We start from the raw sequence: 112946 nt of genomic DNA on the forward strand, positions 1-112946 counted from the left end.
CATCATCGAAAAATAATTCATAGAAATCTCCCATACGATAAAAAATTAAAATATGAGGGAATTCTGCTTTAATGGTCAGATATTGACGCATCATAGGTGTGTGGCTTGAAAGGTCTGCTGTTATTGTTGTCATTGAAGTGCTGCAACTCGTAAATTTATTAATATGTTATACCAAGGCTCTTTATTTGAGATTTGGTATTAAGTAAGTAGATTATGCCATAAGCCACGTATTTAGATCTTTCTATTTTTTATAATAATTAGTACTGAGGCAGATAAATAAAAACACCTGTATAACAGCAAGAAACTGTATTAGTAACTTTTAAAGGTGAAATTATTAAAAGTTACTAATGTAGATAAAGTTGTTGTTTATCAATTAGTAATAAGTATCGTTTGTTTTGTTTTAATAATAAAATAAAATAAATTGATAAAAACCTTGATACTGTACGACTATACAGTATACTTTGCTTCATCAAAACGAATTAACCACCTAAACCATCGTGGAGCAACAAATGAACGATAACAAAGAAAAAGCATTATCAGCTGCCTTAAGCCAAATCGAACGTCAATTCGGTAAAGGTTCAATCATGAAGTTAGGTGACAATAACACAATGGATGTAGAAACAATTTCTACGGGTTCATTAGGATTAGATATCGCCTTAGGTGCAGGTGGTTTACCTCTTGGCCGTGTTGTTGAAATTTATGGTCCTGAATCAAGCGGTAAAACCACCTTAACGCTTGAAGTTATTGCTGAAGCACAACGTAACGGTAAGGTTTGTGCTTTCGTTGATGCCGAGCATGCACTTGACCCAATTTACGCTGAAAAGCTTGGCGTAAACATTAATGACCTTTTAGTTTCTCAACCAGATACTGGTGAACAAGCATTAGAAATTTGTGACATGCTAACTCGCTCTGGCGCAATTGACGTCATTGTTGTTGATTCTGTTGCAGCACTGACACCAAAAGCTGAAATCGAAGGCGACATGGGTGACTCACACATGGGTTTACAAGCTCGTATGTTATCGCAAGCTATGCGTAAATTAACCGGTAACTTGAAAAAATCAAACACCATGATGATTTTCATTAACCAAATTCGTATGAAAATTGGTGTGATGTTTGGCTCGCCAGAAACAACAACCGGTGGTAATGCATTAAAATTTTACGCTTCAGTACGTTTAGATATTCGTCGTATCGGCGCTGTTAAAAACGGTGATGAAATTGTTGGTAATGAAACGCGCGTAAAAGTCGTTAAAAATAAAATTGCTCCGCCATTTAAACAAGCTGAATTCCAAATTTTATACGGAGAAGGTATAAATAACTTAGGTGAGTTAGTAGACCTTGGCGTTAAAAATGAAATGGTTGAGAAAGCAGGCGCGTGGTATAGCTACAAAGGTGATAAAATTGGTCAAGGTAAGGCAAATGCAGCTAAATACTTGAAAGAAAACCCTGAAATAGCACAAGAAATTGATACGCGTTTACGTGAAGCATTATTAGCAAAAAGCAAACCTGCTGCAGAAGTTGAAGAAGCAGCGAAAGAAACTGTTAAATAAGGCTCACCTCGTTTAACACTTAATTAATAAGCCACTGTAAAGTGGCTTTTTTGTAGCATCTTTTTACTAGCAATACCTGTATACCCAAGTAGTTTGGGTATACAGGTATTGGTTAGTGCGCTTTTCGCGCTGCGAAACTGTCTTGAACTTGTTATGATGAATTAAATGCACAGCTTCTATTGCTGGCCACTAAAAAGAGATTTTTCATTGCTAAATAACCATTCTCATTTTTCATTACTCGATTATTACTTTACCCAAGGTGATGAACTTGATTGGGTAATGGCAACTATTGTGAATAAAGAGGGCTCTAGCTACCGATCGCCTGGCGCTATTATGCTTATCAACAGCATTGGCCAGTCATTTGGTTTAGTCAGTGGGGGCTGCTTAGAGGCGAATATTATCCTTCATGCCAAGAAAGTATTCGATAGAAAACAAGCATATTATGTTGAATATGATATGCGTGAAGAAGGTGATTATGCCGCTGAGTTGGGTGTAGGCTGCAAAGGTAAAATAGGAGTGTTATTACAGTATTTAACAGCTGAGCATAAATCATTGTTAGAACTGCTATTTCAGCGTATGAAAAGTGGCGTGACAAGTTATTTACAGCACACTTATCAAGCCGAAAATGAAGTTCGAACACAACTAAATAGTTTAGCTATGCTCGATAACAAAGGTCAGCTTTTAGTCAGTACTCACCAACAAAGTGGCGAGTTTCATTGCGAAAATAAAACCCAAGCAATCGCCCTAGGTAAGCCTCATAGCAATGCCGTTACTGATAAATATGAGTTATCACTGACCAAGATTTTCGCGCCATTTAATTTATGGGTTTTTGGTGGTGGCTCAGATGTTATTCCTTTGGTGTCAATGGCCGCTCAGCTCGGCTGGCGTGTAACCGTTGTAGATCATCGTTCAAGCTATGCGCGTAACAGTGTTTTTAGGCAGGCAGTTGATATTTTTAGGACTCACCCAGATGACTTTTTTAAATCAGAGAATAGTGAGCAAGTTAAAATATTTCAACAGCTTGATGCGGCAGTATTAATGACACATAACTTAACTTTAGATGCTGCTTGGTTGAAGTTATTGCATTCGACTAATCAAGCTAAGTATATTGGTTTACTTGGCCCGCTTGAAAGGCGAAGTAATGTTGATACTCTAAGTGGCATTGCTGATAGAGCTTGGTTAGCCCGTGTTGTGAATGGCCCTGTTGGTTTTGATATCGGCGGTGAGTTACCTGAATCTATTGCTTTATCTATTCTTGCGCAGTGTCATAGTGTGTTACATAATCGAAGTGGTTTAACATTATCTGGTAAGTTTATTAATAGCTGATCAGCACTGACAAATTTTCGAATTATCACTATTTATACAATCTAATGTCATTGGCTTAGTCCTTTAGTCTAGTTAGCAACAATTGTCGTTGACGTTTGCTAAAAAATTGTTACGTTAATGGATTAAAACCAATTAATTTGCGTTTATTTACTTGGTTAATATTAAAAGATCATTAATCTAAATATTAGGTTATAAAATAAAATGACATCAAATACTAAAATCATCATTGCTGATGATCACCCACTATTTAGGCAAGCGTTATCGTTAATGCTGAAGTCTAGCTTTGTTTGTTCCCATTTACTTGAAGCTGAAACAATCCCTCAGTTGGAAGATAAGTTAGCAACAATAACTGATATTGATTTGATCTTATTAGATCTCGATATTCCTGGGGCAGAGGGGTTTAATACCTTACACAGTATCCGAAATTTATATCCTGAAATTGGTGTTGTTATTATTTCAGGTTTCGAAGAAACAGATACTATTCGAAAAGCCATGAGTTTAGGTGCGGCTGGTTTTATTCCAAAATCAACACCAGTGCCTGAAATGATCAAAGCTATCAATGATGTTATTCAAGGAAAATTATGGGTACCTGATGGTGAATTTAACCCTGAAGAGCAAGTCCTAGAGCAGGAAGATAAATTAGCCTCATTAACCCCACAGCAACATAAAATATTACTGATGTTTGCTGAAGGTTTACTCAATAAACAAATTGCCTATGAGCTATCACTGTCAGAATCAACGATTAAAAGTCATGCGAGTACGATATTCTTAAAGTTAGGCGTTAAAAGCCGTACTCAAGCTGTTATTATGCTAAATGAGCGTAAAATGGCCAATGCTTCATTTACCTCTTAGTCAACACGCTGGATTCACTGAAATTACTATCAATGAAAACTATCTGGAATATAATTTTGTTCCAATTGCTTAGTCAGTAATGAACTCATTAATGCACGTAATGCCAAAGGCTTAATTATTTTCCTTAAATAACCAATATCAGCTTGTTGTGCTTGCACTTGTACCGATTCATCCGTTGTTGCTGTGATCAATATGGCAGGCAATGGATAGTGGCTTTTTTCTCGTATGTAATTGATCAGTTCAATACCATTGAAGGGCATTTCATTTTTAGAGGAAAAGTTGTTACGTTGAGCAAGCTGATATGGCGAGCTAAGTTCAGGTTGTTCGTGCTTTTCGTCTACTAATTGGTAATCCACCAATAGAATATCAATATCTTCTTCATGTTCTTGATAAATTTCTAAGGCTTGTTTGGCATCAATTGCGGTAAAAACACGGCATTTCCAAGCGGATAATAATGCATTCATCCCTGAAATAACCTCGACTTCGTTATCAATACATAGCACGCCAACACCTTGCAAGCTTGCACTTGCTCGTACTCGCTTAACTTGTTCTTGCTGAGGTGTATTGGCAATAGGAACTTCAACACTAAATAGGCAACCATGGCCTGATTTTGATGTAAGTCCCAGATCATGCTGAAGAATATTAGCTAAACTTTGTGCGATATTTAAGCCTAGGCCCAATCCTTTTGGGCCCACAAGTTTTGTTGATAGCTGGGTAAATTGCTCAAAAACTTGTTGTTGTTTATCTTCTGGAATACCTGGACCATTATCAAGCACTTGAATGCATAAATTTGGGCCCTTGCGACGACAACCGAGTAAAACTTTTCCGTGATTAGCATAACGAAAGGCGTTACTGAGAAAGTTTTGTACAATCCTTAACAATAAGGTTAAATCACTCTTGATGTAGAGTTTGCTCGAGTAGCAATGAAAATCAATATGATAGTCTTTAGTTAGCGCAGAAAATTCTGACTGTAATATTGAAAATAATTTCTGTACTGGAATAACAGAAATATCAGGACTGATATTTCCACTTTCGATACGGGCAATTTCATTTAAATCTAGTAGTAAGTTATTGGCTAATTCCAGTGAGTTATCGATTTGTTTTATCTGCACCCGTTCTTGCTGAGAAACTTTTGAGCTTAAATTTACCGCAGAAGAAAATAAACGGGCTGCGGAAAGAGGTTGCAACAAATCATGGCTACAAGCTCGTAAGTACTGGCTCTTTTTTAAATGTGCTTGTTCAGCTTTAAGCTGTGCATTAGCGAGTTCTTGGTTGGCTTTTTCTAGCTCTAAGTTCGCTTGTTCTAGTTCTTGGGTACGGGCAAGTACACGACTTTCCAAATCAGTGTTTTCTTCTTTTAAGTGACTTTCTGCGCGACGAAATTCGGTAATATCAGAAAAAATCATCACAAAGCCGCCACCGGGTATTGGGTTTCCTTCGATATGGATAATTTTACCATTTGGTAGAGGGCGTTCTGATTTATGCTTACTTCCCGCTCGAATATACTTTAAGCGTTTTTGAACTTGTGCTTCAACATCATGGATATAACGTTTTTGATTCCCAAGATTGTAGCGAATAAGTTGGCTTATTGGGCAACCGATATAGATGAAATCCTTTGGGTAATTAAAAATATCTAAATATTGCTTATTCCAAGCCACTAAGTTCAAATTCCCATCAATAACCGAAATACCTTCACTGGTGTTCTCTATGGCTCCTTGCAGTACAGAGCGACTAAATTCAAGTTGTTGAGTTGAATTGTCTTCTACAATTTTTGCGACTTGATCAAACGCAATATCCCTACCACCTAAAGCAAAAGAGATAACTAACCTTGCTGATGCTGAACCCATGACTCTGGCAAGTGTGCTTTCTGCATGAAGCAGCAGGGCTTCATTGTAGGTTTTGTGTTTTCTATTTTTATGTTTTTTATTAAATTCGGCGAAACAATCTGTTGATTTCTCTTGGCCAATAAAACGTGCAACCAAGTATTCTAACTCCCGAAAATCGATTTTTGGCTGTTTCGGTAGATGAGACAGTGGTTGCTTGACCTCAGCATAGAAGAATTTGCTTTGCATTTCTTCACGAATGTTTTTCCGCGTCAGTGAAGAAACGATATACAACACCAGTACATTAATACAAAGACCAAAGAGTGTTACCAACGTTGTTTCAGGCCAGCCTGTGCCGGCTAAAGGGTGTTGATAGAAGCCGAGTTGCGGTAGTAAGTTGCATAATGTCCAAATAGAAAACCCACTACTTATACCCCACAGCACGCCTTTTTGAGTCGCCTGTCGCCAAAAAAATGCGGCAATTAAAGCGGGACCTATTTGCGCAATAGCCCCAAAAGCAACTTCACCTAATGATGCTAATGTATCGGGCGGAGATAACAGTAACATACCATAACTGAGTGTAATAACAGCGATAACTAAGCCTTTACGAATCAGTAATAGTCGAGATTGAAAGTGCAAAAAATCATGATTTTTTCTCGGGGCAAGCTTAAACATTAGTGGAAAAACAATTTCATTACTGAGCATGGTACTTAACGCGATGGTTGAAACAATCACCATAGAACTGGCGGCTGAAACTGCACCAAGAAAGGCGAAAAGTGAAAGCCAAACCTGACCATTATAAGCAGGAAGAAATAATACATAAGCATCAGCCTCTAATGACTGGCCATAATTTAGGGTGCCCGCAAGGCCAATAGGGCCAGCAAAAAAGGCGAATACTAAAATATAAAGTGGTAGTAACCATCGAGCCAAATTACTGGTTTTTTGCTCTTTTATCTCAACGAACATCACTTGAAATTGACGTGGTAAACACAAAAATGCCGACATCACGATAATTAGCAAGCCGAGCATCCCGATTAAACTTTCACTTTCAAATTGTTGCGCAATAGTGAATTGATTTTGGGACTGCTGCCAAATATCTATTGGTGAGTCATAAATGACAAAGGAAACAAAAATACCGACGAGAAGGAATGCGATAAGTTTCACCACCGATTCAAAGGCAATTGCTATCATTACGCCAGGATGACGCTCAGTAACATCAATGGTTCTAATACCGAAAATAATGGTAAAGCCAGCTAGGATACCACTGACAATTAAGCCTAATTGCCAAATAGGGAAGTCTTGATTTTGTTGAAGTATTTTGTATGAGTAAACAATAGCTTTAAGCTGCAAAGCAATATAAGGCAGAGTGCCTATCAAAGCTACTAACGTAACAATTAAGGCTAAACTTTGTGACTTACCAAAGCGTGAAGAGAGTAGGTCTGCAATTGAGGTTATTTTTAACTGTAAGCTAGTTTTTATAACTCGCTGAATAAAGGGCCAAGCAAAAACAAACAATAAAATTGGGGCTAAATATACTGATATATAAGTAAAAGAATTATGTGCGGCTTGTGCTGATGTGCCTAAAAAACCCCAAGAGGTACAGTAAACGCCCAAAGAAAGTGCGTAGATAATAGCATTTTGTTTTTCTAGCAGTTTATGACGATATTTACCGCCTAAATAAGCAATCAGAAATAGTAAGCCGATATAGCCAATACTGACACAGACTAATAACCAATTTGAAAACATATCTCTCTTCTTTTGATTCGTGACTTATACCCGAGTGGCTTGGGATAGTCACGTTTCTTTATATTTTTCACCATCTTAACGCTAGCCATTTTCCTCGACAAGTCTAATTACAAGCTCTTGGACTAAAGGACTAAGCGTATGGTGCTAAGTCTTATTGCCAATTGTTGATTTTTTCGACTGCCCTAGTATTGATCAAACAAAATACACAGGGAAATAGCTAGATGTTCAATTCAAATTATAAAAAAGTACTTTTTGCATCTTCGTTAATGGCAGCGACTACTTCAGCGTTTGCTGGCTACGAAATAAACTTAACTGATAACGATAAATTAACTTTTGGTGGCTACATAAAAGTTGATGCTCGCTATGTTGATGGTGACGTGGCTTACCGAGACTTTTGGATTGGTGATGGTACAGCGCTCTCCGATAGTGCTTCACAATTTAAGATTTATGCTAATGAAACACGTTTTAATACTAAGTATGTTCATGGGGATGTAACTGGCTTTATCGAAATGGACTTTTGGGGAGGGGGGGGGAATGAAGTTGTTTCCAACTCAGCACATCCTCGTATTCGCCATGCTTTTGTAAAATATAAAGACTTAACTGTTGGTCAAACCTGGTCAACCTTTATGAATACTAGTGCCATTCCAGAATCTGCTGACTTTGCGGGTGCAACAACGGGTTTGGTATTTATTCGTCAAGGACAAATTCGTTATAACCTTGGTAACTTTCAAGTTGCACTGGAAAACCCTGAAAGTTGGGGTGGAGACACGTCTAATGACAACGTACCTGATGTGATTGCTCGTTATAATTTTAAAGGCGATTGGGGGAGTGTTTCTGTCTCTGGCCTTGCCCGTCAATTAAATACCAAGCTTGGCAATAGTGAATCTGCGTTCGGTGCTTCGGTTGCCGGACGTATTAAAACTAGTGGTAAGGATGATATTCGCTTTCAAATTCATAAAGGTGAATTAGGCCGTTATGTCGGTGTTGGTGCTGTTAAAGATCTTTACGGTGAAGAAGCAGAAGATTTAACCTCGGTATTGGTATCTTATCGCCATTTTTGGAACGAGACATTACGCTCAACTGTGCTGTACGGAAGAGTTGAGGGCGATGTATCTGACCGTAAACGCACGCAATGGGGCGTTAACGTCTTTCAAGATCTCACAAAAGAGTTAGCAGTAGGTATTGAAGTGGGTAACTTTTCAATGGACGAATTAGATAAAGACTCTAACTACGTGCAAGCAACCATGCGATACATGCTGTAAATCTTTTACCTTTTAATGTTTGAAGCTTTCGTAACTTTCCCAATCGTTGTTACGTTTTGAGAGGGGCTTGTCCCCTCTTTTTTTTCTAAGTTTCAATTTTCAGATTTTTTCCATTTTAATTTAGGAGGTTGAGTATGACTGCGTCGATACTCAATATTGAGCAAATATCACTGGCTTTTGGTGGCGTTAAAGCGTTAACCGATGTCAGCTTTTCAGTTAAGCAAGGTTCCGTTTTTTCTATTATCGGCCCAAACGGCGCAGGAAAAACCTCGATGCTTAATTGTATTTCAGGCCGTTACCGCCCTAATAGCGGAAAAATAATTTTTGATGGTAAAGATGTTACTCATTTACGCCCAAATGATCGTGCTGACCTTGGTATGGGGCGCACATTTCAAAACTTAGCATTGTTTGCCCATATGTCAGTATTAGATAACATTATGGTTGGCAGACACCATTTATTAAAGAATAACTGGTTAACTGGGCCTTTATATTGGGCATCTGGCGCGCAAAAGGAAGAACTAGCCCATCGAAGAAAAGTTGAAGAGGTTATCGACTTTCTAGAAATTTCCCATATTCGAAAATCAATTGCAGGCACCTTGTCATACGGTTTACGTAAGCGTGTTGAATTAGCGCGTGCAATGGCCTTAAACCCTAAACTCATTTTACTTGATGAACCTATGGCAGGCATGAACCTTGAAGAAAAAGAGGACATGGCTAGATACATACTCGACCTAAATGAAGAGTTCGGCATTACCGTGGTGATGATTGAGCACGATATGGGCGTAGTGATGGACATCTCTCATGAAGTGATGGTGCTTGATTTCGGCAAAAAGCTTATTTCTGGCTTGCCTGAAGAAGTGATGGCAGATCCTTATGTCAAACGTGCTTATTTAGGGCTTGAAGAAGAAGCTGATGTGAAATTGGAGGAGGTGAGCTAATGTCATCAATTAATCAACACCAGAACGACTTTGAAATGGGCGAGTTAGATACTTTTCCCAAAATTTTGCAGCACAATGCAGAACATTGGCCTAATGATGTTGCCATGCGAGAAAAAGAGTTTGGCATTTGGAATGAATTTACTTGGACAGATTATAACGACCGAGTGAAGTGGTTATCGCTAGCGCTATTAGATATGGGCGTAAGCCAAGGTGATGCGATTGCTTTATTGGGTGATAACCGTCCTGAGTGGGTGTGGGGAGAAGTTGCAGCCCACGCAATGCGCTGTTATTCCATAGGAATTTACCAAGACTCTATGCACGAAGAAGTGGTGTACTTGCTTGATAGTAGCGGCGCTACGGTGGTTATCGCTGAAAATGAAGAGCAATGCGATAAGCTACTAGAACTTGGTGATGATATTCCACAAGTGAAGTTCATTGTTTATTGCGACCCTAGAGGTATGCGTAAATATAGTGATGCGCGCTTGGTTGATGTTAACGTACTTTATAAGCTAGGCCAAGAAATTGAAAAGGCCAATCCCAAGCAATATCAACAGCTACTTTCTGCCACCACGCCTGATGATATCTCTATTTACTGTACAACCTCAGGCACTACATCTAAACCAAAAATTGCACTACTTAATGGCGGCAATTTTGTTAAGCATTGCAGTTCATACCTTCGAGCGGATCCTCGTAATGCTGGTGATAATTATGTTTCTGTTTTGCCATTGCCGTGGATCATGGAGCAGGTTTATGCCGTAGGGCAAGCGCTGATTGCCCGCCAAATAGTTAACTTTGTTGAAGAGCAAGAAACCTTAATGTCAGACCTACGTGAAATAGGACCAAGTTTTGTCTTATTAGCACCAAGAGTCTGGGAAGGTATTCTGGCTGATGTACAGGCCAGAATGATGGATTCGACACCATTAAAAAGAAAACTTTTTAACTATGCAATGAAGCTGGCAGAAACGAGTCAAGCACAAGGTAAAAAGTCTTGGTTGGCTGATGTACTGCTGATGAAAGCACTACGTGATCGCTTAGGTTTTTCATTTCTAAAATCGGCGGCAACAGGTGGTGCAGCAATGGGGCCAGATACCTTTAAATTCTTTCAAACGATTGGTGTGCCTTTACGTCAACTTTATGGCCAAACTGAAATGTGTGGCGCTTATACCATTCATCAAGAAGATGATGTTGATTACGACAGTGTTGGTGTCGCTTTTGATAATGCGCAAGTGAAAGTGATTAATACTGACGAAGCTGGCGTTGGCGAAATCATCTCGAAAACCGTCGGTATGTTTACTGGCTATTTGAATAATCAACAAGCCTATGACGAAGATGTTGTTGATGGTTGGATGCAAACCGGTGACGCCGGTTACTTTAAACCTTCGGGTCACTTAGTGGTGATTGATAGAATCAAGGATCTTGCTTGTACTAGTAATGGTGCGCAGTACTCGCCGCAATACATTGAGAACAAATTGAAGTTCTCTTCATTTATCGGTGAAGCGGTCATTCTAGGTAAAGATAAACCTTACTTGTCAGCCATTATCTGCATTCGCTTTAGTATTGTGGCGAAATGGGCTGAACAAAATGGCTATTCATTTACTAACTATACCAACCTATCTACCTTGCCTGAGGTTTATCAAAAGCTTAGTGAAGAAATATCACGGGTAAATGAGTCACTTCCTGAGGCACAAAAAATTCATAAATTCTTATTACTTTATAAAGAGCTTGATGCCGATGATGGTGAGCTAACCCGCACCCGTAAGGTTCGTCGTGGTGTTATTGCTGAAAAGTACGGTGACATTATCTCTGCAATCTATGACGACAAAGATGTTGTTGATATTGACACAACAGTGGTTTTTCAAGATGGCACAAAAACGCGAATTCAAACTCAGCTTAATGTTAAGACGCTACTGCCTGGTACACCACCGAGCATTGGCATTATTGAGCAACAGAATATTGAACGGAGAGTATCATGAACTTTGAATTACTAACTCAGTTGATCGTCAACGGCTTAATTGTTGGTTTGCTTTACGGCGTTGTGGGGATGTGTTTTGTCTTGGTTTATAAATCAACACAAATAGTTAACTTTGCCCAAGGTGAATTCTTATTAATAGGTGCCTGGATTTGTTGGGCACTACTGATTTACTTAGAGCTGCCCTTTATTGTCGGGTTTCTACTGACTATGGTCTTTATGGCAGTGTTTGGCATTTTGCTGCAAATGATTGTTCTACGCCCAATGATTGGCGAGCCTATTATCTCAGTCATCATGGTGACTATTGGCTTATCGATATTTTTTCAAGCATTGATGAAGTGGATATTTGGCGTTTCAGCGCAAAGTTTTCCGAAAGTGTTCGAAACCGAAAGCATTCAAATACTAGGTTTAAATATCGAAGTTGCTTACTTAATGAGTACTGTAATTGCACTGATTATTATGGTGGCATTTTATCTATTCTTCAAACATTCGAAATACGGTTTAGCCATGCGTGCTACCGCTTTTGACCAGCAAATAGCGCAAAGCTTGGGTATTTCAGTAAAACAAGTTTTTGCTATGAGTTGGGGCATTGCTGCAACAGTTTCAGCAACAGCTGGTGTGGTTATCGCTATGGTTAGTGGCGTTTCAAATTCGCTATCAATGATGGGTATAAAAGTTTTTCCTGCCGTCATTTTAGGAGGATTAGACTCCATTGTAGGTGCGATTGTTGGTGGCTTGATTATTGGGGTGCTTGAAAATGTTGCTGAGTTCTTCGATAGCCAATATTTGCATATCGGTAACATGTACGATATTGCACCATTTTACGTCTTACTGATCATTCTTTGGTTTAAGCCCTACGGTTTATTTGGCACTAAAGATATCGAACGCATTTAGCACTTTCGCCAAATTCATTATCACAAGCGCTATCTAGTATTTGATAGCGCAGATTTATAGCGAAAAATACAAGTTTTTAGGAGTTTATTATGTCGAGTTTAACGATGCGTCCGTGCGGTGATTTTCGTACTAGCTATAAGCAAGATAACACTATTTTTGAAACCAAGACAATTAAGAATATAGCCATTATTACTATTGCCTTGCTATGTAGCGCACCATATTTGGTTGACGCATATTACCTGACTTTATTTATCCAAATATCATATTTAGGTATAGCAGCCTTAGGTTTAAATATCTTAGTCGGTTATACCGGACAAATATCGCTAGGGCATGGGGCATTTTTTGGTTTTGGTGCGTTTGCATCGGCATGGATGAACATATCTTTTGGGATTCCTGTCGTGTTTTGTATTCCGCTGGCAGGATTTTTAACCATGGGTGTCGGTATGGTGTTTGGTTTACCCGCATCGCGTATCAAAGGGTTGTACTTAGCCATTGCGACACTGGCGGCGCAATTTATTTTAGAAGATTTTTTTGCTAGAGCAGATTGGTTTTCAGGTGGTTCAGCGGGATCGTCAGCAGATCCTATTAACTTATTTGGTTTTGCTTTTGATACCGACGAAAGCTTTTTTTACATAGCCTTGTTTGCCCTCGTATTTATGTATATTTGGGGCTGCAACTTAATGCGTAGCCGTGAAGGCCGTGCGTTTATCGCTGTACGTGATCATTACCTTTCCGCTGAAATTATGGGCATTAAACTAAACAAGTATCGTTTGCTATCGTTTGGTGTTTCATCATTTTATGCCGGTATTGGTGGTGCTTTATATGCTCATTACTTGGGTTACGTCTCAGCTGAAGGATTCACACTTTTCATGTCAATTCAGTTTCTCGCCATGATCATTATCGGCGGCTTGGGATCAATTAAAGGCACCTTGATGGGCGTGGTGTTTATGGTGTTTTTGCCTGAAGCACTCGAAGGTGGCGTTGGCCTAATGAAAATGACCGAGTGGGGCAACATTCCTATGGTAGTTGACGGCTTAGCTTATATAAAAGAAATGGCGATAGGCTTAGTGATTATTTTATTCCTTATTTTTGAACCTGAAGGGATGGCGCATCGTTGGGGGCAAATTAAAAACTATTGGAAGTTCTACCCGTTTTCATATTAGTCAAGTAACGAAACAATATGTATCAAAATAATAATTAGCAAAAAAATTAATACAACAAGTCATTGGCAATATAGCCATTTAAAAGAAGAAGGAAATAGTCATGCAACATAAAGCAAAATTAAGTTCTCTATTCGTATGCTGTGCTTTGGGGATGAGCAGCCAAGTAATCGCAGAAGATTCTGTATTTGTTGGCCATTTGGCCGACATGTCAGGCCCAACTGCATTTGTGGGTAAAAATTACGCTGATGGAGTTCGAGACTCTTTAGCTTACATTAATGCCAATGGCGGCATTAATGGCACAAAACTAGAGTATGAAACAATTGACTATGCCTACAAAGTACCACAAGCGATAGCGTCGTATAAAAAGTGGCATTCACGCAAAAAAATGGTCGCAATGCAGGGGTGGGGAACAGCAGATACAGAAGCATTAATATCCTTTGTCGCTCGCGATAAAACGCCAGTATTTTCAGCTTCATACTCAGGACATTTAACCGACCCCACAGGTAAAAATCCCCATACTAAAAAACCTGCGCCTTACAATTTCTTTTACGGTGCGTCTTATTCAGATTCGTGCCGAGGTTTAGTGCAGTGGGCAGCAAAAGACTGGCAGGATAAAGGCAATAAAGGTAAGCCTAAATTTACCCATATTGGTGCTAATCATCCTTTTCCAAATGCACCTAAAGCGGCTTGTGCTGAATATGCGACTGAACTTGGCTTTGATGTTCAGCCACCTGTGGTTATTTCCATGAAACCCGGTGACTTTAAAGCACAATGTTTAAGTTTGAAAAGTTCAGGTTCAAATTATGGCTATATCGGTAACTTAGGTGGTTCAGTGTTATCACTAGTGAAGTCATGTAACACCGTCGGCACTGACATTCAGTTTATGTCGAATATTTGGGGTGGTGATAAGAAAATATTCAGCGCTGCAGGTGAGGGGATTAAAGACTATGTATTCCCTACCATGACACCGTTTTGGACAGATCAAGTACCAGGGATGAAACTGGTGCGCGAAATATCTAAGCAGTCAGACAAGTCAGGAAAAGAGCAACGTGTTCATCATTATATTCGCGGTGTTTGTTCAACTTTCTTCATGAAAGAAGCAATGGAATGGGCAAAAGACAACGGTGGTATTACCGGTGAAAATATCAAAAAAGGTATGTATGCCCGTAATAATTGGGTACCGGAAGGTCTTGAAGGTGTTTGTTTAGCGGCAAACTGGAGCAATGAAGATCATCGTGGCATTAACCAAGTGAATATTTACAAAGGTAACTATAACGGTGGCGATATTGCGGTAGAAAAAGTTTCGCAAGTAACCCTTGACCGTCGTGATGACTGGTTAGGTTATTAGTTTTATTTTTCAGGAATATTATGTTGTTGAGGAAAATAATAACTTTGCTCAACAACTACTTCTCAATATGAACTTAATTAGCATGAATTTAACAGCATGAATTTAACAGCATGAATTTAACAGCATGAATTCATCAGTAAAATTATTACGGAGTATGTATGTCACAAGCGGCTACAAAACTACAACCAGCATCACCAATATTAACAGTGAACAATATCGAAGTCGTATACGATGAAGTTATACAAGTACTTCGAGGCGTTAGCTTAGACGTTCCTGAAGGTGATGTGGTTACACTTCTTGGACCTAATGGAGCTGGAAAATCGACCACCTTAAAAGCTATATCAGGATTGTTGAAAACTGAGAATGGTGAGGTTACCAAAGGTGATATTACTTTTATGGGCGAGCGTATCGACAGTAAAAATGCTGAAGATGTAGTGCGAAGCGGCTTATTTCAGGTTATGGAAGGGCGTCGTATTGTCGAAGATATGACCTCACTAGAAAACCTTAAGTTGGGGGCTTTTACTCGTAAAGATTCACAAATAAATCAAGATATAGAAATGGTATATCACTATTTTCCTCGTTTAAAAGAACGTACAGGACTCGCGGGATATTTGTCAGGTGGTGAACAACAAATGTTAGCCATTGGCCGTGCATTAATGGCACGCCCCAAAATGATTTGTCTTGATGAACCGTCAATGGGCTTATCACCATTACTGGTAAAGGAAGTGTTTGGCATAATTAAAAAAATTAATGTCGACCAAGGGATCACCATGCTGCTGGTTGAGCAAAATGCTAACTATGCATTAAGGGCGGCTAATTATGGTTACATAATGGAGTCAGGGAAAATTGTTTTAGATGGTACCCAGGAACAATTGATGAGTAATGAAGACGTTAAAGAGTTTTATTTAGGTGGTGGCAATGAAGAACGAAAAAGCTTTAAGGGCTTGAAGTCTTATAAACGTCGTAAGCGTTGGTTGTAATACAGCACTATCTAATCGTCGTCGTTAAAACTATTTTAAACCATATTTTTGTAACATTGTTGAGCCATTATGACTGATTTTTATCATCAAAAAGAAAATATATCGGCAGATGTTCGTGAACAAACTTTGTTTTCACGTTTGCCGAAGTTTGTTTCACTTGCCAAGCAGCAGTCTAGTTATTATCAAGCGTTATTAGCTGATATTAATGCAGACAATGTTGACTCTCGAGCGCAATTAGCAAAACTACCCATAACGCGAAAGTCAGACTTACTGCGCTTACAAAAGTTAAGGCCACCGCTAGCGGGGATAAATACTCAAAGTGGTAATGTAAGTCGAATTTTTCAATCGCCTGGGCCAATTTATGAGCTAGAGAATTGCCAGCAAGATTGGTGGCGTATGGGACAAGCTTTTTATGCTGCAGGCTTTAGAGCGGATGATTTGGTACAAAACTGTTTGTCGTATCATTTAACCCCCGGCGGCTTTATTCTTGATTCTGGTGCGCGTGCTTGTGGTTGTGTCGTTATTCCAGCGGGCCCAGGGCAAACAGAGCAACAACTTGAACTTATAAGTGATTTAAAACCACAAGGCTATTGCGGCACGCCATCTTTTCTGAGCATTTTACTTAATAAAGCGCAAGCACAAAACCGTGATATTAGCAGTATCAAAAAAGCGCTAGTAACAGGTGAAGCATTGCCAAAAGCATTACGAGCAGAATTTACAAATGCGGGTGTCGAAGTTTTACAAGCTTATGCAACGGCAGATATCGGCTTAATCGCTTATGAAAGTATTGCAGATGACGGCTTAATTATCGCTGAAGATCTCATTGTAGAAATTGTTCGCCCCGGCAGCTTAGAGCCTGTTACTGATGGTGAAGTCGGGGAGGTGGTAGTAACAAGCTTTAATCGTGATTACCCATTGATTCGTTTTGCTACGGGGGACTTGTCAGCGGTAAAGTTTGGCGCAAGCGCTTGCGGTAGAACTAATATACGTATTCAAGGCTGGTTAGGGCGTGCTGATCAAACTACAAAAATAAAAGGTATGTTTGTTCACCCTGAGCAAATAGAGCGAGTACGGTTAAGTGTCGAAGCCGTTGATAAAGCTCGTTTAATTGTTACGCAACAAAATCATCAAGATAAAATGCACTTGCAGTGTGAGTTTGATGAAAATAGCCCCATTCGTGAAAAAGAGCTATTGATCACTGCACTAACGGCAAACTTAAAGCAGTTTACTAAACTTAATGGCAGTGTTGAGCTTGTTAATATTGGCAGCTTAAAAGACGATGGAAAAGTTATTGATGATCAAAGAACTATTACCTAGAACACTCCCATAATGGCCAGTTGTAAAAAATGGATCATAGATAAGGAATTATTCATGAATAAGATTGCTTTTCAAGATTGTTACCCTGATGAACTTAGTCATTGCTACGGCTGTGGTAAAAACAATAGTGACGGCCATCAATTAAAAAGCTATTGGCATACTGAAAATGGTCAAATTAGTGAGCAAATTGCTGAAAATACCATTGCTCATTTTACGCCAAAACACTGCCATATTGCCATTCCTGGCTTTGTTTATGGAGGCTTAATTGCATCACTTATTGATTGTCATGGTACTGGTAGTGCGGCAGCAATGGCATATCGTCAAGCTCAAAGACCAATGGGCACCGAGCCTGCGCTGCGTTTTGTTACCGCAGCGTTAAACATTAGTTATTTAGCACCAACTCCTATGGGAAGGGAACTTGAATTAATTGGTGTTTTTAGTGAAGTTAAAGAAAAAAAAGTCGTTGTTGAAATTACCGTTTATGCAGGCGATATTATTTGCGCAAAAGGTACCGTTATTGCGGTAAAAATGCCCAGTTCTATGGTAAAAGAACATTAATTATTTCAAAGGAAACCTTGTAGTGAGCGAATTCATTTTAATAATATATTGAGGTAATGAATCGCTCTGATGTTTTTCGCTATAAGTTTTTATAAAGCATTAATAAATGCGCTGCGCTCCAGCTAAAGTTTGTTGCGCCTTGCATAGCTCCCGTTTCAGGGTTGTAGTTTTCACTAATAGTACTACTTTCTATTAAACCTTCTGCATTTAAATAAAGCTTATTGCTGAGTTGCTCGGCTTGTTTATCATATCCATAATTTTTTAAAGCAATGATGCCAAAGTAATGTTGGTCTAACCAAACTCGACCGCGCCAATATATATTCGCATCATAAGCTGGATTTGATTTGGCGGCGGTGCCTAACGGAATAGTGCTATTAAATTCTCTTTCATCAAGCATGGTATTTTTAACTTGCTCTGCTTTGCCTTTATCAGCAATACCGGCCCAAAGCGGGCTCCAACCTTCAGGGCCACGCCCTCGATATGTTAGTAAGTTGCCAGAGCAAGAATCTAGGTTAACATTTTTGTTTATCGGCATAGTTACGGCAATGGCTCTATCATAATAAAACCCCGATTCCTCATCATAAAAGCAGTGATTAATTCGTTTTGATAGCTGCTTTGAAGCGAGTTTGAATTGCTGAGCTTGCTTAGGCATGTTTAATAGGTTTGCCATTTGGCTAAGCAATGACTTTTCTTGAGCAAGGTAGGTATTTAGTTCTACTGACTCTTGGTTAATTGAAAAACCGAGCAATTCATTGGTTGTTGATCTATTTTCAAAAAAACGCACTTGCCAGTCAATACGAGCTTTTTGTAAGTTTCCTGCATAGGTAATATTGGCATAATTTTGTAATTGTTCAGCAGTGATAAAACCAAAGCGGGCAGCATTGTCCATGCCAGACTCCCAAGCACTGCCATGTTGAGCGCCAATATCAATTGCGTGATATTGGCCATCAGCTAACACGGTTTCATAGTTTCTTGTGCCACTACAATGTTGCCAGTTGTCTTCTGCCAACTGACATTTACTTAATACTTTTTGTAAACCATTGCCAAGCATTTGGTTTGCTACTTTGTACTGCACACTAAAGCGTATATTGCCCTTATCATCATTATGGTACCTATGCTTAGTGGCACCATATTCAATCAAACCATTTCTATTATGATCACGGTTGCGATACCACCATTGGTGGTAAGCTTTCAGCTTAGGGTACATTTCGGCAATAAAATCACGGTCATTTGTTGCTTGATAAACTTGCCATACTGCCCAGCTGGCAAGAGGTGGTTTGGTGTTTCTTTCATTCCAATTACCCCCATCGCCATCTCTAGCAGAGTCTTTATTATAGAAAATGGCATCGACAACCATGCCATGATCTTGTGGGCGTAAAGGATCGTCAGTTGCTATTTGATAATCAAACATTGCACGAATATTATCTTTCGCTAAGTTTGGATTTATTGCCGCCATTGCAACTGCATGCTTCCAACTGTCCCAAGCCCATGTGCCGTTGAACCAACGCGCGGTAACCGAAGGTGTAATACTGTCATGCAATAAACTGCCAGCAGCACTTCGCCAATTACCAATTAATGTTTCTAATGCTTTGACTGCAACCCGTTCTCGACGCTGTGTTTTTACCGATAAAGGCCGGTCATTATTTGATGATTTACTAAGGGTATTATTCAGATAACCTTGCCAACGACTTTGGCTTTCTTGGACTAAATTCTCAGAGTTTTCTATGGCTTTGCTAAGGTCACTTGCTGCAAGCTTTATTTCAGCATCATTATGGAAATAGCTTTGTATTGTGTATATTTTTTTAATTTTTTGGCTTGGAATGTCAATATTTGCGCTGCTTAGGTATTGATGTTTCTTTTGCATAACTTGCGTGTTGGTAGGAATAGATCGGCGAATATCATATTGTGAAGAATTACTGGTTAATATATGCCAAGGAGAGCGCTGTTTCGAAAACAATATGTTTATACCTTTATCGGTACTTTTTATATGGCGTTGCCAATTAGGTAAAGCTTGCGTGACGTTTTTTTTATCATCCCACTGCGACAATAATTTGCCCGACCACTGCAGTGCTAAATTAAGTTCGTCATTTGATTTATTGATTAACGTTGTGCGAATAACTGCACTACGATTTGAAATGAAATGCAATGATAGCTCAACAGTAAGTTTCTTGAACTCATAACGTTGTATTAATGCACCCGGCTGAGAATAAAGTTTTCGTTGGGCACTCTTCCAGCCAAACTCTTGAGCACTATGTCGATTTTTTATCGTTAATTGTTCTAAATTTTTTGCAATAAATAAACCGTATTCTTGCGCAATTACCATTGGCCCCGTAAAGCCGCCTAGGCTTTGCTCGCTCGCCGGAAGTAGAAACCCGTGCCAAGCACCTAAGTCAAAAAGCGGATTAAACTTTTGGTTTTTATAACCATCATAATCTTTGTGTTGTTGTGGTTCTCCCGTACGATCAATAAGGTTTTGAAAGTTCTTATTATTAATGTCTTTAAACGCTGAGACTGTTGTTAGGGAATTTGCTAACGAGCCAAAAGCGGCTAAAAAGCTAGTGATGATAACGAATATTAATGGCGTTAAATTTATCAATTTACCTACTTTCAAAATGCCCAGCTTATGATTTTTATTGTTTTGTTAACTTTAACTTTTTTATTGTATACTTTATACCTTGTTTTATAGGGCGGTTACTAAAAAGTTACTTCGGGATAAATAAATAACAATGACGTTACTTTGACAATAAGCGTATTAGTTATTATTGTGTTGAAAAAAATAGAGAAATTTTGAATTAAATGGAATTTAGTAATCAAACCGAATGCCTTAATTGCGGCCATACACTTAACACTGATTTTTGCGGTCATTGCGGGCAGGAAAAAGCACAGCGCATTACCTTTAAAAATTTATTGTTGCTCATTCAACGCGGTACTTTAGAGCTGCGTTCTCCGTTATTAAAAACGTTTATCGGCTTAACATTAAGGCCTGCGGTGACCTGTCGAGAATACCTTGATGGCAAACGTGTTAACTATTTCAACCCTGCGAAGTATGCTTTTTGGCTAGTTACTTTTTCTATGGTGCTAGCGTCATTTTTGAATGTAAATATGGTTGAAGCGAGCATGGAAAGCTTTACGTCGGGCGAACTCTACTCAGAGAACTTTGATGCGGTTAAAGGCATTTTGCAAAATAGTTTAGTGTATTTCTTTTTTATTACGGCGTTTTTAATGGCTGTAGCATCAAAACTAGCTTTTAGAAAAGCAAAATATAATATCTTTGAGCTTTATGTGGTGTATTTATTATTAAATGGCCATTTAACGGTTTTGTCTATAGCTTTACTCGCGTTTGGTCAATACAACAATCTTTACTGCCAAATCGGTTTATTAACTCTATCAGTTATATATCCAGCAATTGTTATTGCGCGCATATACCTGCCGCATAGGCCATTGGCTTATGTTAAGTCGTTTGCTGCAGCTATTTTAGGTTTCTTTTTCGCCAGTACCATGTTTGGTTTTGTTGGTGGCTTTACGGCGGGTTATTTAGGGTTGTAAAGCTATACTGCTTTCGATATGAGTTTGCTGTTCTGATTTTAATGGTTATTTCTTGAATTAATCCAAGACTATTGGTGCGAAAAACACGATAATTAGCAACATTGAATTATTTTGCCGTAGTGGCAGTTATACGTGGACCCCGTTAATGGAAATCAAAGTTAATTTTCTCGACAACTTAAAAGTTGAAGCTAAGTTTGACGACTTTACTGTCGTTGCCGACCAACCTATTCGCTATAAAGGTGATGGCTCTGCTCCTGGCCCATTTGATTACTTTCTAGCTTCTTCAGCTATGTGTGCCGCATACTTTGTTAAGGTATATTGTAACTCTCGCGATATTCCGACAGAAAACATTCGCTTATCACAAAATAATATTGTTGATCCTGAAAATCGCTATAACCAGATTTTTCAAATTCAAGTTGAATTACCAGAAAGCGTTTCTGAAAAAGACCGTTTAGGCATTATGCGTTCTATCGATCGTTGTACCGTGAAAAAGGTGGTGCAAACGGGCCCTGAGTTTAAAGTTGATATTGTTGAAAACTTAGAAGAAGACGCGCAAGCCATGTTAATGGGTCATACCGAAAGTGACGCTAGCACCTTTATTTTAGGTAAAGATTTACCACTAGAAGAAACCATTGCCAACATGACTGCGCTTTTGGCTGATCTTGGTATGAAAATCGAAATAGCTTCTTGGCGTAATATTGTGCCAAATGTTTGGTCACTGCATATTCGTGATGCAGCGTCACCTATGTGTTTTACCAACGGTAAAGGCGCAACCAAAGAAAGCGCATTATGTTCAGCATTAGGCGAGTTTATTGAGCGTTTAAATTGTAACTTTTTCTATAATGATCAATTTTTAGGACAAGAAATTGCCAATAGCGATTTTGTTCATTACCCAAGTGAAAAGTGGTTTAAGCTCAATGAAAATGACGAGCTACCAGTAGGTATTTTAGATGACTACTGTTTAGATATTTATAATCCAGACGATGAACTTTGCGGCTCTCATTTAATTGATACCAACTCAGGTATGGCTGAGCGCGGTATTTGTACTATTCCTTATACGCGCCATTCAGACGGTGAAACGGTTTACTTTCCGTCGAATCTCATTGAAAACTTATTCTTAAGTAACGGCATGAGTGCTGGTAATAATTTAGCTGAAGCGCAAGTGCAGTGTTTGTCTGAAATATTTGAGCGTGCGGTTAAACGTCAAATTATCGAACAAGAAATCGTACTGCCTGATGTACCGAAAAGCGTGTTAGAAAAATACCCGAGCATTTTAGCCGGTATTGAAGCGTTGGAAGAGCAAGGCTTCCCTGTAGTTGTTAAAGACGCATCATTAGGCGGTCAATTCCCTGTCATGTGTGTAACTTTGATGAACCCAAGAACTGGTGGTGTATTCGCTTCATTTGGTGCACACCCAAGTTTTGAAGTAGCGCTAGAACGCAGCTTAACTGAATTGTTACAAGGCCGCAGTTTTGAAGGCTTAAATGATGTTCCTCGTCCTACGTTTAATAGCATGGCGGTTACTGAGCCTGAAAACTTTGTTGAACATTTTATTGATTCAACAGGTGTAATTTCTTGGCGCTTCTTTAGTTCACAACATGACTTTGAGTTTGTTGAGTGGGACTTTTCTGGCACCAGTGAAGAAGAAAATACTGCCTTGTTCGCCATTATGGAAAGCTTAGGAAAAGAAGTTTATGTTGCTGTTTTTGATGAGCTAGGTGCTACCGCTTGTCGCATGTTAGTACCTGATTATTCAGAAGTTTACCCTGTAGAAGATTTAATTTGGGACAACACCAATAAGGCACTAAATTACCGTGCAGACATTCTAAATTTACATATTCTTGATGACGATGCTTTAGAAAGTTTAGTAACACGCTTAGAAGACAGCCAGTTAGATAACTACATTGATATTAGAACTTTAATTGGCATTGAATTTGATGAAAACACCGTTTGGGGCCAACTGACAATTCTTGAATTAAAAATTCTAATTTACTTAGCTTTAGGCGCATTAGAAGATGCCAATGAGTTAGTCGCTGAGTTTTTACAATTTAACGATAATACGGTAGCACGTGGCTTGTTCTACCAAGCGATGCAGGCAGTACTTGAAGTTGAGTTAGACGATGACATGGAGTTTGAACATTTTATCGAAAGCTTCAATAGAATGTTTGGTAAGGGAGTTATGGAAAATGTTGTTGGTTCAATTACAGGTGAAGTTAAGTTCCATGGTTTAACGAAAACCAGTATGAACCTTGAAGGCTTAGACAAACATCAGCGTTTAATTGAAAGCTATAAAAAGCTGCATCAAGCGCGTGCTGAAGCAAACTCTGAATAATAGTAAAATAAACTAAATAAAGGCTTATTTCTCTACTTGGGGAATAAGCCTTTTATTTTTTTAAGTGTGCTGCTGCCATTTACTCAATATCGGATAATTAAGCTACTTTGAAATGAGTTATTCGTTATTTTAATTGCTACAAACAGCTACTAAAATATCCTATAGCTCCTCCTTTTACCGTTCCAAACCTGAACAGAATGGTAATTAAAATCAATGTCTTGAACCCTAAGCCTTACGGTTTCCATCAGTCGTAGGCCGCTACCATACATTAACTGACAGAGTGATAGATGTTTTGTGTTAACAAAGCGAAATAACGTTTTAATTTCTATAGGTGTGAGTACGATGGACAGTTTAGGCTGTACTCGCGATTTATTAAAGTTCAGCTCTATGCTAAGTGGCTTATCCAAAATATGTTTATATAAATAACTTAATGAATTTAATGCTAAAGCTTGAGACTTAGGTGCTAGATTAAGGCTATTTGAAAGGTAGTTCAAAAAGCGTTCAACTTCACTATCGTGACAATTATTCGGGTGCTGTTTATCAATAAATATAATATAGGCTTTAATCCAATATAAGTATGACTCGATCGTTTTTTTAGCGTACCGCTTAGTCCACATATTTTCTTTAATATGTGACTGAAATTCAGATTTTCTCACTTTCTTTTTTATTTCTTTTGTTAACTGTTTATTTATACAGTTTGGCCGTATTCTCCTTTTCATTCGAGAAACCGAGAATTAGTCTCGCTTTCTCGAATGAAAAGGAGATTGAAATTAGATTAAGGTATTGAAGATAAAGCTAAATGTAAGTATATTAAAATGAAATTTTATATGTTTTTAGGACAGACACACTAAAAGAAAGCGTGATCTAATCCTACTAATAAGTTGTTAGGCATCAAGTATAAAAGGCTCACATTTGTTAATAAAATTAAGTCGATTGAAGCTAGAAGTAAGTTTACTTGTATTAAGCTTTTCTTGGGTACTTTTCAGCTATTTTTACTCTTTTGGGCAGGAACCGGACGCTTTTTTCGCAAGATCTGGTGCTGTAATGGTTTTGCTCGCTGTCATTGTGGAATTTAGACTGAATAATGAGTTATTTAAAGTCATGCAAAATAACTTTTATGGTAATTCTAGCAAGGTTAAATCAGTTCCATCGTTGCCGCCAAGACATAAAATAATTTCAAGGTTAGCTCACTTATTTGTAGTAGTAGGTACCTTTATTTGGGGCTATGGAGATATTATCTTCTAAATAATGCCTAACAAGGCAATCAAGTGGGACTGCTAAAGCTTGGCTCGGTTTCGCTTCGCTACACAAGTTTAGCCAAGCATTATCAGCCCCTTATTGGGGCGTTAGGCTAATAATCAAACTTTAGGATTTTACATGGATGGAAGAAAAAAGTGGCAAACAAAACCACTTAAGAAGGGAGTCAAAGAATTTGAACTGTCCCATTGGAAACATTTTTCTGATTTTATAAATACAGAAATGCTCGACTACACTTCATATGTGTATAGAGGCCACTCTTGTTGCGAATGGAAGTTAGAACCTACCTTAGATCGATATATACAAGATCCTGAATCAGATATGAGAGATATTCATCTTGAAAAGTTTCAATATGAAACACGTGGCCGAAGAGGAGCAAACCCTTCTAAAATTGATGAAGATAATGATTGGTGGGCTCTAGGGCAACATCATGGTTTGTTTACTCCCTTGTTAGATTGGACTGAATCTCCCTTTGTCGCTTTGTATTTTGCTGCTATTAATGCATCTTCAGAAAAAAGTAAATTTATTACGGTTTACGCTCTTGATCAGACATCTACCAATGAAAAAAATGAAGAAATTAAATCTGCTAGTAAAGTAGCTACGGTTAATGGTCATAGACCAACTGTTAAAATAGTTCGCCCTATGAGCGATGAGAATAATCGTTTAGTGAGCCAAAGAGGCTTGTTTACTCGTAGTCCAAACAATATGGATATAGAAAGCTGGGTTAAAAAATTCCCATCTAAATATAGTGAAGGTTATATGGAGCTAATAAAAATAAACATCCCAAAAAAAGATTTAGAATCATGTTTAAGACATTTAAATAGAATGAATATAAGCCATTCTACTTTATTTCCCGACTTATCTGGAGCTTCAAGTTTTTGTAATACACATTTAAAAATAGATTCGTATTAGCCTAACAAGCTAATAAATAAGGACAAAAAATAGTTGGCTGTTTTCGTTCCTCAACATTTTAGCCAACAATTTTTTGCCCATTATTAGGGCGTTATGTGTAAAAGGATTTCACAATGTCTGTAGGAATGAGTCTAGCAATGAAAGCTAAGCAGCCGAAGCAAAAACGCTGTGATAGATGTGAATTATATACACCGGAAGCAAGCGATAAATGTATTCATTGCTCTGCTTTAAATGAAGCACAATTGGCTCAATTAAAAGCGCAGAATCAAGAAACTCTCGAAGATAATTCTATCTTTGGTAAATACCTATTATTTGGTTCGGTAATTATAGGTTTACTATTGGTTCTTAGTTTTTTATAGTTGGCATATCAGCAGTTTACACATAACAAGTAATTAAACAGGGACTAAAAATAGCGGTCACTTTTTTCGCTCCGCTCAAGTTTAGCCCACTATTTTTAGCCCGTTAATTGGGCGTTATATGGCAGCGAATATGAAGCTAGCATTGTTCTCTCTTTTAATATTATTTAATTTTACTTCTCATGCTTGTAGTTGCATGCCCTTAACTGAGGATGATAAATATAATAATGCAAAAGAGATTATTCATGTTGTTATTCTTTCAACAGAGTATATTGAACCATCGGAAGGGATTTTTCGTGAAGTTAAAGTAAATTACCGGGTGTTAGAAAGCTTCAAAAAAAGTGACGTTGCACTAAATTATGTAACAACAGGTTCAGGTATGTGCTCTATTGGGTCGCAAGTTGGCCATGAATTTATTTTATATATTCCTGAAAGTAGAGTGGTAACAAAGTGCTCTGGGAGTCATTATTATATTTCAAATAGTGAAAGGACAGAAAAAGAATTAGCTGGTCTTCGCCTTAAAAAAGCCATATAACAAGCCACTCAAGCAGGACAAATAACAGTTGGCTTTGTTCGCTTCGCTCTCTATTATAGCCAACTATCATTTGCCTCTTAGTGGGGCGTTAGTTGCCTAGGGATAGCATGTACGAAAATAGTCGAGTCCAAATAACTGACATGATCACGTTATTGGAGGAAGAAAAATCAGATTGGTGGTTCAAACATTTTAAGCGAGCTCTATCTGCATTTGATTCTTGTGAATACTTAAACTGTGCCAACATTATAATGTCTGGTAGTGGTGGTATGGGCAGCTTAAATGATTTGGTATTAGGCCAAACTACTAACGCTAAAGGTGAGTTCTGTTGGAAACCTAATGCTGACAAATTAAATAAAGAATATATGCATTTGCTAGGCGAGCTTTATTCATTCTCTAAATCGGTACAAAAGGCAACTAACAAGCCAATCAAGCGGGACTAAAAACAGTTTGCTCGGTTTCGCTTCGCTACACATTTTAGCAAACAATTTTTAGCCCCTTATTGGGGCGTTAGTGCCTATTCATTCAGCTTTGGCTTTATCGATCAATAACATTAAAAAGGAAATAATAATGTATCCAGAAAAATTTACAGCGTCTACACAATACAATGATTGGAAAGGGACTTCAGCTGCTGATGATGCAGACGAAATTGGAATGAATGAGTGGCTCAAGAAAAAAGGACATAAATTAGATAACGAATTTTTAATTGGTGTAAAAGTCTTTGCGGGTGAAAACCACGGTGAGCATAAAGACCCAGTATCAGTTGAATTTCTTCTCGTAGAACTAGCCGGCTTTGATACAGTAGAAGAAAAATTTAAGAGTACGGCTGGGCCTGTTGAACTTAAAAGTGTTAGGGTCGATATGCCCATTATTGAGTTCTTAGGGTTATTTAAACGTTTTAGCATCGGTTTATCGAGAAGTGAAATGTTAAATGGGCGTGAATATATTCGTTCAAATTAAAACTACGGCACTAACAAGCGCTTCAAACGGAAAAAATACAGCTGGCTGTTTTCACTCCGTTCAACATTTTAGCCAGCTATATTTTTCCGCTTAAGCGGGCGTTAGTTTACAAAAGGATTTTGGTAGTGTTTGAAAGTATTGCGATCTATTCAGGGTTAATTGCAACAATCTGGATTTTCATCGGTGTTTATGTAGCAAGTAGATTTTATGCTGGTTACAGCCATTCTAAACAATTTTGTAGCGAGTTAGGTGCAACTGGTAGCCCAACTGAAAAATTGTCCCCTTTAATTAATAATTATCCTCTTGGTTTTCTATTTTGCTTTTTCGGTTGGTATCTGGCACAAATCTCAAATGTTTCAACTTTAGTGAATGTTGCTGGTTGGTTAGTTATATCTCATGGTGTTGGTACATGGGTCGCAGGTTACTTCCCAATGGACGCCGATCCATTTACTAAGAACCCAACTTTTAATTGTAAGGTGCATTCTTGGGCAGGTTTTATCATGTTGCTTTCATTAATTGTGGCACCAATATTAATTGCTATAAGTCCAACAACTGAAATTATTCCATTATATTTCCGTATTTTTTCACTGGTTTCTGTTGTCGCTGCTGTTTATTATCTTTTTGCAATGGCTAAAGCCGTAAAATCCCAAAGCTGATGCCGCGCGCGAAAACTTTATGCGAAAACTGCGAAAACTGCGAAAACTAAACATTTCGATTATTGAAAAAGGGTTTCAATAATCGAAATGTATTATAGCTTGTTGCTTATAAATCTCTGACTTTGATGCAGTAATGCCGAGTGATTGATGTATCCTCTGAGTCGATGATTAGCTTTACAGTTTGATAACCTATCTGACCCTCCTTAGCTTTGAACGATACAACGCCATCAAGTTCACTTACTGTTTCAACTTTAAGACCCCCTATATCAACACTTGTTAGTGTGTATGACTTAAGTGTCCGACCCTTAAGCCACTCCCTGATATCTATGCCGTAATACCTCTCATCAAAGATCGCACCTAATACTTGCTCAAAGACAGGATATGCGACACCTTGAACCTTTTGCCCATAATTTGGTGCTGACATACTTTATACCGCCGCAGGTGATGTAGCTGGCACAGAGAGGTTGAGTGATGTGATTTTTGACATTCCACCTTGAATATACTCAGGCAATGATACAAGCATGTGGGCATTAGCCACGCCACAAGTTCCTTGCATACAAACCTCATTATTAGCATCAACAAGTCGAAAGAACGCAGGAGCACCGTTAGCTATTGCGGCTATGTCTGCAAATGCATTAGCACTCAAGCTACCCGTAGTTGCTGAATCCTCAAAACCATCACTACCGTAACTTGATAAGTGCTCTGCCAGTAAGACCTGATCTGTTATACCTACATTTTCGTTTGCAGGTATCCCTGAGCCTAAGCTGAAAATAAGTGCTTTCACTGTCTGCGCTCCAACTTCAATGGAAGAAGCAGCCCCCACAACCATTCCGTTTCGTACTTTGTTTGATATGTGTAAAAGATTTGACATGATATAAATTCCTATTGAAGCGTTAGTGTTTGATTTGTGTCTTTTAATACAAGGTTTGTTAAATGCTCTCTTAATATGATGATGCAATTAAGTGTTAATTTAGGCGCGTCATAATGAATAACTGTATGCAAGCTAGGTAGCGTGAGTGTCGCGATGGCAATGTAAGCGGGCAATGAATAATCTACTGATGAAACCGACATTAAGCCTGGTAACGGCAACATGCCTGTGGCCAGAAAATCTAATCCAGTAAATGCAGCAGTCCCATCAACCACCAATGACGGCAAATCAACTGCTGAATTAGCACTATAAACTGGTAATGAATAATCTATTGTTCCGCTCGCCGTTAAACCTGGTAATGACAGCATGCCTGTGGCCAGAAAATCTAATCCAGTAAATGCAGCAGTCCCATCAACCACCAATGACGGCAAATCAACTGCTGAATTAGCACTATAAACTGGTAATGAATAATCTATTGTTCCGCTCGCCGTTAAACCTGGTAATGACAGCACACCTAAAGCCAGAAAATCTAATCCAGTAAATGCGGCAGTCCCATCAACCACCAATGACGGCAAATCAACTGCTGAATTAGCACTATAAACTGGTAATGAATAATCTATTGTTCCGCTCGCCGTTAAACCTGGTAATGACAGCACACCTAAAGCCGAGAAGTCTATTTCCGAAGATGTAGCGACACCAATAATACCGCCACTAGTCAATCTGGCTGTATTTCCAGTAGACAAAGAGCCTAAATCGACAATACCGAAACTCGTTAACCTGATGTTTGTTGGTGTTATAAATGTAGGCATATTAAGTGCCTATTTGAACAGCGGGGCAAATATAAACATCGGCATTGGGCACAACTAAATTTGCGTTAATAACGATATTAGTATTGCTTACGTTCGAGTAGTCAGCAGCAGTCAATGTAATATCAACACAATAAGCTTTGAAATTAACGGGCATTGACGGACCCTGCCAAATTTCATCACTTGATTTCAACTCTGTGCCAATTGCTAAATTATCAGCTAACCTAGTCGACACAGTATGCCCCAATGTCAACGCATCATTACTACTGAGCGCTAAATCAACCCAAAAGTCTGTATCTGTTAATGCATTAACCGTGTCTGTGTTTAATAATAAATTCACTCTGTACGTTGTATCTTTTACCGATAAATCTTGCGCACAAAGCTCGATAACTTTTACAGCGCGACCATTACCAATTTTGTTGCAAATTGACTTTGTTTCGACTAACAAGCTAGCGCTATTTATCTCGTCATATTGATAGTGTAAATACACATCACTTATTGTTGATAAAATGTAGAATGAACTTTCTACATAGTAATTATAATATTTATTTACATCACTGATTGAACAACCATTGAGTTCAACGAGCGGTTGCAACATCCTGTATGTACTAACGCCAACAATGGGTAGGTTTGGCATTTTGCATTGATGAAATACTATCCCCCCAGTCGTACCAGACAGGGCCATCGTTGTAGCTTCTGAAAAGTCACACCGATAAAATGTTAATGTTGAATTTCTAAAGTGATACCCACTAAATGTGTTTGTCATCTTACATTCAACGAATGACACATCAATAGATTCAAGTCTGAAATATGTCAATTCACAATTTTTAAAAACTGCAATCCTTGAGCTGAATCTGGCATTAGGCTGTAAGATGATGCATTCTTCAAATATCGCTTCAGACGCAAGGTGTGTGTTGGCATCTATACTGCCGTTTTCCATACTTATCACTAAACCTTTAATTTTATAACTGGTTTTTTTTGATGCTCTTTTACCTACTGAAATATTGCCAGTGCAATTTATACGGGCAGCTTTAGGTTGATATGAATAATCAACGATAGACGTTGAAATAATTAATACACTTTTATCAGATGATACAGTGCCAACGTTTAAAGCTATATTGCCTACGTGGTTTTCAACGTGGTCACTAGCAACAAACACTACACTGAAATTATCAGGCAATTCAGTGTTAACGGCGGCATCAAAGACAGCTTTTATACTGACAAAGCTTTTACTACTATTTGCATCCCAAGCACCAACACGTTTAATATCAGATGCACCGCCAATGTTGCCTATCTCACCCGTACAACTACCTGTAAAATCGGTCCCGTTATCTCTCACATAATAAAACTTCATGATATTGCAGGCTCATAGTTATCAAAATTGTCTTTAGCTTTTAGCAAATTTCTTGCTTTTAGCATCGTTGCATCAACCCATGCCTGATCTTGTTGATATATCGTCATCAATTCAGCATCAGACACAAGTGATAAAAAAGGCAAACCGTTGTAAACTAATGCATCTGTCGCGGGTAATGACAAAGCATCATCAAGCACAGCACGTAACAACTCAGACCTAGTATTCCATTTTGATTCATCTAAAAATGGGTTGACTTTCTGTCGAATACTTTCTTTATATTCTTCAATTTCTTCTAACTTTTTAAATGCTAAATGCGCTTGCTCAACTAACGAACCACTGTTTGATTCCTCGTGATTAAATATACCCAAAATTTCAGTATGTTCATCACCTAAAAGATCAGTTAACGTAACTTCGTAACGGCGACGAACAATACCATTAACAGATAGTGATTGCGTTTTTACTGTTATCATTTTTACACCTTTCCTCTTTCACTAATCGTTCGCCATTTTTTATCTGGCTAAATGCGGCGCTATCAAAACCTGCATTTTCAATAAAGGTTTTAAATGCTTGGTAGTCTTGACGTGTGAACTGCTCATCAAATCGCATCATTAAGTTTTCAACATGTGCTGTGCCATCGGTGATGGTAATCAGTGCATTAGCGCTATAAGCCTCGCCAAAATTTTCAGCCTTAAAGGCTCTAACTTGCTTAAGCTCAAATATCCAGCCACCTACTTGCACATGCTTTTTCATTTACGCGTTCACAACATCAAATTCAAGCATTGGCATTTCAATTTCAAAAGGTAGGCCAATGGCTTTTAGTGCTTTGTTCATGCGCTCTTGCGTAACGACATAATTACCTGATATTTCAAAACCACTCGTTGAATCAATCGCTAACGACGTTGCATCAATTAACATGTCAAAACGTACATCATCAATTACATCAAGCGCATTACCGCCCCGCACGCGCTCAGCCATTACCGTTAACTTTGCTTTTGGTGTGTTACGTGCTGTTAGTAATTGCGCTAACGCATCATTTTTATCATTTACATCGGCTGTTATCGCAAAGGGTAATTTAGCTTTTATGCTGTGAATATTGTTGGCACTATCAACAACCACATTATCTGATTTGATAATGAAGTTTAATAGCTGTGCGGTTTTTGACGTGATTATCGCTTCACCTTGACTAACAACATGGCCGTTAACAAAGTCATTACCAATATTTCCATTTTCTAGCATCGGGAACCAATTTACATCAAGCGCTTCTTCAGACTCAGCAATATTGACGATGGCCTCATTTTCTACAATCGCATAAATCATTACGTCCACTCCAAAATAATTACACCTTTGCCACCAGGCATATAATTACCATAAGAGCTACTTGCGCCTGTACTTCCATCTCCGCCATACCCAGCACCAAAACCTGATACACCATACTGAAAGCCCTCAGCGCCTCTTGTCGGGCTACCTGATGTCTCAACAGAGGTATCAGCTTTTTTACCGCCACCACCTTTTGCAACCAAACCCGCAAATGTGGTGTCTCCCGATGAATTTCCCAAAGAAGCCCCTGCACCAATCACTGCAGGTAAAACTTGGCCTGGTGTCACGTCTATTCGCCATCTAAATAATACTGCCCCAGCATTTCCACCACTACCTGACCTGCCTGAGCCGTAAGCCGAGTTACCAATGTCGCCACCGCCAACCAAGGTAACAAATAGCGTTCTTTTGCCTTTTGGCACTGTAAAGTTTTTTGATGAAGTTATAACTTCACGATATGTTAAATGCGGCGTTTTAATAGCTTCTATCGCTAAGCGTGCCGCATTAAGATTAAAAACATCATCACTCGATGTTGTATCATCAACTGCAGCTAGTCTCGCATTTAATACAGTGAGGAAGTGTGATGGGTCTAAATCTAAACCAACCACTTCAGTTGCCCGCGCTAAAATATCATCAACTGAACTCAGTGGTGATAAGGTTAATGAATTAAGGCGCGCTTGCATTTGCGCTTTAAATCCCGTTAAAACTAACGTCATAATACTAATCCTATACGTGCGGTTAATTTGGCTTTATCAGCAATGCTAATGGCTGTATTGCTGCTCTGTATTGCGATGTTAGCTTGCTGCAATACGGTGGTTAACTGTACTGGGGTAACAACACTTTCCCAGCTTATCGATATGCCATTAGTTACTAGTGCTTTGCCGATATGAGTAGCTTGACTTGGTAATCCACTTACGGCAATTGCTTCAGCATTTTCTTGATGTACTGCCGCCAACGCTACTTGCTGCGCCGCTAAAGCCACTTGTTCAATGGCGTCATCCAGCGCTTGTTGCGCGTCAAGCTTAGCCTGGTCAATATCACCCACAGCATCACTTAATACTTGTAGTTGCTCTACGTGTTCAGTGCCCGACATTCCTATTGTAAATTTAGCCTTTGCCATTACACTTCCCTCAGTTTCATTGGTGTGCCATTAAAGTTTGCATTTCTTATTGTTGTCGTGAAGTCATCTAAAAACTTAGCTGCGAACGCATGAGCGTTGCGTTTTTTGGGTGATGCATTGGGATACATTGAGATGTAAAAATCTTCGTGATTTCCAACAACATCATAAAAAGAATCTAGCATTGGCCAATCAGTTTGATGCAGCCAATTAAGTTGAATATCGATAACACGGTATGTTTCATGTTTAATGGTATGAAACCCGCCATCAGCTGTGTCAATGCCACCTTTTTTAACGGGTATTCTTTTTATTTTCGCGCCTTCGCTAAAGTTCCATCGAGGGCTACTAGCAAGACCATTAAAAATGCGCTCAATATCGATGTAGCCAAACGTATTATCTGGATCGTTAATAATGATTTCTTGTGTAACCACCGCTTTTGCATCGTGCCAAATCTCAGTTGAGCGCCTACGTGGGTTTTTATCTTCAAAAACCGTGGCCCCTAAGTCATCAACACCCAACACAAAATCAGCAAATGATTTCATTTCTACAGCGTTCATTAAGCCAGTATCTATAACAGGGCTTCCCGTCCAATCTACGCTTGTATAGCCTCTCCACTGCACGGTTGCCGTCGTTGATAGGTTATGCCGCCATAACGCCAGGCCAGATACAAAATTGCCTTTTAATGACTTAATGCGAATGACCACGTTGGTTAACGTATCTGTTCTAAATGCTTCACTGCCATCGTATGTTTGCACATTGGCTATCGGCATCAGCTCATTAACACCCACGGTGCTTAGCGTCGCATCATCAAAATGCTTGTTATGCATCATTTTTATGTTGCTCATGCTAATACCTCCACTACGTCAGCAACGTTATTAATTTTGTGGACATGGCCAACAAGTACGGCATCTTTCCCGTTGGCAAAATAGCGTGAATATTTCACTGTTGAGGTTTCCCCCTGATTATGTTTTTTTAATGGCGTTTCAAAACTGTAAATAGTCCTGGCATCTTTACTTAATGCTAAACGTCTCGTTAGCTCGGTTTGTGCATCTATCGCATTAACAATTAGTGTACTTAGCGTGATATCAACCGCAGCTGCAGCGTTAGCAACAACGTTAGTGCCAGGTAATAGAGATTCTTTCTTTCGGTACAAATTCGCTAGTTCAGGATTGCTTTCAGTAATGGCAGCGGCAATACCGTCGGTTTGCTCGGTCCAATTTCGCTGGTAACCTAAGCTGATTTTTTTAACAGCAGGTAAGCGTTTTTTAACGCGCATTGAACCTGCTTTAATGTGTCCTGGCTTAATGCTGTTTGTTGGTGCTTTTTTACCTGTGTAAAGCTGAAGACGAAAACGGCCAAGCTCGTCAAAATACCAATTAGCACCAACACTTTTGCATATCTCATCAATGCAACTGATAACATCACGCTGGCTTTTTATGTACAAGCCTAGTGTATAGGTGGGTAATACATTGCTATCGATAGACGGCGCAATACCCAGCAAATTAAGTAAGTAGTTAATCATCTGCTCAGCTGTCGTGATGTAAGTGCCGTTATGCTTAGCGCCCTGTATATCAACTGTTATACGGCCCGTTACATTCTTATTGATGATTAATGTGCCAGTAATTAGACTCAACGTGTAGTTACTTGGCGCGATCACAAAACCGTTTTCTCGCACCGCGGTTATTGCTTGGTGCTCACCGTCATTAACTTGATAAGTACGGGTGATTGCATCAATTAATAACGGCTCAACATTAAAGCATTGACCAAGCGCTCTTGACTTAAATTCTCCCTTACTTGGGCCCGCTGTAACAACGGTTGATAACGCGCCTTTTTTTAACGATTCACTCATATCAACAAAGGTAATACGGGCACGCACATCATCAACAGGTTCAATGATTTTTCCTTGACATAAAAACTTAGTGATGAATTTTTCGCGTGGCCATGTGGGATCGCCAATTAGCACTTTTATCGGTTGGCCATTAAAATCAGCGTCAGTAATTAAATGCTCAATACTTGGATGTAAAAAAAACTCAATAGCACTAGTGCCAGTTTGGGTTTTCCCGAATAGCGCAACAGACATACGCTGTGAAAAACTGATGGTCGATGAAGCATTAAGCCAGTTCTTATAAGCTTTGTTCGGCAGTGCATCCGTTGGCTCAGAGCGAAAAGCATGGTTGCTCAAATACAGCGTTTTAATGACTCCCGCTAACAGATAATTCACTTCAACTAAAATGCAACGAAAGTTACTTTTATTTGATAACCACTTGGTTTGCTCAGGCGTCAGGCTCATGCTTGCTGCTCCAACTTGTCATTATTTTCAGCTAAACGCATTTCAAGTGCTTCTTTAATGTTGTTACTTTGCTGAGCCAAAGCATTTTGCTTTTCAATTGCTGTGGTTTGCGCTTCAGCTAACGCATTTTGTTTTTCAACTGCTTCAGCTAATCTTTTGCTGTTAGGGTCAGCAGGTGGCAGAGGAGCAGGTGCGCCAATTTCACTTTTCGGTGGAAAAATAATAATAGGTGGCGGGGTAATAGGCGCAGGTATTTGAATATTACCGATCGCTGTTTCAACACCACCAATTGCGCCGACAATAGCGGTAGTTTGTGTTTCAAGCTTCAACGCTAATGTAGCAGTTTGCAATACAAGCTCATTATTGAGTACTTCAGTTTGCGCAAGTAAATCAGCATTTAAGGTTGATAACCTAGTTTCAAATACCGCTTTTTGCTCTGCCTCAAGGTCACCTGTTAACGTGCGTAGCTGCGCTAAATCAACAATTAACTGCTCACCTAGTGCAATATTATCATTTTGAAATTGTAATACTTCACTCGGTACACTTGGCGCAGCCCCCGCACTCGCTGAGCTAAAAGCATTGGTTACTTGGTCAAATATCGCTTGGTATTCACTGCTTGCTGTGCCGCCGTATTGTGCTTTTGCCAGGTTTAAATATTGCTCGCCTGAAGAACGTAAATTCTTAATGTCGCCTGTTGATAATGCCTGCTGAAAATCAGACTTTGCCAGGCTAAATTGCTGCGTGTGCGAAAGCGTTGATAAATCGCCAAACTTCAAGCTTTTCGCTGCAGCGCGTAAATCATCAACTAATGACAATAACTCTTCATGACGAGATACTTCAGCTTGATGACGCTCGGTTGCTAAGCTAGCCAACTCGTTATTTTGTGCTATCTCTGCATTGTATTTATTAAGCAGTGCGTCGTTTAGCTCATTGATAACACTTAAACGTTCATCTGCAGTGCCAGTGTTTAAATTACCACGTAAGTTTGTTATTTTTCCGGACTGATACGCGGCTTCATCCCAGCCTTTAAAGCTTCGTCGTATGGTTAAAATATTGTTGGCAATAGCGGCATTCACGCTATCAAGCGATGCAACAAAGCGCTCATGGTCAGCTGTTAATTTTTCAACCGCTTGCGTGTGGTTACGGTTAAGCTCAGCAAGTGATTGCTCATGCTCACGATTTAACGTGTCTAACTCACGCTTATGGGTATCATTAATACTTGCTAACGCATCATCAATAATTTGTTGACGCTCTTTAGCATAAAGTGCTTCAATTAATTCTGTGCCTAAGCCATATTCACTTGCTTGCTCTCGATATGCATCAAAAGTCTTTTGTAAATCAGCCAACTTAATTTGCAATGGTGACATGTCTAAACGTGCTAACTTATCTTCAAAACTCGCGACAAAATCAATACGGGTTTGCGCTAGCTTCTCTTCCGCTTTGGTGGCTTTTTCTGTTGCATCATAATAGCCATCTAATGAACCAATCATACGAAGCAGTGATGCATATAATGCTTGGCCACTTTCAGTCGTTCTATCGATACCATCCATCAAGGTGATGAATTCTGCGCGTGTGTCTGGCAGTGATAATTCAAGGCCGTCAAACAAGCCTGTTATTTGTTTTTTAAGGTGGCTAAATTGCTGCTCGTCAGTTAAAAACTCACTGAAATAAGTAGAAGTATATTCACGAAAGTTCTCTAAACCGCCCGTAAGCGTAATAATAGATTGGGCAATCTCAGTTTCCATTTGTTTAGTCATACCAGCGACGCCACTAATACTGTGGCCCATCGCGTCCATGGCACTATTGAAAATCGCTTGCTCCTGGGCAACACGCACAAGCGTATCGTATAAGCCTTCGCCGACTTGTTGGAATTTGGCAATTTGTGGTACCAGGTACTGCACCATTTTATCCGCTTGCTGCGATATCATGCCTTGTAATGCTTTTTCAATTTCCTCGCCGCTCATGTCTTTAAACGACATTTTAGGCAACTCAATTTCAAAGTTTTCTAAGCTGCGCGTCGCACTTTCAGAGATGCCCGTTGCAATACCTGACGTGAGGTTTTCAAAATAAGCTTCAAAGCCTTCACCATCAAACCTTCTGTTATTAATCAGGTTGCTAAACGTTGCTGTTTCTTTGGCAATATCAAGCCCTAGTATGTCAATTGACTCATTAATGGTTGTGCCTAAGTCATTAAAAATAAGCCCTAAGCTACGGTTGAAGTCGCTACCTAAATCTTGATATTCCGTGTTGTAACTTGTTTTGCTTGATAAGCCCCAAAACTTTTTCTTCTTGGTTTTTATATCAAAGTAGGCTTGAGCATTGACCAAGCCACTGCTCATTATTTCGCCCAGCGTTTGACCAACAATACTGATGCCCGAGTCCACCAATGATTTTTTGGTTTTTGAAAAGCCGCCGATAATTTTTGACACTAAACCTGTTGGGTCAAAAGCCGTTAATGATTTTTCAAGCAAACCAGAGCCTGGTAAACGACCTGTATTTACGCTGCCTAATTCACCGCCATAATTGTTTTCATTAAAGCTGCCAAACATCCTAACTAAGCTTGCAACGAGTTGCGGAATACTTCGGTCTAAACTACGTAAACTGCTATTCATTTCTTGTAAAACAACGTATTGATCGAGTTCTAATTGCTCAATACGTTCAAAGCTGTTGCTAATAGATTGTGAGTGCGCAGAGCTATCACCAAGCACGGTGCCAGTGCCTTGGCTCGCTTGTCGATCTGCCGCTGAAATACCGCCACCTGAACCACTGCTAAAAGCAATACCTACTGCGCCTAACACTCCTGCCATTATTGCTGCCATCGCCGCAACGCGTGCAGGGGCCGAATATGGGTCGCCACTGGTGCCCGCGTTCGTTACCGCTTCAGTGGCATTAAGGATAGATTTTTGAATACTTAACACCATTTCAGCCGCCATAAAGCCAACTTCTAAACGATGAAGTGCTTCACGGCCTTTCGATTGTTCGCTAAACATTTCTGAAGCCGCACCCGCAATTGAGCCATAAGCGCCAAGTTGTGCTTGAGTGTTTTGCTTAATCACATTATTTTCAAATGTTTTAAGTTCAGCTAAACCTTTAGTGCGTTTATCGATATCAGCAATATTATTGATGGATTTACGTTTTACTTTTATTGCTTCAAGCTGTTTAAGGTAGCCGTCTTGCATCTCGCCCAGGTTAGCGAACTTATCGGCCATGCTGCCAAAAGTATCAATAATAGTATTGCCCACATTTGACCAGGCACTACCATAATTGTTGGTTTGCTCGGTTAAATCAGACAAATCTAAGGCATCGTAAGCGGCTGTTTGGTCGTAAAGGGTTTCGGTAAGTTCTCGAACCTTCTGCTTTTGTTCATCAGTTGCATTGGCTGATAATTGACTGAGTTTTGCAGAAATCAGTTTTTGTTTATCGCTTAGTTTTAACGCTTTAAGCTCTTGGCCAAGTGATGCGATCAACTTTTGATTAGCTTTGGTTTCAACTCGCACTTTTTTTTGACTCTTAAGTAAGTTGAGTTTTTTGGTTTCTAGGTGCAGCTGCAGTGCTAGTTCGCTGCTAACGCCTTTTAAATTACCACTAGTGAGTTGATAATCTAATTGCTTAACTAAGCTTAGCTCTCCAAACAGCGCTATTTGTTGCTGAATTTGTGCTAACTGTCGCTGCGCGGCAGGGTCAACTTTTTTAGCAATGGCTTGATTGTTTATTTCTGCGCTTTGCTGTTGCTGTGCAATCAATATCGATGCAATAAGACGTTTGGTATTGGCTAACGATTTTTCATTTTCTTGTAGTTGCAGTCCGTAATCAGTGGCAAGCTTAGAGGTTTTGCCATAAGTACTGTTTACTGATTCAAGGTTGTTATGCATTGAAGCAATTTGCGCAATTAACATCGCTTGTTTTTGATAAGCTGCTTGCAAGTGATCATTCATATTCGATGATGGTTTTTGTGCGACTTTTGCCAGCGCTGCCGCTTTCGCTGCTTCAGCAACTTTTTTCTCAGCCTTGGCTAATCGAATTGTCGCATCCGCTGACTTATCAATTTCGTTAGGCGCAAAGGCATCATAAATCATATAGCCGGCAGTAATAGCTAAGCCAATCGGGCCTAGCAATGCTCTAGTGGCAATGGTTAATGCACGCGTAGCAATTGTTGTGGCTGTAATCTTTGTGGCAGTACTCGCCACCACTTGGCCATATACATTTGTTGTAATGGTGCTAGCGCGCATTGCCGCAACTTTTCCTAAAATGCTCTTAGTTGCTGTGCCGCTAGCAATAGCCATTGTTGCAAGGTTGACGTTAAGCTTTTTAAGGAAAATCAACGCCGCAATGCTACCGCCAATGGCTGCAATCGTGCCAGCTAGTTCTTTTAACTCACTGGCATTCATGGCATCAAGCGCGTTGGCAATATCATCAAAACTTTTTGCAATAGCTTTTGTTGTGCCGCTCACTTCATCTAAACGTGAAAGCGCTTTGCCGATGGAGTTATCCATTTTTTGGCCAGTACTAGCAACAGACTTATCAATGTCATTAAAGTCAGCATGAACTTGCTGGGTTTGGCTTAATATGGCTCTAAAAACATCTTTTGACAATAATTGGCCGTTAAGCATCATTTCACGTAATTTACCCACCGAAACACCTAAGCCTTTGGCCATGCGTTGTGCCACTTCAGGTATGTTTTCAAGAATTGAATTAAATTCTTCAGCCCTGGCAACATTACTGCTTAGCATTTGTGCTAGCTGAGTTTGGCCAGCTTGAATGTTGGTAAGGCTTGTGCCGCCAATAACGCCTAATTCTTGAATAGTGTCGGTAAACACAAGCATTTCAGCATTGGTTGCTTCAAGCTCTGCACGCGCTGAAGACATGCGTTGAAACATTTCCACAGTGCTTTCAAGGTTTGCACGGTTGTCTTGAGTAATTTGATAAAGTTCAGCGTTAACAGTAACAAAGTCACCCGTGGCTTTAGTTGCCGTTTCAATACGTTGTGTTAGCACATTAAAACTATCGGCCTTATTGATGCCGCGCATCGCACCGTTAAGCGTTACGTAACCTGTGACCATAAGTCCCATGTTGCGTAACATACCTTGCAATTCGTTTGATGCTTCTTTTGAATGACGAGTAAGATTTTTAGCGCCCATGCTCGCTTGTTCAAAACCCTTACGTGCGGTTTGGCCACTTTTAGCTGTGCCTGTTAAAGAGTGATTCACTTTATCGGTGGCTGCATCAATTTGTTGTAAATCTTTTACAACAATTTTGCCACCTTCAGTGGTTAATCGTATTGCTAACTTTAAATCATCACTCATGCGTTTTTTCTTCTCGTTGTGTTGACCAAACTTTTGAACAAGCCATTTCCATAATGTCTAAGCCGTTCCAAAGTAGTTCTAACGCTTCGTCATCAAGTTGTTTATACCAGGCTAGTTTTGATGCCCGTGCTTCAACTTTTACCGGGTCTAAATACAAAGGTGTGGCTTCCATGCCGACACGTTCCCAATACTTAGCAACAATGAAAAACAAGTGAACAATAAGGGCATTGCCTGGTTGTATTTCTAATGCCTCATCGTGTTGTTCATTATCACGTTGCTGTTGAGCAATAATTTCTTTAATTTCGCTCTCATCAACCTTCATATGCCGAAGGGTTTCAATGAATTCATTGTCACCCATATCATTTGCGCTTTGCCCAGCTGACTTGCTCGCCCATTGCTCGGCTACTTTTGTAAGTTTCCCACCAGTTTGTTTAATTTCGCGTCTTGGTTTTTATTAATTTCATCGTTATAGGCATCTGAGACGTTTTCGCGAATTAAACGAATATCGAGCAGTGCATCAATGGTATCGCTGCTTGGTTTAATTTCAGCTTCACCTTCTAAAAACGGAAACGGGTGCTTCGGGTGTTTTTCAAAGCTGACAAAATACTTTTTGATAAAGCCGCGGATAAGTGCTTGTTGCTGGTCTTGTATTTCTTTGTGCTGTTCATACGTGCCACTTTCACCTAACGCACTGAGTTTTTCTTGTAGCTCATCAGTGGCTTTTTGATGCGCTTCACGTTCTTCTTTTGACACATTGATAAACTCGGCAACAAAGTGTGCTTTGTTATAAATGGTTTGGCCTGCAGCGTTTAACTTTTCGCTTGGCACTTCAATAATTACTGGCTTCTTAAAACGACCTTCTTTAAGTGCTGAAATTTGAAATTGCATAATATTCTCTTTAGTAGTTAGTTGTTGGTGATCACAATTAAGTTAAAGACACGCTAACGTGTCTTTAACTGGGTTAAAAAGTCGTTAGCGTTGCTTCATGGTAATGTCGTTATTGGCGGCTGTTGGCACACACTTAAACGTACAGTTAAGGTAAGCAACTTTGTTACGTTCGGTTTGCGAAACGCCTGTTAATTGTGCATTGGCGGCATTGGCTTCAAAAATATGACCTTCATCAACCACGTCTTGACCTATTTGCAAATCAATCGCGCCATAAGTAAACATCAGGTCGTAAAAGTCTTTAACGTCTGGCGTTGGCTCTTTAAATTCGATTTCGAGCATGACTTTGCGATCAACAATTTCAACAGAGCCAGATTCAGGCAGATAAGCCACTTCGTTTTCAATTTTAATCACGACTTTTGAGATAGACGCGTTATAACCAAAAATATTCTTAGTAATAAATCGGGCGGGGTCCGTTGGTCGCGGGTTTTTAAATGCCGACAAATCAATACCTACAGGTTTAGCGCCATTAGTTTGCTTGTTGTATAGGGCTTTGTAGTTAGGGCAACGAACCCGTGGCAAGCTATCAACGCTAAATTCAATTTCACAGCCCATGCGCGCCCCAGGCTGAATCTGCGATGCAGTACCACGATAAAACATGCCCTTTATTGAGCCCGCTGCAGTAATATCACCAAGGGCAATAGCGACATGGTCTGCTGCAGGTGTTACGGTCAAGCCTGCAGCTTTCAACAATGGGGTAATAGCAGATGGCACATTTTTAGTACCTGAGCCAGCGTAATAACCTGCTAAGTCACCCGTCACCATACGGCGAATTTCAACTGAGCCTTTTTCACCAATGACACCTGCGTCATAATCCATATCTTCAGTTTCCACTTCAGATAGGGTTAAGTTGGCTTTTACGCGCATGGCATTGGCTGCGGCTGTTGGGTCTGGGCCACCTGCATAAGAGCTTTCTAAAATAGCAAGAAATAAGTATTCACCCGTTAATATAGATTGACTCATTATTTATTCTCCTGAATTTCAGCTAAACGCTTTTTGCGCTCAGCTTCAATGTGGCTACCATCGTTTTTAGTTTGAGTATTCGCAGCATCAACAGCCGCTTGCTCAGGCTTTGAAAGCGCTGGTTTTTCATCTTTAGCAACCGCTTTGGTTGCTGACTTTTTATCAATATTGCTCATAGGTTGATTCCAAAGTGTGGGTTGTTTTAAAATGCTGCATCCACCAAATACCGTTAGACGCTAAGCTAATTAACTGGCCAGTACCTAACGTACAAGCGCGGTAACCTCTATCAGGTGAAAAGCCAATAAAACTTGTTTGCAAACATGCCAGTAAATCTTGCAAAATTTCATTGCCTTTTTCCCCGTCTCTATCGTTAATACTTTTAATGCCAATTAAAATGCCAAAGGTCGTGGTAATTTCTTCAATGCTGCCGCATTCATCGTTAAGTAAGTTTTTTGGGTCTGTTCTTACTGGCACTACATACGCCACATAACGCCCTGGTATATCTTTTTTCTGTACATCAGTGACACTTAATACTGATTTCACCCAATCAAACTTCAATTGGCCATCATCAAAGCGTAAGTCTTGAGTGCGTTGGCGAATATTTTTATACATCAGATAAAGCTACTTGAGTTATTGCGTGAAAATACGCTGCCTGCACTTTGTACTTCAGCAAAATCAGTACTGGTGGCTTGTGTGCCTTCAGTGCTAATACCTAACGTCACTTCACCTTTGGCCACGCTTTTTAAAAACTTAATTTGATTGTTATAACGGGTTACCACTGAATCGCTAGGGCTGTTGACGTACAGTCTGTAAATAGTAATGTCACAAGCAATCGATAATAAGATTTCAGGCACGTGTGATAAAGGCAGTTGATATCGGCTACCGATATAACCGTCCATTTCAGCACTAGCGTCTTTTATGGCACGCTCAAGTACTTCATCGTTTATCTGGCCCATTGAATTGCGATCAGTTAAATCAATTAAGTCTTGTTGGCCGAATTGGTTTATTAACGCTTGCTTGTGACAGTACATATGATTAACTCAACTTAGCCTGGTGTGTGATTAATGACGTTGTCTAAATAGTACTGCCACGCTGCATCACGTTGGGCACCTGTTGGCTTAGTTTTAACTGGCAGCACTTCTGCAGAACTTTCACCATCTTCACCTTCAGGTTGGGTCAACACATCAACAACCAGTTCATCAACATTCGGTTTTTTCGTTAACGGCGTTTCACAATGCAATTTATGAATGGCGGTAATAAATGGCGCGAGTTCTTCACCCGCCCAGGCAAAGTTCATTTCAACTTTTTCACCTTCAGGCACAATGCTTGTGCTTTTATCTTGAGTGCTGATATCAATGTCTTCTTCAACAACATTTACCGTTAAATTTTTATCGCCATCGAGCATTGAAAATTGGTCTTCATCAACTTCAGGTAAATAATTCTCACCTTGGTTTAAGCAAAAACCAGCACGACGATAACCGTTGTGCATAGCGCTAATCACTAAACAGGCGATGAGTGTTTTTTTATGTTCTGAACTCATGATTAAGTCCTTAGTAAAGTAAAATTAAAAAATAGGGTTGAGCGTCCTTGCTCTAGCGAATCACCATTCACCAAGTCCTAGAGAAAAACTAACGCCTTAATCGAGCCAAGGCACAACCACCACTTCTAATGCTTTGTAGTTATGGTTGTCTTCACCATTGGCCAAGCGCATATTGTCAATAACCTTTTTAGCGGCTGCACGGTTTGAAGTGCCGCAAATAAGCTTTTTAGGCATTACGCCAAGTGGTCGGCCTGCATCTGATTTCAATGCCCCCATAGACGCAATACCTGCATCTAAATTATCGTGTGTTAATGCCGCTTTTGAGGCGTAAGCCAACTGCCAAATGGCAAAAGCTGAATTGACACGCGCATCAACGCCATACAAGAATTCGTCACGCATAAAGACATTTTCATCATCGTCTTTGGTCATCGACTTCAAGCTGTAATCTTTACGCTTTTGAAAAATCATTGGCTTAATTGGGCGAGAATCGTCAATTAAAAACCAAGGATTACCCGCACCGTCTTGCATGTTTGACACTGACTTAATTTCGTTTTCTTCATTACCGACGGGATGGTCAGTATCAAAGAAGTTTTGACCATCAAACCCTTCGCTCGCAAAACCTTGTGGCAATAAGCCATAAACTAGCTGGTCAGGGTGAACCGCGACGCTATTGCCCATCATTTCAAAGCGCTTACCAAAAATTTGATATTGGTCATCTTCAAGTTTGTCTTTAGCAATACCTATGGTTGCTTCAAACTTTTTGTTTACTACGCGGTAGCCTTTAGCGCTTAAGCGTTTAACATGACGATCACCTAACCATTCGCGCAAATCTGGGAACTCGCCCAATTCGTGGTAAATGTTTTCACTGGTGGTTGATGGCATTTCGGTGGCAATGTGCTGCCAAAACGTTTCTTTTATCGTTAAACCCACGTTAAAAGAGGCTTGTAGCGAAACAAATAAGCTCGCCAAGTTTGCTGAATCTACAATCATGATATTGTCCTTACGCTATCTCAACCCAAACGCCTTGCGCGTCTACGTCGATAATTGAACCTAAAGCGGAGCGTGTGCCACCACTTGCTTTTGCAACCGTTTGGTCGTCAACGACATACGCTGAATTACCAACATCAATACGGGCAATAGAGCCGTCATTCATAAAGCGGTGAACACCTTTACGCGATGCAATAGACGCTGCACCCGCTGCGCCGCCAACGTTGTTGACTTCAGCACTGGCAACACCACGCGCAATTAAGTTAGTGGCTGCTTTACCTTTCACGGCATTTTTAGCCGCATCGAGCATGACAATGCTGCCTTGAAAGATTTTTTCACCTGCCGCAACAGGGTCGTTTACGTCTTCGCCTTTACGCCAAGGCGTGGCTCTGTTCTTCGTAAGTGCAGGCATTATTGTTCTCCTTGCTTAGCAAGTTGCTCTTTGAATGCAGCAGTAGTAATGCCCATGTTTTTACAAATGGCAATTTGCTCGGTGCTTAGTTCATCAGCATTGGGGTTGGTTGGGGTTGCCTTGTCTTTGGTTTGCTGATTAGTTAATGCAGCAATGGCAACACGAGGCTCAAGCGCCGCCTTTAATGCAGCAACACCACTGGTTTTACCTAAGCTTTCTAAGTAAGCGCGGTCAGCTACGCCAAATACTTTGGCTGCATTATCGTTCAGCAATTGCTCAATTGACGTTTCATCAGAGCCATTTTTAAGAGCAACGACTTGTGCAGCCATTTCGTTATACGCCGTAATAGGCACAAATTTAGCAGGGTCAACTGTGCCGCCAGATGCTTTTAAAGCCACTACATTATTGCGCTCTGTGTCTAACTCAGTTTGCAATAATCCGGCTTTATCCGCTTTGGTTTTCAGTGCCGCAATAGCGACATCAGCTTTATCTTGAACAGCCTTAAGTGCGGCTTCGTTAGTGAAGTCGACACCCTCTGTTGGCACGCCAAGCAATCCAAGCAAAAGTTTCATTGCTTCATTCATGGGGTTTTCTCCCGTTGGGGTTGTTTTAGGGTTAGTGTTCGATTGTGCTTTAAGCGCAGCAATGGCTTTCATGCCATCAAGTGCTGGGTCATTGGTTAATGCCGCATGCATTAACGCAATGGGGCGACCTGTTTTTGTGTCATAGGAAAAAACAGAAGAGGTAAAACGATATTCGTCATCGTCAATATGGCCTTGGGCTTTACCTGTCCATTTCACATTATTGGTAAATAGTCCTTCGCCTGGAATGTATTCTAAATCTCTGAACCAACCTGCAGCGGGTGCAGGCTCGCCATTTTCTTCGCTGTTAAGGGTTTGATGTTCATAATCGAAAAGGTAATCGTTCGTGCGCTGTGTTGCAGCGGCTTTTAAACTGGCGAAGGCTTGGGCATCCATTAACCATTTTCCACCTTCAACATCAAAGGGGCGACCATCTTGCGCGGAAAATTCGCCATCAGGCAGTAATTGCACACGCTGGCTGTTATCAACAGAAAGTGAGCCAACTGAAAAAGTTAATACGGCCGTGGCGGTATCAACTTTTTTTGTCAGTGCCGCTATAGCGACTTTGTTTTTTTGGAAAGTTTTCATGCTGCCAGAATGACAGCACCGGGTGCAGTTAAATAATAACCTGTATTAGTAATTGCACGGAGAATTTAAACTATAAATCGAATTACGCCTAAACCTAACATTTAATGTAATTCATGAACGTGTCACAAGTTATTTTAAAGTACTTTTCATCTTGCAACGACACATTATGCAAATTAGCATCTAAAACAGCTTAAAATGCGTTTTAGCGCGACATGGCAATAAAACCTATTTCGCTATACTTTTACTGTTTGGTGAACGGTAAACCTTTTTCTTATTTTCTGCTCTGCTTGCTGGCTCACCGCCAATGCGTAAACCACGGCAAACATATTGAGCGCGAATATTTGTCATGCCATCTTGCTTGCAATGTAAGCGCAATAGCTTGTCAGCCTGAATACGGTAAACCTCACGGTCAAGCAAGTTCATGCGCATAAGCTGATAAAGCGCGTCATGTACTAATGACCCACGCATAAAGTTATCGGTGTCAATTGTTGGGCCGCTTGGCCCGTCCCAGGCATAACCGTCACGTATTGTTAATAAACCATCTTTGGTTAGCGTGATGTACTTGGTTTTAATATCTTCTAACGGCTGCAGGGGAATGTGTTCCTGGTATGTTTCAACCAGTTGGTACTTGTAACCTTTTTTGTAAGCTGCCTGAAGCATAGCTTTCGCCTTATTCAATAATTAAATGGTCGCGTAAAATCTCACGTATTTCAGCACGCTCAAATGGTGCTATGCCTAAAAACGGTCTGGCTTCAATACCAGCTTCAAGTCGGCCAAATTGATGCGTTGCCCCGTATTCAAGTGGTGTGCCTATCGCTAAATCATCACCATTGAGTTGATAATTAATTAAATCAGCAAGGTTGCCTTCTTCGGTTAAAATTCTGTCGGGGCGTTTTTTCTTGGCGAGGGTTTCATTATGCAGTGGTGCCCATGGTGTACCGTCGGGGGCTTGCATATCAATAAAACGCCGCTGCGTTGATTCAACTAAGTACTCACCAATGTCTTGCAATGCGGGGGTTAAGTCTTGACCTTTTTTTATGGCTCTACTAATCGCTTTGCTAATATGCGATATGCCTTTAACGTCAACCTTAATAAAGCTACCCGACATATTATAAGCTCGACTCATAGGTTTTAATGGCAATCAATTCATCTTCATCAGCTGACGCATAAAGTGCTTCAATAATGTATTTACTGCGTTCACGTTCTGCGCCACCAGCTGCGGTTGCATCATCAAGTAGCTGGTAAATTTGAGGTAAACGTTTTTGCAATGGCGTTTCCGTATTTGAAACCAGTTTAAGCGCTTCATCAACAATGGGTGTTGAAAAATCATAGGAGAAATTACTGTCGCCAATAGCATCATCGATGCGCGATAACATATCAGTCATTGTTTATTGCCTTATTCACTAAGTTATCCATATATTGTGCTATATCATCATTCCATGCTGCTAGGGCTTTTCTGTCAAGCAACCAAGCAACAAACATTTCTGCATGCCATTCAAAGTTATTCTCTTTGGCATAGCGGGTAATGGTGTTGTTTTCACCCATTTTTATACGAGGCCGATATGGCATACCCGCCTTGTAATGTATTTGATGTCCTATTTCATGTATCCAGTCGCTAACCATTGAGCTATTGGCACCGCCATCACCAAAGGTTTTTAACACCTCAGAAAAAGTATAGGCACTTTTTCCCGCTTTGTTCAATGTAATTGCTGCGCTAATAGCTTGTTTAATTTCATTGCTAACCGCTTTTGAAAACACGCCTTGGGCTTTCATTACCACATGGTTAAACGAACGGCTGGTGTAACCATCAGCAATACGATATTGGTTATCGGTGTATAACTGCAGTGTATGCAACCTAGCGTGTTTACCCAAATAATGTTCAATATCATCTTTTACTTTAGTGGCAGCCACGGCCCTTGGGTTCATTTCTTTTTGTTGAAGAAATAATGTTTTTGTCTGGTGTTTATCCAGGAACAAACGCAGCTTCTCAACTTCAGGCGCAGCGGCCGTGTTTTTTAATTCAGCTAGCACTGAGTTTAAGCCGTGAATATCAGCACCGCGCACTGTGCTAAAAGCCGTTGGTGCGATGCGTTCTGGCGGCACATGAACGGGGGCTTTCTTCTTAGCCAATTGTTTTTGTTGTTTCACAACCGTTGATTTTCTTGGTGCATAATCAAAACTTGGATCAATTCCTTTTGGTATTTTATGTACTTCACCCGTGGCTTTATCTGTCCATTCCCAAATGCCATTATTGGGCGCTTTATCAACCGTGATGCCTTTGCGTTTTAAGTAACGTGCAGAGCGGCCGCGAACACGACACTTACAACCCCAACCATTGCTTGGGAAATGTGTTTGCCACCATGGATCGTCTTTGGGTAAAACCAATGTATGCCAGGATAAATGCAACGCTCTTGGTTGGCGGCTATCGCCGTGTTGATATTCCCAAAAAGGAAAATTTTGTAATTGCTCGAAACGTCCTGCGTTGTAGGCTTGGCGCATATTTGTGTTGTAAATAATATTGCTGCGCCAATTAGCATCACCTGTATGGCTCCAACCGTGCTTAGCGGTAATGTTTTTAAATTCTTTTTGAAACCAACTTATTGATTTGCCCTCAGCAATGGCACGGTCAACCGCTTGCCTAAAATCATTAAGCAAATCATCTTTAAGGGCTCCGGCCACCATAAAACCGCTATTGTGGCCATCACGCCAAACATCATTCCAACGTTCGGTTGGTATGTTTAATTTGTTTTTGAAAAAATCAATAGACTCTTGAAACGGCAGTGAGCCATAACGGGCTTCAGGCATTTTTTACTCGCTTGCTCGTCATATGCTCGCACCAACGATGATAACGTTTAAGGTATTTATTCAGCACGTTTAGTCTCCGTTCTCTACATCAGCCATACCACTAAGCTCTGCAACAACTAGAGCTTGCTGCATTACTGTGGTGGCTTCATCAATGGACAAGTCCATTTCATTAAGTTGTGTTTGCAAGTCTTCAAGCGATTTGGCATTAAGCACCAGGCTTTCAACTTCTTCGGTAAACTGCTGCAGTACAGGCGACATTTTATCGGCAAGCTGTTCACTGAAAAGCTCCGCCGCATCTTTATCATTGACCTTTTTCAACGCGGCTATTTTATGAATAGCGATAGATTTTAACGCGGCATTGCCTTGGCTTTGTTTATTGCTAAGGGCTTCTTTAGTAGTTTTATCATCAGCTTCAACTACTGGCGGTTTAACTGTTGGCATTGGCGTGCCTGAAGAAGAAGCAGCAACCAAAATATCTTCGCCGTCTTTGGCTTCAGGTATTTGTGCTTTATCTTGCACCCATCGTGTCGGTATTTTAAGACCTAAATCAACAAGACCAGGTAAGGATTCTGAAAGGAACTTTAAGTCTTCAGGCTCTGTGGTATCAAACTCTAAGCGCGGTGAACGGCTGGCCTTTTTATAGCTAGCACAATTAAGCATATACATTGGCAAGACAATATCACGCGTTGTAGTAGCTTCAATTTGGCTCAAATCGCTGTCGCGTAGTTCTTCACGCACTTCGTTATGGACATTACCAAGGGCATTGGTTGAGCTTTTACCGTCGGCTTGGCTAGTTAACGTGCCGCCAAGAATGGCTTTGCTCATGGTTTTTTCCATGAACTCCATCATGTAGGCAAATGGCTTTTCACTACCTTTAGCGGCTTCTTGAAATTCCATGTCCATGCCTACGGGAATAATGCCACCTGCATTATGGCCAATGGACATGACCGCACGCAGCAAGGTGTTTTTCTCGCTATTGCTTGCCCCTGTGGGGTATCGACCTAGACGCAGTGGCAAACCATAAATTTCGTTAAACTCGGCTAAATCACGCACGCTAAAGTTTTTAAAAATATATGGCCATGCTAGTACTCGTGCTAAACCATTACGAGATAAGTAGCCCGATTTTGTGCGGTGAACGTGCGATACCCAACCGAACGGTTGCAAAGGCTCGCCATGCTCTGACGAGTCACGCAAACGTAGTTCATTGCGGTTTTCAGGGTTAAGTCGAAACCAGCTAGGATCTCTAAAATCAAAGCACTTTGGCAACCAAAGCTTTTCTTCTTGGTGCCAAGTAATTTCTTGGTTAGAAAAACCTTTTAAAATAGCGTCAGACATATCGAAAAACATATCACCCAAATGCGTCATGTCTTCAAGCATTTCTTGCAACATTTCAGTATCGCGCAATTCAGCTTTATCAGCGTTACGGGGAGGAACAAGTTTCCAAGGTACGCTTTTCATGCACAAACGGCGCTTTTGTAATTCAGCGAATAAATGACCGTCTTTCTCTTCCATGTCTTCCGCTAGTTCACATTGCGACATTACATCACCTTGCTCAGCACATTTTAAAACAACGGCAAGTTTAGCCGGTGTTAATCCTTTGCTTGGATGCTCTGCATAGTACTTGTGCAAATGCGCGAGTTTCGCGTCTTCAGTTTGCGGCGTGGTTAAATCGTCTGAGCTAATTGACTGGCCGTATTGATCAACAATCATTACCAAGCTCCTTTTTCGTCATTTGGAAAATCATTATCATCATCGTCTTCATCTCGGTTTTTATCGGGTAACGGCGTGAACTCAATTACGCCACCCTCCATTTTGCTCGCACGAACCAACATAGCCACGGCAACCGCTGCATCACCATGTCGTTTTTTGTCGACTTTGCCAGCTTTAGCATCTTTTTCAGTAGTACGGCCTTTGTCAATTTTGGGTACACCGTTGATCACATGTATATGGCCAAGGTCATCAAATTGGTTTTGGTCTTTAGGAAGTTTTATTGTGCCTTCATCAAATGCATCTTTTACTTTTGGCATCCATTCTCGATACCATGATTCAGAGAGGTGAATGCAATCTACCATTTGAACGCCATATTTGAGCATGGCAACCTCAGCTAAATAACCACCGTTACCTGTTGCATCAAATGCCGCACCACGTAAGCGCGGTAGCCTATCTAATATGAAGTACACAATGATTTTCTGACATTCATAAGGAATATCACGAAGCTCAATATTAAAAGGCACATCAAGATCCATTAATGGCGTTATCTCACCGGGCATTAAAACGGTTAAATCACCTTTACGGGCAAAATCTTCACCAAAGGCGTGGTATCTATCAGGGTTAAGCTTGTCTAATAATGGTTTTAATTCTTTTTCACAAAAGTCTCTTATTTCATTTCTGCGTTGGTCTTCTGTCCACAATAAAAAACCATCAGGAGCGGTATAACGAACAACGGGGCGACCCGCCACCATAGCGCGTTCACGAACGGGCCGTGTTAAATATTGCCCACCACTTGCGCGAGGAATACAGCCGTATTCCTCTTCGGCCATTTCTTTAGTGGGTGCATTTTTATAAAGTTCATCACGCCACTTTTGTTCTTTTTCTTTAGACCATTCTTGACCAGACACATAGCAAATGCGCTTATAGAGACCTTGTTCTATAGCATCGTCTAATGATATTGAATGAATGCTATAATCTTTTTTTCCTGCTCTAGCGTCTTGTATCCATTGGTTGAATAAATTACCAACACCATTATGGGTTGAAATAATACGAACTTTAGCGCCCCACATGGTTAGCGCTTGTGCAGCTTTAAATAGTTCATCGAGCTCAACATGAAAAGAAGCTTCATCAATGGTTACATCACCTTGAAGGCCACGTAAATTTGAAGGGCGAGAGCTTAAGGCTTGAATTTTTTTTCCCGTGTTAGGGAAGCGGATCATGTAGGCAAGAATTTCTTCTTTTTTGTCTTTGTCCCATCAGGTTTGTTCGTAAACGTCAGCATCAGCTAATTGGTTGAATGCTTTTGCGAACAAAGCACATGCTGCAATGTATTCAAGCGCCATTTCTTGTTTAGAGCCAACATAGAATACGTTTCTACCGCCACGCCTACGAGGCTTTGACGCGGTAATAACATCTTTACCTGCTTGTGCCCAAGTTAAACCAGTACGACGGCTTTTTTCGGCAATAGCATAAGTTGAATTATCTAAGAACCACTTTTGTTGATAAGGAAGGAATACCGCCTCTTTGGATGGGTCAGGAAAATTATCTTCAGTCGCTGGCTCATACTCAACACCTAAGATTTCACATTCATCTGACAGGTTTATTTTTTTAGGGGAATTAAGAGCAACAACACGTTTGCTTTTTTCCCAAGGCTTGTCCATTACTATGCTAGCCATTAAGCTTTCCCCATGAGAATACCTGTTATCTTGGCTTCAAGCTGTTCGCTCATACCATCTTCACCACGAAGTTCTTCGGTAACTGCAGCAGCAGCTTCTTCTGCATAGGCTTGTCTAATTTGTTTTTCTTTTTTCATATTTGACATAGCCGCATCTTCTAAGCGCTTTAATGTCAGGGCTAAGGTGTTTATGGTTTTAGCATCAAGTAAATTATCTGGATCAGCATTGGCATTCATCAGCAACTTAAAATGCTGAGTTTTTAACATTTCAAGTAGCAGCTGTGTTGTTTCGCCTGTTGGCTTGCTACCAAACTGAGCAATCCACATTTCAGTTGACTCACGCATGGCCCTTATTTCTTGGCCAACCGTTTCCATTTCAGTGCTGTAACGACTTAAACCAGATTTACTAATTTTTTGTTTAGTAAGGCCCGCTTGTTCAATGCGTTCATTTATTGCGTTGAGTATATCGGCCTGTGTATGGCTTTTATCACGTAATAAGGCATCAAGTTCAACTTTCAATTTAGGGGGCAACAAATCGATTTTTGACGCCTTGCCACGCTTTTTAATGTTACTCATGACTTGGTTTCCATCTGCTTTAGGTAGTCTTGACGAATTTTAGGCACTTCACGACGAATAGCAGCTAATGCACGCTTGGCTTCAGGGTCATTTTTAAAAACTTCTTTCACCCAACTTTCAGCAACAAATGCTTCATTAGGCTTTGCTTTTTCAAAAGCAGGTTTTATGCATTGCTTTTCAATTTCAGCGTAAACAACGAATCGAGCAAAGGCAGAAACCAGTCGTTTTTCAGCAGCGTTATAAGGTTTTTGTTTCTTAGCCATAAGTCACCTATGCACTTGGGCGTTTAACGCCCTCTACAAAGCTTTTGCCTTGGGCCACGTCTTGGCCACGACTAAGCAATGTGGCATTCATAATGTCGCCCACGTTTTCAACAGACACTAAACCTTGCTCAGCTAACCACCCTAAATTGGTACGTACCTGGTCACGGCTCATTATGTTGTGAAACGCTTCGCACGTATCTTGGATCATGCTGTCGTTGCTTCTGTAGCCAAGTGCCTCTAATGCCCGCAAAATTGAAAGGCGATGATGCTGGTTTTGAATCTTTTGAAGAGCCATGATTTATCCTTTAATTTCGTTTTCAACAAGCATGTTTACGTGGTTATTAATGTTTTTCAGTAGGTCTTTCATACCGTCAACACTGCCTTTTAACTCGCTAACTTCTTTTTCAAGTGAGTGCCTGTCTTCACTTGAGGGAATACTTTTTAGCTTTGTTTCAATGGTTGTTACTTGAGTTGCTAATGCTATATGTGCTTTGTCGGTGCTGTAGGTATCTTGAATTTTTTGCACTTGAGCTTTTAATATTTCGTGGTCTTTGCGTTTAACAAAAACTAAGACCAAAATAAAAATGGCAATAGAAATAATTGCCGACATAGCAAACTGAATAATTTGAAAATTATCTTTTAAAAACTCCATAACTACTTCCGTCTGTTATTAGAAAACTCATTTAATGTTTGGCAGTCAACACAGCGCACAGCATCAACTGCTTCAATACGTACTTGGGGAACAGGTATTGCACAATCTAAGCAAATGCGTATTCCGTCAATAATCAAAGATTGTTCTTTAACTGGTTTATGTGAAGACAACGCTATATCAAGCGCTTGCTGCTCTAACTTTGCAGCTTGGTCAAATTGGTCAGCCAAGGTTATTCCTTATTTTTTGTTGTACCAGGATATGTTTGTTTTGGCGTTAGTAGCGCATCAACAAGGTTTCTTGCCATGCAAAAATCAACACCGATCACAACGCCTTGTCGGGCCAATGCTCGTTTTAGTGCAGCCCGTAAAATAGGGTCTGTTGATTCACAATAACTTTTGGCAATGCTATTTACTTTTGTTGAAATATCACCGAACTGATAAGACGTTGACTGACAACCAAACAAGGCGACTAGCAGTAAAATGACAATGAAATTTTTCATGTGTTTTTCCTTTAATTGATTAACCAAATAATTAAGGTGAGGATGCCGATAAGGTTATCCAGCAATATGATTGCCATACCGATACCAAAGTAAGCAATGGGCTCATAACTTCTAAATATGGCTGGCTCAGCCTTGTAGCTTTGACATGCAAGGGCGATAAACGCTAAACCCACAATAAGCAAAAAAATGATAACGAGTGACATTTTAAACATGATGAGCCCTTTTATTTGAGGCTGCGTTTTGTGTTGCACGTAGGATGGCCGTTTTAATATCAACTTCTGTTACGTTGTCCCAACCACGACGATATTGCTTTAGTTGTTCAGGACGCTTGTAAATACACTTAAAGGCAATTGACTTGTTAGCTGTTGCCATAAGTATTTCAGCTTGAATTCTGGCGTTACGGCCTTCTTGATAGCGAACATCAGACCTATTCATGCGTACTTACCCCAAAGCCTGCAATAATTTGGCATTCAATAAGAATGTCTAATGCGCGGTCATTCCAGCCTTCAACGTTAACCACTTGACTAATATCAGCTTGCACAAGGTTGTTATAGGCTCGGCAACGTTCACGGGTGAATTGAGTTAAGAATATTAATGAACATGCAGCAGCTGCCGCATTAAGGGTTTTTGGCCCGATAATGCCGTCGACTTTTACTCGTAATAACTTCTGCAGGGTTTTGCGGGCAAAATCGCCGCCTTGATTCACACAGGCATCGAAGAAGGTAAGTGCCAGTTCGTCGGGGAGTAGTCCGCATTGGTTGAAGTTCCAATAGTCTTGAAAATAGATATCTGCCGCTAAGGGGATTGTTAAGTTGGCAATATCAACATTGGGATACCAGCGTTTAGTAATACCGTATTTTGTTTCTAGGCCACGGTCACTACTTGCTACGTTATAGCCACCTTCTTCAACAAGAATTCGGGCAATGGCTTGACGCGCGATACTGGGTATCGTGTCATCAATAAGTAAGATTATTTCGTTTAAGTTTTTCATGCTGCCAGAGTGACAGCATATACAAAGGCGTGGTAATAACCTGTATTAGTAAATTATGGAGGTGGGGCTACAGCTGCTCAATAACAGCTTTTGATAAAATAATAATTATTTTCCTTTCAATACTAAACGTAATATCTTCGTAATTATCCTCATCTGGATGATTGGAAAAAATATTCTCATAATGGTCAAAGTAGAAAGAATGTAATAATGAATCTTTCGTATTACCTAAATAGCAGTTTATTTTTCCATAATAAAAGTCTGTTCGATCACTATACGGAGAAATAGTAAAGTCTATTAGTATTTGAGTACCAAGCATCGTTATAAAGTGCGCTGTAGATGATATATCTGTAGCAGTTGAAATACTCATATCGAACTGATCATAATTAGGCTGTTTATATGCGCTTAACTTTTCAATGATTTTGTTGTAGACCTTTAACCCACTTGAGTAATTTCTATGTGCAAATTGAACTTCATGATCTTGCATTTATTTAATCCTTTATCGCAGACGGCCAATTAAACATATTGGCTGTATTAGCCTTAAACCAATGAACATTATGAAAATACGCTTTATCAACTTTTAAGCGTCGAGCAATATCATCATGACAAACTTCTAATAACAATTTACGAACAGGTGGTTCTTGCAATTCAATAGATTTAATTTTCATTTGCAGATCATTAAATTGGAGCTCTGTAAGAGCCGAGCCATAATTTAAAAGCTCATGTTCCAACATAAGATACTTGTTACGTAAATCATTATGAAGAGAGCCTTGCCCGCGAGTGTCAATAATTAAATCTACAGCTTGTAGCACAGCAACAATAGCTGCGCAAAAAATACCTATTTCTAACTTTGAACTTATTATAGCTACCGCTGATGTCGAGAATATAAGAGAGAATGCACTGACAAAGCGGTGCCAAGCGTTAAAATAGCTTTGGCGTAACATATGATAATAAGAACCTATTCCAAGATGGAATTGACACTGAAACACTTGTTCACTTGACGTCATAGCACTTCCTATTTTTTGGTTTTATCCCCTGAAACTTTATCAGGATTTGGTGGTGTAGCAAAATGCGTTGTAATAGTGTCGCTTCTTGATTCATTACCAAAGTGGAAACGGCCACTCTCACTTTTATTGTGCTTTCTATTTTCGACCAAGCTTTCGCCTGAATCACGGAAAATTACTTTGTCATCTTGCTTTTTAGTCATTATAGCGACTCCTTTAAATTTAGTTTTTTATTTATTTGTATCTAGTTTTCATTACAACATCGAAATTTTGTCTAATATCCATCTACCACCTGTTATCCCTGTAACTTTACATGAATAGTTATTGCGTATTTGTGCGCCAAAGCTATTTTGTGCATCAACATATCCAGTCACTAGATATTGAATTTCATTCTTGCCGCCACGACGTGTTTGTTTTAGTTGGGTAACGTTAGAATTTCCGTAGGAAGAGAAGTCAGCACTTGATGGGGACTTTAATTGACTTTCAACAAACCCCATACAATGAACAAAAGCATAACTGGGGGTTGGTTCTCTTGTTTTTTCCTTTTCTGCGTAATTATCAGAACAAGATTTAAAACCAAAGAATATAGAGGCAAGCACAACAAGCACAAACACGGTGCTAAACAGCTGAATCTTTATGGAGTCTGCTGGATTACTTACGCCACAATGCGGGCATTTATCAATATTTACTTGTACTAGCTGATCGCATTTCTTACATGTCTTTGTTTTATTTTTCATTACTGGCTTTATATTAACAGGCGCTACTTTAGCATAAGGTTCTTCATCTGTTTTTTTATAAACTCCGGCTACTTTCTTCCATAACTGACCATGCTGATCTTTATAAAAATCAGTGCCGTCTATACGGGTTCTTTGTAGTATTTCCTTATCCATTTACCATGTCCTTATCATGAACTATTTAGCCTATATCTTTGGCAATCCAAACTACTTGACCAACAACATCTAATGATTCAAAGCTGTCTTTAGATAAGACCATTGGCTCATATGCCATATTATCGCTGATAAGCTTTAAGTTACCATCAAGTAAGCGCTGAACGCGCTTAACTAATAAAGTGTCATCTTGTCTGATTACATAAATGCTACCATCTTGAATATTGTCAATTTTAGTCATAATCAATAATGAATTGTTGTTCGATATAGTCGGTTCCATTGAGTCACCTTTGGCGAACACTACCACTAAATCTTTTTCGTTAAAGCCTCGGTATTTTAACCATTTATGCCTAAAAGCTAGGTAACGTGTAGGTTGTTCATCACTATTGATAGCACCATGCCCCGCACTTACTTGTACGTTGTAACCGGGGATCATAGCAAATTCATTAGCGTTATCTTGTTGGCCATGGCGATTTAAATAATCGATAAAGCCTTTAAGCTCACTGCTTTCACAATTTTTTTGTAATGCTAATTTAAAAAGCATTGCTTTCACTAATTCGTAATCTTCAGGCGCAGCGTCGAGCACCAAATTATCATGTATATAGGCAGATGCCTCTTTTATCTGCTTCGTTATAGGTACATTTCGTTCTTGTACTCGCTTCTCGGCCTCAATATCACATGCATACACGGAAAGAGCAATATCGTGACGTTGCTCTTTATCGTGTGTCGACAAATGAGACAAGCTAGGTTCACCTTCACCTGTTAATAGCCAATGAATGTTTATCTCATTTTTTTTTGCGTAATTAATAAAAATATCAAAAGGCGTTGTTCCTCTTTTTCTCCATTGGGCTGGATTACCACGATTAACACCAAATTCACGTGCAATGGCGCTATCAGTTGATAACGCGCTCGGTGATAAGGTGTTAACTCTTGATAACATTTTTTTCATTTCTTCTGAGAAACCAGAAAACAAGTCTTCATCTGTTGACATATTTAAAGTTAACCTTAATAATGTGTACTCACTTGATAACAACTTAACCTTTATTTTATTAAAACCTAGCTGCAACTAGGCACTAACAAAGAGAGTCTACTATGGATTATGAAACAATCAAAATTGAGTTAAGCAATAAAGGCTATTCAATGTCTATGATTGCCGCCGCATTAAAATGTACGCCTGTCAATATTCATCAAGTTTGTAAAAGAGCCAACCGTAGTCACCGTGTTGCTAATGCCATTGCTGTGGTACTTGATAAAGAAATCAAAGATATTTTTCCTGACGTTGAGAGTTATCACAACGTTAAGGTATTTGACACGTCTCGCGAAGAACGCATTGCAGACCTTCAACAGCGTCTTGCTAGCTAGGGGAATACCGCCATGCTTCATACTTATCGTCACACGCCACTCGAAACCACTCAGGTAATAGCGGTTAACCGTTCTTGGATCCCGCAAGTAGAGTTGCTTCAAGAGTTGTTCAAACCGGTATTGGTTCATGTGCGTTTGCCAAATGGTGTTCATGTTGTTGCGCCATTACAGAAAAAGTTGAATTCAAATTTATACGAGCTGTTATTTCCAAGCCAGTTGCTTGTTTGGAAAGACAATAAAAAGGCGACTTCTAATGACTAAAACATATTGGAAAAAGGTGGTGCCACATAGCATGCCGCATGCTTTGCAGCTGACTAAGCAGCACGGCATTGAAAAGAAGAACATGAGTGTTGAGCGCATTGGTGATCACTTAAGTGAAACAGGTGATTTAATTTATAAGTGGTTAGGCACTGCCAAAATGCCTGTAAACAAAGTGATTGCCTTTGAACAAGCCTGTGGTGCAAATTTTGTTACTCAATATTTGGCACACAGCCAAGGATTTTTACTTGTGCCAGCGCCAACAGGTCGCAAAGCAAAGCATAAAGATTTAATTGACTTACAAGCTTTTATGATTGAAGTGTCTGGCTTATTGATGCGTAACAGCCAAGAGCAAACGAGTAGCCAAGAGACTGTTGATGGCATTAAGAAATTAATGGAGTCGTTAGCTTTTCATGAGCGCAATATTAGCTCTACAGAGCAACCGCAACATGAACTTGTTTTAGGAGGTAACAATGCTTAAGTCATCATTCAAGCATTACGCACTTAAGCTTGTAGCCAATACATTAGGTGTTCTTTTGATTTTTTCAGTTTTCTATTTTGCACTTTACATTGAAGCGGTAGTTTTATCATGAGCCATAAATATTTTAGCGGTTCACAACATCGTATGAGCATTATTGTCATGTCACTAGTTGGCGCTGAGGCCAATGGTTTGACTATGGCAGATATTTCTGAAAAGTCTGGTGAAAGCAAATCAAACGTTCTTAAGACCTTAGCAAATTTAGAAGCAGTAAACTGGGTAGAGAAGCACCCAGCCAACGACAAGGTTTATCGCCTTACACCATTGTTTAGCCAAATAGCTAATACCATTCAAATAGGTTTGCGAACTGCTGTTCAGCAGCTTGAGCAAGACCAAACCAACTACAACAAAATTATCTAGGAATTCGTTATGTCAAACACTGACACAAAAGTTACAGAACCGACTAAAAAACAAAAACCACTCAACGACAGCAGCCTAAACAAGCTTGTAGAGGCTGCTAAATCAGGCAAAAGAACAAACAAAAAACCGACAAGAACCGAGCAGATCATGCAATTAATGTCTATGGAAGTAGGTGCTATGGATGTACGCAACTGTATGTCAATGGCAAGTGACATTACGAATACAGAACATTATCGCTTGATTAGAGATCATGAATTATTTGTTTATCAAATGAGCTTCCTTAAAACCATATCAACATGGGAAGACTATTGCATTGAAGTGATTAAAGCCCCTGCAAACATAGTGAACAAAGAAATTGATGAGCTACCAGAAATGATAGCTGAATATGAAGAGCTAAGAGCAACGAGAAATCTCCCAGATATGTTAACTGAACTAATGAAAAACAACCGTATTTTAAAGGAATTAGTGTAATGAATGACGTTAGCACCGATTTATCCACTGAGCAGCAAAAAGCCGTTATTGATACCAAAGAATCAGTAGAAAGACTTGAACAAGTACTTTTAGATTTAGGCCAAGTTCGCGCATTCGATTTTTTAAGTAAACTGGTAACGGTTTCCAATCTACGCACTTTACAAAGCATCAAAGAATCCAAGTCCTACAAGGGTTTAACCTATCGAGATAAAGATAAAAAACTGGTAACGGTTTCCACTTGGGATGATTTTTGCCAACATAAATTACAAGTATCCAGAAAGACTATTGATAACAACTTACTTAACTTCAATGAATTCGGTGAAGAGTTTTTTGAAGCTTCACAACGTATTGGTCTAGGTACACGTGAACTTCGTAAACTTCGCCAATTACCTGAGCCACAACAACTAGCGGTAATCAACAGTGAAGAAGTTGATTTAGGTGATAAAGCCGCTGTTAAAGAGCTTATTGAAGATTTGGTTGTCAGCCATACCAAAGAAAAAAAAGAGCTCGCCAAACAAGTCAAAGAAGCTAACAACACCGTAAAAGCTGCACGCGAACTTTCTTCTGAAAAGCAGCAAGAACTTAACGCGATAAAAGAGCAAGAATCAATTCGCCAGTTTAGCCAAGCGCCTTGGCACCGTAACGCGTTAGATAGCGTTAACGCGATGATTGAAGCGCGCGCTTCAATTTCTCAAGGCGCTAACCAGTTACTTGATGTATTAAACAACTTAAGCGCAAATCACGACCTTGACGAAAAAGCCATTGAGCATATTGGTCGCAGCTTGTTAAGCGAAGCACAACACAATTTAAGTGTGGTGAGTGACTTTTGTAATGATGCGTTTTCTCTGCTTGGCGATAAGTTTCACCCTGATTTAACAGCTGATGAATTGTTTAACCAGTTGCATTCGAACAATGATAACGAAGTTACAGATAGCACTGAATAACCGTAAGCCATTAACTTATTAGTAGGTACATTATGATTTCCGACGTAGCAATTAGCATTCTAAAAAATTACGGTGAACAGCTTCAACATGCTGCCAATGGCGCCAAAGGCGCTATTTTAGCAAGTGCTATGGCTGAACTAGGTTGGAGTAAAGACAAGGTTTACCGCAATTTAAAAAATATTGGCTTTAGTAGTGGTAGAAAAGTACGTAAAGATGCAGGTACTACTAGCCAAGATGAACAATCGTTATTAACACTTGCTGCCGTAAGTAAAACGAGCGCACGCGCTAACGGTAAAACCTTGGTTGAAACCACCGATGCTATTAGCATTTTAAGCCAGAACGGACATAAGTTTTTATCACCTAGTTCGGTTAACCGCTTATTGCGCGATAAAAATTTAACCGCTAAACAAACCAAACAAGACACCACCCACGGCTACATTAGAACGTTGCACAGTAACCATGTGCATGAAGCTGATGCTTCATTGTGTGTACTTTATTACCCGCCAAATAATAAGGGCGGCAGAATTCAAAAACACACCACCTTTGCTGAGCAATATAAAAACAAACCTGAGCAGCTTGAAAAAATAAAGCGTTTACGCGTTTGGCGCTATGTAATGGTTGACCATTACAGCGGGTTAATTAGCGTTAAGTACTTTGAAAGTGCAGGTGAAAACCAACAAATTTTGTATGACTTTTTATTGACCTGTTGGGCTAAGGCAAGCGGCTCGCCGTTTCATGGTTTACCTAAAACGCTTTATTGGGACAAAGGCAGTGCCATGACCAGTAAGGCAATTAAACACGCGCTAAGCTGTTTACAAGTTGAACATATTGCCCATACCACCCATTTGGCCCGCGCAACGGGCGCTGTTGAAAAAGCGAATGACATTGTTGAAAAACGTTTTGAAGGCCGTTTGTTTCTTGAGTCTGTAAACAGTGTGGAAGAACTAAATGCCATTGCGCTGAAATGGCAAAACGCTTACAACGCTAATTTAATTCCTAATTACAACGCTAAGCATAGCCGCCATGGTATGGCACGTACTGATGCCTGGCTAACGATTATGCAAGCCGGAAACATTCAACATTTACGTGCTTTACCTAGCCTTGATTACTGTCGTTATATTTTCAGCCATGAGCCTGTAACGCGTATTGTTAAACCTGATTTAGAAATTACTTTTTCTCACCCACAAGTTAAAAAGTCGCTTACGTATAGCCTGGCGAACTTAGACTGCATTTCTGCTGGCATTAAAGTATTGGTTAGCCCCTTGGTTGTTGGTGATGAATGCCGTGTATTAGTGACTATTGAAAATAAATTTGGTGATGATGTATTGCATGAAGTAGCGCCGCTTGAATTTCTTGAAATGGGCTTTCGTGCTGATGCTGCTGTATTTGGTGAAGAGTTCAACACTAAGCAAGATAGCCAAATTGATACCAACCAAAAAGAAATGGACAGGCTTGCTTATCCTGGCTTAAGCGATGAAGACATTGCCAAAGCTAAGAAGAAAAAAGCCATGCCATTTGAGGGCAGCATTGATGCCCTTAGCCATATTGCCAACATTGACGAGCCAGCAGCCATTACGCCGAAAGGCAAAAAGTTTGATGTGCCTGAGCAATTCCAACCGGAAGAACGCAAACCACTTTCACGTATTGAATTAAAAATGGCAGTACTTAAGCAGCTTGGCCGTGATTTAGAGCCGTTTGAAAGTGAGCATGTTGAGCAATTCACTCAAGCATACCGTGAAGACGTTGCCACCATTGTTACTGAGTTGCATAACGGCTTAGTGAAGCCTTCAGCGCAAGTTTTTAAGTTAGTTAAATAACGTTACCTAAACAAGGAGTTTTATATGTCAGCACTATTAAAAATTCATGCTTCAACCGAGTTTTTGTCAATTGGCGATGTGATGGCCAAGCACGAGATCAAACAAGTGAGTTTGGTTCGCCAGTTGTGTGCTGACGGTATGCCATGTAGCAAAGGTACTGCACGTGCATTGATGCAGGGTATTTGGCCTAAAAAGTACAGCCAACAAGCTGTTAAAAAATCAATATTGCGGTTATTCAATGGCCGTTTAACTGGGGAGGAAACGAACACTATGTTCGAGAATGCCGCTGAGCAAAACAGCGAACCACAAACCTTTAGGGCTTCGTTTTTACTGGTTAAATATAGCTTTACCCAAGTAGATGCAAACAAAGTACTTAAAGAAGCGGGGATAAATGTTAGTCCGGCCACGCTCAATATGTTTTTGAATAATGGCTACACCACAACTAAATACACACTAGAGGATTTTCAACAACCACTTCAAGTTTGGTTAACTAAATTTGCCACAAAGGAAGAAATAAAAACCATGTGGCAAACCACCGCCCGTGAGCATAAGGGAACGACGAGAAAAAACATTTTAAAAAACAATTTTGTTGAAAGTATGGAGCCTGAAATGTTAACCCAAAAAGCAATGAAGCACTTTCGTGTTTCTCAACACCCATTTGCCGACGAAATGCGTGGCATGGGTGATTTATACCTTAGTCATCATCATTTACGTGTACGTGAAGCGATGATTCAAGCCGCACAAAATAGCAGTATTTTAGCGGTGTCAGCGGAGTGTGGCGCAGGTAAAACCACCTTACGCGAGTGCTTTAATGAATACACTAAAACTGAAATGCCTAACCTGGTAATTATTGAGCCTGAAGTTACTGATAAAAAGCTACTTACGGCGGCGATGATTTTTGAAGCGATAGCCGACGAGCTTGATATTAAAAATTTAAAAATGGGCCACGAAAAACGTTCTCGCCAAATTAAACGTGAGTTGATCAAAAGCGTTAAAAACGGCAATAGCCATGTGTTAGTAATTGAAGAAGCGCACGATTTAAGTAATGCGGTATTAAAGCATTTAAAACGTGTTCATGAGCTACGCGAAGGTTTTAGAAGTTTACTAGGTATTATTTTGGTTGGCCAAACCGAGCTTAATAAAAACCTAAACAATTATGACGTTCGTGAGTTTTCATTGCGCTGTAACGTGGTTGATTTACCGCCGTTAGGGCTTGGTATTACTGATTATGTTGCTCATAAGTTCAGCCGTAAAGGTGTTGACCATACAAAGGTAATTGACCAGGGCGGCATTGATGCGATTAAAGAACGTTTGCAAGGATCTACTAGTTTCGGCTTAAAACGCAGCCAAGAGGCTAAAGATATGAGCTATCCACTCAACGTTAACACTATGTTGGTTAAGGCAATGAACCTTGCTTGCAGCATGAGTGAGCCGTTGATCACTAAAGAAGTTATTGAAGGAATTAAGTAATGATTGAACAACAAGAAAAACCGACATTTTTATTAAATGCCCGTGGATTTCAAACGCCTATTGACGATATCAAGCCTCAAGACATTTTAAAGCATGACTTAGTAACTGCATTAGCTAAAGAAGCTAAGGCACTAAGTAAAACTCATTATGATTTTAAGCGTAAAACATTTACTGAGGTAAATAACTTAATTTCCTTGGTAGCGGGTGAATACGACGTAAACATTGGTGGTGCAAAAGGTAATGTGTCGTTAACTAGCTACGATCAAAAGCTTCGCATTCAAGTTGGCATTGCTGACCAAATAAGTTTTGGCGCTGAAATTGATATCGCGAAGCAATTGATCACTGAAGTAATTGAAGACGAATTAAGTGATACCAACAGCTTTATAACTCAGTTAATGCGAGACGCATTTGAAGCTGATAAGCAAGGCCATTACAACAAAAATCGTATATTGGCTTTACGTAAATATCGTGATGCAAATAAAACTGAAAAATGGGAAGCAGCAATGAAAGCGCTAGATGAAGCCATTATTTGCAGCGATTCAAAAACCTACATTACCTTTCAAGAGCGCAATATTGAAGGTGCTTGGGTGCAAATTCCGTTAGTTAGTAAGAGTTTGTAGGGACGCATTATGAATGGCGATATGTATCAAGTGTTTGTAGGTAACAATTGTGTAGCAAACAAGATCAAAGAAGCTGATGCAACACAGCAGTACTGGCAGTTATGTAATCGCCATCCTGGCAAACCTGTTTATTTGGCTAAGGTTACGGTTTTAGCCACTAATTCGGCGGCAAATGCCGCCTTACAACAACGTAAGAAGGTGTAACACATGCCTCATAGTAAATTAATACAAAAAATTAAAATCGCAGAAAAGCAGTTTCACGATGATGATGACGATATGAAACGCTTAGTTAAGCTTGAATTAACGGGAAAAAATTCATTAACGGCGATGACATTAAGTGAAAAACAAGACGTTCTTGATCATTACAAAGACCTGGGCTTTGTTGTTCAAGCTAAAGCAAAGAAAAAGTTAACGGGGCCAGCCGCTAAGCTGTTCAGTATTTGGCAGCAAATGGCTGATTCAAAACTTATTCGTGATCGTCGTTATTCTGCTTTAGAAAAATGGGCTATTGAAAACTGTAAGGGTGAAAACAACGGTACACCTATCACTAAGCTTGAATGGTTTACTACGGCTATGCTGCACAGCGCAATTGAGCAGCTAAAAGCTTGGCAAACCCGAGCACAAAAAGCAGTGAGTGCGTAATTATGACCGACAAGCAAGAACGTAACGGCCAGTTTCTTTTTGACCTACTTGAGCTGAATATTCAGCTGTTAAAAGATTCAGGTATTGAAGAAAAAAAGGCGTTTGATATGGCACTAGAAACCTGTCAAACCTTGGCTGGTCGCTATGCTGGCTTACAGTTCTATTTCCCTAAAGGAAAAAAACTCTTGTCGATCATTAACCAATCAAAAGTATTTCAAGAGTGTAACGGCAGAAATATTGACGAATTGGCCATTAAATATGGCTATTCAGCCGTTCACATTTACCGAATGCTAAACAAGGAACATAAGCAGCGCCAGGGCGATATGTTCGATACAAATCAACCGAGTTTATTGGATTTATAAAATGAATTTTAAATTTTACAAAACTAGCAACAAGGCTTTCTTAGACAAACTACGTGAAATTAGAGACCTGAAAATTAAGTTTGACGACAACATCAATTTAATAATGGAAAGTGTGGGGGCCAAATCCTGGCAACAATACACATCAGGCTCAGTTGCTTGTTTTAATTTTGACAAACAACCTTGTAAGACTATTTGGAAAAAATCATGTGATGGCTATTTACCTAAGTTATCAAACAAGGAAGGTAAAAAAATTATAGTTAAAATGAAAGCTGTTGATATTCCTAGTTCGTATAATAACGCGCTTGATTTATATAGCTTTCCTAAAATGGTTATGGGCGAACCAACCAGTAGAGGTATTCCTATGCACGACTCTAGGTTGTGCGGAAAGTTTGAAAAAAACACCTTCTTTGTGAAGGTGCCACAAGAAAACGGTAATGATTTTCAACCGCCATTAGAAATATTTACAGAGGTTAAAGAGTGGGAAATGCTCAAGTTTATGGAAAAAGAATAGATGAAAAATTCAAATTTTATAAAAGTATTGAAACAAACAGGCACTAACGGCATTGCTGAGAAATTAGAACTGATGATGGTGCATAACCCTATGTTATTGGTTAATGCACTGTCTGAAGCTATAGCTGCAGAACATCAACGAAAAGGCTTACATTCTGTGCCTTTTATTCCAACAAAAAAAATGATTGCCGCAGCAGCTGGTGCCAAGTACAGCAAAGAAGATAAAACACTTGTTACAAAAGAGTGGCAAACCATGATTAATGCGGCGGGTAGTTAGTTATGACAGCAAAAGTAGTTATCCAATGTGACGCAATGAACTGTCACAGAGAAATAGATAACAATGGTACTTCTGATGATGTTCAGCAACTGATTGAATGGCATAAATGGAAAAACGACCCAACAACTGATGAATTTCATTACTGTAATGGCTGTTGGCCTAAGTTAAAACATGAATTTGAAGGAAAATTATAAGATGCATTTAACCACTTGCCCTGTATGCCATAGCGCAATTGATTTACTTTCGTTGGTTGAAGATGAAGCCAGTAGTGAGCTATTAGGGGAGGTTTCAAAGCTTGAGTCTTGGTTAGCACCAAATGTTCTGCTTTATATAGGGCTTTTTAAACCAGGTAAAAGCAAATTGAACAACTCGCGTGCTTTAAAGCTATTAAAAGAAACGTTAGCGCTAACCAGTAATAGCCGTTTACTTCTCAAAGCTTGTGAAGCAACAGTTCTTAACATTAGAGAGGCCCGTAAAACTCAAAAAGCAAAGCCATTTAAGGATCACGCTTATTTAATACGAGTAATTGACAGCATGGCTGAATCAACGGTTACTGTTAACGAAGGGAAATCAAACCTTGGTCATGCAGTTATAAAGAAGCAAGGCCACACAACCACGAAAGAAGAAGATGCAATGGCCCATGCTGCAACGTTAGAAAAATTTAACTACAAACAATAAAAAAAGGCTCCTTACGAGCCTTTTCCATATTTGAAACAACTTTTCTAATATCGTCCCACTTAATTCCACACCGTCCCATGTAATCCCGCAATTTTTCGCAATTTTATGTTAATCTTTTCTTACTTCCCTTCACAAAGCAATCCTGGCATCCATCAGCGTATTTCATATGGTTTTCAGCTCATTTGGCTAAGTGCTTTTTCATTAGTATTGGTGTAATTGTAAACTAACAAGTCATTAAAGCAGGACAAAAAACAGTTGGTTTTTGCTCCTTCGTCGCTTATTTTAACCAACTATTTTTAGCCTCTTAATGAGGCGTTATAGCTACCTAGTTTTTGGAGTATGACTTGAGTCAGGATGACAAAGCAGAGTATAAATATAAGGAGCCATTAAGGACTATTTTAATGGTAATAATTCTCGTGTTTCTTTCTGGCATTGGCCTTTTTGCCAACCTTAAAATAATGAGTCCAAATGAACATTCGGTATTCTTTAGTTTGGGTGAATTTGAAAGACTTGGTGTGTTTATTCTAATAATGATAAGCCTCATTTTTCTTGTAGCTAAACCGTTGTTAAGGCTTGTTCTAGGTCAGCGAAAGTAGCAATAACAAGTCATTAAAGCAGGACAAAAAACAGTTGGTTTTTGCTCGTGCCTCGCTCATTTTAACCAACTATTTTATTGCCTCTTAATGAGGCGTTAGTTTTATCGGAGGTTCAATTTGGCAACAACTATTAATACTCAGGCAACAGGTGGATGGGGATACCATCTTGATGTAACAAAAGATCAAGCTGAGGAAATATTAAATGCATCGGAAGGCGATATTATCCCTTTAAATGGGAAGAATGAAACAATAACCGTTGGCTCCAATACAATGGGCCATTATAGAGATAAGGAAGGTGGCGGGAATACTTTCGAAGAACTTGTTGCTTCTGATTTTAGGGAACAATTGCAAAAGCTTTAATAAAACTAACAAGTTACTCAAAAGGACAAATAACAGTTGGCTGTTTGCTCCTTCGTCGCTTAGTTTAGCCAACAATTATTTGCCTCTTAGTGAGGCGTTAGCAGGTTAATTAAAATGGAGATTATCAAATGGACTTTTTTCTAAATATTCTAATTACATTAGGACTTATACCAGCAAAAGATTTATCAGATTCGATGCAAAAGTCGAAAACATTAACAAGTATGGTAATAGTTGGCGCTCTACTCTTTGGGGCTTTTGTATTCTTTCTATTTCATATGGCAGGAAAGCAATAATCACAGTTTGGTGCTGTAACCAGCTAACAAGAGACTATGGCGTCAATAGTTAATTAATAACTTTTGGCGCTTCCCACATAACTCCGTCTCTTAGCATTGAATTTAAGATCACAATCATCTTTCTAATACAGGCAATAACCGCTACCTTCTTAGGTTTTCCTGCAGCCAATAATCGCTGATATGTCGCTTTGAAAACGGGATTAGATTGCATTGCTGACATCATCGCCATGTATAAAACGGTTCTCACTTGTGGCCTTCCTCCTTGAATTTTTCGCTGTCCTTTATATCGACCACTATCTCTATTCATTGGTGCTACACCAATTAAAGCACTGGCTTGTTTGCTGTTAATATAACCCAACTCTGGCAAATTACTGATGAGAGAAGCTGCTGCAATTTTTCCTATTCCCGTCATGCTTTGAAGTATCATATTTTTAGCTTGATATTCAGGGCAGCTTTCGATGAGTTTAACTATTTTATTTTCAATTTTAATTATCTGATTTTTGAATAAAGTCAGTACAGGTTTTATTGTCATCACTAACTCTTTAGGCATGATTTGAAGACGGTTTTTCTCCATCGTTTGCATGTTGAGTAACTGATTCCTTCGCGTTACCAAGTCACTCATAGCTTGCATGGTGTCAGGCTTTAGGCGAGAGAGCTTAGGTTGAATTGCTTCACTGTAATGGGCAATTAATTGCGCATCAAGCTTATCTGTTTTTGCTCGTTGGCCAAGTGCACCAGCGAACCTTTTTATATGAACAGGATTAGCAATGGTGAAGGGTATATTGGCATTCGCACAAGCCAATATAAAGGGCATTTCAAGACGCCCTGTAGCCCCAATAACAACACGTTCAGGCTTGTGTTTTTTAATGATTTTAACGGCTTCTTTAATACCTTTGTCATTGTTTTCTACCGTGAAGTAGATATCTAAAGGACGGATGTAAATATCGAGTTGGTATTTTCCGGTATCAACACCGACGTTAATTTTTTGATTTGTTTTAGTATTCATAATAAGCTAACTCTTACTTGCAAAATGCGGGTTCGAGACCCAGTAGACTATTCGAGTGTGGTGCTTGGAGTCCTTTGTCGCGTTCGTTCTTGTTATCGGTCTCTCAACAGAGGAGCCTTTGCTCAATCGAACTACGACAAGGAAAGCTTAAGTTGCTGCTTAAGCCTGAGTCTCACATTACCCGAAAAGGGTGCTAAATAGTAATTAAGATGGGCGTATTATCCATAAAAGCTGTTAAACAAGGACAAAAAACAGTTGGCTTTTGCTCCTTCGTCGCTAATTTTAGCCAACTATTTTATTGCCTGTTAACAGGGCGTTATGCGTATCAGAGGTTCACTTGAATAATCTAGTTTGGGATGATCTAAATGATATTAGATTCGATGCCTTCTCCAAAATATTTCATAAAAATAAGCAGGAACAGTATGTCGCATTACTGATGACTAGAGTTACAGAGTTAAGCCAAGATACTCTTTTGCTACTAAAAGAAAATCGTATTGCTTCAGCGCCAATTATTCTTCGCAGTGCATTGGAATCATATGTTGACCTCATGTGTGTAATCAATGAGGTCAATTATATTGATGAAATGAATAAATCGTTTGATTTTTATAAGACAAAGACAACAGGAAAAAAAGTTAACTTTAGAGAGTTAATGTCTATTTCAAAGAAGTTTGAACTCGCGGGTGAAGTAGATATTTACAATGGCTTTTACTCGCATTTATGCCGTAATTCTCATGGTAACTTGGAGATGTTAATTAATTTTCACTCTGTTGGCGAACAAATTTCTATTGGGCACAACCCAAAAGAAGATGAGGTTAAAACCTTAGAAAATCAGACTATTGCATTGTCTGCTACGGCATTAATATCTGGATTAAAATTTTTTGGTGGGTTTGAGAGCCAAATCGTTCAACTTGAGCATATCCAACAATGTGCTGGCAGTGGAAAATACGCATAACAAGGCATTCAAACGGACAAAAAACAGTTGGTTGTTTTCACTCCGTTCAACATTTTAACCAACAATTTTTTGCCGCTTAATGTGGCGTTATGTGCTCAAGATTTAACAACAGCTGTAGCTTATTATTTAATTTAATAAATGGAAAATTTTAAATGGAGTTTAAAAAGATGGTACTTAATAAATTGTTCTTAGCTGGTGTCGTTTGTGGTTTTTTTATTGCTGGATGTTTAATTCTAGGGCTGAAATACAATAAAATTGATAATCCGGAGAGTTATCAACTCTCACATCTTCCTCAAATAAAGGAAAATAGGATTAACGATTTCAAACCTCAATCAAGTGATAAAAATGTTAAATTATCTGTCCTTAAAGAAAATCATTTTGCTAAAAAAAGTCATGATGAATCTATAGAGCACCCCCATAGTAAAATAGAAATGAGTAATTCGGAACAATTTGAGGATAAAGTAAAGCCATCAGGTAAAGGTTTTGTTCCTATAGAAAATCAAATAGTAGATGTTAAATGGGCTCCGGTATTTACTAATAAATTAGTTGATACCTTCCAATTATCTGATGAATTGTATTCTTTGGGGATAATTACAGCAATCGAATGCAAGACAACATTATGTGAAATCAAATTTGACTTTAACTCGCCTGAGGACTTCAACGCAGTTTTTAAAATTAGGGACGCTTTTAAGCAAACCACGTTAAAAAAGCATGGTTTGGTTTTTGATTTCCTTGAAAAGGAAAATATGGTTAAAATTTTGGTTGGTAGAAGTGATGATAGCTTTGTAGGTATTTACCAGTAAAATTTGGTAAATAGAATATAAGCCCTTAGCACATAACAAAGATGCGCATTGCTGCTGGTATTAGCTGTGTTTTATATATTCCGTTATTTTTAGCTGTTTACTTCTATGCATTTTAAACCTAACAAGGGTTTTCAAGTCGGACTCGTAACAGTTTGCTCGGTTCCGCTTCGCTGCACATTTTAGCAAACTATTACAAGCCGCTTAAAACGGCGTTATGTGTTCAGTCAAACAAAGTGTCCCCAAATTTAATCAGGTATCTTTGTAATAAAAAACCTCAATTGAAGACTATTACTTTGAAACAGCAATTTATCGCTGAACTGGCGTTAATTACAAGGAATATATATATGAGTACATCAGAAGGTAGTAATGAGAAATTAGAGAGTCCAATCATTTTTTGGGCTTCAATAGGAGTATGTATTGGGTGTTCGTTAGGAGTCACTATGAAACTAGATAGTGTTGCACTTATTTTATCTGGCTTTGCCGGTCTAGCTATTGGTTTGGGCGTTGGTTATGGCACTAAGAAGACTCAAGATAAAAGTGACGAACAAAATTAGAGTAAAAACACATAACAAGCTAATTAATAAGGACAAAAAAAGTTGGCTGTTTTCGTTCCTCAACATTTTAGCCAACAATTTTTTGCCCATTATTAGGGCGTTATATTTATAAAAATATCGGTGAATTATTCACCAACATTAAAGCTTAAGGATGAGAATATGAAAAAGCCACTATTAGTGTTGTCTGCATTAATTGCTCTAACTGCATGTAATGATTCGTCATCGGATGTAAAAGAAGAAGTACAAGAAACCCAAGAAATAACTGTATCTCTTGAAACAAACAAAGTTCAACTGCAATTCAATTTACCTGCAAGTTCAGAGGTATTAAATACAGAAGAAATTTCACTTGATGACCCCCTTACATATAATGCTAGTGTCAGTACTTATATATGTGAGCCATCAGGAGAACAGGCTTTATTACATATATACTTTCTAAAAAGAGAACCTCAAAAATGGGATGTATATTATAGCTTAGATGACGACTTACTTGACATTGATGGTGGTGTAATTGGTGGTACAGGGCAAAACAAAGCGACTCTAGAGTTTGATGAATTAGGTAATTTCGTTAGGCAAGTACCTTATATATTAAATACAACTGAACTCCAATATCCAGAAAAAAATTACAGTATTGAATTTGATTTTTATAGTGATTCGACTACAAATTTAGACGAAAATTTTACTGCTAAAAATCTTGATTCTAACGGTTGTTAACAATAAATATAACAAGGCGCTCAAAAGGACAAATAACAGTTGGTTTTTGCTCCTTCGTCGCTTATTTTAACCAACCATTATTTTCCGCTTAGCAAAGCGTTAGTTGCAACAAAGAGTCTGCATGCATATCAAACTAAAACCTTTATTTATACCTTTAACGTTGCTCTTTTGTAGTTTGAGTGTTTTTGCTTTACCTCAAAACAATGATGTTTCAGCTGAACAAATCATGACTTCTTTAGAAAGTGTATATAGTAAAAGTAACTCCTATTCAGATTCAGGACTTGTAAAAACAACATTTTTTACAGAAGATGGTGCACGAGTCAGTGGAAGACCATTTGCTACTGATTTTATTCGTTCTAAAAATTTTAGATTTGAATTCGCCTCAAAACACCCATTTCCATTTGCAACACTAGACAGAACCATAATTGTAAAAAATGAAAATGGTGTTTTTCAGTGGCGAAATCATGACTTAGGTGAAGACAAGAAAGGTATTCATGAGGAGAATAGTCTTGGCTTAGCAATCGCGGGCGCTACAGGAATATCAGGAGGTTCCGCTTATAGAATGCCATCATTATTAGGTGTAAAAGGTGTGGGTGGATGGAAAAAAAAGCTAACTGATTATAATGAAATTTTACGAATTGAAGATGGATTGTTAAACGGAGAAACGTATTACCGTATAAATGCAATTTATCAAGGGAAGAAAGATAAAACAAAATCAATAGTTTTATGGATTAACAAAACTACTTATTTAATACATCGTATTGACTCCAAACATCAGTTTCCAAAGTTCCGAACGGAATCTACTACGACTTATAGTCCATCCGTTAATATTGATATTAAGAATAGTAGATTCATATTGAATAACGATATGTAATATACAACTAACAAGGCAATCAAGCAGGAAAATTTACAGCTGGCTGTTTTCACTGCGTTCAACATTTTAGCCAGCTATAAATTTCCTCTTAATGAGGCGTTATAAGTACATAAACAGGGAAGTGCAAATGTCGGAAAATGAGATCAAATTAATAGTTAAAAAGTATAAACGCAAAGCAAGCCTTACCTTGGTGCTATTGTGGTTATTTGCTGTTTTAATTCATTGGCTTTTAGTTAGTCAGTCAATAGAAAATCACGCCAATTTAGGCGTTCTCTACAGTTCATCAAATACAGGTTTTATCCTTGTTGTTCTTACTGCCGGATTGTCCGCAGTATTTCATTCATGTGTAAATATCACTGAAAAAGTACTGATTGAGATGTCCAATAAAGAAGTTGAAACAGCGGAGTAATTGCACTTATAACAAGGGTTTTCAAGTCGGACAAATTACAGTTGGTTTTTTGTTCGTACCTCACTCATTTTAGCCAACTGCAATTTGCCGATTAAAACGGCGTTATATTTTTTTGATGTTGGAGTATCCAAATGGCTCAAGGCAACAATAAGAAATTACTAACCAAAAAGGTTCGTAAAGGTGACAAAGGTTACCCTATAGCAACGATAGCTTTTTATGGTCCAAACAATGATCTTGCATCAAAAGCAGTATGCGCAATTATAATGCATGAAGGTGCAGAAACAGAACCAATGAAAAAGTGGTTTTCTTCAACAGACTTGAGAAAATCAGAACTGGTTATGAGTGAAATACTAAATTTCATTGATGAAAACGGAGCTAAATCCGTTAGCATGATACAAGAGATAATAGGTTGCCCTCATGAAGAAGGAATTGATTATCCTGTAGGTGACTATTGTCCTGAATGTAATTATTGGAAAGGTCGAGATAGATTCAGCGGCGAGATGGCGCATTAAAAATATAACAAGGGTTTTCAAGTCGGACAAATAACAGTTGGTTTTTGCTCCTGCGTCGCTTATTTTAACCAACTATTTTTTACCTCTTAGCGAGGCGTTATAAGCAATCATTGGATAAGGAGTATTAAATGACTAATGATGAATTAATCACAAAATTACGGAAAGCGAAAATTAAAGTTATTCTCTATGTGTCAGGTGTATTCCTAAGTCTGATATTATTTGACTTTTATTTAGCAAACTACTCAGAAATAATATCAGAAAGTATGCTTTCTCGTACACCATTCGCTATGGTTCTTTTTGCATGTTTGCAGCTAGCTATAATGCTTACTTTTACTTACTTAGAAAAAATACTCATTGGCATTAATCAAACTAAAGATAATGTTAGGGTATAGTTGCTTATAAGCCACTCAAGCAGGACAAATAACAGTTGGTTTTGTTCGCTTTGCTCTCTATTATAACCAACTATCATTTGCCTCTTAGTGGGGCGTTATATGCACAAGGAGATGTATGCGTAACTGGAAAGATTTGAGTCTAATTCAACAGGTGGTAATCGGCTTATTAATTGCTGTATCAACTTTTGCTGCACCAGAAATGATGATTCTATTAGATTTTGGAGGTATGGAGTTAGCCTTTGGCTTTTTACTTGTCTATTGCAAGCCTTTTATAGTTTGGGCTCAACCAAAAATCAATTGGGTATCTTCACAAATCAACATAACTAAAGTCGGTTTTCTTAATAGTGCATTGTTTCAGCCTAAAGTTTTTACCACACATGCAGTATTTTGTTCAGTTGCCATGATATTAACGGGTTCATTGGTTTTATCTGTCGGCTTCTTCTTACCAGCATTATTAGCAAATGGTCTCTTGGTTTAGTGTAATTGTGCTTATAACAAGCGCTTCAAACGGAAAAAATACAGCTGGCTGTTTTCACTTTGATCTTGCTACACTATTTTAGCCAACTATTTCTGGCCTCTTAAGTGGGCGTTATATGCAAAGGATGGTTCATTGAATAAAATTAATATTAGTGAAAAATTTGGACTGTTTTCAGATGAGTGGACGCCAAGAATTTTAGCAGAATCCAATGGTCAATTAGTTAAAATAGCGAAAGGTACGGGGGAACTTGTTTGGCATACACATGATAATGAAGATGAATTGTTTATTGTGTTTAAAGGGCAACTTACTTTACAGTTAAGAACTGGAAATATTGTACTAAATGCAGGTGAAATGTATGTTGTACCTAAAGGCATAGAGCATTGCCCTAAAGCTGAACCTGATACGCACTTTATGATGGTAGAACCTTCATCTACAGCTCATACAGGCAAACTTGAAAGTGAAGTAACAGTATCCTCTGACAAGCAAGAGTGGATTTAGCATATAACAAGAACATCAAACGGAAAAATTACAGTTGGCTGTTTTCGTTCCTCAACATTCTAGCAAACTGTTTTCAGCCCCTTAAATGGGCGTTAGGCATACACGAATAGTTGTATCTTTTGATCGTGTTGAACTTTATTTTAAAATCTGGAATATTTACAAAATTATGGATGATATCGAAGTAAAAAGTACTAAAGGAAAATATATCAGTTATTCTCAAATGTCTAAAACCTCAATTGTTTACTGCATATTTGTTTTTTTACATAACTTGAGAGTTACTGATACCTCTCCTTCGGTTGAAGTGATTTCAGTTAATATTTCTATACAAGATTTGGCATTATCTTGCCTTTGTATTTCGGTGTTTTATGGAATGTTATATTATTTTAATACTGCACAGACTCCATATTTCAAATTAAGAAATCGTATTTATTCTAAAATTTTTCCTACTAAAAGTTTTATTTTTAATCGTCAATTTAGTTTCTTAATAGCAGGTTCAATGTTCCTTTTAGGCTTTAATTGATACAGTATGCCTAACAAGAAATTAAACAAGGACAAAATACAGTTGGTTTTTGCTCCTGCGTTCAACATTTTAGCCAACTATAAATCTCCTCTTAATGAGGCGTTATATCTTTCTCACCAGAGGAATTGCATGGAAAGCGCGGTAAAAATTTCAAATAGAACAAGTGTAAAATCGAGTATAAAATTTCTGTTAATCTTTTTACCTATGCTTGGTTTACTTGCAGGTGTTGGTATTGGATTAATTGTTGGTAACTTAAAGTTATCTACTCCTCTTCAATTGTATGGCCAAATTGCCACTATTTTGCTTCCATCTTTGGCTATTATGATTTTTGGTTTAAGTTCTTTGTTCAAAAAAATAAATTCAATTTAGTAAAAAATATAACAAGTAATTAAACTGGGACTAAAAGCAGCGGTTACTTTTTCGCTCTGCTCAAGTTTAGCCCACTATTTTTAGCCCTTTATTTGGGGGTTAGCTATTAAGGATAATTAGGCTTGAGATTCAATATTCCAATATTCACATTACTACTTTGTTTCATTGTTTTGACCGTTTCATTTTTGGTAGCTTATGAGGTAAATGGCTCAGTTTTGAGCAAAGTAAGGATATTAGACTTAAAAAAATATGGTGGTGTTACTTTTCAACAATTAAGGGAGTTTGAGGTTTGGCGTTTAGTTTCCTCACAGCTAGTTCACGTAAAACCTATTCATATGCTCTTTAATGTTATCTCACTCTTTTTTATTGGCATGCTGATAGAGCGTAAAATTGGCGGTCAAAAACTACTTCAGTTGTTTTTTGTATCTGGAATCATCGGTACTTTAGCAAGTATTATTACTGTACCTTCACCTTATGATGTTGGTACTGGGGCATCCCAAGCTGTGCTCGGTTTAACTGGCTGTGGCGTATTATTCATGGTTAAAGGATTAGATAAATCTATTTGGTTAAAGCTCGCCCTTATATTTTGTATTGCCCCAGCATTGGCTCTAGATATAATTTATTCGGGCTATCCTAAAGTGGGTCATATAGTTGGGTTTACGGTAGGTGTGATTTTAAGTTTATTCTTTATCTCAAATATAAAAAAAACAAAGTATGTGCAAGTTAATAGCTAACACGTCATTAAAGCAGGACAAAAAACAGTTGGTTTTTGCTCGTGTCTCGCTATTATCAGCAACTATTTTTTGTCTCTTTATGAGGCGTTATGTATGCAAGAGGAGATGAGGGTGTTCATTGCATCTAGTGAATATATTGCTAAAAAAGCTGATAGTACGATATTGGCAATAAAAATCAATATCGGAACCCCTGAACCTGACCCTGTTTCAAACGGGGCGGATTATCGTTGCAAGATTGAAATTTCAGAGCTTTCATTTCGTGAATACTCTTATGGCGTAGATGCAGTTCAATCATTGTGTCTAGCTGTTCAATGTTTGAGGTATGTTATAGAGCCACTAACATTACAAGGTTGGAAGTTCTATTTTCCTCAGGATTTAGAACATGAGTTAGATCTAATGTCTATCTTATTTCCAGTGCACACATAACAAGCGCTTTGAACGGAAAAATTACAGTTGGCTCGCGCTCCGCGCAGTTTAGCCTAACTGTATTTTTCCGCTTAGCTTAGCGTTATAGGGGAAGAAGGTGTTGGTGAATATAGAAGTTAATTTGGTCAGCTCGTTTACAGTTAATGGCAAAGGCGGAAATCCTGCCGGTGTTGTTTTTAATGCTAACCAACTTTCGGATGCTCAAAAATTAAAAATTGCACAAGGTGTAGGGTATTCGGAAACGGCTTTTGTTTCTAGCGATGACGAAGCTGATTATGAGGTCTCCTTCTTTACTACTACAGGAGAAGTTGACTTTTGTGGTCACGCTACTTTAGCTACTTTTTCCACAATGTACAAAAAGGGTATTCTTACAGCCGGCTCTTATGTTCAACGCACAAAAGCTGGGATGCTGTCAGTGATCATTGAGTCAAATGGTAAGGTAGTTATGGATCAGCAATTACCTCAAAAAATAGATTGCTTTTCATATCAAGAAATATCAAATGTTATTGGCTTAGAAAGTAGAATACTAGAAAGCACGAAGTTGCCTATTGAAGTTATTTCAACAGGACTACCTGATGTGATTATTCCTGTTCCTAACGGATATTTAGATGTAATACAGCCCGATGATGAACTTATCGCAGACTTCTGCAAAAAGCATAAAGTTGTTGGCTTTCATGTTTTTGAGCTTTGTGAGCCTGAAAGTGAGGTTACAGCAAGCTGTCGTAATTTTGCTCCATTGTTTGGTATATCAGAAGAATCAGCTACAGGAAGCTCTAGTGGTGCTTTAGCATGCTACCTTACAGAACACCTAGCTTTAGGTGTTGATTATGTTTTTGAACAAGGTAGAGCTATGAATTGTACTTCCATAATTACAGCATCTGTTGAATCTGATCATTCAACGATAATCAATGTAAAAGTTGGTGGTTTTGCAAGTAGTATTGGTACGGTGGTAATCCCCGTATAACAAGCTGTTAAACAAGGACAAAATACAGTTGGCTTTTGCTCCTTCGTCGCTTATTCTAGTCAACTATATTTAGTCTGTTAACAGGGCGCTATGTACCGAGGAGATGTCTTGAGTTCTCGATTTAATAAAAAGTCTTTAATTCGATGGAAGGTCTATATAGATCGTTCAAAAATGTATATTGGCTATGTACAGTTTTTGCTAATAATTTTCGTTTTCATAAAATCTCTAGGTGATAACCCCGTAACTGAATTTGTATTTAACAGCCCAATGATTGCAGTGCCAATTATTTTAGTTATCTTTGTTATAGCTTCTTTGCTTCTCGGTTATTTAGATTCAAGACTTGGATTTCGTGAAGAAGAAATTAGAAATCACTCTAAATCTAATCCTGTATTAATGGATATTCAAAAATCTCTTAATGAGCTAAATGATAAAGTAGCAAAAATGGAACGAGATAAAACAAACAAAAGTACAGGCGAAACAGATACATAATAAGCTATTCAAGCGGGACAAAATACAGTTGGCTGTTTTCGTTCTTCAACATGTTAGTCAACTATATTTAGCCTGTTAACAGGGCGTTATGTGTTTTTGACGTTAGGTGTGTAATCCATTCACGTAATTCTTAAAAGGATGTATCTTATGAACTTAATCACGGATAGTGAAATAAAGCGTATTGTTAAAAAACATACGGGTTTTGCTATTTTTTTAGTATTTGTGCCAATTATATTTATACAATTAATTTCATTTTTTTCAGATGATAATCAACTAAATTATTTATTATTCTATGTTGTCCCAATTTCTGCTGTTGGGGCATGTGCGCATTTTATCCAGTGCGTTTTAATCGATATAAATGCCAATAGCGCAGTAAACACATAACAAGCAAATTAATCAGGACAAGAAAGAGTTGGTTTTTGCTTCTGCGTCGCTTATTTTAACCAACAATTTTTTGCCCGTTATTAGGGCGTTAGCTTTCTTTCAAGGATGTGTGTATGTTCCCAAAAGTTTTATTGCCTATTAGCCTTTCTATTTTTTGCACTTTCGCTTCCGCCCAATCACTCTTAGTTAATCAAGCTGAATTAGAATACGAAATTAAAGGTAACGGCGAAAATATTGTACTCTTTGAAGCTGGTGCTATTTCAGGGATGTCCGGTTGGGATTCTATTTGGGAGGAGCTTCCAAAAAATACTACAGCAATTAGATATTCGAGAAGAGGTGAAGGGAAATCCTCTTCTTGTGTTGGAGACTTAACCTCAAGTGATTATGTTAAGGACGTAGAAGAGTTAATGCAACAGTTAAAAATTAACAAACCCTTCATTTATGTTTCTCATTCTTATGGTGGGAAAATTGCTAGAGAGTTTGCCGTGAGAAACCCAAACAAGGTTTCGGCTATGTTGTTTATCGATCCTATCAACCCAAGAGATATTGAAATTATTGAACAACTAGATCCCATAGGAGGAAAGGAATCTAATGAAAAGCTGAAACAAAGTGATATAAAAATGGGTAAAGAAAATAGTTGGTGCTTAATAAATGACATATGGGACAAAAAGCCTTCATTAGCTTACGGAGATATCAAAAATATTCCGATAACATTGATTGCAGGTGTAAAGAAATTTATAAATCCAGAGCGCCTTTTTGATACAGATAAAGCGCGTGAATTATGGGGCACTTATCAGGCTGAATGGGTGCTAAAGTTTCCGAAAGGCGAAGCTGTCATGGCTACCCAAAGTGGTCATTTTGTGCAAGATGATCAACCAGAGTTAGTAATTTCAGAATTCAAAAAATTAATGTTGAGAGCTAGCGAAAGCTAACAAGCAATTTAACAGAACTAAAAATAGCAGACTGTTTGCTTCACTCCATTTTAGCCCACTATTTTTAGCCCATTAATTGGGCGTTACGCAACAAGGAGTATTGTTCAGCTATGGAAATTAGCTTGAGAGAAGTTACTAAAGATAATTGGGAAGATATTATCTTACTAGAAATCACAAAAGAACAAGAAGAGTTTGTCGCTTTAAATGCAGAATCAATTGCAGGTTCTAAGTTTAACGAACACTATGTTAATCGAGCAATCTATTTTAATGACGAACCAGTTGGCTTTATCCAGTACTTTCCTAACTACGAAGATGAAAAGCCAAATGAAATTTACATTGATCAATTTATGATCGATGTACCGCATCAAGGAAAAGGTTATGGCACGAAAGCAATCAAGTTAGTTATCGATGAAATCAAGCTTAGAGAAGACTGTAAAGCTATTTCAATATGTTACGTTGAAGGGCATGATGTAATGAAAGGCTTCTTTGAGCGATTTAATTTTAGTGTTGTTGAACAAGATGAATTTGATGAAACTATCATGGTTCTAAATATTGCCTAACAAGGGGTTTCAAGTCGAACAAATTACAGTTGGCTTTTTGTTCGTACCTCACTTATTTAGCCAACTGCAATTTGTCGCTTAAAACGGCATTATGTTGCAATGTCGTGGTGCTGTCGGGGTGAAGTCGTTGCCGACAGTGCGCTGTTTGATTGATTATGGCCTCACAGAGTGATGAGGAATTATTATGATTGTAAAAAAGCTGAGAGATAAAAACGATTGGTCGCAGGAACAACTTGCTGAATATTCGGGTTTAAATGTTCGTACGATCCAACGTGTCGAAAGTGGTCAAAAAGCGAGTGTTGAAACATTAAAATGCCTTGCCTCTGTATTTGAAGTAAATATTTCAAAATTAACAGAGGAGATTACCGTGATAGATAAAGAAACTGAAAAGTGGAAAAAACTACCTTGGTGGTTCAAGGCTAATATGTTCGGAGTTAACTCTCGGCGTCATGTACAAGTTATGGAGTTTACTTTGCTAGCAGTTGCATTTGGTTCATGGTTTTTAAAGCCTGAAATAATAACAACCCCCACTTGTTTCTTAGCAGCATATTTAACAGGTTGGATCATCAGGTTTGGTGACAAAAATGACGTGTGGTAAAGCAAAATAACAAGCACCTCATCAGGACAAATAAAGCTTGGCTCCTGTCACTGCGCTCCATATTATAGCCAAGCATTATTTGCTAGTTAAGTGGGCGTTAGGCAACTTAACTAATTCTGCGTAATTTTGAGTGCTGTACATAAATACAGTTGCATGTATAATTTCCAATAATTTATATAACTAATGCGCAGGGAATTTATGCTAGAAGATATAGACGTTAGTGCACCAACAGACTTTGATTTTATAATTGGTGATTGGAAAGTACAACATCGTAGGCTAAAAGACTTATTAAATGATTGTGATGAATGGGTTGAATTTGAAGGAAGTTCTTCCACACGAAGAACTATGGGTGGGTTTGGTAATTTAGAAGACGTTCACCTTAAATTTCCTGAGTCATCATTTAGAGCTGTTGCCCTCCGCTCTTATAATGCAGAATCAAATTTATGGTCTATCTGGTGGTTAGATGGACGATTCCCTGACGTATTAGATGTGCCAGTGGTAGGTAGGTTTACTGAAGGTGTAGGAGTGTTTTTTGCAGATGATGTACTCAACGGGGTTAATATAAAAGTTAGATTTAAGTGGATCTCGTTAGATCCAAGCAAGCCAAGGTGGGAACAAGCATTCTCAAAAGATAATGGCGAAACTTGGGAAACTAATTGGACTATGGAGTTTTCACAAAGTCAATAATATACAATACGTTGGCTAACAAGCAGCTCAAAACGGACTGTGAATTTCCCCCGTTTTAGTGGATACCTCCTCATTACATTGAGGAGGCTGTAATTCCCAAACATACCGAACCTAAAAAAACATGGTTCTATCCTGTCGATTTCAAAATCAAAGTAGTACAGCTAAGCTTAAGAGACGACGTTTTATCTAAGGCTGTTGCTCAAGCACTCGGTATTCATTCGTTCATGCTTTCTCGCTGGCGAAAAGAATATCGAGAAGGTAAGTTTTCAATCAAACAGCGCTATAACAGCAATAATGAACTTATGGTTAAAATCCTAAATAAAAAAGAGCTGAATAAAATCAAGCAACTGAAAAAAGAAAATGAACGCTGAAAGTTGGAGAATGATTTACTAAAAAAGTGGCAACGGTTCCTTGCACAGAAACATCAGGAAGATATCGGTTCATCGAAAAACTCAGAGCCGAGATAAAGATCACGAAATTACGGAAACTTTTAATGTTTCAATAAATGGTTTCTACGATTGGCGTGAGCGTTAACCGAGTGCTAGAGGAATTATTTACTGCTTAATGCGATGTTATATACCGGTAATAGCAAAGTCGATTGCTGCAATAATTTCATCTCTTAATGACTCAACTGATCCAATAGGATCTTTGAGTGATTTGGATGGCATTGAAGCAACTTGAGGAGTGAGTAAAACATATTGTTCATCTTCATACTTAATCAATGGAATTAAGCCACCCATTTGCTTATTTCTAAAATACTTGAACTTTCCTAATGGAATTACAATTCTTGTTGTAATATCGCTAATTAATACACTCTGAATATCAATAATATACGGATATGCTTCACGACTTTTTTACTTGGGTTTGTATAGGCATCTAATTGCGACATTAAAACTCTCTAAACTCATCACCAAAACATCCATTTTCATCGACAAAATCATTGTAGGCTTGTATGGCATTTTTATTTTATTTTACCCACTTTTTAGCTTCAATATTTTTCAATTTATCTTTTAATGCTTGCTCTAAAGTCGCAGATAAATTAATGTTAAGTGCTCTTGTTCTTTTTAGTAAGTCACTATTTAAACTGAGATTTGTTGCTTTTTTGGGGCATCAAAATCGTATAATGGTTGCATAATATGTCTCCAAGTCATTATTGCATTAAGTATGCGCACTCTAATGCGTATTGTAAAGAGCATGTAACAAGCAAATTAACTAGGACAATACAGTTGACTTGCTGCTTCGTCGCTAATCTTAGCCAACTATTATTTTCCTTATATTCCCTAAATGGAGTTTAGATGAGGTCTGAAACAATCTATAGAATATCAATTATTATTCTTTGTTTTTCTAGTTTATTTATAAACTATATGACAGGTGATTGGGAATATAGTGCTGACATAATCAATGCGATGGATTGGCATGGCTTTAATTCTCAAATACCACACTGGTTTAAATTGTCGATCGTTGGCCCTTTACAGGTTGCAGCTTTAATTATGCTACGTTTTAACCTGATAGCTAGGAATATATTTGCAGTTTTAAGTTTAATCGGTTTATCAATTTCATTGTTTGAAGGTGTCGCTGCATACAGTGCGTTTGAAATCTTTATTGTGCAAATTTACTATTTTTCTACTGGTGTTGTTCTGACTCTTTCTTTTACTCTTTTAAGTGAAAAATTTCGATCACCCTTAAGCCGTAGGAGTGTACAACCGGGAATATAACAAGCAGATTAATCAGGACGAATAATAGTTGGTTTTTCTCGTGACGGTGAAATTACGATTTTAGCCTCAAATAACTTAAAGAATCCAAAAATTAATATCATTCTTCTAGCTAGCTTTATGAAAGATAAAGTCGCTTTTGAAGTTTACGGCATAGCCCATTCAATTTATGAAACATCTGATATGGTTTGCTCGTGCCAATTCCTAATTAATCAAAGCACTAATGTTAGTTCATTTACTGAAATATCTATAAGTACGGGTAAGGTGCATGGTGCCTTTATTAAGCCTATCTCAGAGTGAGTAAAGGCAGTTAAAAATTGGCTTTTTCTTATTCGTCGATAATTTTAGCTAACAATTTTTCTCGCTATTAGGGCGTTAGATAGCAAAAAAATTTGAGTTTAGGAATAGTATGATAAAAAAACTTAATAATTCGACTGGATCAGCTGCAGCGCAGATTTTTACAGTTTTTCAAAACTCTTATAAAATTGAGGCTCAACTTATTGGAACTCTTAATTTTCCTCCTCTATTACGGAGTGTTAAAGACATAGAGAACTCAAAAACACAATTTTATGGCTTTATTGAAAACAAGTGCCTTGCTGGTGTTATAGAGATTGATTTAAAAGGTGAACAATTAGAAATCAATAGTTTAACTGTCGAGCCAAATTATTTTAAAAAAGGTATTGCGAGCAAATTAATAAATCATGTTCTTGGGGCTTTTAATTTTTCTGTAGCAAAAGTAGAAACCGCCGTTGTTAACTTACCTGCAATAAACTTATACAAGAAACATGGTTTTGTTGAGTATAAAAGGTGGACACCATCTCATGGTATTGAAAAGCTAGCATTGTCGGTGAGTTGCTCTCTAGTAAACTAATTAATAAGGACAAAAAAAAGTTGGCTTTTTTCGTTCTTCCATATTTTAGTCAACAATTTTTTGTCTCTTAATGAGGCGTTATACATTTACGGATAGTTCTTAGTATGATCAACTGTTTTATTCCCGACTCTTTCGAAGTTCCAGAAACTTTTGTTTCTGAGCATTTTTATCTGAAAGTTCTTGATGAAAATATTGCGGAGTTAGATTTTGAGGCTGTGGTGTCTAGTCGAAAAAGACTACAGGGAATATTTGGCCCCAAGTCAGCGTGGCCTAAAGATAATATGACCCTTAAAGATAATATAGATAGCTTAAAGGTTCATAAGCAAGAGTTTGAATCCAAGGATGCTTTTGCTTATTCAGTATTCAACAGCACAAATGAAAAGTGCTTAGGCTCTGTTTACATCGATCCAAGTCGCTCATCAAACTATGATTGTGAAGTTTATTTATGGATTCGAGATGATAGTATTGTCTTGGATAAATTGCTCTACCGAACAATGTTGAATTGGCTTCAAGTCGATTGGCCTTTTTCAAAAGTTGCATTTCCTGGCAGGTGCATTTCATGGAAAAATTGGGAGAATGCGTTAAAAGCAGTATAAGAAGCTTTTCAAGCGAGACAAATAGCTGTTGGATGGTTCGCTTTGCTTCATATTTTAATCAATAATTTTTTGCCTCTTAGCGAGGTGTTAGCATTACAAGGAAGTCATATGAAAATTCTAATATTAGTTCTTTTATCAACGTTTTTTATATCCTCATGTTCAGAGGAAATAAAACTCAACCGAGCACAAACTAAAGCCCTAGAAAGAGTAAACCCCAAATATCCAATCCAAGCGGCACGGGATCGTATTGAAGGCTATGTCAAATTATCATTTGATATCAATGTGAAAGGTGAAACGGATAATATTAAGGTTATAGATGAAGCTCCTGAAAAAACTTTCAGGAAACAAGCTGTTTTGGCTGTGTCAAAGTGGAAGTATGAACCGTATGTTGTTAATGGTAATCCTGTATTGCAAAAGAATATTTCTGTTCAATTAGATTTTAAGCTTTAAATTCAGTAAGGCTAAAAAGTCATTAAATCAGGACTAAAAATAGTTGGCTTTTGCTTTTTCATTGCTTCTGCTGGCTAAAGGTTATTAGCCTCTTGGTAGGCATTATAGACCTTGTTTAGTTTTCGAAGTGCGAGACGAAGATACATTTGGGTTTCTCTCGCGAAGTTAAAAATTTAAAGAATAGGAATAATCAGGATGACAATGTGTTTATGGACTTATAAAAGATCATTTCAATATGATGATGACGATTATGAAGTGAAATACTCCTTTTCACTTAAAACTTATACGTCACAGCTGTTTTGTAATGGAACACTAGTAGACAAATGCACACATTCATTTGATGATTTCAAAGTGGTTGTGCATAAATTTCAACCTATCAGCCAACCAAACGGTCGAACTAAAGAAGTAACAGTTTCTGTTGGTTACTTTAGTTGGCTAAGCGTCGGTATCGTAGTTAGGGCAGGTAGCGACTTAATTTACGAAAGCCATCCAGGTAAAAATATTCACTTTGCAACTAAAAAGCTAGAAAACTTAGGTATTTCTGACAATTCAGTAAAGGAAAATGAAAAAAGAGAACTTCAAAGTGAACAATGGCGAAAAAACAAACCTTCTATTTTTGCTGATATAGGTATAGGAGCTGCATTTTTTGTAGTAGCAAAAGTGACTGGAGACTTAAGCGTAGCCGCATTTACGGGCGTGTTATTAGGAGTCGCTCTCGTTATTATTCAACGCTTTGTTAAAGTCGACTTATTAGGTGGCTTTGCAGTTTTTGGAACGATTATGCTCTTAGTATCAGCAATATTTGCCATTGTCTTTCAAAGTGAGTATTTAGTGCAACTTAAGGGCACATTGATGGGATTACTGAGTGCAACAGCGCTTATGGTAGATGGTGTGTTTAATAAGGGAGGGTACTTTGGCTCCCGTTTTGAGCGCTACGTAAACTCACCTATTCAACATAGGTACTTTGTTCTAGGCTTAGCATTGATTGGTTTATGTATGGCAGGGCTGAATTTTAGTGTTGCGACTCAATTAACCCAAGAGCAGTGGCTCACGTATGATACGTTTGTTGAAACACCTGTTTATTTCGTGATGTTTTTTATTCTCGTTTGGCGTGCTGGTAAAAAAGCTAGCCCAAAAGTTTGCTAAATTAGACAGATAAGTTGAAATTGGTTTATAACAAAGCACTAAAGAAGAACTCGTAACCGCTGGCTCGATTCTTCTTTCGCATCATATTTTAGTCAACTATTGCTAGCCTATTATGTCGAGCGTTATAAGTTACTTACACTTGAGGGAAAATAAATGAAGTTAGATGTTTCAAACTATTCAACGGAAGAGTTATTCCAATCTTTGGAAAGCGTAGATGATATTCAATTTCCTGAACAAGCATTATTAGTTTTAAAGGAGTTGCTGGCTAAATCAGGACTTACAATAGAGCAAATACAGGATTCATTTAAAAGTGGGAATTCTCTAGATATAATTGGCACGTTGCCAGTTTTTTCGACCATTGCTAGTGATATTTTAAATGCGAATAATGATGTTTCTGAGAAGTTAAACCGCCTTTCGATTAAGTTATAGATAACTTAAACACGCTAATAAAATGAACGTTAAACAATTAACTAGCGTTGTTCTTTACGGGGCCTGATTGTTATCCCTACATTTGTACTGCCTTCTGATTTTATGTTGGTATTGTTATTGTTATTGGTAGTATAGAGCAATATAGGGTTAGTAAATCAAGATAATAAGCTATTAATTATAGTAAAAACAATTGGCTATATTTGTTCCTTAGTACTTTAATTAATCATTTGTTAGCCTGTTATTTGAGCATTATATGCCTTTAATTACACTATCAACTCTGGAGTATTAGTTGACACAAGGAAAATTATCTTTAAAAAACGAAGTTAGCTTATATCTTTTTTTAACGTTTTCTTTTAGTTCAATATTCTATTATTGGATCTCTGTAAGTGATAATGGCTGGCTAACCTTTGGATTAATGTGGTGCCCTGGCATAGCGTCAATAATTACATATTTATTAATTAACAAAACGATTAAAGGCTTCCATTTTGGCTTTGGAAAAATATCATATTTATTCTTTAGCTTTTTAATTCCCATACTCATTTTATTTATTGTTTATGGAATAATTTGGGTAACTGAACTTGGAAGTTTTAAAGGCTTTGAATCCAACTTCATAACTAAATTATCATTCATACCTATGATGTTACTTATTCTTGAAGGAAGCTTTTATTCTGGACGTTCAGCCTTAGGCGAAGAGCTTGGTTGGCGTGGTTACCTTACACCTCGATTGTTAGAAAAATATTCTCCAAATCAAGTATCTCTTTTGGTAGGTATCATTTGGTCTGTATGGCACTTCCCACTTATCCTTACTGGTAATTACGGCACAGATACACCAGTATTTTTTCAGCTGGTTTGTTTTACTTTAATGCTTACTGGTAATACATATATTTATACTTGGTTTCGTATAAAATCCGGCAGTTTATGGACTGGGTGTTTAATACATACAAGTCATAACTTGTTTATATTTCATGTGTTCAATGATTTAACTATGAGTAATGAAATAACGCCATATTTTATTGATGAAACAGGTGTAATATTTGCAATATATGGTTTAGTGTTAATATTGCTATTTCAAAAGCTTGGCTGGGATTGGCCTGGTGATTTAAAACGGTATATAACAAGCTAATCAAATTAGCACAAAACAATTGATTAACTTTGTTCTTCGTAATTTTAGCCAAATTATTTTATTGTCTCTTAGTGGGCGCTATGCACTAATCCGATACTCGTGCTAAGGATGATTCACTTGAAAGATGATGATAAAAACAAAGTCTCTAAAACTAGTAATATGGGGTTAGCTATAACTATGGGAGCTGGAGTGGGTCTCATTTTTGGCGAATTAGTTTGTGATAATGTAGGTGTTGGTCTAGTTATCGGAGCAGGAATTGGTATTGCTTTTAGCAGTATTAATAAAGTTAAATGAAATTAAAATTCTACGCAATAACAATCGTATAATAAGAAAATTAATCAGGACAAAGAGTAATTGGTTTTTTCTCCTGTCTCGATTATTTTAATCAACTATTATTTGCCCATTATTAGGGCACTGTAGTTTTACTAGGAAAGTTTAACGTATGAGTCTATCGTCTGTAGTTCTTGAAAAATATGATCCTTCATGGCCAGAGAAATTTGAAATAGAGAAGGCTCAATTATTGGTGGCCGCTGGACAGTGGAATTATGGGAATGTTGAACATGTTGGAAGTACTTCAATTGAGGGCATGATAGCTAAACCCATCATAGATATTATGTTTGGTGTGAAAAGCCTTGAAGATTCAAAGCTGGCAATTGATGCTTTAGTCAAAGCAGGCTACGACTATTGGCCTTATAAAGCAGATTTAATGCATTGGTTTTGCAAACCATCAGATGCTTTTCGAACTCATCACCTTCACTTAATTCCTTTTGAAAGCGACTTGTGGAAGGAGCGTATTAAATTTCGTGACAAATTACGGGAGAATAATAAATTAGCTAATGATTATGCAAATCTTAAGCGAGAATTAGCTTCTAAATATAGAGAAGACCGCGAGGCATACACTCAAGAAAAGTGGCCTTTCATTCAAAAAGTATTGCAGCACTCGCAAAGCTAGCAGGGACTATGGCGTCAATAGTTAATCATTAACTTTTGGTACTTTCACATTACACCATCTCTTAGTATCGGGTTTAAGATCACAGCCATGCACAAAATTGTTCTAATTTGTGGCCTTATTCATCGAATTTTTCGTTGCCCTATATAGTGACCGTTACCTCTATTCACTGGTGTACTACCGATAAAAATACTCGTTTGTTTGCTTTTAATATAACCCAACGTTTGCAGGTGATTTAGGAGAGAAGTTGCAGCTATTTTTTATTATCTGATTTTTAAACAAAGTTAGCACAAGCCCATTTGCTATTATTAATGCTTTAGGCATAATTTTCGCCCAACTTTTATATGTGGTTTGCATGTCAATAACTGCTTTCGCCGTGTTACTAAGTCGTTCATCGCTTGCATAGTGCTAGGCTTTAGACAATATAATGGTGGCGATTGGCATGAGCACAAGCTAAAGTAATGGGTGTTTCAAGTCGATCTGTTGCTTCGATAACAATCCGGTCGGGTCTATCTATTATGGTTCTAGCCGTTTGTTTTTTGACTGTTTTATGTTGTTTCCACTTGTCATTTGTATTCACTCCATGGATACTAAAAACTAATATGGACTCTCTTTTATTGCATATTTATAACACCTTTTAATATGGTGCATTGATGCCAATTAGTGGGAAGGAGTCAATATCATACATTCGTTGCCAAAGAGGTTGTATCATGGAAGAGTCTACAATTGAGGCTGTATTTATTCTATTTGTCGCTGTATTTCCTTGCGGTATTTTCGGTTATTTGATTGCTTTTAAAGAGCGTAGGGGCTTAATTTCTGGTTTCAACGATAAGAGTTTTTCTAACCCTAAAGCATTTGGAAAAAACGTAGGTATAAGCCTAATATTATTTTCGATATCTTTGGCATTTATCGCTTATCTTTGGCATTTAGGCGATGTTACAGAAAACCAAATGTCATTTTATGTTATCTTTTTAATTACTGCTGTTGTGCTAAATTACATTTACGGCATGATTAAGTACCGTAAGAAAAGTAACTAATAAATTGTTAAATCAGGATTGAATACCGTTACCTGTGCTTTGTTTTTTCCTCGATAAATGGATACAAAAACCTAGCTAAAGGTGAAGTTTTTTATGCAGAAGTGCGACAGTCGAAGTCAAACTTGAGAATAAAAACAGTGATAGCTATTGTAACCTCTTGCGGTCGTTTACAAGCTTAAATTGTTCAACTTATAGTGTATGCCAGATAATTGTTTAGGTGTTAAACAACAGGTGAGATATGAAACAGCTATTATTATTTTTGACTCTCACATCGTCAGTGTTTGCGTCAGAGTTTAACTTAAAACCCTATTCAACTTCGTTAGACTTTGCGCAAGTCAATCATGTTACTGCTTCTCAGAAAGCTGATGGTAGCTGGTGTTTGTATACGGAAGTACGACATAACGATCAAGGTTGGGAGCATTATGCTGATGGCTGGGAAGTACTCGATTTAGCAGGCAACCAGATAGACTACCGTTTATTGGCTCATCCTCATGTTAATGAACAACCTTTTACTCGAAGTAAGTGTGGTATTCAAATACCAGCGACAATATCTAAGGTTGTGATTAGAGCTAAATGTAAAAAGCATGGCTTTGGCGGCAAGCCGGTGGTAGTTGATTTAAATCTAAGCAAAGGAGAAGGGTTCTTAATTCGTAAAAGCAATTTAATTTATCCATAACCTTATTGAAATAATACTTAATAAGACTGTAGCTAGTCTTCAACTCTCTATTTGTGATGTAGAGTTGCTATATTTAGAAAGGTACAGGTAACAAGTATTTTTATGCCTATTACCTGAAATTCTCAGTAAATCTATGTTGATTTGGCTATTATTCCTACCTCTAGCGCCTCAAACCAATCTAAGAAACGTTTAACATCATCACCTTTGAATATTCGCCCATGTTGTGGACACATCATTTCAATATTGAGCTTTCGTACTCTGCTGATCCAATCATTTTTAGCTCTATTTGATGGCATCCATCGTTGGTGGAACATTTTCATTTTACTGATGTGTTCATCAAAATTATCAACAAATAATGGTGCGTCAACACATTCTAATGCCGCACCAATATCGCCAGACATTAATATTTTAGCTTCAGCATCGTAGACATTAAAATTGCCCGATGAATGAAGGTAATGAGCAGGAATGAAGTCTAAAGTCACTTGGTCTATTTTTAATGAGCTACCTTCATCTGGAATAGCTGAATAAGAGATGTTATTCATGCCGAAATGCTTAATGAAACTTTCCCATATCCAAGGAGAATGAAGGGTTGCAGAGGGCAATGCTTGGTCCCATAAACCCAATGATGAAATGATATCAGGGTCTTGATGTGAAGCGAAAAGGTGAGTTACTTTATCAGCTGGTAATTGCTTGATCACTACTGAGAGCATCGCTGAAAAAAGTTCTATTCCACCAGGATCCATTAATAGAGCATTTTTATTAGAAATTACCATATATTGATTGGTATCAATGATTTCATTGGGTTTTTCTTCGTCACGCCCAAACATCAGCCATGTATGTGAATTATTCTCAAAAAGTTTATGCGTTCTCATTTACATTCCCTGTCTATAGCTATTATTAGTGCTGTTCTAGTATGGAAACCATTTGTTGTGCATAGCGGATATGCTCTCTGATTTTATTGGCCGCCCCTTCAACATTATCTGCAACATTTGTCAAAGCACTTTGGTATTGTTCACCGGCCTGAGAGGCTTCTACGCGTGATAATGTCGCTAATATGACCGCATTACGCAATTCACTACTTAGCATAACTAATTCTTCACTGAGGTAGGATATTTGTCTTTTATAGCTGTTTTCTAGCTGTTTTTGTTTATGTTGGCAGCGTTCAAACACCTCATCGAGGCTGTGAATGAATTTGGAATCGTTTGCCTTTATAAATATGGCGTTAAAATGTGAAATTGCTGAATTTGCTCGCTCTTTATCAACGGATGTTTGACTTAAAGCTGCTGCAAGCTTGTTGATGTTTTTTGATGATTTAATGGTAACTTCAGCTAGTCGGTCAATAAAGTCGGTCAATGGTCGAAAGCCTGCTGCTCGCTCTCCAGCACGAAGAGCTACGGCTCTAGCATTACTTGCCGTTAAAGATAGTTGTTGTGCTATACGAGTTGTTTTATCAAGTTTAGCGGCAATTTCCGCCGCTGAAATGAAGTAATTATTTGAAAGTTCAGACATCAAATTTATTATTAGCTAAGTTATCTAACAACTATAGTCACTACTGATAAATATTGCATAGTGAATTTTACTTTTTGATGCTGAGCTTAACTTGATGCCAAATGTAATGATTTTCGAGCCGACTCTAAGGTAAAGTAACCAATTATGCTATTGCATTTAGTACAGGCGTAGGTAGTACTATTTCCGTTAATAAACTATCTTGTTGGCAAAGTAATTTATACATATGTAATTGATTTTTTGCTCTTACTAAATTGTGTGTGGCGTAGCTGGTTTTAAAATATTTATCACCATTTAAAAAGTCAGTTAAAAACCGTATACCAAGCATTAAGGGCATCAGCTTGACGCCGAACAATAAACTTTTACGCTCTATTTCGCTTAAAGATCCATTAAACCCTGCAACATAAGCATTAGTTAATGCAGCTAAAATATCAAAGTTAATCGACATATCTGATAACTCGGCGCTATCTTCGCTGATAGATGAGCAACAACTACGTACCATATCGCCAAAATCATGCATTAAATACCCCGACATACAGGTATCTAAATCGATAACAGCGATAGGCTTATTCGTTTTGTTATGAAATAGTAAGTTGTTAATTTTTGTATCGTTATGAGTAACGCGAAGTGGTAATTGTTTAATTAATATACTGATTTCTTGACAGAAAAAATGTTGCTCGGCTATGTAGTTAATAGTGCTTTGTGCTTGTGCTATAAGCTTGCTTGAACTTTCATTAACAGCGTTTTCTAATTGGAGCAATCGTGCAGATAAATTGTGAAAGTCTGGAATGATGTCGGCCAATCGATGACAGTCAAAGTCTGCTAATGCAGCGGTGAATTGTGCAAATGAATTAGCGACATCGTGAGCTTGTGCTGTATTTTGGATCGCTTCTAAGGTTCGACAATTTTCGATGTAATGTAAACAGCGCCAATATTCACCAGAAATTTCGACATGATTTTTATGCACAGTACTTTGATGTTGCCAAATCGGCTGTAAAGCATATTCTTGCGCTAAATATTTTGCTTTTAAATGCTCGCTGATAAGATCAGCGTTGTCAGTGACTTGTTGAGGCTGATTAAATACGTTTTGATTTAGGCATTGTAACACGACACGTTTATTATCTAGTTGCACCAAATAAGTATTGTTGATTAGACCATAGCCGAGCGGCGTAATTTGACATTTTTCTGCTGTATAACCAAATTTAGATAATACTAATGGCAGTGATATATTCTTTTGAGATGGAGGCATTCTAATCTAGTTTACTCTTGGCTAATTGAACACATAAATGCGCCAAATTTTAGTCATATGTTAAGGTATCCCTTACCAGATGGAAAGTTTTTCATTATGTAGCTAATGAAAATTATTTTTCTTGTAAAGAGAGCGGTAATGAAATGATAAAACAAGCACCGGACGTAACTGTAGGCTGTAAGGTTTTAATTGTTTTATTTTTCAATTGGTTACTTGAGCTACTATTTGGTTTGTCGCGAATGTTATTCTTTGCACGGATAGAGCCATTATGCCAATGAATAACTTTAGCTGTTATTGCTAGCCCTAAACCAAAATGGCCTAATTCTCTGGAGCGGTCTACATCAAGCTTTACAAATGGGTCAAAAATACTTTCAATACTTTCTTCTGGAATGCCTTTGCCATCATCTTCAACAGTTATATATAAGTAATTGTTTTTTTGATAACTAGTAATAGTGACTTTGTTTTGTGCGTACTGCACTGCATTGCCTAACAAGTTTTGAATTGCCCGATAGCACCAATGAAAATCAAGAGATAAACTGGTAGGTTGCTTGATACACTCTGCACTTGCTTGGTATGTCAGCTTAACGTCATGCTGTTCAGCGAGGGATTGGAAATCACTGTTGATAGTATTGAGAAAATCATTGATGTTAACCAATTGACGCTTTAAACGAAAACCTTGACGTTCCATACCAGCATATTCTAAAAATGCTGTGGTCATATCTTCCATACGGGTTAATTCTGCTTCCATCCGGTTAAGATATTGATTTTTTTTATCAATGTTTTCAGTATCAAGCGCAGCTTCAACGCCAAAGCGTAAGCAAGACATTGGTGTGCGGATATCATGTGACATACTACGAGCAAGTATTTTATTATCAGCAACTAACTTTTCAATTTGTGTTGCCATGCGATTAAAGCTGTTTTCTAGCAAACTAATATATGAAAATCGGCTTAACGGCATGCGTGCGGTTAAATTTCCAGTACCAATTTGTGTTGCCATATTGGTGAGCAAGTATAGTCGCCGCGTTAATGGAAATAACCAAGCAAGTAAAATGATACAAACACCTAGGTATAATGTTGCCGTTAAGATCATATTAATTTTATGGTCTTCAATTTCCATGATGGGTAAAGAAAGTTGGATTACATAAGCGGGATATGATGTTAATTGCTTTAGCAAGTAGGGTTGGGTTTCTGAGGCTAATAAAAGCCCGCCCTTTTGACTAAGCTGTGTATTTAATTCAGCGGGTAAGGCAATATTTTTACTTTTATCGAGTTGTAGTCCTATTTGATAGGTTTGACTTAGTTGCAGGCTAAATAAGGTTAAGTTATCGAGTGGTTGAGATGAAAGCTGTCGATCAAAACCTTCGATTAACTGATGGTAAATAGCATATTCACTTTGCGCTTGAATAGGCTCCTGTTTGGCAACAATTTTATCTAAGCCCCAAGTGATAATGAAAAGTGAGCCAATAACCGTTAATATAATGCTGATGTATAAACGACGCATATTTAACTGTTTTTCTCTATTTCATCATTCCATGCATCGGCAACAAACAAATAACCTTTACCCCATACTGTTTTGAATTTTTTAGGCTTTTGCGGATCGTCGTTGAATAGCTTTCGTAAGGTTGAGAGCATGACATCGAATCGGCGATCTTGGCCATCATATTCACGATTTTTTAAGGCTTTAAATACGGTATCACGATCAACCACTTCACCTGCATGATTGGCCAAGAAACATAAAAATGCGAATAGGCTAGTAGAAAGCTCAATTTCTTTACCTTGATAAGTAACACGGTTTGCTTCGATATTAATTAGAAGTCCGCCATGCTGGATGTCTGAAGAAGCTGGGATTGTTTGTGATGTTTGCTTTAATGCACCTGATATTCTAGCTAGCAGGGCTCTAGGGCGTACAGGTTTAATTACATAGTCGTTTGCTCCAGCTTCTAAGCCTATTACTTCATCAAACTCGTCTGCTCGTGCGGTCAACATAATGATCGGTGTTTGCATTTTTTGTCGTATTTGACGGCAAACTTCAATGCCATTTAAACCAGGTAACATAACATCAAGCAGAACTAAATCTGCTTGAAAACTATCAAAGCAGGCCATCACTTCATCGCCACGAGTGCAATGTTTAACAACAAAACCTTGTTCGGTTAAATATTCGCGTACCCAATCACCTAAGGTTAAGTCGTCTTCGACTAATAAAATATGCTTTGCTTCGGTCATAATATTTCTCTTAAAATAAGCGCCATCGACGTTTTCTTGGCGATGCTTTGTGTACCCAACTCACTTCTATAGCTGTTGTTGATATAATTTTGTCATAGTCATAGGCAACGAGTTGATAATGCAAAGTTTCGCTTGATTCAAACTCAAATATTGCGGTGTTTTGCTTTTGATTGAACCAGCAGTCTAATGCTTCTTTATTACCTTCTTGATATAGGCAGTAGTTACCCTTTATGGCTGTTTTCCAAGTAAAGGTTACGGTGGCAAAGCACTGTCGTCCTTGTGTTAAAGTGATACATTTTGCAGGTAGCGCTGAAAACTTAGTTTGAGCAGTAAGCTGCGCAGGTATATCTTTTTCGTCATTTTTTTGCATAGGTACTTGCTGTGCTGAAGCACTTGAAAAATTTCCGATAAAAAATATTAATAAGACAAGTCCTTTGTCTTGCTTAGAAAACATAAATGACTCCGAGCATTACTTGCGTCAAGTTTTGCGTATCGACTAAAGGGCTTTTTTTAGTGCTATCGGAATAACGATTAAAGGTGACACCACCAGAAAATGACCAACTATCAGAAATAGGGTGCTGGGCAAAGAGTTCTAGTTGCAAACGGTAACCGCTATCTGCTTCATATAGCGTGCGCTCGGGAGTTACTTCGTTAGAGTTAATACCATAGAAATAGTCCATCACTTTTTCAGAGTAGTGAGTGTAGCCTGTGCTCAAATAGATATCCCAATTGCGGTAAGGAAGCACGTAACTATAAAAAATATCAACTACCCAGCCATTCGTCTTACTTAAAGGGGCTAAAGTGGCGAAGTCAACTGAGAGTGATGCGTTACGATGGTAACGTGTGTAACGTAACCCAATCCCTTCTCCGGCACTTCTGTCAGCAAGTCCTTCCAGTGTGGGGATTTCTTTACTGGCATTATCTATAATATTCTCTGGCTCATAGGCAGAGATATAGGTTTTGCTGATGATATCCAATTCCCACTCAGGCGTAACTACCAATTGGTAACCAAGTTCAGCACCTTGAAGCAAACCTGAAGCTCGTCGATGGTTTGATTGAATAAAAAAACCTTCATAGTAAACGTCTAGCAGCAATGAAGCGCCCATATAATCAAAGATATCTTCTTGATCATGGCCTTTTAGTAAGGATGGATTGTAAATGGCCGAAATATTGCCCATCACTTGCCAGCTGAAGGTTTCGTTAAAAACAGTGGTTTCATTTTCTGGAATTTTTTCATTTGCTAAACTAGGTAAGCAAACGAACATCAGTGTTATTATTAGGCATTTAAATCGCATAATATCTACTTATTCTCGATGAATTATTGTCAGTAGTATGCTGAGAATTACTCGCTAGACAAAGTCGACAATGTACCTTCTTAATGCACTCTTTATTGTTATTTTTTTTTGACATTTTAGCTTAATTTATTATTCGTTAAGGGCTTTGTTAATAATTACATTATCGTTGCATGATGAAGTGACCATTAAGATGAACTTTTAAACCATGGTACTTTGTCACATATTATCAAATGTAACTAATTGGCGTTAGTTTATACGCTCTATAAAGTGTTTAAAAAATGTAAGAAAAGCTAAATATATGCAACATTCTTACTTTTTTATTGTCTCGATACTAATTTGCATGCTTAATAGCCAATCGCTTCAAAGTGTCAACGATTTCAGAAGATTGACTATAGGCTAAAACAATTTCTCTGGTTAATTGTAGACTATCAATCGATCTAAAAACGACATCGCTCTGGTTTATTATTTCCGCATGTGCAGGTAAAAATGCACAACCTATGCCTGCATGCACTAAGCCTATAGCATAATCTATGGTGGTGATTTTCGCGCGAATATCTAAACTTATGCCTGTCATTGCTAGGGTATCTTGTAAGTTATTCCAAGCACTACAAGGGGTGCGTTGGATAAAGGGTAAGCCATCAAGCTGCTTTAACGTTACTGCGTCATTAAGCGCTAATATATGGTCATAAGGTAGAGCGAGTAAGTAGTCTTCTTGCCACATATCAATAAATAGTTCACCGTCTTTTAATTCATCTTTTAGAATAATGCGAGCATCAACATTTTCTAAATGTGATACTAAAGTTAGCTCTACAAAGGGTTGCGCAGCGGTAAAATCTTTTAGTAGTAGGCTCATTCTTTCTACACCTAAACCTCGAGTAACTCCTAAGTTAAATGCTCGTTTGTTGGCTTTTTCGGTGAATATTGTTTTAATTGCGCCGGCTTGACCTAAAAGCTGTTTTGCTAGAGGGAATAGTTTATCTCCATGCTCTGTAGGGGTTACGCCACGGGCGTGTCGTTTAAATAGTTGTACGCTAAGTTGTTGTTCTAGTTGTGCAATTGCTGATGATATTGAGGGCTGTGCAATGAAGCAAGATTTCGCCGCAGCGCTAAAGCTTTTCAGCTCATAAACCGAAGTAAAATAATAAAGTGACTTTAAGTCCATAGAGTTACTTGTTTAACTGGGGTATAGATAAAAACTATAACAGATAAAGGAAAAGAATATTTTAACTTTGGCTGTTATTTGCTTATTATTTTTGCACTTTATTATTCACCCGCTAAAAAATAGGTAATTTCATGTCTAGTTCAAGCAGTGCTAACCGTCCTTCATTTAAATGGGAAGATCCACTTTTATTCGATTCTTTATTATCTGAAGAAGAGCGAATGATCCGTGATAGTGCCCACCAATATTGCCAAGAAAAGTTGATGCCTCGTGTACTAGAAGCTAACCGCAATGAAGTATTTGACGTTGAAATAATGCGTGAACTGGGCGAGTTAGGTTTACTTGGCGCAACATTGCCTGAAAAATACGGTTGTGCTGGCGTTAATTACGTAACTTATGGTTTGGTGGCTCGAGAAGTGGAGCGTGTTGATAGTGGTTACCGTAGTGCGATGAGCGTGCAATCATCATTAGTGATGCACCCAATTTACGCCTACGGTAGCGAAGAGCAACGTATGAAGTATTTGCCTAAACTTGCTACTGGTGAACATATTGGTTGTTTTGGTTTAACTGAGCCAAACTCTGGCTCAGATCCCGCGAGTATGACGACTCATGCTACTGCTGTTGAAGGCGGTTACCGCATGACAGGTAATAAAATGTGGATCACTAACTCTCCGGTTGCTGACATATTTGTTGTTTGGGCAAAACTTGACGGTGTTATCCGTGGTTTTGTTTTAGAAAAAGGTATGGAAGGTTTGAGCGCGCCTAAAATTGAAGGTAAGTTTTCATTACGTGCATCGATTACTGGTGAAATCGTGATGGACAATGTGTTTGTACCAAGCGAAAACATGCTTCCTAATGTTAAAGGTTTATCTGGTCCATTTGGCTGTTTGAATAAAGCGCGTTACGGTATCGCTTGGGGCGCATTAGGCGCTGCGGAATTCTGTTGGCATGGTGCCCGTCAATATACACTTGACCGTGAACAATTTGGTCGCCCGTTAGCAGCAACACAGTTAGTACAAAAGAAATTAGCGGATATGCAAACGGATATCACTACTGGTCTATTTGCTTGTTTACAGGTAGGTCGATTAATGGATTCAGGCCAATTAGCACCTGAAGCTATTTCACTGATCAAACGTAACTCTTGTGGCAAAGCCTTAGAAATTGCTCGAATTGCTCGTGACATGCATGGTGGTAACGGTATTGCTGATGAGTTTCATATTATTCGTCATATGATGAACCTTGAAGCCGTTAATACCTATGAAGGGACGCATGATATTCATGCCCTGATATTAGGTCGAGCGCAAACTGGCTTACAGGCTTTCTTCTAAAGTTAACCATAATTAAAGGCGTATGGGTATATACCATACGCCTTTTGTTTATCAGCTTAACGAAATTCAACAATATTCAAAAATCACAATTTCCACTGGAGATATGATGTCTGATCGTAATCAATTGGTGAAAGAAAATTTTATCAATTTTGTTCGTGCACAAACGCTACCGCAATCCTCGATTAATTTAACTCCAAGCGATGTCGGCTTATCTGCGACAGATGTTATCGACTTGTTTGAAACTCAGGCTATGAGTCGGCACTTAGATTTACAGTCACGGGTAATGCAAAAGAAAGGGCAAAGCTTTTATACGATAGGCAGCTCAGGGCATGAAGGTAATGCGGCTTATGCAAAAGCTTTTCGTCCAACAGATATGGCATTTTTACATTATCGTAGTGGTGCTTTTGTTATCCAACGTGGTAAGCAAGTGCCGGGGCAAACTTCGCTATATGATATGTTGTTATCCTTTGCGGCTTCGAAAGACGATCCTATTTCCGGTGGACGTCATAAAGTGTTGGGCAGTAAAGCGCTGTCTATTCCGCCACAAACCAGTACCATAGCTTCTCATTTACCGAAAGCGATGGGCGCAGCTTACAGTATTCCTCTCGCTAAGCGCTTAGCGCACCAAGGTGAAATACCTGATGACGGTGTGATTATTTGTAATTTTGGTGATGCATCTTCTAATCACTCAACAACCCAAGGCGCAATAAACAGTACCGCATGGGCAGCGTATCAATCGATTCCTATGCCAATAGTGTTTGTTTGTGAAGATAATGGCATTGGTATTTCAACCTCAACACCTGATGGCTGGATCGCGGCTAATTATCAAAATAGAGCCGGGCTAACTTATCTTTATTGTGATGGTTTAAATATTTTAGACACTTATCAAACCGCGAAAGAAGCAGAGCGGATTGCACGTGAAATGCGTAAGCCGGTATTTTTGCATGTTCGAACTGTACGTTTATTAGGACATGCAGGCTCAGATGCTGAGTTTGTGTATCGTGATATGGCTGATATTACCGCCACTGAATTTCAAGACCCACTATTACATACCGCGCGCATTATTTTAGAAAACAATATCTTAACGCCTGATGAACTAATCAATATTTATCAGCAAGTAGAACAACGTATTGCCGTAGTTGCTGAAAATGCCGCGAGTAAAGAAAAACTAACATCTGCTGACTCCGTTATGGCCAGCATTGTGCCGGATATTGCCAAAGCACGAAGCTCTGTTGCGGTTAGTGAAGATCAGCGTCGCGAAATTTTTAAGCACGAAAAACATAATTTAAAGAAAAAACAGCACTTAGCTAAATTGATTAACTGGGCATTAATGGACTTAATGGCTGAGTATCCAAACATTGTTATGTGTGGTGAAGATATTGGTAAAAAAGGTGGCGTTTATAATGTTACTGCTAAGCTTTGTGAGCGCTTTAGTAAGAATAGAGTGATTAATACCTTGTTAGATGAACAAACTATTTTGGGCACCGCGATTGGGCTTGCTCATAATGGTTTTTTACCTATTCCTGAAATTCAATTTCTAGCTTATGTGCATAATGCAGAAGATCAGATTCGAGGTGAAGCAGCAACATTACCGTTTTTCTCTAATGGCCAATTTACTAACCCTATGGTTATCCGCATTGCTGGTTTAGCCTACCAAAAAGGTTTTGGTGGTCACTTTCATAATGATAATTCTTTTGCTGTTTTTCGTGATATTCCTGGATTAATTATTGCCTGTCCGTCAAATGGTGCAGATGCCGTGGAAATGATGCGCAGTAGTGTGCGTTTGGCGCAAGAGCAACAGCGCATGGTGGTATTTTTAGAGCCGATCGCTTTATATATGACCAAAGATTTGCATCAAGAAGGCGATGGCTTGTGGACGCATGAATATCAGGCTCCAGCATTGTCAGATAACAGTATTGACTTAGGTGTTAAGGTCGCTGGCTCAGGCAAGCAGTTATGTATTTTAACTTACGGTAATGGCTATTATTTATCACGCCAAGCGCAGGAACAACTTGCAGCTCAAGGTATGGATGTTCGTGTGGTTGATTTACGTTGGTTAGCTCCGCTTGATGAAAAAGGTATTTTGGCGCAGGTTAATGATTGTGAAAGTGTACTTATTGTTGATGAATGTCGTCAAACCGGCTCAATTAGTGAAGCGCTAGTGACTTTGATTCATGAGCAAGCTGAAACGTTGCCTAAAATTAAGCGAGTTACCGCCAGTGATAGTTTTATTCCTTTAGGCGCGGCTGCTTATGAGGTGCTGCCATCGGTAGAAAATATAGTGACAGCGGCTACGGAGATTTGCCAATGAGTTCATCAGTAGAACAGTCAGTAAAAAAGAAGCAACGCGCAGTGGTTATTTGTCCTGGTCGCGGCACGTACAATAAAGAAGAGTTAGGTTACTTACAGCGCTTACACGGTGATAAAACAGAAATTATTTCTTTAATAGATGATTATCGTGATAGTCAGGGACAAATGAAGGTTTCTGAACTTGATGGTATGGATAACTATAGTATGCGAGTGCATACCGCTGGAGAAAATGCTTCAGCACTTATTTATGCTTGCGCACTGTCAGATTACAAAACGATTAATGAAGAAGAGTTTGATGTTGTTGCCGTTACAGGTAACTCCATGGGCTGGTATATCGCCTTAGCGGTTGCTGGCGCATTAGCCCAGCCACAAGCAATAGAATTAATTAATACCATGGGTTCAATGATGACTAACGGCTTGGTTGGCGGTCAGATGATTTATCCAATTATTAATGATGACTGGAAAATAGAAGCTGAAAAAGAGCAGCAAGTTATGCAATGGCTAGCCGAAGTAAATCAAGATAGTGCTTGTGATGTGCACGTTTCTATTAACTTAGGTGGCTACATTGTTTTTGGTGGTAATAAAGCAGGCTTAAAAGCGTTAGAAGCCGTATTACCTGTTGTGCAAGACAGATATCCGATGAATTTGTTTAACCATGCTGCTTTTCACACACCATTGCTAACTGATGTTTCTAAGCAAGCTATGCAGCAACTTTCAGCCGATATGTTTTCTGCTCCGAAAGTGCCACTTATTGATGGCTTAGGGCAAGTATGGCAACCCTATAGTTGTGATACCGAACAACTTTATAATTATACTCTTGATACGCAAGTGGTAGCGCCATATAACTTTTCGAAAGCGATTGAAGTAGCGATTAAAGAGTTTGCCCCCGATAAGTTAATTATTCTGGGGCCTGGGGCAACATTAGGCGGCGCTGTTGCGCAAAGTTTAATTGCTCATCAATGGTTAGACTTACAAACCAAGGCTGATTTTATTGCCCAACAGAAACAAGATCCGTTTATTCTTGCGATGGGATTAAGTGAACAGCGTAAGTTGGTTGTTGAATAAAAGAAGATAAAACACTGGGTATAAAATAAAAAATGGCTGAATATTTTTTTATTTTATACAATAGGCGTTAGATATTTCCGTTTTGAGCTAAATAATGACAACAAGCCGTAAAAAAAATGAAGCAGAATTAATTTTAGCATTTAAAGCTTTGTTAAAAGAGCAATGCTATGGTTCGCAAAGCCAGTTGGCTGATGCGCTTGCTGAGCAAGGCTTTAAGAATATGTCGCAAGCGAAAATATCACGTTTGTTATCTAAACTTGGCGCAGTAAAAATGCGTAATGCCAGTGAACAAGTGGTTTATATTCTACCTGACGAACTTGCTGTGCCTAAATCAAAGCAAGCCATTCAATCTGTCGTTATTAGTGTTAAACATAATAATATGCAGATTATTTTAAAAACAGGTATTGGTGGCGCACCGTTAATTTCAAGAATGTTAGATAGCTTAGGTGAGTCGACGGGAATTCTTGGTACGCTTGCTGGTGATGATACAATCTTTATAGCGCCCACTGATGTAAATCGTATTGATGAAATAACTAAAGAAATTAGCTTGTTGCTAGGAGTATCAACGCAAAATTAAGTAATTTGACAAAAAATAAAAAAGGGTAAGCATTAAATGCTTACCCTTTTTATATTTAGTATCTCGCCCTAAAATATTTTCTACGTACAGTAAAAATACAAATTTAATCAAATTGTTATAAGAAAAATTAGCAGTTTAAACTCTTGGCTAATTTCTTTTCAGCTTTCTTCTCCGCGCGGCGACGTTTGAAAAATGCTGAAAGCATAGCGCTACACTCTGTTGCTAGTAGCCCTGATTTTACTGTTATTTGATGGTTATGCTTTTCATGGTTAACTAAGGCGAAAGCGCTACCGGCAGCACCTGTTTTAAAGTCTTCACTGGCGAATATTAATTGCTTTATTCTGCTGTGCACTAGTACGCCTGCGCACATGCAACAAGGCTCAAGTGTTACGTATAAGGTGCAGTTTAATAGACGATAATTTTTGATGTTTTTACCGGCATCACGAACTGCCATCATCTCGGCGTGTGCTGACGGGTCGTTGTTCATTATTGATTGATTAAAACCTTCACCAATAATTTTGCCATCACAAACTATTACAGCACCAACCGGTATTTCATTGTGACTTTCGGCAATCATTGCTAATTCAATAGCGCGGCGCATGAACTTTTCATCTTCAGCTGAAAAGTCTGCCGCTAATGATAAACTTGTATTAAGTGGTGAGGTATTGTCAGCCATAAGTTATAAAAACATTTCTAATAAATCATTAAGGTATCTGTGGCCTAATTTGCTGACTGACCAAAGCTTGCCATCGAATTCCATCAGCTGCTTTTCTTGCGCATGCAATAATGTCGGTAAAACAGCTTGCTCACTCAGGCCTGTGTAGGCTTTAAATTCATCAAGCGAAAAACCAGCATGTAAGCGCAGTCGGTTCATCATGTACTCAAACGGCAATTCTTCGTCTGTCACCGTATGAATTTTGTCGAGCGCTTTTCTGCTGGTGTCTAGATAACCTTTCGGGTGTTTTACTTTCACTGTGCGATAGATTTGTTGATTATCGACATCAGTAATTTTGCCGTGTGCGCCACAACCAATGCCGAGGTAATCGCCAAATTGCCAATAGTTCAGGTTATGCTGACATTGGTATTCAGGCTTACTGTAGGCTGATATTTCATATTGTTGATATCCTGCTTCATTGAGCAGGGCTATGCCTTGGTCTTGAATATTCCACAGTATTTCATCTTGCGGTAATTTAGGTGGCCTAGAATGAAAGGCGGTATTTGGCTCAATGGTTAATTGGTACCATGAAATATGAGTGGGCTTTAAACTAATTGCAGTTTTTAAATCATCGAGTGCATGTTCAACGGTTTGCTCAGGTAAACCATGCATTAAATCTAAATTAAAACTTTTAACACCGCATTCACTAGCTAAGTTTGCTGCTGTTTTCGCTTGTTGACTGTCATGTATACGGCCAAGCTTTATCAACTTATCTGATTCAAAACTTTGCACACCCACCGATAAACGAGAAACACCGCCGTTAAAAAAGCCGATAAACTTTTCAGCTTCAACCGTGCCAGGGTTTGCTTCTAAGGTTATTTCAATATCAGCTTTATGTTCAAAACGTTGCAGCACTTGTGTTAATAACTGCTCAATTGCTGGCGCTGAAAATAAGCTTGGTGTACCGCCACCAATAAATATTGAATGCAAAGGGCGCTGCTGCAAATTGAAACGCGCTATATCTGTGTCTAAATCTAGTAATAACTGCGCTACATAATCTTGCTCAGGAATTGCATGTTTTAAGGCATGAGAATTAAAGTCGCAGTATGGACATTTTTCCACACACCAGGGTATGTGAATATATAGCGATAATGGTGGTGCAATTAACATATTAAATAATTTCTTTGGCAAGTAGTGGTACTAATTGCTGCAAGGCTTGACCACGATGACTCAGTTGATTTTTTAAATCTCGAGGTAATTGTGCTGAAGTCATTTTATGTTGCTCTTGCCAAAATACCGGATCATACCCAAAGCCTTGTTCGCCTTGTTTTTCACGACAAATGCTACCTTGCCAAACACCGTGACAAATTAGTGGTGTTGGATCGTTTTCATGACGCATATAAACCAATACACAATGAAAACGAGCACTACGCTTTTCGTCAGCTACATTTTCCAATGCAGTTAATAGTTTATTTGTGTTGTCATCATCACTAGCATTTTCACCTGCATATCGAGCAGAATAAACCCCAGGAGCACCATTTAAAGCATCAACTTCTAATCCAGAATCATCAGCAATGGCAGGCATACCTGTAATTTTAGCAGCATGACGGGCCTTGATAATGGCGTTTTCAACAAAGGTGGTGCCGGTTTCAGCAACGTCAGGCACATTGAATTCACTTTGTGGTTTGATTTCAATATTTTGCTCTGCTAACAGGCTGGCGAGCTCTTTAACTTTGCCCTTATTACCAGTTGCTAATACGATAGTCGACATCACTAAACCCTTTGAATAAATTAATCATAACAATGGCGCGCATAATACCTTAATCTAAAGCAAAGAGGGAGTAGCTTTGTGATAACTCAGAGGTAATATGTCGTTAAAAGATACATTGATTGCATTGGTGATTATTTTTATCTGGGGTTTCAACTTCATCATTATTGCGTGGGGTGTTGAGTCTATGCCGCCATTGTTAATGGGGGGATTAAGGTTTTTACTTGTCGGGCTTCTAGGAAGCTTATTCATTCGTAAGCCTGATATTCCATGGCGTTGGATGGCGCTATACGCTTTTACCTTATGTTTTGGGCAGTTCTCTTTGCTGTTTTCGGCGCTCGCTGTAGGTATGCCAGCAGGGTTAGCGTCACTAGTTTTACAATCTCAAGCAATATTCACCTTACTGTTTTCTGTCATAATTCTAAAAGAACAAATTAAAGCTAATCAAGTGTTGGCAATGCTGATTGCGGGCGCTGGTTTGTATATTATTGGTAGTTCAGGTCAAACAAGCAATATGACGTTAATTGGCTTTGTCTTTACTATTGCTGCCGCCATAGCATGGGGCTTAGGTAATGTAGTTAATCGAATGATTAACCAGCATGGTTACCGAGCAAATATTGGCTTAGTGGTGTGGTCATCTTGGGTTGCTATGCTGCCTTTTTTCCTCACCAGTTATATTGTTGAAGGAGAAGATGCCATTAAGCAAAGCTTATTGAATTTAAATTGGCTGAGCTTTGTAGTGCTATTTTATCTGGCGATTGCCGCATCAATTATTGGTTATAGCTTATGGAGTTATTTACTCACCCATTATCCAGCAGGGCAAGTTGCACCACTTACATTGGCGGTTCCCGTTGTTGGTATGGTATCTGCGGTAATCTTGCTTGATGAAAGTATGTCGGCGCAACAAATTTGGGGGATTTGCATCGTGATGCTAGGTTTATTAGTAAATACTTTTGGTCATAAGTTGTATCAGCTGATACGAGTTAAGCCTATTTAAAATATGAAGTTTACAGTCATACCCAAGAGAAAAATACATACGCTCTTGTGCGTCCATTCCCCCCGCGTTATACCGTACTTCCTGTACATAAAAAAGCGACAATTTAATTGCCGCTTTTTATATTTCAAAGTAATCATTACCTTTCGTAAATATAACGTTTTAAAAACTATTTAATTTATCACCAACTAATCAACATAAAACTTTTGCGAAAACTTTAAGTTATGCTGGTTGCCTTTATCACTGATATTGATATCGAAATAAATTGTTTCTTCATTGCTATAGCTAACTTGTGCTAAATAGTAAACTGCATCACCTTCTTTTACTTCGGTAAAATCGAGCGACTTTATTTGGCCGACATCGTTACGCGCTTTACCATTGATGAAAACTGTTTTAGCGGGATTACCTTTCTGGGTATTATCCAAAATTGAAATATTGATCAAACCTTTGTAACGACTGCGCTCAAGACCATAAGCTTTTGCAATTTCTGGCGTTAAAAATGTTGAGCTAAGTGCAATGTAATGAACATTAATATCGTCCATTTTTTTCATGTTCTCGGCACTAGTTGTGCTGATAAATGATATTGTTAAGAGAGCAAGTAACACTAATTTGTTTATGATGTTTTTCATGATGATGACCTTAAAGATTCAAGTCGTATAGCTTAGAGTATATACGACTAATTCAGTTAGGATAAATAACTATTATATCATTGCCCAATAAGGCACCCAGCCACGTAATAAAATATTGATGACATTGAGTAATAGAAAGGTCACGAGTACTGACAAGTCAAGGCCGCCAATGTTAGGAACAATGCGTCTCACTGGTGCTAAAACTGGAGCTGTTAATTGGTGAAAAATCATTTGTGTTGGATTGTAGCCTTGAACGACCCAACTCATTAATGCCATGACCAGCATAATGATAAATAATAATATACCCGTTTGTTTAATCAAATAAATTAGGCCTAAATAAAGTGCCATGACGATATCAACAGGGCCACCATTAATTAATGGAATGATGATAAAAGTTAATGTTGCAATTACGTAAGCCAAAATAACGGTCGATAAATCGATACCACCTAGGCCTGGAATTATACGACGTAGTGGGATCACTAAGGGGTTACTGACTTTAACAATAAACTGACTCAAAGGATTATAAAAATCAGCTTTTACTAGCTGTAACCACACCCGCAACACTAAAACCATTAAAAAAGCGTCAAAGACAAATTTAAGCAAATAATTAATTGCTTCCATTTAAAACTCCAAAATTATGAGAAGGGATTGTACTTACTAAATATGTTGGGCAGTAAGTAAGAGATATCAAGTTTTGAATTGGCCAGTAATACACTGATGCTTCAATTAACTGATATCTCAATTAAGGTGATGTTAATACGATTAGCTATTTTTCGCCATTTCTTTAGCACGATCCAGTGCCGCCGTCATTGCTTTTGTTACGAGTTGTTCCAAGCCGCCTTCGCTAAGGGAGCTTATTGCAGCCTGTGTTGTACCGCCTTTAGAAGTAACATTTTCGCGTAGTTTGCTAATAGGAAGTTGGTTTTCTATCACCATTTTTGCAGCACCTAAGGCGGTTTGTTGCACTAGCTCTCGGCTGTCTTGTTCGTTAAAACCATAAGTACGTGCTTGTTTTTCCATTGCTTCCATAAATAAGAAAAAGTAAGCAGGAGCCGAACCCGATACCGCGATAATGTGATCGATCTGTGCTTCGGTTTCAAGCCACTTAACAATACCAACAGATGCCATTAAAGTTTCAGTAAAGGCTTTCTCATCGTCAGTTGCTTTTGCATTAGCATAAATACCCGTAACACCTTCCCCAATTTGCGATGGTGTATTCGGCATTGTTCTAAAAACTGAACATGGTTGAGCCAATGCTTGCTCAATTTGCGTAAGCGTTGTGCCCGCAGCAACAGAAATAAATGACTTACCTGTTAGATCGATACTCTCATTTAATTGCTGGCATACTTCGCTAATTAAGTAGGGTTTAACACCCAATACGATAACATCAGCAAATTGCACTGCTTCAATGTTGCTTTGGGTTTGTTTAACTCCCAAGCTTGCCTGTAATGCTAAGCGCTTTTCAGCTGATGGATTAGACACTATGATATTTTTAGCTGCGTAACCACTTTGTACTAAACCTGAAATAATCGCGCCGTTCATATTACCTGCGCCAATAAATGCGACTTTTTTCATAATTTACCTATTAATAGTTTATTGCTTATTTTGGTTGCAATCTTAATTGTGATAGCGATAGTTTTAAAATTTGTTTAATTGTAACGAATGCGCTATTTCGTGAGTAGGCGACTTTCGTATTAGAGTTTATACTTTATTTATGGGCGCGAATGCCAAATATTGCTGAACCAATACGTACCATGGTTGAACCTGCGTTAATGGCAAATTGCATATCTGCTGACATGCCCATAGAAAGTGTATCAACACTTGGGTATTGCTTTTGTATACTGATAAATAAATTTTGCATACAGGTAAAACTTGCTTGTGAAGCGTTTTTTTCTGGAATTGCCATTAAACCGCGCAAAGACAAATTTTCACATTCAGCAATGGTATTAAGCAATGCCGGTAGTTCATTAACTGAAACGCCAGATTTACTTTCTTCGCCGCTAATATTCACTTGTAAACAGATGTTTAGCGGGGTATCTTGACCAAACCTATGCTCATTAAGGCGTATTGCGACTTTAGCTCTGTCGATGCTATGCACCCAAGAAAAGTTTTTGGCGATTAGTTTGGTTTTATTGGTTTGAATTGGACCAATAAAATGCCAACAAATGTCTGTTTTATCCTGTAAGGCGGTAATTTTTTCAATGGCTTCTTGTACATAACTTTCACCAAAATTACGCTGACCTGCTTCATAAGCTTGTTCAATCATGGACATAGGCTTGGTTTTACTAACAGCAAGTAAAGTGACTTCAGCAGTGTTGCGATGAGCTTGTTGACAGGCAGAAGAAATTTGCAGTTCAACTTCAGCAATATTATCTTTAATAGCAATCATATTGTTTATTTCAGTTCTCAATGATTTATTCAGTTGTTAGTTAAATTATTAATTCGACTTAGAGGTTTGTATGGATATTACCGAATTACTCGCATTTAGTGTGGAAAATAATGCATCCGATTTACATCTGTCATCAGGCACGCCACCGTCTATTCGCGTTGATGGTGATGTACGTAAACTAAATATACCAGCATTTGATGAGAAAGATGTTAACGCTTTGGTCTATGATATTATGAATGATCGCCAACGCAAAGAGTATGAAGAAAATTTAGAGGTCGATTTTTCTTTTGAAGTACCAAATTTAGCTCGTTTTAGGGTCAATGCTTTTAATCAAAATCGTGGCCCCGCTGCTGTATTTCGTACTATTCCGAGTAAGGTATTATCATTAGATGATCTGGATTGTCCTGAAATTTTTCGCGATATATCAGAGTTTCCACGTGGTTTAGTGTTAGTAACAGGCCCAACAGGCTCAGGTAAGTCAACAACATTAGCCGCCATGGTCGATTATATTAATAAAAACAAGCATGATCATATTCTAACGATTGAAGATCCTATTGAATTTGTCCACGAGAGCCAGTCATGTTTAATTAATCAACGTGAAGTTCACCGTGATACCTTAAGCTTTAGCGCGGCATTACGTTCTGCGCTACGTGAAGACCCTGATGTTATTCTGGTTGGTGAAATGCGTGACTTGGAAACCATTCGCTTAGCTATGACTGCTGCTGAAACGGGGCACTTAGTTTTTGGCACCTTGCATACTACCTCAGCGCCTAAAACCATTGACCGTATTATTGATGTATTTCCTGGGGAAGAAAAGTCTATGGTACGCTCTATGCTTTCAGAATCATTACGAGCGGTTATCTCGCAAACGTTAGTGAAAAAAGTAGGAGGAGGGCGTGTGGCTGCGCATGAAATCATGATGGGGGTCCCGGCAATTCGCAATCTGATCCGTGAAGATAAAACTGCCCAAATGTATTCCGCGATTCAAACCGGTATGAC

138 protein-coding genes and 4 pseudogenes (2 of these 142 running past the window's edge) are annotated in these 112946 nt (G+C 38.6%); 77 read left to right on the forward strand and 65 right to left on the reverse strand.

Annotated features, from left to right (window positions below; all coding sequences use genetic code 11):
* Positions 1 to 163 carry the 5' portion of a DNA mismatch repair protein MutS gene (mutS, locus tag B7C41_RS12385; RefSeq protein WP_407919561.1) on the reverse strand. 2435 nt of this gene lie to the left of the window's left edge, so only the first 163 of its 2598 coding nucleotides appear in the window; the start codon lies at positions 161 to 163; its stop codon lies beyond the left edge, outside the window.
* Positions 164 to 509: 346 nt separating this feature from the next.
* Here mutS and recA point away from each other — a divergent pair, with 346 nt between their 5' ends.
* The 3 genes from recA (at position 510) to B7C41_RS12400 (ending at position 3725) form a co-directional block, all read left to right on the forward strand.
* On the forward strand, positions 510 to 1547 hold the full coding sequence (gene recA, locus B7C41_RS12390; RefSeq protein ID WP_085299216.1) for a recombinase RecA: 1038 nt from the start codon (positions 510 to 512) through the stop codon (positions 1545 to 1547).
* A 207-nt stretch (positions 1548 to 1754) separates the two neighbouring features.
* A complete protein-coding gene (locus B7C41_RS12395) occupies positions 1755 to 2873 on the forward strand; it encodes an XdhC family protein (RefSeq protein WP_158089129.1) in 1119 nt (372 codons plus the stop codon).
* A gap of 201 nt (positions 2874 to 3074) precedes the next feature.
* Complete coding sequence (locus tag B7C41_RS12400) at positions 3075 to 3725, forward strand: response regulator transcription factor (RefSeq protein ID WP_085299218.1); 651 nt, start codon at positions 3075 to 3077, stop codon at positions 3723 to 3725.
* Positions 3726 to 3754: 29 nt separating this feature from the next.
* Here the strand turns inward: B7C41_RS12400 and B7C41_RS12405 are convergent, their stop codons facing one another.
* Complete coding sequence (locus B7C41_RS12405; protein ID WP_085299219.1) at positions 3755 to 7294, reverse strand: hybrid sensor histidine kinase/response regulator; 3540 nt, start codon at positions 7292 to 7294, stop codon at positions 3755 to 3757.
* 221 nt (positions 7295 to 7515) lie between these two features.
* On the opposite strand from B7C41_RS12405, the gene B7C41_RS12410 reads away from it, so the two are divergent.
* The 9 genes from B7C41_RS12410 to B7C41_RS12450 all read left to right on the forward strand — a co-directional run bounded on the left by B7C41_RS12410 (position 7516) and on the right by B7C41_RS12450 (position 17723).
* The gene (locus B7C41_RS12410) at positions 7516 to 8556 is read left to right on the forward strand and encodes a DcaP family trimeric outer membrane transporter (protein ID WP_085299220.1); all 1041 of its coding nucleotides are present in this window, start codon (positions 7516 to 7518) and stop codon (positions 8554 to 8556) included.
* Positions 8557 to 8690: 134 nt separating this feature from the next.
* Positions 8691 to 9494: an ABC transporter ATP-binding protein gene (locus B7C41_RS12415; protein WP_085299221.1), complete on the forward strand. Its 804-nt coding sequence runs from the start codon at positions 8691 to 8693 to the stop codon at positions 9492 to 9494.
* Positions 9494 to 11467: a long-chain fatty acid--CoA ligase gene (locus B7C41_RS12420; RefSeq protein ID WP_085299222.1), complete on the forward strand. Its 1974-nt coding sequence runs from the start codon at positions 9494 to 9496 to the stop codon at positions 11465 to 11467. The genes B7C41_RS12415 and B7C41_RS12420 overlap by 1 nt, the downstream gene beginning before the upstream one ends.
* The gene (locus B7C41_RS12425) at positions 11464 to 12357 is read left to right on the forward strand and encodes a branched-chain amino acid ABC transporter permease (RefSeq protein WP_085299223.1); all 894 of its coding nucleotides are present in this window, start codon (positions 11464 to 11466) and stop codon (positions 12355 to 12357) included. Before B7C41_RS12420 ends, B7C41_RS12425 begins: the two co-directional genes overlap by 4 nt.
* Positions 12358 to 12446: 89 nt before the next feature.
* On the forward strand, positions 12447 to 13520 hold the full coding sequence (locus B7C41_RS12430; RefSeq protein ID WP_085299224.1) for a branched-chain amino acid ABC transporter permease: 1074 nt from the start codon (positions 12447 to 12449) through the stop codon (positions 13518 to 13520).
* Positions 13521 to 13620: 100 nt separating this feature from the next.
* The gene (locus B7C41_RS12435; protein WP_085299225.1) at positions 13621 to 14868 is read left to right on the forward strand and encodes an ABC transporter substrate-binding protein; all 1248 of its coding nucleotides are present in this window, start codon (positions 13621 to 13623) and stop codon (positions 14866 to 14868) included.
* Positions 14869 to 15026: 158 nt separating this feature from the next.
* Positions 15027 to 15848, forward strand: a complete 822-nt coding sequence (locus B7C41_RS12440; protein WP_085299226.1) for an ABC transporter ATP-binding protein — start codon at positions 15027 to 15029, stop codon at positions 15846 to 15848.
* Between the two features lie 69 nt (positions 15849 to 15917).
* Positions 15918 to 17165 (forward strand): phenylacetate--CoA ligase family protein, encoded by a 1248-nt coding sequence (locus B7C41_RS12445; protein WP_085299227.1) that lies wholly within the window; start codon positions 15918 to 15920, stop codon positions 17163 to 17165.
* Positions 17166 to 17219: 54 nt separating this feature from the next.
* A complete protein-coding gene (locus B7C41_RS12450; RefSeq protein WP_085299228.1) occupies positions 17220 to 17723 on the forward strand; it encodes a PaaI family thioesterase in 504 nt (167 codons plus the stop codon).
* Positions 17724 to 17802: 79 nt separating this feature from the next.
* Here the strand turns inward: B7C41_RS12450 and ygjK are convergent, their stop codons facing one another.
* Complete coding sequence (ygjK, locus tag B7C41_RS12455) at positions 17803 to 20334, reverse strand: alpha-glucosidase (protein ID WP_211279518.1); 2532 nt, start codon at positions 20332 to 20334, stop codon at positions 17803 to 17805.
* A gap of 185 nt (positions 20335 to 20519) precedes the next feature.
* On the opposite strand from ygjK, the gene B7C41_RS12460 reads away from it, so the two are divergent.
* The gene (locus B7C41_RS12460; RefSeq protein WP_085299229.1) at positions 20520 to 21269 is read left to right on the forward strand and encodes a DUF3667 domain-containing protein; all 750 of its coding nucleotides are present in this window, start codon (positions 20520 to 20522) and stop codon (positions 21267 to 21269) included.
* A 145-nt stretch (positions 21270 to 21414) separates the two neighbouring features.
* Positions 21415 to 23601 carry an OsmC domain/YcaO domain-containing protein gene (locus B7C41_RS12465; protein ID WP_085299230.1) on the forward strand — a complete coding sequence of 729 codons (2187 nt, stop codon included), beginning with the start codon at positions 21415 to 21417 and terminating at the stop codon, positions 23599 to 23601.
* Positions 23602 to 23750: 149 nt separating this feature from the next.
* On the opposite strand, the gene B7C41_RS12470 is transcribed toward B7C41_RS12465, so the two are convergent.
* Positions 23751 to 24320, reverse strand: a complete 570-nt coding sequence (locus tag B7C41_RS12470) for a phage integrase N-terminal SAM-like domain-containing protein (protein WP_085299231.1) — start codon at positions 24318 to 24320, stop codon at positions 23751 to 23753.
* 193 nt (positions 24321 to 24513) lie between these two features.
* Between B7C41_RS12470 and B7C41_RS12475 the strand changes: the two genes are divergently transcribed.
* The 7 genes from B7C41_RS12475 (at position 24514) to B7C41_RS12505 (ending at position 28274) form a co-directional block, all read left to right on the forward strand.
* Positions 24514 to 24846 carry a hypothetical protein gene (locus B7C41_RS12475; protein ID WP_085299232.1) on the forward strand — a complete coding sequence of 111 codons (333 nt, stop codon included), beginning with the start codon at positions 24514 to 24516 and terminating at the stop codon, positions 24844 to 24846.
* A 132-nt stretch (positions 24847 to 24978) separates the two neighbouring features.
* On the forward strand, positions 24979 to 25770 hold the full coding sequence (locus B7C41_RS12480; protein ID WP_085299233.1) for an FRG domain-containing protein: 792 nt from the start codon (positions 24979 to 24981) through the stop codon (positions 25768 to 25770).
* A gap of 113 nt (positions 25771 to 25883) precedes the next feature.
* Positions 25884 to 26129, forward strand: a complete 246-nt coding sequence (locus B7C41_RS12485; RefSeq protein WP_085299234.1) for a hypothetical protein — start codon at positions 25884 to 25886, stop codon at positions 26127 to 26129.
* A gap of 118 nt (positions 26130 to 26247) precedes the next feature.
* The gene (locus B7C41_RS12490; RefSeq protein WP_085299235.1) at positions 26248 to 26661 is read left to right on the forward strand and encodes a hypothetical protein; all 414 of its coding nucleotides are present in this window, start codon (positions 26248 to 26250) and stop codon (positions 26659 to 26661) included.
* Positions 26662 to 26768: 107 nt separating this feature from the next.
* On the forward strand, positions 26769 to 27101 hold the full coding sequence (locus B7C41_RS12495) for a DUF6966 domain-containing protein (RefSeq protein WP_085299236.1): 333 nt from the start codon (positions 26769 to 26771) through the stop codon (positions 27099 to 27101).
* 127 nt (positions 27102 to 27228) lie between these two features.
* Positions 27229 to 27618, forward strand: a complete 390-nt coding sequence (locus tag B7C41_RS12500; RefSeq protein ID WP_085299237.1) for a hypothetical protein — start codon at positions 27229 to 27231, stop codon at positions 27616 to 27618.
* A gap of 125 nt (positions 27619 to 27743) precedes the next feature.
* Entirely contained in the window at positions 27744 to 28274 is a 531-nt protein-coding gene (locus tag B7C41_RS12505; protein ID WP_235839701.1) for a DUF998 domain-containing protein, read from the forward strand.
* A 106-nt stretch (positions 28275 to 28380) separates the two neighbouring features.
* On the opposite strand, the gene B7C41_RS12510 is transcribed toward B7C41_RS12505, so the two are convergent.
* From B7C41_RS12510 to B7C41_RS12710, 43 genes are all read right to left on the reverse strand, one after another.
* Positions 28381 to 28698, reverse strand: coding sequence for a hypothetical protein (locus B7C41_RS12510; RefSeq protein WP_085299238.1), 318 nt, complete (start codon positions 28696 to 28698; stop codon positions 28381 to 28383).
* A 3-nt stretch (positions 28699 to 28701) separates the two neighbouring features.
* Entirely contained in the window at positions 28702 to 29145 is a 444-nt protein-coding gene (locus tag B7C41_RS12515) for a hypothetical protein (protein ID WP_085299239.1), read from the reverse strand.
* Positions 29146 to 29156: 11 nt separating this feature from the next.
* The gene (locus B7C41_RS12520) at positions 29157 to 29951 is read right to left on the reverse strand and encodes a hypothetical protein (protein WP_085299240.1); all 795 of its coding nucleotides are present in this window, start codon (positions 29949 to 29951) and stop codon (positions 29157 to 29159) included.
* Position 29952: 1 nt separating this feature from the next.
* The gene (locus B7C41_RS12525) at positions 29953 to 31302 is read right to left on the reverse strand and encodes a hypothetical protein (protein ID WP_085299241.1); all 1350 of its coding nucleotides are present in this window, start codon (positions 31300 to 31302) and stop codon (positions 29953 to 29955) included.
* Entirely contained in the window at positions 31299 to 31772 is a 474-nt protein-coding gene (locus B7C41_RS12530; RefSeq protein WP_085299242.1) for a hypothetical protein, read from the reverse strand. The genes B7C41_RS12525 and B7C41_RS12530 overlap by 4 nt, the downstream gene beginning before the upstream one ends.
* The gene (locus B7C41_RS12535; protein ID WP_085299243.1) at positions 31738 to 32052 is read right to left on the reverse strand and encodes a hypothetical protein; all 315 of its coding nucleotides are present in this window, start codon (positions 32050 to 32052) and stop codon (positions 31738 to 31740) included. The genes B7C41_RS12530 and B7C41_RS12535 overlap by 35 nt, the downstream gene beginning before the upstream one ends.
* The gene (locus tag B7C41_RS12540; protein ID WP_085299244.1) at positions 32053 to 32619 is read right to left on the reverse strand and encodes a hypothetical protein; all 567 of its coding nucleotides are present in this window, start codon (positions 32617 to 32619) and stop codon (positions 32053 to 32055) included.
* On the reverse strand, positions 32619 to 33332 hold the full coding sequence (locus B7C41_RS12545) for a hypothetical protein (protein ID WP_085299245.1): 714 nt from the start codon (positions 33330 to 33332) through the stop codon (positions 32619 to 32621). The genes B7C41_RS12540 and B7C41_RS12545 overlap by 1 nt, the downstream gene beginning before the upstream one ends.
* Positions 33329 to 33736: a hypothetical protein gene (locus tag B7C41_RS12550; RefSeq protein ID WP_085299246.1), complete on the reverse strand. Its 408-nt coding sequence runs from the start codon at positions 33734 to 33736 to the stop codon at positions 33329 to 33331. The genes B7C41_RS12545 and B7C41_RS12550 overlap by 4 nt, the downstream gene beginning before the upstream one ends.
* A complete protein-coding gene (locus B7C41_RS12555; protein ID WP_085299247.1) occupies positions 33736 to 34578 on the reverse strand; it encodes a hypothetical protein in 843 nt (280 codons plus the stop codon). Before B7C41_RS12555 ends, B7C41_RS12550 begins: the two co-directional genes overlap by 1 nt.
* Entirely contained in the window at positions 34575 to 36023 is a 1449-nt protein-coding gene (locus B7C41_RS12560; RefSeq protein WP_085299248.1) for a hypothetical protein, read from the reverse strand. Before B7C41_RS12560 ends, B7C41_RS12555 begins: the two co-directional genes overlap by 4 nt.
* The gene (locus tag B7C41_RS12565; RefSeq protein ID WP_085299249.1) at positions 36020 to 41326 is read right to left on the reverse strand and encodes a tape measure protein; all 5307 of its coding nucleotides are present in this window, start codon (positions 41324 to 41326) and stop codon (positions 36020 to 36022) included. Before B7C41_RS12565 ends, B7C41_RS12560 begins: the two co-directional genes overlap by 4 nt.
* The gene (locus B7C41_RS12570; RefSeq protein WP_085299250.1) at positions 41319 to 41684 is read right to left on the reverse strand and encodes a hypothetical protein; all 366 of its coding nucleotides are present in this window, start codon (positions 41682 to 41684) and stop codon (positions 41319 to 41321) included. Before B7C41_RS12570 ends, B7C41_RS12565 begins: the two co-directional genes overlap by 8 nt.
* Positions 41685 to 41728: 44 nt before the next feature.
* The gene (locus tag B7C41_RS12575; RefSeq protein WP_085299251.1) at positions 41729 to 42214 is read right to left on the reverse strand and encodes a hypothetical protein; all 486 of its coding nucleotides are present in this window, start codon (positions 42212 to 42214) and stop codon (positions 41729 to 41731) included.
* A gap of 84 nt (positions 42215 to 42298) precedes the next feature.
* Positions 42299 to 43234 carry a hypothetical protein gene (locus B7C41_RS12580; RefSeq protein ID WP_085299252.1) on the reverse strand — a complete coding sequence of 312 codons (936 nt, stop codon included), beginning with the start codon at positions 43232 to 43234 and terminating at the stop codon, positions 42299 to 42301.
* Entirely contained in the window at positions 43234 to 43410 is a 177-nt protein-coding gene (locus B7C41_RS20160; RefSeq protein ID WP_158089130.1) for a hypothetical protein, read from the reverse strand. The genes B7C41_RS12580 and B7C41_RS20160 overlap by 1 nt, the downstream gene beginning before the upstream one ends.
* Positions 43397 to 43846: a phage tail terminator protein gene (locus tag B7C41_RS12585; protein ID WP_085299253.1), complete on the reverse strand. Its 450-nt coding sequence runs from the start codon at positions 43844 to 43846 to the stop codon at positions 43397 to 43399. Before B7C41_RS12585 ends, B7C41_RS20160 begins: the two co-directional genes overlap by 14 nt.
* Complete coding sequence (locus B7C41_RS12590; protein ID WP_085299254.1) at positions 43846 to 44265, reverse strand: gp436 family protein; 420 nt, start codon at positions 44263 to 44265, stop codon at positions 43846 to 43848. Before B7C41_RS12590 ends, B7C41_RS12585 begins: the two co-directional genes overlap by 1 nt.
* Positions 44266 to 44279: 14 nt before the next feature.
* Positions 44280 to 44774, reverse strand: coding sequence for an HI1506-related protein (locus B7C41_RS12595; RefSeq protein WP_085299255.1), 495 nt, complete (start codon positions 44772 to 44774; stop codon positions 44280 to 44282).
* 96 nt (positions 44775 to 44870) lie between these two features.
* Complete coding sequence (locus B7C41_RS12600; RefSeq protein WP_085299256.1) at positions 44871 to 45764, reverse strand: Mu-like prophage major head subunit gpT family protein; 894 nt, start codon at positions 45762 to 45764, stop codon at positions 44871 to 44873.
* Positions 45765 to 45774: 10 nt separating this feature from the next.
* Positions 45775 to 46173 carry a hypothetical protein gene (locus B7C41_RS12605; protein ID WP_085299257.1) on the reverse strand — a complete coding sequence of 133 codons (399 nt, stop codon included), beginning with the start codon at positions 46171 to 46173 and terminating at the stop codon, positions 45775 to 45777.
* Positions 46173 to 47342, reverse strand: a complete 1170-nt coding sequence (locus tag B7C41_RS12610; RefSeq protein WP_085299258.1) for a phage protease — start codon at positions 47340 to 47342, stop codon at positions 46173 to 46175. The genes B7C41_RS12605 and B7C41_RS12610 overlap by 1 nt, the downstream gene beginning before the upstream one ends.
* 225 nt (positions 47343 to 47567) lie before the next feature.
* Positions 47568 to 48002 (reverse strand): hypothetical protein, encoded by a 435-nt coding sequence (locus B7C41_RS12615; protein WP_085299259.1) that lies wholly within the window; start codon positions 48000 to 48002, stop codon positions 47568 to 47570.
* Between the two features lie 10 nt (positions 48003 to 48012).
* Positions 48013 to 48450: a phage virion morphogenesis protein gene (locus B7C41_RS12620; RefSeq protein ID WP_158089131.1), complete on the reverse strand. Its 438-nt coding sequence runs from the start codon at positions 48448 to 48450 to the stop codon at positions 48013 to 48015.
* Position 48451: 1 nt separating this feature from the next.
* Positions 48452 to 48727, reverse strand: coding sequence for a hypothetical protein (locus B7C41_RS12625; protein WP_085299261.1), 276 nt, complete (start codon positions 48725 to 48727; stop codon positions 48452 to 48454).
* Complete coding sequence (locus B7C41_RS12630) at positions 48720 to 50147, reverse strand: phage minor head protein (protein ID WP_085299262.1); 1428 nt, start codon at positions 50145 to 50147, stop codon at positions 48720 to 48722. Before B7C41_RS12630 ends, B7C41_RS12625 begins: the two co-directional genes overlap by 8 nt.
* 69 nt (positions 50148 to 50216) lie before the next feature.
* Positions 50217 to 51857, reverse strand: a complete 1641-nt coding sequence (locus B7C41_RS12635) for a DUF935 domain-containing protein (protein ID WP_085299263.1) — start codon at positions 51855 to 51857, stop codon at positions 50217 to 50219.
* Positions 51857 to 53077 (reverse strand): hypothetical protein, encoded by a 1221-nt coding sequence (locus tag B7C41_RS12640; RefSeq protein WP_211279519.1) that lies wholly within the window; start codon positions 53075 to 53077, stop codon positions 51857 to 51859. Before B7C41_RS12640 ends, B7C41_RS12635 begins: the two co-directional genes overlap by 1 nt.
* A gap of 36 nt (positions 53078 to 53113) precedes the next feature.
* A complete protein-coding gene (locus B7C41_RS20285; RefSeq protein ID WP_211279520.1) occupies positions 53114 to 53533 on the reverse strand; it encodes a hypothetical protein in 420 nt (139 codons plus the stop codon).
* Positions 53533 to 54108: a DUF3486 family protein gene (locus B7C41_RS12645; protein WP_085299264.1), complete on the reverse strand. Its 576-nt coding sequence runs from the start codon at positions 54106 to 54108 to the stop codon at positions 53533 to 53535. The genes B7C41_RS20285 and B7C41_RS12645 overlap by 1 nt, the downstream gene beginning before the upstream one ends.
* Complete coding sequence (locus tag B7C41_RS12650) at positions 54105 to 54371, reverse strand: hypothetical protein (RefSeq protein ID WP_085299265.1); 267 nt, start codon at positions 54369 to 54371, stop codon at positions 54105 to 54107. The genes B7C41_RS12645 and B7C41_RS12650 overlap by 4 nt, the downstream gene beginning before the upstream one ends.
* 7 nt (positions 54372 to 54378) lie before the next feature.
* Positions 54379 to 54666 (reverse strand): VpaChn25_0724 family phage protein, encoded by a 288-nt coding sequence (locus B7C41_RS12655; protein WP_085299266.1) that lies wholly within the window; start codon positions 54664 to 54666, stop codon positions 54379 to 54381.
* 3 nt (positions 54667 to 54669) lie between these two features.
* Positions 54670 to 55023: a DUF2730 family protein gene (locus B7C41_RS12660; RefSeq protein ID WP_085299267.1), complete on the reverse strand. Its 354-nt coding sequence runs from the start codon at positions 55021 to 55023 to the stop codon at positions 54670 to 54672.
* 2 nt (positions 55024 to 55025) lie between these two features.
* Positions 55026 to 55250: a TraR/DksA C4-type zinc finger protein gene (locus B7C41_RS12665; protein ID WP_085299268.1), complete on the reverse strand. Its 225-nt coding sequence runs from the start codon at positions 55248 to 55250 to the stop codon at positions 55026 to 55028.
* Positions 55251 to 55252: 2 nt separating this feature from the next.
* Positions 55253 to 55522, reverse strand: coding sequence for a hypothetical protein (locus B7C41_RS12670; RefSeq protein ID WP_085299269.1), 270 nt, complete (start codon positions 55520 to 55522; stop codon positions 55253 to 55255).
* Positions 55523 to 55533: 11 nt separating this feature from the next.
* On the reverse strand, positions 55534 to 55734 hold the full coding sequence (locus tag B7C41_RS12675; RefSeq protein WP_085299270.1) for a hypothetical protein: 201 nt from the start codon (positions 55732 to 55734) through the stop codon (positions 55534 to 55536).
* Positions 55727 to 55957 carry a hypothetical protein gene (locus B7C41_RS12680; RefSeq protein WP_085299271.1) on the reverse strand — a complete coding sequence of 77 codons (231 nt, stop codon included), beginning with the start codon at positions 55955 to 55957 and terminating at the stop codon, positions 55727 to 55729. The genes B7C41_RS12675 and B7C41_RS12680 overlap by 8 nt, the downstream gene beginning before the upstream one ends.
* Complete coding sequence (locus B7C41_RS12685; protein ID WP_085299272.1) at positions 55950 to 56513, reverse strand: glycoside hydrolase family 108 protein; 564 nt, start codon at positions 56511 to 56513, stop codon at positions 55950 to 55952. Before B7C41_RS12685 ends, B7C41_RS12680 begins: the two co-directional genes overlap by 8 nt.
* 67 nt (positions 56514 to 56580) lie before the next feature.
* Positions 56581 to 56997 carry a hypothetical protein gene (locus B7C41_RS12690; RefSeq protein WP_085299273.1) on the reverse strand — a complete coding sequence of 139 codons (417 nt, stop codon included), beginning with the start codon at positions 56995 to 56997 and terminating at the stop codon, positions 56581 to 56583.
* Between the two features lie 4 nt (positions 56998 to 57001).
* A complete protein-coding gene (locus B7C41_RS12695) occupies positions 57002 to 57517 on the reverse strand; it encodes a hypothetical protein (RefSeq protein ID WP_085299274.1) in 516 nt (171 codons plus the stop codon).
* Positions 57518 to 57525: 8 nt separating this feature from the next.
* Positions 57526 to 57717: a hypothetical protein gene (locus tag B7C41_RS12700; RefSeq protein ID WP_085299275.1), complete on the reverse strand. Its 192-nt coding sequence runs from the start codon at positions 57715 to 57717 to the stop codon at positions 57526 to 57528.
* A gap of 51 nt (positions 57718 to 57768) precedes the next feature.
* Positions 57769 to 58404, reverse strand: coding sequence for a hypothetical protein (locus B7C41_RS12705; protein WP_085299276.1), 636 nt, complete (start codon positions 58402 to 58404; stop codon positions 57769 to 57771).
* Positions 58405 to 58429: 25 nt separating this feature from the next.
* Complete coding sequence (locus B7C41_RS12710) at positions 58430 to 59392, reverse strand: LexA family transcriptional regulator (protein WP_085299277.1); 963 nt, start codon at positions 59390 to 59392, stop codon at positions 58430 to 58432.
* A gap of 101 nt (positions 59393 to 59493) precedes the next feature.
* Here B7C41_RS12710 and B7C41_RS12715 point away from each other — a divergent pair, with 101 nt between their 5' ends.
* The 18 genes and pseudogenes from B7C41_RS12715 (at position 59494) to B7C41_RS12800 (ending at position 69666) form a co-directional block, all read left to right on the forward strand.
* Complete coding sequence (locus B7C41_RS12715) at positions 59494 to 59763, forward strand: helix-turn-helix domain-containing protein (protein WP_085299278.1); 270 nt, start codon at positions 59494 to 59496, stop codon at positions 59761 to 59763.
* Between the two features lie 12 nt (positions 59764 to 59775).
* Positions 59776 to 60024, forward strand: coding sequence for a hypothetical protein (locus tag B7C41_RS12720; protein ID WP_085299279.1), 249 nt, complete (start codon positions 59776 to 59778; stop codon positions 60022 to 60024).
* On the forward strand, positions 60017 to 60502 hold the full coding sequence (locus tag B7C41_RS12725; protein WP_085299280.1) for a hypothetical protein: 486 nt from the start codon (positions 60017 to 60019) through the stop codon (positions 60500 to 60502). The genes B7C41_RS12720 and B7C41_RS12725 overlap by 8 nt, the downstream gene beginning before the upstream one ends.
* 108 nt (positions 60503 to 60610) lie before the next feature.
* Positions 60611 to 60919, forward strand: coding sequence for a helix-turn-helix domain-containing protein (locus B7C41_RS12730; protein WP_085299281.1), 309 nt, complete (start codon positions 60611 to 60613; stop codon positions 60917 to 60919).
* 9 nt (positions 60920 to 60928) lie between these two features.
* Positions 60929 to 61390 carry a hypothetical protein gene (locus tag B7C41_RS12735; protein ID WP_085299282.1) on the forward strand — a complete coding sequence of 154 codons (462 nt, stop codon included), beginning with the start codon at positions 60929 to 60931 and terminating at the stop codon, positions 61388 to 61390.
* Positions 61390 to 62334, forward strand: a complete 945-nt coding sequence (locus B7C41_RS12740) for a hypothetical protein (protein WP_085299283.1) — start codon at positions 61390 to 61392, stop codon at positions 62332 to 62334. Before B7C41_RS12735 ends, B7C41_RS12740 begins: the two co-directional genes overlap by 1 nt.
* Positions 62335 to 62366: 32 nt before the next feature.
* On the forward strand, positions 62367 to 64151 hold the full coding sequence (locus B7C41_RS12745; RefSeq protein WP_085299284.1) for a DDE-type integrase/transposase/recombinase: 1785 nt from the start codon (positions 62367 to 62369) through the stop codon (positions 64149 to 64151).
* A gap of 24 nt (positions 64152 to 64175) precedes the next feature.
* Positions 64176 to 65621, forward strand: a complete 1446-nt coding sequence (locus B7C41_RS12750) for an ExeA family protein (protein WP_085299285.1) — start codon at positions 64176 to 64178, stop codon at positions 65619 to 65621.
* The gene (locus B7C41_RS12755; protein WP_085299286.1) at positions 65621 to 66241 is read left to right on the forward strand and encodes a DUF3164 family protein; all 621 of its coding nucleotides are present in this window, start codon (positions 65621 to 65623) and stop codon (positions 66239 to 66241) included. Before B7C41_RS12750 ends, B7C41_RS12755 begins: the two co-directional genes overlap by 1 nt.
* A 9-nt stretch (positions 66242 to 66250) precedes the next feature.
* Complete coding sequence (locus B7C41_RS12760) at positions 66251 to 66445, forward strand: hypothetical protein (protein ID WP_085299287.1); 195 nt, start codon at positions 66251 to 66253, stop codon at positions 66443 to 66445.
* 3 nt (positions 66446 to 66448) lie between these two features.
* Positions 66449 to 66883 (forward strand): regulatory protein GemA, encoded by a 435-nt coding sequence (locus B7C41_RS12765; RefSeq protein WP_085299288.1) that lies wholly within the window; start codon positions 66449 to 66451, stop codon positions 66881 to 66883.
* 2 nt (positions 66884 to 66885) lie between these two features.
* Complete coding sequence (locus B7C41_RS12770; RefSeq protein ID WP_085299289.1) at positions 66886 to 67245, forward strand: Mor transcription activator family protein; 360 nt, start codon at positions 66886 to 66888, stop codon at positions 67243 to 67245.
* Position 67246: 1 nt separating this feature from the next.
* Complete coding sequence (locus tag B7C41_RS12775) at positions 67247 to 67756, forward strand: hypothetical protein (RefSeq protein WP_085299290.1); 510 nt, start codon at positions 67247 to 67249, stop codon at positions 67754 to 67756.
* Complete coding sequence (locus tag B7C41_RS12780) at positions 67757 to 68032, forward strand: hypothetical protein (protein WP_085299291.1); 276 nt, start codon at positions 67757 to 67759, stop codon at positions 68030 to 68032. It begins immediately after the preceding gene.
* A 2-nt stretch (positions 68033 to 68034) separates the two neighbouring features.
* A complete protein-coding gene (locus B7C41_RS12785) occupies positions 68035 to 68226 on the forward strand; it encodes a hypothetical protein (RefSeq protein WP_085299292.1) in 192 nt (63 codons plus the stop codon).
* A 1-nt stretch (position 68227) separates the two neighbouring features.
* Positions 68228 to 68710: a hypothetical protein gene (locus B7C41_RS12790; RefSeq protein ID WP_085299293.1), complete on the forward strand. Its 483-nt coding sequence runs from the start codon at positions 68228 to 68230 to the stop codon at positions 68708 to 68710.
* Positions 68711 to 68839: 129 nt separating this feature from the next.
* Positions 68840 to 68926, forward strand: a pseudogene (locus B7C41_RS20425) (DUF998 domain-containing protein); the annotation flags it as partial.
* A 497-nt stretch (positions 68927 to 69423) separates the two neighbouring features.
* The gene (locus tag B7C41_RS12800; protein ID WP_085299295.1) at positions 69424 to 69666 is read left to right on the forward strand and encodes a hypothetical protein; all 243 of its coding nucleotides are present in this window, start codon (positions 69424 to 69426) and stop codon (positions 69664 to 69666) included.
* 342 nt (positions 69667 to 70008) lie between these two features.
* On the opposite strand, the gene B7C41_RS12805 is transcribed toward B7C41_RS12800, so the two are convergent.
* Positions 70009 to 70965, reverse strand: a complete 957-nt coding sequence (locus B7C41_RS12805; protein WP_085299296.1) for an IS110 family RNA-guided transposase — start codon at positions 70963 to 70965, stop codon at positions 70009 to 70011.
* A gap of 337 nt (positions 70966 to 71302) precedes the next feature.
* Between B7C41_RS12805 and B7C41_RS20430 the strand changes: the two genes are divergently transcribed.
* From B7C41_RS20430 to B7C41_RS12915, 20 genes and pseudogenes are all read left to right on the forward strand, one after another.
* A complete protein-coding gene (locus tag B7C41_RS20430; RefSeq protein WP_235839702.1) occupies positions 71303 to 71917 on the forward strand; it encodes a DUF5677 domain-containing protein in 615 nt (204 codons plus the stop codon).
* A gap of 152 nt (positions 71918 to 72069) precedes the next feature.
* Positions 72070 to 72720 carry a hypothetical protein gene (locus tag B7C41_RS12820; RefSeq protein WP_085299297.1) on the forward strand — a complete coding sequence of 217 codons (651 nt, stop codon included), beginning with the start codon at positions 72070 to 72072 and terminating at the stop codon, positions 72718 to 72720.
* A gap of 713 nt (positions 72721 to 73433) precedes the next feature.
* Positions 73434 to 73985: a flagellar basal body FlgE domain-containing protein gene (locus tag B7C41_RS12825; RefSeq protein WP_085299298.1), complete on the forward strand. Its 552-nt coding sequence runs from the start codon at positions 73434 to 73436 to the stop codon at positions 73983 to 73985.
* A gap of 121 nt (positions 73986 to 74106) precedes the next feature.
* Positions 74107 to 74859, forward strand: a complete 753-nt coding sequence (locus tag B7C41_RS12830) for a hypothetical protein (protein ID WP_085299299.1) — start codon at positions 74107 to 74109, stop codon at positions 74857 to 74859.
* Positions 74860 to 74986: 127 nt separating this feature from the next.
* Entirely contained in the window at positions 74987 to 75268 is a 282-nt protein-coding gene (locus tag B7C41_RS12835; RefSeq protein ID WP_085299300.1) for a hypothetical protein, read from the forward strand.
* A 131-nt stretch (positions 75269 to 75399) separates the two neighbouring features.
* Positions 75400 to 75780, forward strand: coding sequence for a hypothetical protein (locus tag B7C41_RS12840; protein WP_085299301.1), 381 nt, complete (start codon positions 75400 to 75402; stop codon positions 75778 to 75780).
* 128 nt (positions 75781 to 75908) lie between these two features.
* Entirely contained in the window at positions 75909 to 76172 is a 264-nt protein-coding gene (locus B7C41_RS12845) for a hypothetical protein (RefSeq protein ID WP_085299302.1), read from the forward strand.
* A gap of 115 nt (positions 76173 to 76287) precedes the next feature.
* Positions 76288 to 76650 (forward strand): hypothetical protein, encoded by a 363-nt coding sequence (locus B7C41_RS12850; protein WP_085299303.1) that lies wholly within the window; start codon positions 76288 to 76290, stop codon positions 76648 to 76650.
* Positions 76651 to 76782: 132 nt separating this feature from the next.
* Positions 76783 to 77148: a cupin domain-containing protein gene (locus tag B7C41_RS12855; protein ID WP_085299304.1), complete on the forward strand. Its 366-nt coding sequence runs from the start codon at positions 76783 to 76785 to the stop codon at positions 77146 to 77148.
* Between the two features lie 649 nt (positions 77149 to 77797).
* Complete coding sequence (locus tag B7C41_RS12865) at positions 77798 to 78037, forward strand: hypothetical protein (protein WP_085299306.1); 240 nt, start codon at positions 77798 to 77800, stop codon at positions 78035 to 78037.
* A gap of 122 nt (positions 78038 to 78159) precedes the next feature.
* Entirely contained in the window at positions 78160 to 78771 is a 612-nt protein-coding gene (locus B7C41_RS12870; protein ID WP_211279521.1) for a rhomboid family intramembrane serine protease, read from the forward strand.
* A 111-nt stretch (positions 78772 to 78882) separates the two neighbouring features.
* The gene (locus B7C41_RS12875; RefSeq protein WP_143764384.1) at positions 78883 to 79197 is read left to right on the forward strand and encodes a DUF6968 family protein; all 315 of its coding nucleotides are present in this window, start codon (positions 78883 to 78885) and stop codon (positions 79195 to 79197) included.
* 103 nt (positions 79198 to 79300) lie between these two features.
* Positions 79301 to 80161, forward strand: coding sequence for a PhzF family phenazine biosynthesis protein (locus B7C41_RS12880; protein WP_085299473.1), 861 nt, complete (start codon positions 79301 to 79303; stop codon positions 80159 to 80161).
* A gap of 108 nt (positions 80162 to 80269) precedes the next feature.
* On the forward strand, positions 80270 to 80650 hold the full coding sequence (locus B7C41_RS12885) for a hypothetical protein (RefSeq protein WP_143764385.1): 381 nt from the start codon (positions 80270 to 80272) through the stop codon (positions 80648 to 80650).
* 147 nt (positions 80651 to 80797) lie between these two features.
* Positions 80798 to 81034 carry a hypothetical protein gene (locus B7C41_RS12890; RefSeq protein WP_085299309.1) on the forward strand — a complete coding sequence of 79 codons (237 nt, stop codon included), beginning with the start codon at positions 80798 to 80800 and terminating at the stop codon, positions 81032 to 81034.
* Between the two features lie 113 nt (positions 81035 to 81147).
* Complete coding sequence (locus B7C41_RS12895) at positions 81148 to 81966, forward strand: alpha/beta fold hydrolase (protein ID WP_085299310.1); 819 nt, start codon at positions 81148 to 81150, stop codon at positions 81964 to 81966.
* 110 nt (positions 81967 to 82076) lie between these two features.
* Entirely contained in the window at positions 82077 to 82526 is a 450-nt protein-coding gene (locus B7C41_RS12900; RefSeq protein ID WP_085299311.1) for a GNAT family N-acetyltransferase, read from the forward strand.
* Between the two features lie 184 nt (positions 82527 to 82710).
* Positions 82711 to 83124 (forward strand): helix-turn-helix domain-containing protein, encoded by a 414-nt coding sequence (locus B7C41_RS12905; RefSeq protein WP_085299312.1) that lies wholly within the window; start codon positions 82711 to 82713, stop codon positions 83122 to 83124.
* Between the two features lie 198 nt (positions 83125 to 83322).
* Positions 83323 to 83811 carry a DUF1579 domain-containing protein gene (locus tag B7C41_RS12910; protein ID WP_085299313.1) on the forward strand — a complete coding sequence of 163 codons (489 nt, stop codon included), beginning with the start codon at positions 83323 to 83325 and terminating at the stop codon, positions 83809 to 83811.
* A gap of 92 nt (positions 83812 to 83903) precedes the next feature.
* Positions 83904 to 84342 (forward strand): annotated as a pseudogene (locus tag B7C41_RS12915) (transposase); the annotation flags it as partial.
* Between the two features lie 41 nt (positions 84343 to 84383).
* Here B7C41_RS12915 and B7C41_RS12920 read toward each other — a convergent pair.
* A pseudogene (locus tag B7C41_RS12920) lies at positions 84384 to 84650 on the reverse strand (CcdB family protein); the annotation flags it as partial.
* Between the two features lie 49 nt (positions 84651 to 84699).
* A pseudogene (locus B7C41_RS20620) lies at positions 84700 to 84855 on the reverse strand (type II toxin-antitoxin system CcdA family antitoxin).
* 251 nt (positions 84856 to 85106) lie between these two features.
* Here B7C41_RS20620 and B7C41_RS12930 point away from each other — a divergent pair.
* The 12 genes from B7C41_RS12930 to B7C41_RS12980 all read left to right on the forward strand — a co-directional run bounded on the left by B7C41_RS12930 (position 85107) and on the right by B7C41_RS12980 (position 92800).
* Positions 85107 to 85526, forward strand: coding sequence for a hypothetical protein (locus B7C41_RS12930; RefSeq protein WP_085299315.1), 420 nt, complete (start codon positions 85107 to 85109; stop codon positions 85524 to 85526).
* Positions 85527 to 85643: 117 nt separating this feature from the next.
* Positions 85644 to 85823: a hypothetical protein gene (locus tag B7C41_RS12935; protein WP_085299316.1), complete on the forward strand. Its 180-nt coding sequence runs from the start codon at positions 85644 to 85646 to the stop codon at positions 85821 to 85823.
* A gap of 109 nt (positions 85824 to 85932) precedes the next feature.
* A complete protein-coding gene (locus B7C41_RS12940; RefSeq protein WP_085299317.1) occupies positions 85933 to 86394 on the forward strand; it encodes a GNAT family N-acetyltransferase in 462 nt (153 codons plus the stop codon).
* A gap of 104 nt (positions 86395 to 86498) precedes the next feature.
* Positions 86499 to 86990: a hypothetical protein gene (locus B7C41_RS12945; RefSeq protein WP_085299318.1), complete on the forward strand. Its 492-nt coding sequence runs from the start codon at positions 86499 to 86501 to the stop codon at positions 86988 to 86990.
* 108 nt (positions 86991 to 87098) lie between these two features.
* Positions 87099 to 87440: an energy transducer TonB gene (locus B7C41_RS12950; protein WP_085299319.1), complete on the forward strand. Its 342-nt coding sequence runs from the start codon at positions 87099 to 87101 to the stop codon at positions 87438 to 87440.
* Positions 87441 to 87797: 357 nt separating this feature from the next.
* On the forward strand, positions 87798 to 88586 hold the full coding sequence (locus B7C41_RS12955; protein ID WP_158089132.1) for a septation protein IspZ: 789 nt from the start codon (positions 87798 to 87800) through the stop codon (positions 88584 to 88586).
* Between the two features lie 153 nt (positions 88587 to 88739).
* Positions 88740 to 89015 carry a hypothetical protein gene (locus B7C41_RS12960; RefSeq protein WP_085299321.1) on the forward strand — a complete coding sequence of 92 codons (276 nt, stop codon included), beginning with the start codon at positions 88740 to 88742 and terminating at the stop codon, positions 89013 to 89015.
* A 289-nt stretch (positions 89016 to 89304) separates the two neighbouring features.
* Positions 89305 to 90138, forward strand: a complete 834-nt coding sequence (locus tag B7C41_RS12965) for a CPBP family intramembrane glutamic endopeptidase (protein ID WP_085299322.1) — start codon at positions 89305 to 89307, stop codon at positions 90136 to 90138.
* 117 nt (positions 90139 to 90255) lie between these two features.
* The gene (locus B7C41_RS20070; RefSeq protein ID WP_211279522.1) at positions 90256 to 90432 is read left to right on the forward strand and encodes a hypothetical protein; all 177 of its coding nucleotides are present in this window, start codon (positions 90256 to 90258) and stop codon (positions 90430 to 90432) included.
* A 148-nt stretch (positions 90433 to 90580) separates the two neighbouring features.
* Positions 90581 to 91090 carry a GrpB family protein gene (locus tag B7C41_RS12970; protein WP_085299323.1) on the forward strand — a complete coding sequence of 170 codons (510 nt, stop codon included), beginning with the start codon at positions 90581 to 90583 and terminating at the stop codon, positions 91088 to 91090.
* Between the two features lie 707 nt (positions 91091 to 91797).
* A complete protein-coding gene (locus B7C41_RS12975; RefSeq protein ID WP_085299324.1) occupies positions 91798 to 92124 on the forward strand; it encodes a hypothetical protein in 327 nt (108 codons plus the stop codon).
* A 238-nt stretch (positions 92125 to 92362) separates the two neighbouring features.
* Positions 92363 to 92800 carry a hypothetical protein gene (locus B7C41_RS12980; RefSeq protein ID WP_085299325.1) on the forward strand — a complete coding sequence of 146 codons (438 nt, stop codon included), beginning with the start codon at positions 92363 to 92365 and terminating at the stop codon, positions 92798 to 92800.
* Between the two features lie 131 nt (positions 92801 to 92931).
* Here B7C41_RS12980 and B7C41_RS12985 read toward each other — a convergent pair whose 3' ends face one another.
* From B7C41_RS12985 to B7C41_RS13020, 8 genes are all read right to left on the reverse strand, one after another.
* Positions 92932 to 93672, reverse strand: a complete 741-nt coding sequence (locus B7C41_RS12985; RefSeq protein WP_085299326.1) for an oxygen-binding di-iron domain-containing protein — start codon at positions 93670 to 93672, stop codon at positions 92932 to 92934.
* Between the two features lie 25 nt (positions 93673 to 93697).
* A complete protein-coding gene (locus B7C41_RS12990; RefSeq protein ID WP_085299327.1) occupies positions 93698 to 94309 on the reverse strand; it encodes a methyl-accepting chemotaxis domain-containing protein in 612 nt (203 codons plus the stop codon).
* 142 nt (positions 94310 to 94451) lie between these two features.
* A complete protein-coding gene (locus B7C41_RS12995) occupies positions 94452 to 95555 on the reverse strand; it encodes a phosphotransferase enzyme family protein (RefSeq protein ID WP_085299328.1) in 1104 nt (367 codons plus the stop codon).
* A 112-nt stretch (positions 95556 to 95667) separates the two neighbouring features.
* Positions 95668 to 97056 (reverse strand): sensor histidine kinase, encoded by a 1389-nt coding sequence (locus tag B7C41_RS13000; RefSeq protein ID WP_085299329.1) that lies wholly within the window; start codon positions 97054 to 97056, stop codon positions 95668 to 95670.
* A gap of 2 nt (positions 97057 to 97058) precedes the next feature.
* Positions 97059 to 97778 carry a response regulator transcription factor gene (locus tag B7C41_RS13005; RefSeq protein WP_085299330.1) on the reverse strand — a complete coding sequence of 240 codons (720 nt, stop codon included), beginning with the start codon at positions 97776 to 97778 and terminating at the stop codon, positions 97059 to 97061.
* A gap of 10 nt (positions 97779 to 97788) precedes the next feature.
* The gene (locus B7C41_RS13010) at positions 97789 to 98232 is read right to left on the reverse strand and encodes a DUF3019 domain-containing protein (protein ID WP_085299331.1); all 444 of its coding nucleotides are present in this window, start codon (positions 98230 to 98232) and stop codon (positions 97789 to 97791) included.
* A complete protein-coding gene (locus B7C41_RS13015; RefSeq protein ID WP_085299332.1) occupies positions 98222 to 99073 on the reverse strand; it encodes a MipA/OmpV family protein in 852 nt (283 codons plus the stop codon). Before B7C41_RS13015 ends, B7C41_RS13010 begins: the two co-directional genes overlap by 11 nt.
* Positions 99074 to 99404: 331 nt before the next feature.
* On the reverse strand, positions 99405 to 100235 hold the full coding sequence (locus tag B7C41_RS13020) for a LysR family transcriptional regulator (protein ID WP_085299333.1): 831 nt from the start codon (positions 100233 to 100235) through the stop codon (positions 99405 to 99407).
* Positions 100236 to 100366: 131 nt separating this feature from the next.
* Between B7C41_RS13020 and B7C41_RS13025 the strand changes: the two genes are divergently transcribed.
* From B7C41_RS13025 to argR, 4 genes are all read left to right on the forward strand, one after another.
* Positions 100367 to 101560: an acyl-CoA dehydrogenase gene (locus B7C41_RS13025; protein ID WP_085299334.1), complete on the forward strand. Its 1194-nt coding sequence runs from the start codon at positions 100367 to 100369 to the stop codon at positions 101558 to 101560.
* Positions 101561 to 101666: 106 nt separating this feature from the next.
* Positions 101667 to 103871, forward strand: coding sequence for a dehydrogenase E1 component subunit alpha/beta (locus tag B7C41_RS13030; protein ID WP_085299335.1), 2205 nt, complete (start codon positions 101667 to 101669; stop codon positions 103869 to 103871).
* Positions 103868 to 104935 (forward strand): ACP S-malonyltransferase, encoded by a 1068-nt coding sequence (locus tag B7C41_RS13035; protein WP_085299336.1) that lies wholly within the window; start codon positions 103868 to 103870, stop codon positions 104933 to 104935. Before B7C41_RS13030 ends, B7C41_RS13035 begins: the two co-directional genes overlap by 4 nt.
* Before the next feature lie 94 nt (positions 104936 to 105029).
* Positions 105030 to 105512 carry a transcriptional regulator ArgR gene (argR, locus tag B7C41_RS13040; RefSeq protein ID WP_085299337.1) on the forward strand — a complete coding sequence of 161 codons (483 nt, stop codon included), beginning with the start codon at positions 105030 to 105032 and terminating at the stop codon, positions 105510 to 105512.
* A gap of 127 nt (positions 105513 to 105639) precedes the next feature.
* On the opposite strand, the gene tadA is transcribed toward argR, so the two are convergent.
* From tadA to B7C41_RS13055, 3 genes are read right to left on the reverse strand one after another with little or no spacing between them, the layout of a single operon-like run.
* Entirely contained in the window at positions 105640 to 106188 is a 549-nt protein-coding gene (gene tadA, locus B7C41_RS13045) for a tRNA adenosine(34) deaminase TadA (RefSeq protein ID WP_085299338.1), read from the reverse strand.
* A gap of 3 nt (positions 106189 to 106191) precedes the next feature.
* The gene (hemW, locus tag B7C41_RS13050; RefSeq protein WP_085299339.1) at positions 106192 to 107337 is read right to left on the reverse strand and encodes a radical SAM family heme chaperone HemW; all 1146 of its coding nucleotides are present in this window, start codon (positions 107335 to 107337) and stop codon (positions 106192 to 106194) included.
* Between the two features lies 1 nt (position 107338).
* Positions 107339 to 107938, reverse strand: coding sequence for an XTP/dITP diphosphatase (locus tag B7C41_RS13055; protein WP_085299340.1), 600 nt, complete (start codon positions 107936 to 107938; stop codon positions 107339 to 107341).
* Positions 107939 to 108035: 97 nt separating this feature from the next.
* On the opposite strand from B7C41_RS13055, the gene B7C41_RS13060 reads away from it, so the two are divergent.
* Positions 108036 to 108932, forward strand: coding sequence for an EamA family transporter (locus B7C41_RS13060; protein WP_085299341.1), 897 nt, complete (start codon positions 108036 to 108038; stop codon positions 108930 to 108932).
* A 185-nt stretch (positions 108933 to 109117) separates the two neighbouring features.
* On the opposite strand, the gene B7C41_RS13065 is transcribed toward B7C41_RS13060, so the two are convergent.
* The 4 genes from B7C41_RS13065 to B7C41_RS13080 form a co-directional block, all read right to left on the reverse strand.
* The gene (locus B7C41_RS13065) at positions 109118 to 109558 is read right to left on the reverse strand and encodes a DUF4426 domain-containing protein (protein ID WP_085299342.1); all 441 of its coding nucleotides are present in this window, start codon (positions 109556 to 109558) and stop codon (positions 109118 to 109120) included.
* A 72-nt stretch (positions 109559 to 109630) separates the two neighbouring features.
* The gene (locus tag B7C41_RS13070) at positions 109631 to 110179 is read right to left on the reverse strand and encodes a YggT family protein (protein WP_085299343.1); all 549 of its coding nucleotides are present in this window, start codon (positions 110177 to 110179) and stop codon (positions 109631 to 109633) included.
* A 141-nt stretch (positions 110180 to 110320) separates the two neighbouring features.
* Positions 110321 to 111133, reverse strand: coding sequence for a pyrroline-5-carboxylate reductase (proC, locus tag B7C41_RS13075; protein WP_085299344.1), 813 nt, complete (start codon positions 111131 to 111133; stop codon positions 110321 to 110323).
* A gap of 133 nt (positions 111134 to 111266) precedes the next feature.
* Positions 111267 to 111947 carry a YggS family pyridoxal phosphate-dependent enzyme gene (locus B7C41_RS13080; RefSeq protein ID WP_085299345.1) on the reverse strand — a complete coding sequence of 227 codons (681 nt, stop codon included), beginning with the start codon at positions 111945 to 111947 and terminating at the stop codon, positions 111267 to 111269.
* A 70-nt stretch (positions 111948 to 112017) separates the two neighbouring features.
* Here B7C41_RS13080 and B7C41_RS13085 point away from each other — a divergent pair, with 70 nt between their 5' ends.
* On the forward strand, positions 112018 to 112946 hold the 5' portion of the coding sequence (locus B7C41_RS13085) for a type IV pilus twitching motility protein PilT (protein WP_085299346.1). It continues 115 nt past the right edge of the window; only the first 929 of its 1044 coding nucleotides appear in the window; the start codon lies at positions 112018 to 112020; its stop codon lies beyond the right edge, outside the window.

It is taken from the genome of Cognaticolwellia mytili (assembly GCF_002104475.1).
GTDB classification, from domain to species: Bacteria; Pseudomonadota; Gammaproteobacteria; order Enterobacterales; family Alteromonadaceae; genus Cognaticolwellia; species Cognaticolwellia mytili.

Bases quoted from the DNA above. Each gene is read 5' to 3' on its own strand.
- B7C41_RS12980 (WP_085299325.1), top strand. From the start codon at position 92,363: ATGAAACAGCTATTATTATTTTTGACTCTCACATCGTCAGTGTTTGCG.
- B7C41_RS12510 (WP_085299238.1), bottom strand. From the start codon at position 28,698: ATGTCAGCACCAAATTATGGGCAAAAGGTTCAAGGTGTCGCATATCCT.
- B7C41_RS13005 (WP_085299330.1), bottom strand. From the start codon at position 97,778: ATGACCGAAGCAAAGCATATTTTATTAGTCGAAGACGACTTAACCTTA.
- B7C41_RS12840 (WP_085299301.1), top strand. From the start codon at position 75,400: ATGGCTCAAGGCAACAATAAGAAATTACTAACCAAAAAGGTTCGTAAA.
- B7C41_RS12500 (WP_085299237.1), top strand. From the start codon at position 27,229: ATGTATCCAGAAAAATTTACAGCGTCTACACAATACAATGATTGGAAA.
- B7C41_RS12650 (WP_085299265.1), bottom strand. From the start codon at position 54,371: ATGGCTAAGAAACAAAAACCTTATAACGCTGCTGAAAAACGACTGGTT.
- B7C41_RS13065 (WP_085299342.1), bottom strand. From the start codon at position 109,558: ATGAAAAACATCATAAACAAATTAGTGTTACTTGCTCTCTTAACAATA.
- B7C41_RS12740 (WP_085299283.1), top strand. From the start codon at position 61,390: ATGAATGACGTTAGCACCGATTTATCCACTGAGCAGCAAAAAGCCGTT.
- B7C41_RS13035 (WP_085299336.1), top strand. From the start codon at position 103,868: ATGAGTTCATCAGTAGAACAGTCAGTAAAAAAGAAGCAACGCGCAGTG.
- B7C41_RS12440 (WP_085299226.1), top strand. From the start codon at position 15,027: ATGTCACAAGCGGCTACAAAACTACAACCAGCATCACCAATATTAACA.
- B7C41_RS12595 (WP_085299255.1), bottom strand. From the start codon at position 44,774: ATGAGTTCAGAACATAAAAAAACACTCATCGCCTGTTTAGTGATTAGC.
- B7C41_RS12450 (WP_085299228.1), top strand. From the start codon at position 17,220: ATGAATAAGATTGCTTTTCAAGATTGTTACCCTGATGAACTTAGTCAT.
- B7C41_RS12615 (WP_085299259.1), bottom strand. From the start codon at position 48,002: ATGCTTCAGGCAGCTTACAAAAAAGGTTACAAGTACCAACTGGTTGAA.
- B7C41_RS12930 (WP_085299315.1), top strand. From the start codon at position 85,107: ATGAGGTCTGAAACAATCTATAGAATATCAATTATTATTCTTTGTTTT.
- B7C41_RS12530 (WP_085299242.1), bottom strand. From the start codon at position 31,772: ATGATAACAGTAAAAACGCAATCACTATCTGTTAATGGTATTGTTCGT.
- B7C41_RS12545 (WP_085299245.1), bottom strand. From the start codon at position 33,332: ATGACGTTAGTTTTAACGGGATTTAAAGCGCAAATGCAAGCGCGCCTT.
- B7C41_RS12705 (WP_085299276.1), bottom strand. From the start codon at position 58,404: ATGGATAAGGAAATACTACAAAGAACCCGTATAGACGGCACTGATTTT.
- B7C41_RS13020 (WP_085299333.1), bottom strand. From the start codon at position 100,235: ATGGACTTAAAGTCACTTTATTATTTTACTTCGGTTTATGAGCTGAAA.
- B7C41_RS12525 (WP_085299241.1), bottom strand. From the start codon at position 31,302: ATGAAGTTTTATTATGTGAGAGATAACGGGACCGATTTTACAGGTAGT.
- B7C41_RS12805 (WP_085299296.1), bottom strand. From the start codon at position 70,965: ATGAATACTAAAACAAATCAAAAAATTAACGTCGGTGTTGATACCGGA.
- B7C41_RS12425 (WP_085299223.1), top strand. From the start codon at position 11,464: ATGAACTTTGAATTACTAACTCAGTTGATCGTCAACGGCTTAATTGTT.
- B7C41_RS12520 (WP_085299240.1), bottom strand. From the start codon at position 29,951: ATGCCTACATTTATAACACCAACAAACATCAGGTTAACGAGTTTCGGT.
- B7C41_RS12725 (WP_085299280.1), top strand. From the start codon at position 60,017: ATGACTAAAACATATTGGAAAAAGGTGGTGCCACATAGCATGCCGCAT.
- B7C41_RS12405 (WP_085299219.1), bottom strand. From the start codon at position 7,294: ATGTTTTCAAATTGGTTATTAGTCTGTGTCAGTATTGGCTATATCGGC.
- B7C41_RS13025 (WP_085299334.1), top strand. From the start codon at position 100,367: ATGTCTAGTTCAAGCAGTGCTAACCGTCCTTCATTTAAATGGGAAGAT.
- B7C41_RS12435 (WP_085299225.1), top strand. From the start codon at position 13,621: ATGCAACATAAAGCAAAATTAAGTTCTCTATTCGTATGCTGTGCTTTG.
- B7C41_RS12550 (WP_085299246.1), bottom strand. From the start codon at position 33,736: ATGGCAAAGGCTAAATTTACAATAGGAATGTCGGGCACTGAACACGTA.
- B7C41_RS12890 (WP_085299309.1), top strand. From the start codon at position 80,798: ATGAACTTAATCACGGATAGTGAAATAAAGCGTATTGTTAAAAAACAT.
- B7C41_RS12680 (WP_085299271.1), bottom strand. From the start codon at position 55,957: ATGAATAGGTCTGATGTTCGCTATCAAGAAGGCCGTAACGCCAGAATT.
- B7C41_RS12695 (WP_085299274.1), bottom strand. From the start codon at position 57,517: ATGACGTCAAGTGAACAAGTGTTTCAGTGTCAATTCCATCTTGGAATA.
- recA (WP_085299216.1), top strand. From the start codon at position 510: ATGAACGATAACAAAGAAAAAGCATTATCAGCTGCCTTAAGCCAAATC.
- B7C41_RS12750 (WP_085299285.1), top strand. From the start codon at position 64,176: ATGTCAGCACTATTAAAAATTCATGCTTCAACCGAGTTTTTGTCAATT.
- B7C41_RS12790 (WP_085299293.1), top strand. From the start codon at position 68,228: ATGCATTTAACCACTTGCCCTGTATGCCATAGCGCAATTGATTTACTT.
- B7C41_RS12415 (WP_085299221.1), top strand. From the start codon at position 8,691: ATGACTGCGTCGATACTCAATATTGAGCAAATATCACTGGCTTTTGGT.
- B7C41_RS12600 (WP_085299256.1), bottom strand. From the start codon at position 45,764: ATGATTGTAGATTCAGCAAACTTGGCGAGCTTATTTGTTTCGCTACAA.
- B7C41_RS12945 (WP_085299318.1), top strand. From the start codon at position 86,499: ATGATCAACTGTTTTATTCCCGACTCTTTCGAAGTTCCAGAAACTTTT.
- tadA (WP_085299338.1), bottom strand. From the start codon at position 106,188: ATGGCTGACAATACCTCACCACTTAATACAAGTTTATCATTAGCGGCA.
- B7C41_RS12640 (WP_211279519.1), bottom strand. From the start codon at position 53,077: ATGATCCGCTTCCCTAACACGGGAAAAAAAATTCAAGCCTTAAGCTCT.
- B7C41_RS12655 (WP_085299266.1), bottom strand. From the start codon at position 54,666: ATGGCTCTTCAAAAGATTCAAAACCAGCATCATCGCCTTTCAATTTTG.
- B7C41_RS20285 (WP_211279520.1), bottom strand. From the start codon at position 53,533: ATGGCTAGCATAGTAATGGACAAGCCTTGGGAAAAAAGCAAACGTGTT.
- B7C41_RS12780 (WP_085299291.1), top strand. From the start codon at position 67,757: ATGAAAAATTCAAATTTTATAAAAGTATTGAAACAAACAGGCACTAAC.
- B7C41_RS12785 (WP_085299292.1), top strand. From the start codon at position 68,035: ATGACAGCAAAAGTAGTTATCCAATGTGACGCAATGAACTGTCACAGA.
- B7C41_RS12570 (WP_085299250.1), bottom strand. From the start codon at position 41,684: ATGGGTGACAATGAATTCATTGAAACCCTTCGGCATATGAAGGTTGAT.
- B7C41_RS12575 (WP_085299251.1), bottom strand. From the start codon at position 42,214: ATGCAATTTCAAATTTCAGCACTTAAAGAAGGTCGTTTTAAGAAGCCA.
- B7C41_RS12590 (WP_085299254.1), bottom strand. From the start codon at position 44,265: ATGTACTGTCACAAGCAAGCGTTAATAAACCAATTCGGCCAACAAGAC.
- B7C41_RS12485 (WP_085299234.1), top strand. From the start codon at position 25,884: ATGTCTGTAGGAATGAGTCTAGCAATGAAAGCTAAGCAGCCGAAGCAA.
- B7C41_RS12690 (WP_085299273.1), bottom strand. From the start codon at position 56,997: ATGCAAGATCATGAAGTTCAATTTGCACATAGAAATTACTCAAGTGGG.
- B7C41_RS12465 (WP_085299230.1), top strand. From the start codon at position 21,415: ATGGAAATCAAAGTTAATTTTCTCGACAACTTAAAAGTTGAAGCTAAG.
- B7C41_RS12625 (WP_085299261.1), bottom strand. From the start codon at position 48,727: ATGACTGATATGTTATCGCGCATCGATGATGCTATTGGCGACAGTAAT.
- B7C41_RS12835 (WP_085299300.1), top strand. From the start codon at position 74,987: ATGTCGGAAAATGAGATCAAATTAATAGTTAAAAAGTATAAACGCAAA.
- B7C41_RS12495 (WP_085299236.1), top strand. From the start codon at position 26,769: ATGTACGAAAATAGTCGAGTCCAAATAACTGACATGATCACGTTATTG.
- B7C41_RS12445 (WP_085299227.1), top strand. From the start codon at position 15,918: ATGACTGATTTTTATCATCAAAAAGAAAATATATCGGCAGATGTTCGT.
- B7C41_RS13015 (WP_085299332.1), bottom strand. From the start codon at position 99,073: ATGCGATTTAAATGCCTAATAATAACACTGATGTTCGTTTGCTTACCT.
- B7C41_RS12675 (WP_085299270.1), bottom strand. From the start codon at position 55,734: ATGTTTAAAATGTCACTCGTTATCATTTTTTTGCTTATTGTGGGTTTA.
- B7C41_RS12830 (WP_085299299.1), top strand. From the start codon at position 74,107: ATGCATATCAAACTAAAACCTTTATTTATACCTTTAACGTTGCTCTTT.
- B7C41_RS12950 (WP_085299319.1), top strand. From the start codon at position 87,099: ATGAAAATTCTAATATTAGTTCTTTTATCAACGTTTTTTATATCCTCA.
- B7C41_RS12865 (WP_085299306.1), top strand. From the start codon at position 77,798: ATGGAAAGCGCGGTAAAAATTTCAAATAGAACAAGTGTAAAATCGAGT.
- B7C41_RS12400 (WP_085299218.1), top strand. From the start codon at position 3,075: ATGACATCAAATACTAAAATCATCATTGCTGATGATCACCCACTATTT.
- B7C41_RS12630 (WP_085299262.1), bottom strand. From the start codon at position 50,147: ATGCCTGAAGCCCGTTATGGCTCACTGCCGTTTCAAGAGTCTATTGAT.
- B7C41_RS12430 (WP_085299224.1), top strand. From the start codon at position 12,447: ATGTCGAGTTTAACGATGCGTCCGTGCGGTGATTTTCGTACTAGCTAT.
- B7C41_RS12745 (WP_085299284.1), top strand. From the start codon at position 62,367: ATGATTTCCGACGTAGCAATTAGCATTCTAAAAAATTACGGTGAACAG.
- B7C41_RS13060 (WP_085299341.1), top strand. From the start codon at position 108,036: ATGTCGTTAAAAGATACATTGATTGCATTGGTGATTATTTTTATCTGG.
- B7C41_RS12410 (WP_085299220.1), top strand. From the start codon at position 7,516: ATGTTCAATTCAAATTATAAAAAAGTACTTTTTGCATCTTCGTTAATG.
- B7C41_RS12850 (WP_085299303.1), top strand. From the start codon at position 76,288: ATGCGTAACTGGAAAGATTTGAGTCTAATTCAACAGGTGGTAATCGGC.
- B7C41_RS12480 (WP_085299233.1), top strand. From the start codon at position 24,979: ATGGATGGAAGAAAAAAGTGGCAAACAAAACCACTTAAGAAGGGAGTC.
- B7C41_RS12620 (WP_158089131.1), bottom strand. From the start codon at position 48,450: ATGTCGGGTAGCTTTATTAAGGTTGACGTTAAAGGCATATCGCATATT.
- hemW (WP_085299339.1), bottom strand. From the start codon at position 107,337: ATGTTAATTGCACCACCATTATCGCTATATATTCACATACCCTGGTGT.
- B7C41_RS12985 (WP_085299326.1), bottom strand. From the start codon at position 93,672: ATGAGAACGCATAAACTTTTTGAGAATAATTCACATACATGGCTGATG.
- B7C41_RS12580 (WP_085299252.1), bottom strand. From the start codon at position 43,234: ATGAGTCAATCTATATTAACGGGTGAATACTTATTTCTTGCTATTTTA.
- B7C41_RS20160 (WP_158089130.1), bottom strand. From the start codon at position 43,410: ATGAGCAATATTGATAAAAAGTCAGCAACCAAAGCGGTTGCTAAAGAT.
- B7C41_RS12990 (WP_085299327.1), bottom strand. From the start codon at position 94,309: ATGTCTGAACTTTCAAATAATTACTTCATTTCAGCGGCGGAAATTGCC.
- B7C41_RS13000 (WP_085299329.1), bottom strand. From the start codon at position 97,056: ATGCGTCGTTTATACATCAGCATTATATTAACGGTTATTGGCTCACTT.
- B7C41_RS12935 (WP_085299316.1), top strand. From the start codon at position 85,644: ATGAAAGATAAAGTCGCTTTTGAAGTTTACGGCATAGCCCATTCAATT.
- B7C41_RS12565 (WP_085299249.1), bottom strand. From the start codon at position 41,326: ATGAGTGATGATTTAAAGTTAGCAATACGATTAACCACTGAAGGTGGC.
- B7C41_RS12905 (WP_085299312.1), top strand. From the start codon at position 82,711: ATGATTGTAAAAAAGCTGAGAGATAAAAACGATTGGTCGCAGGAACAA.
- B7C41_RS12535 (WP_085299243.1), bottom strand. From the start codon at position 32,052: ATGAAAAAGCATGTGCAAGTAGGTGGCTGGATATTTGAGCTTAAGCAA.
- B7C41_RS12970 (WP_085299323.1), top strand. From the start codon at position 90,581: ATGAGTCTATCGTCTGTAGTTCTTGAAAAATATGATCCTTCATGGCCA.
- B7C41_RS12825 (WP_085299298.1), top strand. From the start codon at position 73,434: ATGAAAAAGCCACTATTAGTGTTGTCTGCATTAATTGCTCTAACTGCA.
- B7C41_RS12605 (WP_085299257.1), bottom strand. From the start codon at position 46,173: ATGCCTGCACTTACGAAGAACAGAGCCACGCCTTGGCGTAAAGGCGAA.
- B7C41_RS12585 (WP_085299253.1), bottom strand. From the start codon at position 43,846: ATGTATAAAAATATTCGCCAACGCACTCAAGACTTACGCTTTGATGAT.
- B7C41_RS12820 (WP_085299297.1), top strand. From the start codon at position 72,070: ATGGAGTTTAAAAAGATGGTACTTAATAAATTGTTCTTAGCTGGTGTC.
- B7C41_RS12755 (WP_085299286.1), top strand. From the start codon at position 65,621: ATGATTGAACAACAAGAAAAACCGACATTTTTATTAAATGCCCGTGGA.
- proC (WP_085299344.1), bottom strand. From the start codon at position 111,133: ATGAAAAAAGTCGCATTTATTGGCGCAGGTAATATGAACGGCGCGATT.
- B7C41_RS12560 (WP_085299248.1), bottom strand. From the start codon at position 36,023: ATGAGCCTGACGCCTGAGCAAACCAAGTGGTTATCAAATAAAAGTAAC.
- B7C41_RS13070 (WP_085299343.1), bottom strand. From the start codon at position 110,179: ATGGAAGCAATTAATTATTTGCTTAAATTTGTCTTTGACGCTTTTTTA.
- B7C41_RS13030 (WP_085299335.1), top strand. From the start codon at position 101,667: ATGTCTGATCGTAATCAATTGGTGAAAGAAAATTTTATCAATTTTGTT.
- B7C41_RS12720 (WP_085299279.1), top strand. From the start codon at position 59,776: ATGCTTCATACTTATCGTCACACGCCACTCGAAACCACTCAGGTAATA.
- B7C41_RS13080 (WP_085299345.1), bottom strand. From the start codon at position 111,947: ATGATTGCTATTAAAGATAATATTGCTGAAGTTGAACTGCAAATTTCT.
- B7C41_RS12900 (WP_085299311.1), top strand. From the start codon at position 82,077: ATGGAAATTAGCTTGAGAGAAGTTACTAAAGATAATTGGGAAGATATT.
- B7C41_RS12995 (WP_085299328.1), bottom strand. From the start codon at position 95,555: ATGCCTCCATCTCAAAAGAATATATCACTGCCATTAGTATTATCTAAA.
- B7C41_RS12540 (WP_085299244.1), bottom strand. From the start codon at position 32,619: ATGATTTATGCGATTGTAGAAAATGAGGCCATCGTCAATATTGCTGAG.
- B7C41_RS12765 (WP_085299288.1), top strand. From the start codon at position 66,449: ATGCCTCATAGTAAATTAATACAAAAAATTAAAATCGCAGAAAAGCAG.
- B7C41_RS13010 (WP_085299331.1), bottom strand. From the start codon at position 98,232: ATGTTTTCTAAGCAAGACAAAGGACTTGTCTTATTAATATTTTTTATC.
- B7C41_RS12700 (WP_085299275.1), bottom strand. From the start codon at position 57,717: ATGACTAAAAAGCAAGATGACAAAGTAATTTTCCGTGATTCAGGCGAA.
- B7C41_RS12845 (WP_085299302.1), top strand. From the start codon at position 75,909: ATGACTAATGATGAATTAATCACAAAATTACGGAAAGCGAAAATTAAA.
- B7C41_RS12515 (WP_085299239.1), bottom strand. From the start codon at position 29,145: ATGTCAAATCTTTTACACATATCAAACAAAGTACGAAACGGAATGGTT.
- B7C41_RS12730 (WP_085299281.1), top strand. From the start codon at position 60,611: ATGAGCCATAAATATTTTAGCGGTTCACAACATCGTATGAGCATTATT.
- B7C41_RS12685 (WP_085299272.1), bottom strand. From the start codon at position 56,513: ATGAAAAACTTAAACGAAATAATCTTACTTATTGATGACACGATACCC.
- B7C41_RS12460 (WP_085299229.1), top strand. From the start codon at position 20,520: ATGGAATTTAGTAATCAAACCGAATGCCTTAATTGCGGCCATACACTT.
- B7C41_RS12960 (WP_085299321.1), top strand. From the start codon at position 88,740: ATGAAGTTAGATGTTTCAAACTATTCAACGGAAGAGTTATTCCAATCT.
- argR (WP_085299337.1), top strand. From the start codon at position 105,030: ATGACAACAAGCCGTAAAAAAAATGAAGCAGAATTAATTTTAGCATTT.
- B7C41_RS13055 (WP_085299340.1), bottom strand. From the start codon at position 107,938: ATGTCGACTATCGTATTAGCAACTGGTAATAAGGGCAAAGTTAAAGAG.
- B7C41_RS12775 (WP_085299290.1), top strand. From the start codon at position 67,247: ATGAATTTTAAATTTTACAAAACTAGCAACAAGGCTTTCTTAGACAAA.
- B7C41_RS12760 (WP_085299287.1), top strand. From the start codon at position 66,251: ATGAATGGCGATATGTATCAAGTGTTTGTAGGTAACAATTGTGTAGCA.
- B7C41_RS12420 (WP_085299222.1), top strand. From the start codon at position 9,494: ATGTCATCAATTAATCAACACCAGAACGACTTTGAAATGGGCGAGTTA.
- B7C41_RS12975 (WP_085299324.1), top strand. From the start codon at position 91,798: ATGGAAGAGTCTACAATTGAGGCTGTATTTATTCTATTTGTCGCTGTA.
- B7C41_RS12710 (WP_085299277.1), bottom strand. From the start codon at position 59,392: ATGTCAACAGATGAAGACTTGTTTTCTGGTTTCTCAGAAGAAATGAAA.
- B7C41_RS12635 (WP_085299263.1), bottom strand. From the start codon at position 51,857: ATGATTGTTGATCAATACGGCCAGTCAATTAGCTCAGACGATTTAACC.
- B7C41_RS12555 (WP_085299247.1), bottom strand. From the start codon at position 34,578: ATGAGCAACATAAAAATGATGCATAACAAGCATTTTGATGATGCGACG.
- B7C41_RS12660 (WP_085299267.1), bottom strand. From the start codon at position 55,023: ATGGAGTTTTTAAAAGATAATTTTCAAATTATTCAGTTTGCTATGTCG.
- B7C41_RS12645 (WP_085299264.1), bottom strand. From the start codon at position 54,108: ATGAGTAACATTAAAAAGCGTGGCAAGGCGTCAAAAATCGATTTGTTG.
- B7C41_RS12610 (WP_085299258.1), bottom strand. From the start codon at position 47,342: ATGAAAACTTTCCAAAAAAACAAAGTCGCTATAGCGGCACTGACAAAA.
- B7C41_RS12895 (WP_085299310.1), top strand. From the start codon at position 81,148: ATGTTCCCAAAAGTTTTATTGCCTATTAGCCTTTCTATTTTTTGCACT.
- B7C41_RS12735 (WP_085299282.1), top strand. From the start codon at position 60,929: ATGTCAAACACTGACACAAAAGTTACAGAACCGACTAAAAAACAAAAA.
- B7C41_RS12670 (WP_085299269.1), bottom strand. From the start codon at position 55,522: ATGAAAAATTTCATTGTCATTTTACTGCTAGTCGCCTTGTTTGGTTGT.
- B7C41_RS12940 (WP_085299317.1), top strand. From the start codon at position 85,933: ATGATAAAAAAACTTAATAATTCGACTGGATCAGCTGCAGCGCAGATT.
- B7C41_RS12715 (WP_085299278.1), top strand. From the start codon at position 59,494: ATGGATTATGAAACAATCAAAATTGAGTTAAGCAATAAAGGCTATTCA.
- B7C41_RS12490 (WP_085299235.1), top strand. From the start codon at position 26,248: ATGGCAGCGAATATGAAGCTAGCATTGTTCTCTCTTTTAATATTATTT.
- B7C41_RS12470 (WP_085299231.1), bottom strand. From the start codon at position 24,320: ATGAAAAGGAGAATACGGCCAAACTGTATAAATAAACAGTTAACAAAA.
- B7C41_RS12770 (WP_085299289.1), top strand. From the start codon at position 66,886: ATGACCGACAAGCAAGAACGTAACGGCCAGTTTCTTTTTGACCTACTT.
- B7C41_RS12910 (WP_085299313.1), top strand. From the start codon at position 83,323: ATGCTAGAAGATATAGACGTTAGTGCACCAACAGACTTTGATTTTATA.